We start from the raw sequence: 113,400 nt of genomic DNA on the forward strand, positions 1-113,400 counted from the left end.
CACCTGACCGCAGAACAGTTCAACGCTTCCAACGGTGGCTTTAGCGTGAAGGCATGGACTGGAAGATCGAACTTGTACCCGTACCGGTGTCCGACGTAGACGCAGCTAAGGCGTTCTACGTGGACCAGCTCGGTTTCAATGCGGACTTCGATGAGCGCGTGAATCCGGAGCTGCGCTTCGTGCAGCTGACGCCGCCGGGATCGGCCTGTTCCGTGGTCATCGGCCCGGGGACCACGGACATGGTCCCCGGTACGCAGCGGATCCAGGTGGTGGTTCCCAGCGCAGCGGATGCACGGCAGCATCTGGTGGACCATGGCGTGGCCGTCAGCGACATCACCCCGCTGGATTGGGGGACCTTCGTGTATTTCAGCGGTCCGGACGGCAACCAGTGGTCGCTGCAGGAGCTCCCCGAGATTCCGCCCACGCTGCCGTCGGAGTCCCAGCATCCCTGAGCGACAACGAACGCGCGACTTACCGCGTGGCTTCGGCCAGGTACTCCAGCACATGACGGTAGGTGTGGCCCGTGGCCTTGGACATGCCGATCTCACAGGTCCGGTTCACGGAGGCATAGGCAGCGAACTCGCGTTCGTTGATTTCCGCCGCCTGCTTGTCCGTGGCTGAAGCCGTCAGCTCCGGATGCAGCAGCCCGCGGTCACCCGCAAAGGCGCAGCAGCCCCAGCTTGGCGGCACAAACACTTCCTCCGCCGCAGCCCGGGCAATCGCCTGCAGGGCATCGTTGGCCCCGAGCTGGGTGGAAGAACACGTGGGATGCAGGGCCATCGAGGGCAGCTTCCGGGTCACGGTCAGCTGCGGCAGGACGGTGTCCCGGACGAAGTCCACTGAATCGATGAACTGCAGCCCGGGATAGTCCGGGCTTTCTCCGGCCAGCCGTTTCATGGTGTCCAGGCCCTCGGTGCAGGAGGCCGCGTCGCAGACCACGGGCAGCGCGCCGCCGCCGGTGGCTTCCCACAGGTTCGCGAGCACGCGTTCGGTCATGACCGCATAGCCCTTGCCGTAGCCCTTGGACTTCCAGGGCGTGCCGCAGCACAGGTCTTCGATGCCCGCCGGAATCCGCACACCGATGTCCGCGCGCCCGCACAGCTCCAGGAAGGCCGCGGAGACGCCCTCCCCTTTGCCGGCCGGACCGAACATGGTGCCGATGCAGGCCGGGAAGTAGACGGCCACGGCGGCCGGGTCCTCCCGCGGTGTGCGTTTGGTGCCGCCGGCGGGCAGCACGGTTTCATAGGCGGGAACGTTTTCGGTGCCGGCCACGGCGCGGGCGACGGCGGTGGCCGCCTTGGGCAGCAGCGCCGGCATGGCGTTGGCCAGGCTCAGTGCCTTGCCGCCGGCCACCGTGACGGTGGACCAGTGCTCGGCGGCGGTCTTCCATCCGGCATCGGCAACTGCATTGGCGTTTTCCTTGCGCAGCCGGCGCACCAGGTCGCCGGTGTTAATCAGCACCGGGCACGCCGTGACGCACATGCCGTCCGCAGCGCACGTCTGGACGCCGTCGTACTCATAGTCCTTGCGCAGTTCCTTGGCCAGGACAGTGTCCCCGCGGGCTTCGGCGGCAGCGATTTCCCGGCGCAGCACAATGCGCTGGCGCGGCGTGGTGGTGAGGTCCTTGCTGGGGCAGACCGGCTCGCAGTAGCCGCACTCCACGCAGCGGTCCACCTCGGCTTCAACTGTGGGGGCCACCTTGAGGTCTGCGATGTAGGACGCCGGGTCATCGTTGATGATGACGCCGGGGTTGAGCAGGTTCGGTGCATCAACCAGGGCCTTCAGCTCGCACATGACCTCATACAGCTCGTCGCCGTACTGCCGGCGGACAAAGGGGGCCATGATCCGGCCGGTGCCGTGCTCGGCCTTCAGCGAGCCGCCGTTGTCCAGCACCAGGTCCACCATCTCCTCGGTAAACGCCTGGTAGCGGGCCAGTTCCACCGGATCATCGAAGCGCTCGTTGAGCATGAAGTGGATGTTGCCGTCCTTGGCGTGGCCGAAGATGACCGAGTCCTGGTAGCGGTGCTCGGCGAAGAGCCGTGACAGTTCCTTGCAGGTGGAAGCCAGTGACGGCACCGGAACCACAATGTCCTCCAGCAGGGCGTTGGTGCCCGAAGGACGGGCGCCGGCCACAGTGGTGTAAAGGCCCTTGCGCAGGTGCCACATGGCAGCGCGGTCCTTGGCGTTGTCCGTCATGGCAAACGGAGCCGCCAGCGCCAGCGATTCAAAAAGGCCCCGCGAGGCTTCGCGCTTATCGGCCAGCTCTTCCGCGGTGCGTCCCTGGTGCTCCACCAGCAGAGCGGCATGGGAGACGATGTCCAGATTCCGCAGTTCCGGCGGAGCGGCGGGATCCGCCGCGGCCACGCGCAGCGACGTCGAGTCCATCAGTTCGATAGTGGCCAGTCCGGAGGCCACCAGCTCGGGAAGGGCGGTGGCGGCACGGTCCAGCGAGTCGAAGAACATCAGCCCGGTGGCCACCTTGGGCAGCGCCGGAATGGTGCGGAAGGTTGCTTCGGCCACGAAGCCCAGGGTTCCCTCGCTGCCGACCATGAGGTGGGTCAGGATGTCCACCGGACTTTCGTAGTCCAGGAACGCGTTCAGGCCGTAGCCCATGGTGTTCTTCATGGAGAACAGCCGCTCGATGGTGGCCACGGAGTGCGGGTTGGCCACAATGCGTCCGCGCAGGCGCAGCAAACCTTCGAAAAGTTCCGGTTCCAGGGTCCGCAGCTTGGTCTCGGCGTCGGGGGCGGCAGTGTCGATCACGGTGCCCGAGGGCAGCACCATCACCATGGACTCGATGGTCTGGTAGGTGTTGAATTCCGTGCCGCAGGCCATGCCTGAAGAATTGTTGGCGACGACGCCGCCAATGGTGCAGGCGATTTCCGACGCCGGGTCGGGGCCAAGTTTGCGTCCGTGGGCTGCCAGCCGGGAGTTGACCGCGCGCACCGTGGCGCCGGGCTGCACCCGGACCCGGCCACCGCCGTCGAGCACCTCGATGCCGCGGAAATGCTGGCGGGTGTTAATCAGCAGGCTGTCGCTCTGGCTTTGGCCGGACAGGGAGGTGCCGCCGGAGCGGAAGGTGGCCGGAATCCCCAGTTCACGGCTGCGGCGCAGGAGGGAGCCGACGTCGTCTGCCGTGCGGGGCGTGGCCACCGCTTCCGGAATCAGCAGGTAGTGCGAGGCATCGTGGGCCATTTTGCGGCGGTCGATGTCCCGGGTGCTGATGTCCTTTGTGCCAAGCGCCGCAAAGGACGCCGCTGTCGGAACTGCTGTTTGAACGCTCATCTAATCCTGATCCAACCATCCAGAGGGAACGACGGTGCTCCCGCCTTCAAATGTAGGCGGGAACACGTCCGGAGGAAAGTTGGTCAGGCCACAGCCGCGGTCCGTCCTCGGCAGCCGGCAGGGATACTCGAGTAGCCGCCGGGGCAGGGCAGGGCCGGATGTTACGAGGAGCCGTCCTTCTCTTCCCGCGGAATCTGCAGATAGAACCACTGGATGTGCTCGCGCAGAAGTTTGGCGGCGTCGTCTCCGCGCCGGGCGGCCACGGCGTCATAGATTCCGTGGTGGTGGTGCTGGAGCTGTGTCATGACGGCGGGCCAGTCATCCATGCTGTCCACGGCTTTCTGCACATATCCGCTGATCGCGCCGCTGAGGGAGGCCATCATGGTTTCAATGACCGCGTTGCCGGCCAGGGAGCTGAGCACCACATGGAACTGTGCGTCCAGCAGGTGGTAGGCCTCGCGCTCAATGCCCGGGGCATCCATGGCCTCCAGGAGTGCGGCGGCGCTCGCCAGGGCGGTGTCCGCAGCGTCCGACGGCGGTTGGGCGGCACCCGCTGCTGCCGCCCAGGTTTCAAGCAGAATCCGGGTCTGGACAATATCGGCTACCGGAAGCCTGCTGCTTGCCATGTGCAGGCGCAGTGCGGAGGAAAGTCCGGCCGACGGCTCGGAGATGATGATCGCTCCGGATTTGGGTCCTGAGCCCGAGGAGGAACGCAGCACACCCATGGCATCCAGGATGCGGATGCCCTCCCGCACGGAGGCCCGGGAGATGCCGTACGTCTCGGCAAGTGTCCGTTCGCCGGGGAGCTGGTCACCGAGGGAGATGGCGCCGGACCGGAGGTCGGCTTCAATGTTTTCCAGCAGCAGGTCATAACTGCGCCGCGGTTGATCTGTCACCGCTCCATCCTGCCATGTGCCGGAACCGGAAAACGACCCTCATGACTTCCGGTAGCCGGACAGCAAAGGGCGGGGCCGGAGAAGCTCCGGCCCCGCACTTGTGCTGCATCCGCAGCCTGCTGCAGCTGCTTCCCGAAACAGGAAGTCCGGCTACGGCAGCATCCACCCCAGGATCGGCGTGGACTGCAGGTAGACCAGGGTGCACAGCACCAGCAGCAGGCCAACGCTCCAGCCCACCACCTTGCGCAGCAGCACCGATTCCTGGCCGTCCAGTTTCACGGCGGTGACTGCAATGGCGAGGTTCTGCGGGCTGATCAGCTTGCCCACCACGCCGCCGGTGGTGTTGGCCGCCACGAGGAGGTTCGGATCGATGCCGGCCTCAAGCCCGGCGGTCTGCTGGAGCCGGGCAAACAGGGCGTTGGCCGAGGTGTCCGAGCCGGTGACGGCAGTGCCGATCCACCCCAGCACGGGGGAGAGGAAGGCAAAGAATGCCCCGGTTCCGGCGAGCCAGGTGCCGATGGACACTGTCTGTCCGGAGAAGTTCATGACGTAGGCCAGGGACAGTACGGAGAGGATGGTCAAGCCGGCCCAGCGCATGTTCCAGATGGTCCGGAAGATCTCCGCCACACCGTTGCCCACGGTCATGGAGTAGCGGCCGCCGTCGTCGTACTTTGCGTAGACCGCACACACAATAAGCCCCGTGATCAGCAGCAGCGTGCCCGGGCTGGAGAGCCAGTTAAAGGTGTAAATGGTGGAGGAGACGGGCTCGCCGGCGTCACTGAGCAGGCGGTCGTGCAGCCAGAGCCAGGGCACCTTGATGTCCGTGGAGGCCAGGAAAGCGGGAACGTCCGCGCCCCACTTCCACAGCTTGGCGATGCCGAAGATCAGGATCACCAGGAAATACGGGAAGAGGGCCAGCAGGGTGCGCGAACGGGTCAGCGAGTCCCCGTCCTTGACGGCTGCGGCGCTGCGGCTGCGGTTTCCGGAACCGCCGGCGTTGACGGAAGCGGAGCCGACGGCGAGGGCCGGCAGGCCCATGCGCTCGCGGGCAGCTTCCAGGCCGCGGGGCTGCCAGAACTTCAGGAAGACGACGGCGGCACCCAGACCTGCCAGTGCAGCCACGATGTCGGTGAGTTCGTAGGAGAAGAAGGTGGAGCAGAGCACCTGTGCAACGGCGAAGGCAACACCGGTGATCACGGCGGCGGGCCAGGTGTCCCGGACACCGCGGCGGCCGTCGAGGATGAAGACCAGGATCAGCGGCACGACGACGGCCAGCACCGGTGCCTGCCGCCCAACAACTGCGCCGATGTGGCCGGCATCGAGTCCGGTCAGCGAGGCTGCGGTGGTGATCGGAATGGCCATGGCCCCGAAGGCAACCGGTGCGGTGTTGGCCACGAGCACGGCGGCAGCGGCCTTGAGCGGCTTGATGCCCAGCGCCACGAGCATGGTGGCCGTGATGGCCACGGGTGCGCCGAAGCCGGCAAGCGCCTCCAGGAGGCCGCCGAAGCAGAACGCCACCAGGATGGCCTGCACGCGCACGTCACCGCCGCCGATGACGTCAAAGACCCGGCGCAGGTCCTCGAACCGACCGCTCAGGACGGTGATCTGGTAGAGCCAGATGGCCATGATGACAATCCACAGCACCGGAAAGGCTCCAAAGACGGCGCCCTGGGTGGCGGACAGTACGGCCAGGCCCGCCGGCATCTCAAAAGCGAAGACGGCAACGGCGAGCGCCACCAGCAGGGCCACCCCGCCCGCTACATGCGCCTTGACCTTTACGTAGGCAAGCAGCACAAAGAAGGTCAGCAGCGGCACAAGGGCTACCAGTGCCGACACGGCAACACTGTTGAGCACCGGATCAGTGCTGGGAATGAACGACTCCACGGGGTTCCTCCGCTTTGAGGGGCAAGGTATGGTCAGGCCACAGTGGTCAGACCAAAGGAGTCTAGCGCAAATTGCGGATGTCTGTGATGGTGGTCACCAGCACCGGCGGGCTTGGATGTGTCCGCCGCAACATGTTCTACTATGGTCAGACCACACGTTCGGGGCATTGCCCCGCTGAAAGGCAGCCATGAGAATCGCTCTATTCGCCACCTGCATCGTGGACGCGATGTATCCGCGCACCGCCCGGGCAACGGTGGCCATCCTCGAGCGGCTGGGGCACGAAGTGGTGTTCCCCGCCGGGCAGGCCTGCTGCGGGCAGATGCATGTGAACTCCGGATACCTGCCCGAGGCCGTTCCCGTGGTCCGCAACCACATTGAAGCCTTCGAATCGCAGGACTACGACGTCGCAGTCGCGCCTTCCGGTTCCTGTGTCGCCTCGGTGAAACACCAGCATGCAATGGTGGCCCGGTCCTGCGGCGACGCAGCCCTGGAAGCTCGGGCGGAAGCCGTCGGCGCCAAGACCTATGAGCTTTCCGCACTCCTGACCGACGTTCTCGGCATCACCAACGCCGCCGAACAGCTGGGATCCTGGTTCCCGCACAATGTCACCTACCACCCCAGCTGCCACGGCATGCGCCTGCTGCGGCTGGGTGACCGGCAGCTGAACCTGCTCCAGACCGTTGGCGGGATCACCGTGCAGCCGCTGCCCCAGGCTGACCAGTGCTGCGGCTTCGGCGGCACCTTCTCGATGAAGAACGCGGATGTTTCCACCGCCATGCTCGAGGACAAAACAGCCAACATTAGAGCCACCGGAGCCGAGCTGTGCTCCGGCGGAGACGCTTCCTGCCTGCTGCACATTGGCGGCGGGCTTTCCCGGGAAGGCAGCAGCGTCACCACCCTGCACCTCGCCGATATCCTCGCCAGCACCCGTGAAAATCCGGTGTCCGTCACCGGAGACGTTCTCGTGAGCGGAAAGGCTTCCCGATGAGCACCACCTACCTGGGCATGCCAACACTGCCCGTCTTCGGGCAGGGCAACCTCAACGCCACCGAGTCCTTCCCTGCGGCGGCCAAGCGCGAGCTGGGCAACAGCCAGCTGCGCGCCAATCTGGGCCACGCCACCCACACCATCCGCGACAAGCGGCTGCGGGTGGTGGGGGAACTGCCGGACTGGGAGGACCTGCGCAGCGCCGGAAGCGCCACCAAACAGGCCGTCATGGCGCGGCTGCCCGAGCTGCTGGAACAGTTTGAGCAGAACTTCACGGCCCGCGGCGGCATCATCCACTGGGCCCGGGACGCTGCTGAAGCCAATGAGATTGTCCGCGACCTGATCCGCGAACAGGGCGTGGATGAAGTGGTCAAGGTGAAGTCCATGGCCACCCAGGAAATCGGCCTGAACGAGTACCTGGAAGAACAGGGCATTGCCGCCTTTGAAACCGACCTGGCCGAGCTGATTGTTCAGCTGGACCATGACAAGCCCAGCCACATCCTGGTCCCTGCCATCCACAAAAACCGCACCCAGGTCCGGGACATCTTCCTGCGGGAAATGCCCGGCGTGGACCCGGACCTCACCGACAACCCGGCCAAGCTGGCCGAAGCTGCGCGTGCCCACCTGCGCCGGAAGTTCCTTTCCGCCAAGGTGGCCATCTCCGGTGCCAACTTTGCGATCGCAGACGCCGGGACCCTCGCCGTCGTCGAATCAGAAGGCAACGGGCGCATGTGCCTGACCCTGCCCGAAACCCTGATCACCGTCATGGGCGTGGAAAAGCTGCTGCCGTCCTGGCAGGACCTTGAAGTGTTCATGCAGCTGCTGCCGCGCTCCTCCACCGGGGAACGGATGAATCCCTACACCTCGCTGTGGACCGGCGTCACCGAAGGCGACGGTCCGCAGAACGTGCACCTGGTGCTCCTGGACAACGGCCGCAGCGCCGCCCTGGCCGATGAAATGGGCCGCTCGGCCCTGCACTGCATCCGCTGCTCGGCGTGCATGAATGTGTGCCCGGTGTACGAACGCACCGGAGGCCATGCCTACGGCTCCACCTATCCGGGGCCCATCGGCGCCATCCTGTCGCCGCTGATGACCGGCATCACTTCCGAGGAAAACAGTTCGCTGCCGTATGCCTCCTCGCTCTGCGGCGCCTGCTATGACGCCTGCCCGGTCAAAATCAACATCCCGGAAATTCTGGTGCACCTGCGCGCGGAGGACGTGGACAGCAAGCGGGGCAAGAAGAAGCTGCCCTCCCAGATGGACTTGATGATGAAGGGTGCCTCCTGGGCGTTCTCCTCCGGGAAGCATCTTGGATTGCTGGAAAAGGGACTGCCCCTGGGCCGGATTGCCGCCGGCCGCAAAAAGAAGATCACCAAGCTGCCCGGCCTTGTGGGCGGCTGGACACAGAGCCGGGACATCCCGGCTCCGCCCGCCGCATCGTTCCGCGACTGGTGGGCCAAGGAACACAAGGATCCCGCTGCGGGGTCCACCCCCACGGATTCCGCGAACACGGGAGAACAGGCATGAGCGCACGGACAGACATCCTGGACCGGCTGCGCTCAGCGCTGCGGGATCACCCTGCGGTGCCGGAGATTCCGCGGACCTACCGCGAAGACTCCGGCATGAGCGTCGAAGAACGCATTGAACTGCTGGTGGACCGGCTGGTGGATTACAAGGCCGGAGTCACCGTGGTGGATGAAGCGGGGCTGGCTCCGCGGATCGCCGAGCTGCTCCGGGACGCCGCCAGTTACGTGGTTCCCGCCGGGATCGACGGCGCCTGGCTGGCGGACGCGGAAGCAGCGGCCCCCGGGCGCCGCCGGATCGACGCCGCAGACGCGCCGCTGAGCGTGGCGGAGCTGGATGCGGTGGACGCCGTCGTCACCGGCAGCGCCGTCTCCGTGGCGGAGACCGGAACAATCATTCTGGACGGCAGCCCGAACCAGGGCCGGCGCGCCATCACGCTGGTTCCGGACCACCACATTTGTGTGGTGCGGGAGGGGGACATCGCCGGGATTCTTCCCGAAGCGCTGCGCCGGCTGGACGGCACCCGTCCGCTGACCTGGATCAGTGGTCCCAGCGCCACCTCGGACATTGAGCTGGAACGGGTCGAAGGAGTGCACGGGCCGCGGAACCTGGACGTCGTTATCGTCCGCAGCTGAGGCTGCGGTTACCGCTACGCTGCGAGTTTCTCCTCGATCTCCGGAAGTTCCGCCAGCAGGTCCTCCTCCAGGGCGATGACCTTCTCGAGCGGCCGCCGGGGCAGGGCGGAAACGCCGGTCACATCTTCCAGGAAGGCAACGGTCTGCTGCAGTGATTCCCTTGCCTCGGGACGGTGCAGCTGGAACTGGTACTCGTGGCCCAGAGCCGGCTTGTAATCCTGGGGCCAAAAGCTGCGGACCACCGGCACGCCAAGTTCCTCCAGCCGGTCCGCCAGGGGAAGGGACTGGGTGAGGGTCAGATTGTCGCCGTTGCCGCCGGAAATGTAGGTGGGCGGAAAGCGGTGGTCCACGTGCGCCGGGATGGACATGTGGGCTGCGGCCGAGGTTGCTGCCCAGTCCCTGGATCCGGTGTAGGACCAGAGTGCCTTCCGCAGGCCCCAGCCCACGGGGCCTGCCATGCTGGCCACGGCATCCAAATCGAAAACGCCGCAGTTCAGCAGGATTCCGCGCAGCTGACCGGGTGCGGCCGCGGGGACAACACCGGTGTCCCGGGCGTACTCCGGGTTGGTGACTGCCAGTGCCAGCTGGGCGGCCAGCTGTGCCCCGGCGGAATCACCGGCGAGAACAATGCGGTTCGGGTCCAGCCCGTAGCGGTCCGCATGTTCGCGTATGAAAGCCAGCGCCGCGTTCAGCTCTTTTACCGCGGTGGGATAGACCGCTTCGGGCGAGATGGAATACCCCACGCCCACCACCGCGTAGCCGTAACCGGCGAGGACCTTCAGGTAGGGTGCCACGTCTTCCTTGGAGCCTGAGATCCAGGCACCGCCATGGATCCACATCACCACGGGAAGCGGTTTTCGGTCTGTGGCCGGAAGGAACAGGTCCAGGGACGGTTTGCCGGTCCCCAGATAGTGCAGTCCGCGGTGGCGCGTGACGCGGAAACCGGGAATATGGGGCTGGATTTTCGTCGCCTGGAATTTGTTGGCACTGGAGAAAACCCCGCGAATAAGCAGTACCGACGGCAGGGGGTGCCGGTGCAGCGCCACAGCTGCGGCCAATCCGGCAGCGGCGGCTGCGCCTGCCGCCAGTCCCACCGCGGGAAGCGAGAAGATCTTCATCTTTTTAAGCTAGGACGCGCTTCTGGACGCCAAACGGCGCGTTTACCGCCAGCTGGCGGGTCCCGGCCGGCTGCTGCGAGGAATCTCATGCCCCGTGGTGTTTGGCGGCACAGGTGCAAGCAGCTGCTACCCGTTTCACGAATCTCTCTGGTGCACCGGCCGATGTGTTCGTATTCTTCCCTTTCAGCGGCGGAACGGGAGCCGCATCCTGGGGGAGGGACAAAACATGTGGTGGTTTTTTCTGGTGGGAAGCCTGATTGGCGTGGTTCTCGGCGTCGCCGCCGCCGTGCCGGGGCTGCGCTGGCTTCAGGGCGCGCGCGAGAGAAGGGCGCTGCAGGCACTGATCACCCAGGTGCACCTGAAACGGGCACTAGCCGAAAACGGTCCCGGCACCGCTGAGTCCGGGCTAGATCCTGTGCGGTGCCGTTCCAGCGTTATTGATATCCGTCTGCAGGTGCGCGAGACCCTGAGCGAGCTTCGTCCCGGCTCTTCTGCCTCCGCGAATACTTTGCTGGAGATGCATCGGGCCTGTGACACCTACCTGGATGCAACGGAGCGCCCCGGCGGAAGCGTTGAAGCCCGGTTGCGTGATCTGCGGCTTGTGCTCAACCAGGGTGCACGCCGCCTGAGCAGCGGCCGCCATGTGCAGTATCTGGCTCCGGGGGAGCGCGCGGCGGTCCGCCGGGAAATGCTGCTTGCCGCGCGTGCCAAAACCGAAGCACGGCGCAATCCAGGGACGGTTTCCCGGCCTCACACCGACAGCCCGGCGACGGTGCCGGGTCCACGGCGCGCGGCCCTGCTTGAATCGGACCGGCAGAACGCTGAAGCCTCCGCCCATGCTCGAGCGGCCCGCCGGCTTGTTGATCATTCGGACGCCCGGGTTCCCCTGTAGGTCAGTCCAAGTCGGAGGGTGTGAGACGCACGGGAGGGAGCTGCTGCAGGTCAGTCAGAACCTTCCGGAACTGCCCGCCCCGGAAAAGCTGCCGCCCGAGCCGCCGTACCCGGTGGAGCCGGACGCGGAGCTGCGGGCCGATTCCACGCTGCTGGTGCCGTGCTGGATGCCGGTGTTGAAGCTTCCCACCGAGTAGTAGAAGTAGGCGGGGAAGGCCGTGTCCACGATTCCGGGACGGTAGCTACGGTCCCGGCGGCCCGGCGCGGAGGCCTTGTCCAGTTCCTTCTGCATGAGCTTGCGCTCGCTGTCCGTCTTGGCCTGCGCCGAGATGACGGTTTGGGCGTGCTTGTCCAGCAGATCCGAGAGCTTTTCCCGGGCGGCCTTGATACGGTCCAGCGCCTGTTCGGGGGTAATACGGTCCTCAGCCAGTTCCGTGGCGGCGGCGGCAAGGTCCTCTTGGGTCTGGTGCCGGAAGGCCAGCAGTGCGCGGGCGGTCGCGGAATCCCTGGCCACGGCGTCCTTGCCTTCCAGCAGGTCATCCAGGCGGCCCAGATCCTCCTGCAGCGGATCGGTCTGGCGGTCCCAGGCCCGTTCCCAGCCCGGAGCCTTGTTGAGCAGCGCATTGGTGTCCGCGATGACGTCATCCAGGCCGTCCAGTTCAAGGGCGGCATCCGCGTACTCTTCCACCGTCACCGTGCTGCTGCGGTTCATCAGGTCCTTGTCGGAGAGGGCGTGGGCGGCGTTGTTCAGCGCCGTGGCCTTGTTGTAGCGCGTCATGAACGTGCGGTATTCCTCCAGCACCCGCGACCCGTAGGAGGAATCATCCGGAATGGTGTTGGCGTTGACCTCCGTAGCGTCCAGGTCCCGGGTCACGCTGGAATAGCTGGCGTCGGCCTCGGTCAGCAGCTTCCGGTTTTTGGTCCGGCGGTTCCGCCGCACCACCACGTAGGTGACGACCGATCCCGCCGCGGCCACCCCGGCAACGATGAATCCGATGATGGCGCCGGGGGAGAGGTACCAGGGACGGTTGATCAGCTTGGCCGCTTCTTCGACGGCGGCAATGGTTCCTTCGGTCCAGTTGGCCTCGGCGAACAGCTCATTGGTTTCGCTCCGGATGTCCTCCTGCTGATCGAGGGATATCTTGCGGTCCTCGCCGTAGTACGTACCGGTCCACCGGCCCGTGGGATCCAGGGCGAAGATGAACAGGCCGTCCGCCCATTTCTGGCCGTCTTCGCTGAGCCACTCGGGGTGCTCTTCCCGGGCGAAGCGCAGCACTTCGGCGTTAAGAACGGTTCCGTCCTCATTGTCCGCAGGCCCGTTGTAGGTATAGACGGCAACCGTGGTGGGTTCCCGGAACTCAATATTTTCCAGTGCCGGCAGGAGCGTATTGCTGTCCAGGACTCCTGCGGTGTCTTCGACGATCACCTCGTCCGGCGTAACGGCAGCGGCAGCGGCGGCACCCCCGGTCAGCGTGATCAGGACCAGCAGCAGCGTAGTCAGTGCCCGGCGCATCGTTTCCCCCTGTTGACGACTAATTTGGGCACGAGCCTAGCGCGGATCCGGGCGGGGGTCAGCCCGCCGCCGATCCTGCACCGGAGATGATGATGCGGCTGCGCCTCAGATCAACATGGCCGTGCGGACTGTTTCCGCAGCTGATGCACCGCCGCGGCCGCTTGAGCTGACCCGCCCGGCCGCCAGGACGTAGTACGTGTCCGCGGCCCGCAGTGCGAAGCCGATGTGCTGTTCCACCAGGAGTACCCGCATGCCGGACCGCGAGGCGAGGTTCATGATGGTCTGCTCAATCTCGGCCACAACGTTGGGCTGGATGCCCTCCGTCGGTTCGTCCAGAATCAGCAGGGTGGGTTCGGTGATCAGTGCGCGGGCAATGGCCAGCTGCTGCCGCTGCCCGCCGGAAAGCAGTCCCGCGCGTCGGGCCAGCAGCGGTTTCAGCGCCGGAAACATGTCCAGCGCTTCATCCACCAGTGCCTTGCCGCGCTTGCGCCCGTCCGCCACCAGCCGCAGGTTTTCCAGCGTGGTCAGCGGACCGAAGGACTGCTGGCCCTGCGGAACGTAGGCCAGTCCGCGTGCCACCCGCTGATGCGGGCGCAGTCCTGCGATGTCTTCGCCGTTGAACAGGATGCTTCCGGCTGTGGGCTTGATGATGCCGACGACGGCGCGCAGCAGTGTGGATTTGCCGGCACCGTTGTGTCCCAGGACGGAGGCGACGGCGTCATCGGGCACCGTCACGGAGACCCCGTGCAGCACTTCGGTGCGTCCGTACCCTGCCTTGAGGTCCTTGATTTCCAGCATCAGTGTCCTTTCGCGGGCGTGGTGCCCAAATAGACTTCCTGCACGCGAGGGTCCGCCTGCACCTGTGCCACGCTGCCCTCGCTCAGGACCTTGCCGGCGGCCAGGACGGTCACCGAGGTGGCGTACTCACGGACAAAATCCATGTCGTGCTCAATGACGAGCGTGATCCGGTTGGCGCCGATCCGGCGCAGGAGCTCGCCGGTCTGGGCGCGCTCGTCCTGGCTCATGCCGGCGATCGGTTCATCCAGGAGCAGCAGTTCCGAGTTCTGCACCAGCAGCATTCCGATTTCCAGCCACTGTTTCTGCCCGTGCGCGAGGGTTCCCGCCTGCTTGGACGCCAGACGCTCCAAACCGATGATTTCCAGGGCCTCATCCACGGCCGGGTCGGTGCCGCGGCCCCGGCGCAGCAACTCCAACGGCCGCCGCCGGGCACCGGCCGCAATGTCCAGGTTCTGCAGCACCGAGAGGTTCTCAAAGACGCTGGCTGTCTGGAACGTGCGGCCGACGCCGAGCTTGGCGATTTGGTGGACCTTTCGGCCGAGAATCTCGATACCGGTGTGGTTGACGGATCCGGTGGCCGGAACCAGTCCGGTCATCGCGTCAATGATGGTGGTCTTGCCGGCGCCGTTGGGACCGATCAGGAACCGCAGGTCGCCCTGCGTGACGTCAAGGTTGACCCCGTCGACAGCGGTGAACCCGTCAAACACCACCCGCAGGTTTCGGACCTCCAGGTACTGCGGCCGTCCGGAGCGCCGGCCGCCGGCCTGCGGCTCTCCCTGGGGCAGCAGCAGGTGCGGCTGTTCCGCGGCAATCATCTGGTGTTTCACGGGCGGAGCTCCTTAGCTGCGGGAACAGTGGCAAGCGGTGAAGCAACGGCGGAGACTGCCGGCGCCGGGGGCACGGCCGGCGGGACAGGCGGTGCACTTGTCGGCGGGCCGGACTCCCGGGCGGCTCCGCCGTCGTCGTTCCTCTTCCGCCGCAGCCTGCCCAGGACGGCGGGCAGCGAGGCCAGGCCGCCGGGCAGGAACCCGATGACCAGGACAAACAGCAGTCCCTGGAAGTAGACCCAGAAGGACGGAAAGGAGGACGCGAGCGAGGTTTGCGCGATGGCCACCCCCAGCGCGCCGAGGACCGGGCCCAGCACCGTGGACCGGCCGCCGATTGCCACCCCGATGAGGAACGCGATGGAGGGGGTGACGCCAACATCGGCAGGGGAAATGATGCCCACGAGCGGCACGAACAGCGCGCCCGCCACGCCGGCCATCACTGCAGCCAGCACGTAGACCACGGTTTTGACGGTCGCGGGGTCGTAGCCCAGGAACCGAACCCGTTCCTCCTGGTCGCGCACGGCCACCAGCAGTTCACCGAACCGGCTGTGCATCAGCTGCCGTGCCGCAGCAACGACCAGCAGCAGCACCACGGCGGTCAGCAGGTACAGCATCCGCTTGTTGGCCGGATCCGCCAGGTCGAAGCCGAAGAAGGACCGGAAACCGCTGAGCCCGTTGGATCCTCCGGTGGTGGCCTGCTGCCCGATGAGCAGGACGGCAAACGCGGCGGCCAGGGCCTGGCTGAGGATGGCGAAGTAGGCGCCCTTGACCCGGCGCTTGAAGATGGCCAGACCCAGGACCAGCGCCACCAGCCCGGGCACCAGCACGACGGCGAGAACGGTCACCACGGGGCTGCGGAACGGCTCCCACCAGCCGGGAACGGTGCCGGTGCCGTACAGGGCCATGAAGTCCGGTACGCCGGAACCGCCGAACAGCGCGGCGTCGGCCAGCTTCATATGCATGGCCATGATGTAGGCGCCGAGACCGAAGAACACGCCCTGGCCAAGGGTCAGCATCCCGCCGCGGCCCCAGGCCAGACCGATGCCCACGGCCACAATGGCGAAGCAGAGGAATTTTCCGAACAGCCCCAGGCTGAAAACCGGCAGCAGCGCGGGCGCAGCCACCAGCAGCAGGACTGCCGCGGCGGCGAAGCCGGCCAGGACCCCTGCCCGGGACTGCCGTACGGAGGAAAGGCGGGCGGCGAAACCGCCGGTGGTGCTGCGGACTGTATCGGTGCTCATGCCAGGCTCCTCGTCTTGAGGGTGAAGATGCCCTGCGGGCGGACCTGCAGGAAAATCACGATGGCCGCGAGGATCAGCACTTTGCCGATGCTGGCGGTGGTGGAGAATTCGAACACCGATTGCAGCACGCCCAGGGCGAAGGCGGCGATGGCGGCTCCCTTGATCTGCCCAATGCCTCCGGCCACCACCACGAGGAAGGCGTCCACGATGTAGTTGGGACCCAGATACGGGCTGGTGGATCCGATCAGCGTTACTGCGACTCCCGCGATCCCGGCCAGGCCGGAACCGACAAAGAATGTCAGCTGGTCGGTGCGCCGGGAGGAAATGCCGCTGGACTCGGCCAGGTCCCGGTTCACGACGACGGCGCGGATCCGCCGGCCCAGCGGGGTTGCCTTCAGCAGCAGTGCCAGCGCCGCGAGGCAGGTGAGTGCCAGGGCAAGGATGAACAGCCGGGTCAGCGGAATGGGCGCGCCGAGAAGCTCCACGTTGCCCTGCAGCCAGGCGGGCACCCGGACGTCCACGCTCGGTGCACCGAAAATGTCCCGGGCCACCTGCTGGAGGATCAGGGAGACCCCAAAGGTCACCAGGAGGGTGTCCAGCGGACGGTGGTACATCCGCTTGAGCAGCAGTTCTTCCAGGATCAGGCCCATGGTTCCGCCCACGAGGAAGGCCGCCGGCAGCGAAACCAGGAGGGAGGCTCCGGCGCTGCCCAGGGTCTGCTGCACCACAAACGCGGTGTAGGCACCGGCCATGATGAATTCACCGTGGGCCATGTTAATGACCCCCATCTGGCCGAAGGTCAGCGACAGGCCCAGTGCTGCCAGCAGCAGCACCGAGCCCAGGCTGAGCCCGGCAAACATTTGTCCAATCAGCAGTTCCATTGCGGCGGACCTTTCAGGTGGAAGAACGGGCGGGGACGACGGCGGGAATCAGGACAGGCCCGACGCCCAGTCGTAGTTCTCCAGATACGGGTCCGGTTCCACGGCCTCCGGCGCTTCCCAGACGGTTTCGATCAAGCCGTCGGAGGTGATCTTGCCGATCCGAGGCGTCTTGGTGATGTGGTTGTTTTCCCCGTTGACCGTGACGGTGCCTTCGGGCGCTTCGAAACTCACGCCGTCGGCGGCGTCCTGAACCTTGTCCACGTCGAAGGAACCGGCCTTTTCCACCATTTCCTTCCACAGGTAAAGGGAGGTGTAGGCGGCTTCCATCGGATCGCTGGTGACGCGGTCCGCGCCGTACTTGTCCTTGAACGCGCTGACAAATGCGGTGTTCGCCGGGGTGTCCAGGGTCTGGTAGTAATCCCAGGCGGTGAGCTGGCCTTCGATGTTCTCCAGGCCGATGCCCGGTACTTCCTCCTCGGCGATGGACACCGAAACCACGGGCATGGTGTCGGGGGTGAGGCCCACTGACGTGTACTGGCGGAAGAACGCCACATTGGAATCGCCGTTCAGGGTGTTGAAGACGGCGTCGGCCCCGGAATCGCGGACCTTGTTCACGATGGTGGAGAACTCCGTGGAACCCAGCGGCGTGTACTCCTCGCCGACGATTTCCATCCCGTGGGCCTCGGCGTAGGCGTTGATGATCTTGTTGGCGGTGCGGGGGAAGACATAGTCGCTGCCCACCAGGAAGATGGTCTTGGTGCCCTGCTCCGCGAGGTAGTCCAGCGCGGGAATGATCTGCTGGTTGGTAGTGGCGCCCGTGTAGAAAATGTTCTCCGAGGACTCCAGCCCCTCATACTGCACCGGGTAGAACAGCAGTGCGTTGTTGGATTCAAAGACGGGGAGCATGGCCTTGCGGGAGGACGAGGTCCAGCCGCCGAACACGGCGGCCGTGCAGTCCTGCTGGATCAGCTTGCCGGCGCGTTCGGCGAACTTGGTGGGTTCGGAGGCGCCGTCTTCGCTGATGACTTCCAATTGCTTGCCCAGCACGCCGCCGTCGGCGTTGATTTCCTCGGCGGCCAGGGTGAGGGAGTCAAAAACGGTGGTTTCGGAAATGGCCATGGTGCCGGAGAGGGAATTCAGAAAGCCGATCTTGATGCTGTCCCCGGATGTGTCAACGCAGGAATCTGTTCCGCCGCTGGGCTGGCCGGCCGCTGCGGGGTCTGCAATCTGGGAACCGCACCCTGCCAAAACCGCAGCCAGTGCAGTGGCTGCAACGGGAATGAAAGCGCCTTTAATGCTTTGTACTTTCACTGAGCACCTTATTTCTGAGGGCCGTGCTGATGATCAGCGAGGCCGGTGAACGGGCCTCTCTTCGGGCCGTTTCCTCAATTTAGGTGACTCGTGTTTCAGGTTTTGGGTATTCGCGTTTCCTCGATATTTCTTTTGTTTCAAGTGCTTTTCGGAGGTGTGTCCGTTGAGCACACGTCCTTGAGGAAGGCGAGTGTTTCCGTCAGGGCCTGCTGCGCTTCCGGCCGATCCAGGAGGAATTGGTATTCATGCGGCAGTGCCGGTTCATGGTCCCGGGGCCAGAATTGGAACCGGACATCCGTCTTCAGCTGGATGAGACGTTCAGCCAGCGGAATGGACTGCGTTCCCGTCAGGTTGTCTCCGTTGCCGCCGGTAATGAGCGCCGGCGGAAACAGGCCGGTGACGTCGTTCAGCACGGACATGTCACGCCCGGCGGCGGTCGGGGACCAGTCCCGTTTCCCGGAGTAGGCCCACAACGCGGTCCGGAAGCCCCAGCCGAGGATCCCCGGCAGCGGGTCCAGTGCGGCGACGTCATAGATCCCGCAGTGCAGAATGACGCCGCGGAGGTCGTCGCGGCTCAGGGGAACAGGGAGTCCGGTCCGCAGCGCGTAGTCCGGGTTGGTGGCGAGCACCGCCAGTTGCGCTGCCAATTGTGCGCCGGCGGAGTCTCCGGCCAGGACCACCCGGCGGGGGTCCGCACCATAGTCCGCTGAGTGCTTTTCCAGGAAAGCCAGTGCTGCTGCCACTTCTTCCACGGCCTGCGGATAGACGGCGCGCGGGGAACGGGTGTAGCTCACGCCGGCCGCCGCGAATCCGGAGGCCGCCAGGATGCGCAGGTAGGGTTCGACGTCGTTCCGGCTGCCCGAGAGCCAGGCGCCGCCGTGGATCCACACCACCAGGGGCACCGGTTCGCCGGCTGCCTCCGGAACGAAGAGGTCCAGGGTGCCGCTGCCGCTGTCCGTTTCAAAGGCCAGCCCCCGGTGTTCCGTCACACCGCCCGCCGGTACATGGCCGCGCATGACGGCGGCCGTCTGCCGGGCACCGCGGTAGAACACTGCCCGGATGAGCAGCGCCGACGGCCACGGGCTGAGCCGGAACCCGGCGGCGACGGCGGCGGTTGCGGCTGCAGCTGCCGCTAAGCGGGAAAGACGGGGCATGGACCCATCCTAGACGCGGACCGCTGCCGGTCGCGGGCGAACCGCTGCGGGCGGGGCCTGATCGGCCGGCTCCGGACGGAGTCTACGGCAGCATCCAGCCGAGCACCGGCGTGGACTGCAGGAAGACAATGCAGCACAGGGCCAGCAGCAGGATGACGCTCCAGCCCACCACTTTGCGGAACAAGACCGATTCCTGCCCGCTCATGTTCACAGCGGCCGCGCCGATGGCCAGGTTCTGCGGGCTGATCAGCTTGCCCATCACCCCGCCGCCGGTGTTGGCGGCAACCAGGAGCTGGGGATCAATCCCGGCCTGAATCCCGGCGGTCTGCTGCAGCTTGGCAAACAGCGCGTTCGCCGAGGTGTCCGAACCGGTCACGGCGGTGCCGATCCATCCCAGCACCGGGGAGAGGAACGCGAAGAATGCTCCCGTTCCGGCCAGCCAGGTTCCAATCGAGACGGTCTGTCCGGAGAAGTTCATGACGTAGGCCAGGGCCAGCACCGCCAGGATGGTCATGGCTGCAGAGCGCATCCGGACCGCCGTGCGGCCGATTTCCTTCACGGCCTCCCCGACGGCCAGCGGATACCGCCCGCCGTCGTTGAACCGGGAATAGACCACAGCCACAATGAGCCCGCTGATCAATAGCAGGGTGCCCGGGCTGATCAGCCACTCGAAGTTGTAGACGGTGGAGGACTGCTGCTGCCCGTTGGCGTCCAGGAGCTTCTCATGCAGGACAGGCCAGGGAATCTTGATAATCGTCTTCTCCAGGGCCTCGGGAATGTTGATGCCCCAGGTCCACAGATTCACGATGCCGAATACGGCAATCACCAGGACATAGGGAAACAGTGCCATCCACGCCCGGCCCGGCGTGAGACGGTCCGCTGCCGTGTCCGTGGCAGCCGTGCCGACGTCCGCGTTCCCGTCGCCGCCGGCCGGAGTCCAGCCTGACGCGCGGGCGGCGGCGAGTTCCTCGCTCATCCGCGCATCGGCCTCTGCTCCGTTACGCGGATGCCAGACGCGCAGGAAGCCGACGGCGGCGGCCATCGCCACCAGCGAGGCGACAATGTCGGTGAGTTCGTAGGAGAAGTAGTTGGAGCACAGGAACTGCATCACGGAGAAGACGACGCCGGTGAGCAGGGCCACCGGCCAGCAGTCCCGCAGACCCTTGCGTCCGTCCAGGATGAACAGCAGCACCAGCGGGATGAAGAAGGCCAGCAGCGGGGTTTGGCGTCCCACTACGGCACCGATCTCTTCGCCCGTGTAATTGGTAAGGTTGGCCGCCGTCGTAATGGGAATGGCCAGTGCGCCAAACGCCACCGGCGCAGTGTTGGCAACCAGGACTGCGGCGGCGGCACGGATGGGGGCGATCCCCAGTGCCAGGAGCATCGTGACGGTGATTGCCACCGGAGCCCCGAAGCCGGCCAGCGCTTCCAGCAGCCCACCGAAGCAGAAGGCCACGAGGATGGCCTGGACCCGCAGGTCGCCGCCGCCCACGGCGTCGAACACGCGGCGCAGATCCTCGAACCGGCCGCTCAGGACCGTGACCTGGTACAGCCACACGGCCATGATGATGATCCACACCACCGGGAACAATCCGAACGCTGCTCCCTGCGTGGCCGAGAGCAGCGCCAGGCCCACGGGCATCGAGAAACCCAGCACAGCGATGAGCAGGGCGGCCAGCAGCGACCAGGCTCCGGCAATGTAGGCCTTGGTTTTGACGACAGCCAGCAGGAAGAAGAACAACAGCAGGGGAACGAGCGCCAGAAGTGCTGACCAGATAATGCTGTTGGCTACCGCGTCGGTGCTGGGGGTGAAGCTGTCCATGATTACCTCCGGGTCGCGCCGGACGGCGGCGTCAATGGAAAAACACGGGAAGCGGGCAAGGCCGCCACAACGCGGGCTGCAGACAGCACGGGAGAGCCCACCATCAGAGTAGATCCGGCAGGGCATTTAGGCGCCCGGTACCGGAAAAATGCCCCGCTACCGCGGAACGGGGTTGACCGCCGGGCTCACCCCGGGTTTGCTGCGGAGAATCTTTGCAGCCGACGGGTCCTTATGGGCGCTCGGTGTACCAGCCCCGGGCCAGATAGATGTCCCGGTAGGTGCCGCGGTCAACGTCAAGGTCCTCCCGCCGGTCCAATCCCGCGGCAAGGGCAGTGTGCTGGGAACCAATGTTGTCCGCAGTCGTGTAGGCGACCACCGGCAGGCCCGGAAGAAGTTCATCCGCGAGCCGGACGGCCTCCCGGGCTCCCTCGGTGGCGTAGCCGCGGCCCCAGACTTCAGGAAGGTAGCGGTAATAGAGGTTCAACGCCGGCCGGGCATGGACCAGCCGGTGGGAGAGGCCGGTGAACCCGATCAGTGTCTGCGGATCCTCCTGGGTGCTGACGGCCCAAACGCCGAACCCGTGGCGGTACCAGTGGAGCCCTATTTCATGAAAAATCCGGGCCGAGGAAGCGCGGGTGACGGTGCGCGGAGCGGGATGGTGCACGTTGGTCCGGGGATCGGTGTGCAGATCCAGGGCGGCATGTTCATCACTGCCTTCGGGACGGCGGAGTATCAGCCGGCGGGTGTGGACCGGAGTCCAGTCGGCTACATCCTGTGCGGGCATGGATCCACTCTAAGGCACGCCTGGGGCGCCGGTCCGGAGCTCGCGGTGGTGGCGAACGTAGCCCATCACAGCCACCGCAATGGAGATGGCAGCCGAGACTGCCAGGCCCAGCCACAAGTCGACCTTCAAGGCTGCTGCACCGGCCACGGCACCCAGCAGGATCAACGCGATGGCAAGCGCCCGCCGCTGCCAGAACTGGCTGTTGCCGCCGGCCAGCCTGGAATCCGATGCCAGACCGGTGATGGTGGAGGTGACCACCACTGTGGTGATTTCGGCTACCTTCAGCCGCTTCGCCGTGGCTGCCTGCACCCCCATCACCGTAGCCATGGAGGACGTGGTGAGGCTGCCCAGGGTGGCGTTGCCCTGCACATCCGCCACCGCCACAAACACAGCGAGCGCAGTGAGACCGCCGGCCACCACGGTCAGGGCCACCGACGTGCGCCAGGACCAGCCCTCCGGCCCCTTGCGCAGCATCCGTCCGGCCAGGGCTGCGCCGAGCATGAAGAAGATCAGTGCCAGCAGCGGCCGCAGGATCGGCAGATCGGCTCCGCCGGCGAAGGCCATGCCCAGAAGGACCACGTTTCCCGTCATGTTGCCGGTGAACACCCGGTCCAAACCCAGATAGCCGACGGCGTCCACCACTCCGGTGGAGAAGGTCAGCAACAGCATCAGCCACAGGTGGACCCGTTCGGTGGGCACAGCATTCAACCGCTTCACGCCGGGGAACTCCTTCATCTGGATGTGATGCAGGCAACTGTATACGATCCACCGGGTGTAGTTTCGATGGTATTCAGCAGTGGCCACCTCCAGCCGAAAGCGACCCCGTGACCTACACAGCCCCCGATTCCTTCACCACCCGCCCCACTCTTCAAGGCACCTTCGGCATGAGCGCTTCCACCCACTGGCTGGCCACAGCTTCCTCCCAAGCAGTGCTGGAACGCGGCGGGAACGCCTTTGATGCGGCCACCGCCGCAGCATTCGTCCTGCACGTGGTGGAGCCCCACCTCAATGGGCCCGGCGGAGACATGACCGGAGTGTTCGTGACCGCCGACAACCCGTCCGAGCCCGTGGTCCTGATGGGACAGGGCGCCGCTCCTGGCGGTGCCACCCGGGAACACTACCTTGCCCAGGGACTGGAACTGGTTCCCGGAGCCGGGGCCCTGGCCGCGGCGGTGCCGGCCGCCGTCGACGCCTGGCTGATGCTGCTGCGGGACCACGGCACCTGGGAACTGGGGGATGTCCTTGCCTTCGCCGTCGGCTACGCCCGCAACGGCCATCCGGTGCTGGGCCGGGTGGGCAGCACCATCGCCTCGGTGGCGGACCTCTTCACGGAGCACTGGCCCAGCTCCGCTGCGCAGTGGATGCCCGGCGGGCGGATCCCGGCGGACGGCGAAATGATCCGGAATCCAGCCTACGCGGCGGTGCTGGACCGGCTTGCGGCGGCAGGCAAACCGGGGGACAGCCGTGAGGAGCGGATCGAGGCCGCCCGCCGCGAATGGCGCGAAGGCTTCGTGGCGCGTGCCGCCGTGGACTTCCTGTCCGTCCCGCACCGCCACTCCTCCGGCGCGGACCACGCCGGCGTCATGACCTTGGAGGATTTCGCGTCCGCCAGTGCTTCGTATGAACCCGCACTGACCTTTGAATTCCGCGGGCACACCATCGCCAAGACCGGGCCCTGGGGCCAGGGGCCGGCGCTGCTGCAGACTCTTGCCATTCTGGCCGGCTACGACGACGAATACCTGGACCCCTCTACTGAGCTGGGCGCCCACACGATCCTGGAGGCGCAGAAACTGGCCATAGCAGACCGCGAGGCCTACTACGGCGACGCGGATGTTCCCATGGATTACCTGCTGAGCGAGGAATACGCCGCCACCCGCCGCGCACTGGTCACGGATAAGGCCTCGCATGAATTCCGCCCCGGTACGGTGCCCGGCCACACGCCGTTTGTCCCGCCGCTGCGCACCGGGTACATCGCGCCGGCCCTTGCCGGGCAGCAGGCCTTCGCCGGAGTGGGGGAACCCACCGTTCTTCCCACGGGGGAGACCCGCGGCGACACCTGCCATGTGGACGTGGTGGACCAGTGGGGGAACATGGTTTCGGCGACGCCGTCGGGCGGCTGGCTGCAGTCCTCGCCCACCATTCCGGAGCTGGGCTTCTGCCTGGGGTCACGCCTGCAGATGACCTGGCTGGAGGAGGGCGCGCCGTCCACCCTTACCGCGGGCAAGCGGCCCCGAACCACGCTGACGCCCACTTTGGTCCTCAAGGACGGCAAACCGGTCACGGCCCTGGGCTCGCCCGGCGGAGACCAGCAGGACCAGTGGCAGCTGCTGTACCTGCTGCGCACGCTGGTTGGCGGTTACTCGCCGCAGCAGGCAGTGGATGCCCCTGCCCTGCACACCACTTCCATTCCCGGGTCCTTCTATCCGCGGACCTGGACCCCGGGCGGAGCCGTGGTGGAGGACCGGCTGGGGGAGGCCGTCATTGAAGGCCTCGAAGCCCGCGGCCACGTGGTCACCCGGGCAGGAGACTGGGCCCTGGGCCGCCTGTCCTCGGTGGTCAGCGATCCCGCCACGGGAGTGCTTGGGGCCGCGGCAAATCCGCGGGGAGCGCAGGGATACGCCGCCGGACGCTAGGAAGGCACCCCCAATGACTGCAGCTGCCGCCCCGGGGCAGGGCAGCAGCTGCAGTTGCACACTTTGCTGGCAGGGGCAGGGGCAGGGGCGGCGGCAGGTTAGGCGGCCGACGCCGCGCTTCCGCCGGTGGGGCCGCGGGCAATCCGCCGGCGCTGCCAGAGCGACCAGATCAGCCACAGGCCCCACACGGCCAGGAGGACGGCCGCTCCCATAATGACGGTGGACACGTCCAGCGGCCCGGTCCGCCCGGCGATAACCAGGAATCCCCACCAGGACACCGCCGCCACCACGAGCAGGTTCACTGCGGGGGCAAGGGCGGCTGTTCCGCTGCGGGACCGGACAGCGGTCGCCACCATATCGACCGCCATCAGCACCGTGATTGCCGTGACCGTGCCGGTGGCGAAGGCCGCCACCTCCGGGGAGACGGTGCGGTTAATGAACCACAGGATCAGCACCACCGCCGCTGCCGCCAGCGCCAGTGCCTGTACGACGGCGGCCAGCAGGTTCAGGCCCAGCAAACGCCGGTCCGAATCCCGGCGCTTGCCCGGGATGTTGGACCACGCCTCGCGCCGGAACCAGGCCGCTGCCAGGTTGGCGAAGAGCATTGTCGATCCGGCAGCGATAAAAGGGACCACGAAGTTGTTGCTTCCCACCCACACCAGGGCCGCGACGGCGGCAAAAACCTGGGGCGAGCCGATAATGCCCATCACCCAGGCCAGCAGGAACGGCCGGCGGGCCTGTGCAAGATCCAGTGGATGGACTAGATACTGTTCGTTGGCGTCGGGTAGCTGGACGCGTTCATTGATCTGTTTCACGGAGACCTCCAAGGGACCGTGTCCAGGTGCGGGCCGCGCAGGCCGCCCCGGGCAATCTCATATATCTTCTGCCGGGACACACCCAGCTCTTCGGCGACCGTTACCGCGCTGAAGTCCTCGAGCAGGTCAGCTGCAGCGAGTGACCTGATGCCCGAAGCCCGGCGGCCCAGCTGGGCTGCCAGGGCGCCGACCTCAGCAGCCAGGAGGGCTGCGGCCAGGGTGCCGCCAAACGGGTCCGCCCAGCCGGGGGATCCTTCGACGGCTGCAGCGTAAAGCCGGTCTCCGCCGTCGGCCAGGACGGTTCGCACCTGCTCTGCTGACAATCCGGCCGCCTCGAAGCGGCCGCCAATGGCTCCCCGCTCTTCCGGGGGCCGGTGGGACAGAACGCTGTCCCATGCGGGTTCGGGGCTGTCATCCCCGGGGTGACTATCCATGTTTTGAAGTGTGCGCGCGGTTTTGACGACTGTCTACCCCCTGGTGACAAGTTTCTGCGGGGGCTTTTCGGCGGGAGCCGGACCTCCGGCGGAACAGCAGCAGAACAAGCTAGTCCCCATGAACCGAAGCCCGCGGATGCTCCGGCCGTTCCCCTGCACCGGACCCGCGCCTACCATTGCTGAAAAGGGATCCAAACCTATGTGAGCGAGGCTCTGCAATGGCCAACATCACCACCCGGCCCGTGACCAAGCTGGGAATCGTAGGTGCGGGAAGCGTGGGAACATCCCTCGCCTACGCCGCCCTTATCCGGGACGCGGCACGGGAAATTGCGATCTACGACATTGACGCCGTCAGGGCCGAAGCCGAGGGGCTGGACCTGGCCCACGGCACGCAGTTCACCGGCGCAAACACGGTGACCGGCGGCGGAAATATCGAGGCGCTGGCAGGATCGGACGTCATCGTGATTACGGCCGGGGCGCGGCAGAAGCCGGGGCAATCGAGGCTTGACCTGGCCGGGGTCAACGTCGGGATCATCCAAAACCTGATGACGCAGCTGATGGAACAGGCGCCGGACGCCGTGTACGTCGTCGTCACGAACCCCTGTGACGTGCTGACCGTGGCGGCCCAGAAGGCCTCCGGCCTTCCGTGGAACCGGATTTTCTCCTCCGGCACCGTGCTGGACACCTCCCGGCTGCGTTTGCTGCTGGCCCGGGAGGCGCACGTGCTGATGACCAGCGTGCACGCCACCATCATCGGTGAGCACGGGGACTCGGAGTTTCCGGTGTGGTCCAGCGCCTCCATCGGTCCGGTGCCGATTCGGGACTGGAAAATCAGCGGCCGGCAGGTTTTCACCCAGGAGTATCTGGACGCGGTCACCCATGACGTGGTGACGGCCGCCTACCAGGTCATTGAGGGCAAGGGTGCCACCAACTACGCCATCGGGCTGGCCGGAATCAGGATTGTGGAAGCCATTATGCAGGCGGAGAACGCGGTGCTGCCGGTGTCGGCGATCATGCAGGGCGCCTACGGCATTGAGGGCGTCGCGCTGTCCCTGCCCTCAATAGTTGGCATCAACGGCGTCTACGGCATGCTGGAAATGCCGCTGGACGAGACGGAGACCCGGCAGTTCCAGGACTCCGCCGAGACCCTGCGGAACACCCTCACCAAACTCGGTGTGTAGCCGGTGAGGGTGCTCGTTCCCGTGGACGCAGCAGCTGATCCCGCGGGGTCCCGCGGAACTAGGCGGGGACGGTCGCTGCCGGTTCGCCGTCGCCCTTGGAAATTCGCACGGCGTCGTCGAATTCGGCGTCGATCTCAGCTGAGGGCTTGAAGGTGACCCGGCTGACAATGACGGTCAGCAGCAGGTTGATCAGGAAGCCGGGAATGATCTCGTACACGTCGCCCAGGATGCCGGGCATTTCCAGGGTGCCCCAGAGGAATGCAGTGACTGCGCCGGCGATCATGCCGGTCAGGGCGCCGGCGGTGGTGAGCTTGCGCCAGAACAGGGCCAGCAGGATGGTCGGGCCGAAGGCGGCGCCGAAGCCGGCCCAGGCAAAGCCCACCAGTTCCAGGATGGAAGCGTTGCGGCTCACGGCGATCAGGATCGAGATCACCGAGACCACCAGCACGCCCATGCGGCCCAGCAGCACCATGGAGCCCGGGGAAGCATCGCGCTTGAGCACGATCTTGTAGAGGTCCTCCACCAGGGCCGAGGACGTGACGATCAGCTGCGAGGAAATGGTGCTCATGATCGCTGCCAGGACTGCGGCGAGAACGAAACCGGCCACCAGCGGGTGGAAGAAGATCAGAGAGAGCTCCAGGAACACGGCTTCGGGATCGCTCAGGGTGAGGTTGTTCTGCTGGAAGTAGGCAGCACCGATCAGTGCGGTCATCAAGGCGCCGATCACGGTCAGCAGCATCCAGCCCACACCGATCCGGCGGCCGGCCACGGCATCCTTGGGGGAGCGCAGTGCCATGAAACGGACAATGATGTGCGGCTGGCCAAAGTAGCCCAGGCCCCACGCAAGCGCCGAGATGATACCGACGGCGGTGCCGCCGGCGATCGGATCCAGCATGTCCGGGTTAATCTCGCGGAGGGAGTCGGTCATGCCGCCGAAGCCGCCAACCTGGCCCAGGCCCACCAGCGGAACGAGGATCAGGGCAGCGAGCATCATCAGGCCCTGGACAACGTCGGTGTAGCTCGCGGCCAGGAAGCCGCCGAAGAGCGTGTACGCGATGGTCACGCCGGCGACGATCAGCATGCCCACGAGGTAGGAGGAGCCGAAGGAACTCTCAAAGAAGACGCCGCCGGCCACCATGCCGGAGGAGACGTAGAACGTGAAGAACACCAGGATGATGACCCCGGAGACCACGCGCAGGATCCGGGAACGGTCCTTCAGCCGGTTCTCGAGGAAGCTGGGCACCGTAATGGAGTTGTTGGAGACCAAAGTGTAGGAGCGCAGGCGGGGAGCCACGAACTTCCAGTTCAGCCACGCGCCGGCGGTGAGGCCGACGGCGATCCAGCCCTCCACCAGGCCGGAGACATAGATGGCGCCGGGCAAACCCATCAGCAGCCAGCCGGACATGTCCGACGCGCCGGCGCTGAGGGCTGCGACGCCGGGCTTCAAATCCCGTCCGGCGAGCATGTAGTCGTCGAGGTCGGTGGTACGCCGGTAGGCCCACCAACCGATCGCCAGCATGGCGAGCATATAAATCGCCATGGCGATCAGTTTGTACGTCTGGTCAGTCATAGTGTTGTTAGCCGTTCACTCTGGTTACGTATCGCGGTTGGAGCCCGAAGGCCCCACCAAGTATGCCAAGCGTCACAGTGAGCGGTGAAATCAGGGAATTCAGCGGGACCGAAACCACCCCGGTCAGCGGCGCGTCCCGGAACACGCCGCTGACCAAACAAGGGGCACCCGGGTCGGTTAGCCGGTCACGAAGGTGTCGGCGATGCCCAGGACGTCATCGATGATGTCCAGTCCCGTGCGGGCTTCCTCACCGGTGACGTTCAGCGGCGGAACCACGTGGAGGCGGTTGAAGTTGGCAAAGGGCAGCAGCCCGCGGTCCTTGCAGGCCGCGATCAGCGTGTTCATCTCCGGGCTGGAGCCGCCGTAGGGTGCCAGTGGCTCCCGGGTCTGACGGTTCTTGACGAGTTCAATGGCCCAGAAGGCGCCGGTGCCGCGGACTTCGCCCACGCTTTGGTGCCTGGCGGCTATTTCCGCCAGCCCGGGTCCGAACACGGCGTCGCCCAGGCGTGCGGCGTTTTCCACCATCCCCTCTTCGCGCATGGCGCCGATGGTGGCCACCGCCGCAGCGCAGGCCAGCGGATGTCCGGAGTAGGTCAGCCCGCCGGGGTATGCCGTGTCCGCAAAGGTCGCGGCAATTTCATCGGAGATGGCCACGCCGCCCAGCGGCACGTAACCCGAGTTCACGCCCTTGGCGAAGGTGAGCAGGTCCGGCACCACATCCCCGCCGTGTTCGACGGCGAACCACTTGCCGGAGCGGCCGAAACCGGCCATCACCTCATCGGCAATGAACATGATGCCGTAGCGGCGGGTCAGTTCCCGGACCCCGGCCAGATATCCGGGCGGCGGAACCATGATCCCGGCGGTGCCGGGAATGGATTCCAGCACCACGGCGGCAAACGCGGACGGCCCCTCCAGCTGGATGATGGATTCCAGATGGTCCAGGGCCCGCCGGCATTCCTCCTGCTCGGTGGTGGCGTGGAACTGGGACCGGTAGAGGAACGGGGCATGGAAATGGACGGTGCCGGCAGTGCCGTAGTCGTTGGGAATCCGGCGGGGATCCCCGGTGACGTTTACTGCCAGTGCCGTGCCGCCGTGATAGGACCGGTAGGCGGAGAGGACCTTGTAACGTCCCGTGTGCAGGCGGGCCATGCGGACGGCGTGCTCAATGGCGTCGGCTCCGCCGTTGGTGAAGAAAACCGTGTCCAGATTCCCCGGTGTCAGTTCCGAAACCAGCCGGGCCGCTTCCGAGCGTGCGTCGTTGACGTACTGCGGGGCGATGGTGCAGAGCTTGCCGGCCTGCTCCTGAATGGCCGCGACCACCTTGGGATGCTGATGGCCGATATTGGTGTTGACCAGCTGCGAGGAGAAGTCCAGCAGCTTCCGGCCCTCGCCGTCCCACACGTGGGAGCCCTCTGCGCGGATCACCGTCATGGGCTTGATCTGCTTCTGCGCGGACCAGGAATGGAAGACGTGCTCGCGGTCCAGCTCATAGGCGCGTCGGCCCGCGGCGAGTTCCGCTTCGGTGACTGCGGATTCGGTGGTGGTGTTCATGTTCGGTATTCCTCCTGGGTCTTAGGCGTTCTGCGGGAAGCCGAGGTTCAATCCGCCGTGGCTGGGGTCCAGCCAGCGGGTGGTGACCACCTTCCCGCGGGTGAAGAAGTGCACTCCCTCGGTGCCGTGTGCGTGCGAGTCGCCGAAGAGCGAGTTCTTCCAGCCGCCGAAGGAGTAATAGGCCATGGGCACGGGGATGGGCACGTTGATGCCCACCATTCCCACCTCCACCTCGTTCTCGAAGCGCCGGGCGGCGCCGCCGTCGTTGGTGAAGATGGCGGTGCCGTTGCCGTAGGGGTTTGCATTGATCAGTGCCAGCGCCTCGTCGTAGCTTTCGACCCGAATGACGGAGAGGACCGGGCCGAAGATTTCATCGGTGTAGATGGACATGTCCGGGGTGACCCGGTCGAACAGGGTCGGGCCGAGGAAGAACCCCTCGCCCTCGGCGTCGGGCGCCACGTCCCGACCGTCCACCACCACGCCGGCGCCGGCGGCAGCGCCGGCTTCGATGTAGCCGGCCACCCTGTCGCGGTGGGCAGCGGTCACCAGCGGCCCCATATCGGCGCCGCGCAGCCCGTCACCGACGCGCAGCGTACGGGTGCGCTCGGCGATCTTGGCCACCAGCTCATCGGCAATCGGTTCGACGGCAACCAGCGCGGAGATTGCCATGCAGCGCTCGCCGGCGGACCCGAAGCCCGCGTTGACGGCGGCGTCGGCGGCCAGGTCCAGGTCGGCGTCGGGCAGGACAATCATGTGGTTCTTGGCGCCGCCCAGGGCCTGGACGCGCTTTCCGGCGGCCGTGGCCTCACGGTAGACGTACTGGGCAATGGGCGTAGAGCCGACGAAGGAGACGGACTTGATGTCCGGGTGGTGCAGCAGGGTGTCCACCGCTTCCTTGTCACCGTGGACCACGTTGAAGACGCCGTCCGGCAGGCCCGCTTCCTTCCACAGTTCCGCCATCCAGTTCGCCGCGGTCGGATCCTTTTCGCTGGGCTTGACGACGACGGTGTTGCCGGCCGCGATGGCGACCGGGAAGAACCACATGGGCACCATGGCCGGAAAATTGAAAGGGCTGATGATGGCGGCCGGACCCACCGGCTGGCGCAGGGAATGCACGTCCACGTTGGTGGAGGCGTTTTCGGTGTAGCCGCCCTTGAGCAGGTGCGGGATGCCGCAGGCGAATTCCACGACTTCCTGGCCGCGGCTGATCTCGCCGAGGGCGTCGTCGAGCACCTTGCCGTGCTCAGCGGTGATGATCGCTGCCAGCTCCGGCTTGCGGGCGTTCAGGAGCTCGCGGAAGGTGAAGAGGATCTGCACGCGGCGGGCCAGCGACGTGTCGCGCCAAAGCGGGAAAGCCGCCGTTGCCGCGGCGACGGCGTCGTTGACCGTCTCCGCGGAGGCCAGGGCCACCTGGGACGTGACCTTGCCCGTGGCCGGATTGGTGACGTCGGCCAGCCGGCTGTCGGCCGGTTTAGTGAAAGTGCCGTTGATCCAGTGCTGAGTGGTCTGCATGCCTGCTCCTGTGGGTGGAACGCGAAACGGAAGTGGCACCATCCTGCCGTGGGAGGCCCCGCGAAACCATTGCCAACATGTCAGGAAATCTGGCGCAATCTTTACGGTTTGTAAGGACGCGCGCCCGGAACCGGCCTAGACTCGCGGCATGATGCTGACGGTGGCCGCAGTGCTGGAACTGGACGTGATGCGCGCGGGGGCGCCGGAAGTGCTCGCGGGGAGGGAACTGCTGGAGCGCCCGGTGCGCTGGGTTCATGTCGCGGAACTGCGCAACCTGGCCGATCTGTTGGAGGGCGGGGAGCTGGTGCTCACCACGGGCCTGGCTTTCGGGGATTCGGCTGCGGCTGCGGCGGACTATCTGGCCGGGCTGGAGGCTGCCGGAGCGGCGGGTGTGATCGTGGAGCTCACCGGGGACCGGCCGGCGGACGCGGCGGCTTTGACCACTGCTGCCGCCGGTGCCCGGCTGCCGGTAATCCGGCTGCACCGGCGGATCCGTTTCGTGGAGGTCACCGAGGTGGTGCACCGGCGCATCGTGGCCCGGCAGTTTGAACAGGTGGCCCGGGCACGGGAGGTCCACGAGGTCTTCACCATGCTGAGCCTGCAAAGCGCCGGCGTCCAGGAGATTGTGGACCGGGCAGCGCAGCTGCTGGACTCTCCGGTGGTCCTGGAAGACAGCTCGCACCTGGTGGTGGCTTTTGCACCGGGCCCGGTACCGCCAAAGGATCTGCTGCGGGACTGGCAGCGCCGTTCCCGCGCGGTGCACCGTTCCGGTTTAGCAGACGGAAATTCTCCGGCGGCAGCGGACGCAGCGTGGCTGCAGGCGCCGGTGGGGCTGGGCAGCCAGCGCTGGGGCCGCCTGGTGATCCCCGGTCTTCCGGTTGCATCGGAAGCCGCCGCGGCGGAGGCGTCCATGGTGCTGGAACGTGCCGGCCAGGCACTGTCCATCAACCGGCTGGCCGAGCGCGACCAGGCAGGCTTGTCGCAGCAGGCCCAAGCCGGCCTGATCCATGAACTGCGCTCGCCGCGGGTGCCCGATGAAGCCGAGGCCCGAACCCGGGCGGAGGCGCTGGGGTTGAAACCTTCCCCGGCCTACCTTCCGCTGGTGCTGCATCTGGAAGCAGGTGCGGGCCAGGATCCCATGTCCATGCAGCGTAAAGAGCGCGCGTTGCTCGAAATGCTGGACAGTGTCCTGTCCTCCACCCGGAATACTGCGCTGGCTGCCGCTGTGCAGACCGGCCAGGTGGCAGTACTGCTGGCCCTGCCGGCCCGGCTGCTCGAGGACAGTGTGCTGGAGCGCATCTGCGGGGTGCTGGCCGAACGATCCGCGGAGGCCGCCGAACCGCTGACCTGGACCGCCGGGGCGGGACGTGCCCGTTCTGCTCTCTCGGATGCCGCCGCCGGCCTTGATGAGGCTGCCCACGTGGCGCAGACAGCGGGAACCCTGTCCGCCGGGACCCGACGGTACTTCCGGTCCACCGACGTCCGGCTCAGGGGACTGCTGGCCCTGCTGCGCGAAGATCCGCGGGCCGTCACGTTTGCCGACACCGAGCTGAGCGGCATCCTGGAGGATGGCGCGGGGGAGGACCTGGCACTGCTGCAGAAATTTCTTGAATGCGGAGGCAACAAAACGGAGCTGGCCCGCCGCGGTTACCTAAGCCGCCCCACCCTGTACGCCCGGCTGGAACGGCTGGAAGCGAAGCTGGGGGTGTCCCTGGACGATCCCGAATCCCGGACCTCACTGCACGTGGCGGTGCTCCTGCGGCAGCTGCGGTCGCTCTCGGCGGCAGGGTGAACGAAGCAGGCCATCGCTTAACATCCTTCGGCAACCGCCGGTGCTGGGGTAGGTTTTCCCCATGACTTCGACCACCTCGGTCTACGGCCAGGCCGTAGCTTCCGTACAGATCGACAATGCCCGCATCCGTGTGACCGAATGGCGTTTTCCGCCGGGGACCCAAACGGGCTGGCACCGCCATGAACTGGACTATGTGGTGGTACCCACCATTGACGGCCACATGAGCTATGAGACCGCTGAGGAGCAGGTCACCAAGGACCTGGTGGTGGGTGCCTCCTATGCCCGGGAAGCCGGGGCCGAGCACAACGTCATCAACAAAACCGACACTGAATTCGCGTTCATCGAGATTGAGCTCAAGCAGCAGGGCTAGCCTCAGCGTCTGCGGCGGATGCGGATCGGTCCGCGGGCCGTGGAAAGATCGACGACGCCGCCGCCCTGGGTGATCTCTACGTCGCCGCTCGCCACCAGCCTGGCCGCCGCACTGCGGGCCGCGTCCATCAGCGGCCGCCAGTTGTCCGGGGCCACCGCCCGGGCCGCGTCCGAGGGGCAAATGGTGGCGGTGTCCGCCCGGGCAGAGAGCAAGGCCAGGATGGCTGCCTCCAGGCGCGGCCCGACGTCGTCCTTTGATCTGTCCGCGCTTCCGGCCTGTGATGTTCCGCTGGCATCCATGCAGGCCATTGTGCCGCGGACGGGCGACTCACCGGAACCGGGTCCGGTGGAATGCCGCCGCCGGTTCCCGTTTGCCGCAGCGGTCTGGCCACGCCGGCATGCGGCGGACCACACTTGAAGACAGATTCGGGCGGAACCGAGAGGACGGTCATGGCTGATCCGGTGTCACCGCAGGGAGCAGAGAATGAGCTGTTGATGGTGCGGGATTTCCCGGTCCCGCAGCAGGCTGTTTACGATGCCTGGGCAGATCTGGCGCATGCCACGGACTGGTGGGGACCCGAGGGCTTTATTGTGCCGCCGGATCGGGTGAGCATCGACAACCGCGTGGGCGGAACCTACCGTGCCTGCATGGTGAACACCCTGACCGGGGATGAGCTGTGGTGGGGCGGAACCCTGCGGGACCTGGAGCCTCCCCGCCGGCTGGCCATGACACAGCAGTGGCAGTCTCCGGACGGAACGCCGTCGAGCCCGGAAACCCTGATCACCGTGGACCTGGCCCCGCATGACGGCGGTACGCGCCAGACGTTCCGGCAGGGGCCGTTTGCGGACCGGCGTGATTTGGACGGGCACCAGAGCGGCTGGAACTCTTCCTTTGACCGGCTCTCCCGGTATCTGGTCCGCCGCCGCGGCGGCGGATGAGGTAAACGGCGGCAGGCAGGCGGCGGCAGACGGGCAGCGGCATGAAAAGGAGCGCGTGAAATAAGAGCGTGCCCTCCGCTGTTGCACCAGAAGTGCCCGGGCAAACAGCCGGCAGGGTGCAACGTGCAACGAAAGGCCGAAAACCCACATGACTGTTCCGCTGTCGATCCTCGATCTTGCCATCATTGACGAGGGCGAAACCGCACGCGACTCCTTCGCCTCCAGCCTCGCCCTGGCACAGCACGCCGAGAAGCTGGGCTACACCCGCATCTGGTACGCCGAGCACCACAACATGCCCACCATCGCCTCCTCGGCCACCAGCGTGCTGGTGGGCTACATTGCCGCCCACACCGAGAACATCCGGCTCGGTGCCGGCGGGGTCATGCTGCCCAACCACGCCCCGCTGACCATTGCGGAGCAGTTCGGCACCCTGGAGACACTCTTCCCCGGCCGGATTGACCTGGGCCTGGGCCGCGCCCCCGGCAGCGACCAGAAGACCATGCGCGCCCTGCGCCGCGATCCCATGTCCTCGGACAGCTTTCCGCAGGATGTGCAGGAACTGCAGGGCTACCTCACCGGCAACACGCTGATCCCCGGCATCGACGCCACCCCCGGCAAGGGCACCAACGTGCCGCTGTACATTCTGGGCTCGTCCCTGTTTGGCGCGAAGCTCGCCGCCGCCCTGGGGCTGCCCTACTCGTTCGCCTCGCACTTTGCCCCGCAGGCACTGCAGGATGCCGTGGCCATCTACCGCCGCGACTTCCGTCCCTCGGAACAGCTGGCCGAGCCGTACGTCATCGCCGGCGTCAACGTCATTGCCGCGGACACCTCCGAAGAAGCGCAGCAGATGTTCACCGACGGTCAGCGCCGCCGCGTCACCCAGCTCTTTGGCCGGGACCGGACCTTCACACCCGAGGAAGCTGACATGATCCTGGAATCCCCGGGCGGGCAGCAGGTTAAGCAGATGGGACGTTATTCCGCGGTGGGTACGCCGGCAGAGGTCCGCGACTACCTGGACTGGTTCAGCACCCACGCCGATGCCGACGAGCTGATCGTGGCCACCCAGACCCCCACCCTCGAATCACGGCTCCACTCGTTCGAGCTGCTGGCTTCAGTGACGGAGCTGGTCCGGGCCTAACTTGGTCCGGGCCTAAGGCTGCCGGGGACCGGCAGGCCTCCGGCGCCCGTCCCCGGTCCCGCTGGCCGGGACTGGCGCGGACGTGTTCCTCCTTCGTGTGCCTAAGTAGCCCTACGAATGGCCAAACGAAGGGGCTCGAGGATGAGCGCGCAAAAAGCTGCAGGACCGGTGGACTCCCGCGAGGCGGACCCGGCGGATTACGAGACGGACGTGCTGGTGATCGGTTACGGCTGCGCCGGTGCCGCGGCTGCGCTTGAAGCGCGGGCGCTGGGTGCCGAGGTAATTCTCCTGGAGCGGGCGGGCGGGGGAGGCGGCTCGTCAGCCCATTCCGGCGGTGAGATTTATCTGGGCGGCGGCACGCCGATCCAGCAGGCCTGCGGGTTCACCGATACTGCGGGGGACATGGAGGCCTACCTGCTGGCGGCACTGGGGCCAAACGCCGACGCCGAGAAAATCCGCCTCTACTGCGAAGGCAGCCTTGAACACTACGAGTGGCTGAGCAGCCGCGGCGTCCCGTTCAAACCCTCACTGTGGGACAGCCCGTCCTGGGTGCCGCCCACCGACGACGGACTGATGTGGCTGGGCGAAAACGCCATGCCCTTTGCTGCCCTGGCAAAGCCGGCACCACGCGGCCACCGGGTTACCTCGGAAGGTTACGGCGGCAAGGTGTTGATGAAGGTCCTGGCCGAGGCCGTGGATGAGGCGGACATCCCGGTCCACACCGATACCTATGCCGGGCAGTTCATCCTCGACGGCGGCACCGTTGCCGGCGTCGTCGCCACCCGTTTCGGAAAGACGGTGACCTACCGTGCCCGCCGCGGCGTCATCCTGGCCACGGGCGGCTTTGCGGACAACGCCGAGATGGTGGCCCTGCACGCCCCGCGGCTGACCGGGCTGGGGGTAACCAGCGACGGCGGCGATGACGGACACGGAATCCGCATGGCCCAGGCGCTCGGTGCCGGCACTGCACGGATGTCCTCCGCCCAGGTGGGAATCACCCTGATCCCGGGGCTGGTGGTGCGCGGCATGCTGGTCAACGCCGTCGGGCAGCGGTTCATCAACGAAGACCAGTATCCCGGGCTGCTCGGACAGGCCGCCCTGTTCAAGCAGGACCTGGCAGTCTGGGTCATCCTGGATGAGAAGGCCTACGAGGAAGTTCCGGAACAGGAGCGCTGGGGCGTGGTTCCGCATTTCGCGGCGGAGACCGTCGAAGAACTCGAACAGGAAGTGGGTATGCCGGAGGGTTCGCTGACAGGAAGCGTGCGCGAGTACAACCGGCATGCGGCGGCGGGGGAGGACCCGTACTTCTTCAAAAACAAGCGCTGGCTGCGGCCCTTGGAGCCGCCGTTTGCCGCCATCGACGTCCGCCGCGGCATGACCGCTCCGGAATCGGGTTCCGCCGGCGGAGGCGGTGCGAGCGTCTTCACGCTCGGCGGACTGCAAACCGGTCCGGACGGCGAAGTGCTGGACGTCTCCGGGGTACCGGTTCCCGGTCTCTACGCTGCCGGCCGCGCCACCGCCGGGATCTACGGACAGGGGTACATCAGCGGCACTTCCCTCGGCGAGGGTACGTTCTTCGGCCGGCGTGCCGGTGCAGCCGCAGCTGCAGTGCCGGGGCGGTGAGAACCGGAGCCTGTGCTAGAAACAAACCATGAATAAAACCCCGCAGGTCATCCGGTGTTCCGTCGGCATGCGCTGGGGGGACATGGATGCTTACGGGCACGTGAACAACGTGGAAATCCTGCGGATTCTCGAAGAAGCCCGGATCCACGCCTTCGGCCCGCCCGGCGGTACCGGCGGGCCGGGGCGGGAACCCGTCGTCGCACTCTTCAACAACGTGCCCGAGGGCACCCAGGCGCTGGTGGCGGAGCACCGGGTGAAGTACCTTTCGCCCCTGACCTACCGCAACATCCCGGCCGAGATCGACGTCTGGATCAGCGCCCTGAAGGGGGCCAGCCTCACCATCGCCTATGTCATCAGCGATCCCGTAACAGCGGAAACCTGCGCCAAGGCGGAGACCACCCTCGCTTTTGTCGACGCCGCTTCCGGGCGGCTGCTGCGGATCGCCCCGGACCAGAAGGCCCTCATGCTGCCCTACCTCGGGGCATCAGTGTTCTAAACGGTATCGCTGGCCGGGATTGCCCCTGACGAGCCGGCGGTGCTGTGTAAGGATGGAGGGCCGAGGCCGAAACGGGTTTGGAACCGGAGAACATTGGGTGGGGTAGTGGCGCAGCGCAAGACGGACCGGAAGAACCGGCAGGGTGAACAGACCCGCGAACGGATCCTCGAAGAGACCATGCGCCTCGCCGCCCGCCACGGCTATGAGGGAACCAGGATCTCCATGGTCCGCAAAGCCACCGGCTTGTCCGCCAGCTCCATCTACTGGCACTTCTCGGACAAGGAGCAACTCATTGCAGCGGCCCTGGAACATGCCATTGGCACTCACCTGCAGACGATCCCCACGTGGCCGGAGTTTTCTTCCGGCGAAGACCGCAGCGCCGAGTTGTATGAGCAGATTTTCCAGTGGCCCCGTGAGGACTTTTGGCGCTTCGGGCTGCAGATGGCTGTGGTCCGGCCTCCGGAGGAGTCTCCGGCCAGGGACAGGTTCCTGGAGATTCGCCGGGAAAGCATCGACTGGCTGGCCCGCTGGTGGAAACCCAGCCTGCCGGAGCAGATGGAGCAGCGGGGGATGGGATCGGTGCTGCTGGGCAGCCTCACGTTCGCGGTCCGGGACAGTTACTTTCTCCGGCGGCATGCCGGGCGCCAATTCGACGAGAACCGCATCACCTGGATGCTGGCGCTGTCCGTGGATGCGATGGCTGACCGTCTGGGGGAGCTGGCAGGGGAGGCCCCGATCGCCATTGAAGGGGAACCACCGGCACAGGCCGTGGAGTGCGCCGGCACGCAGACCGGACGCCGGGCCTTCCTGCAGGCTGCAGAGGACATCATCGCCGAATTCGGGTACGACGGCGTCACGGTAGCCCGGGTTTGCGAACGCGCCGAGTTGCCGGCCAGCTCGCTCTACTGGTTCTTCAAAGACAAGGACGACCTCGTGGCCGAGGTGGTGGCCGGAGCCGTGCAGAATTGGGAAGCGGCCCGGCTGGACCTGACCGGGCAACGGGCGCAGGGGGACTGGACGGTGCCGCTTCGCGGCCAGCTCCGTGGTGTGCTCGAGGGGACCGCCGCCGGAACCGGGATCCTGCGGCTGGGCCTGCTGCTCCTGCTCCAGGACGGCAACCGAACCTCCCCCGGCGTGCAAAGCCTGGAGACGGTGATGGAGAACATGCAGAGCATCACGACGGACTGGTTCTCCGCGGTGCTGCCGGACACGGAAAGCGAAGAACAGCGCACCGAGCTGGCGGAGTATCTGTCCGAGTGCCTCTTCCGGTTCCTGGAAGGCCTGATGCTCGCCAGGCAGATCGACGCCCATTCCTGGGAACCGGGACTGCTGGCTGATTTGTTGGCCGTGGGTCTGCACCGGGCAGTTGAGAAGCTGCTGGCAGGATCGGCAGCTCCCGCCGGGCGCTGAACCTCAGGCGTCGGCTACCGCACCAATGGCCTGCGCCGCAGCCTGCATTTCCTGGGCCAGTGCCTGGATCCGGGACGCCTCTGCATTCCGGGGCAGATTGGCGACGCGCAGCACCAGCCGGACCTTCCCTGCGGCGTCAAAGACGGGCGCGAGCAGGGAATCGACGTCGTACGTCCGCCCTTCCTCCAGCTGCACCGGAGCGTAGCTGTTGGAGGTGCGGGAGATGATCTCGCGGATTTCGCGTTCCTGGGCCGGGGTGTAGGTGCCGGCGGAGTACTCGCGGAGGGCCTCGAAAACCTGCTCGTCCCGGTAACCGCCCCGCATGGTGATGGACCAGCCGCGCTGACGCACTGCTTCCAGGCGCCCCCGGTACTCGTCCGGGGTGCATTCGTCGCTCGGCAGGGCACGGGAGAGCCAGCGGTCGATGGTCTTCGGGTCTTCCCAGGCCAGGCAGAGTTCACCCATGGGCGGCATCAGCGGAATGCGTTCTCCGAGGCGGTCGTCCTGTTCCGGAGCCGTGCCGGCGGCGGCGACTATGACCGCCAGCTGATCGCTGATGACGGCCATGGCTGTGCACTCGGCTCCCAGCTCGGCGGCGAGCCGCTCCATTTCGTTCCGTCCCCGCTCAGCCAGCCGAACGCCGGCTATCAGGTCCGCGTCGAAAGGCGCGCTCAGCGACATGGGGGCAAACCGTCCGTACCCGCCCTGGAAGAACAGCAGCGGCGCCACCGGGCTGCACACCTGCAGCTCATGGACCGCGCCCAGGACAATGTAGTGGTCACCGGCGTCGTTGATTGAATCGAAGGTGCAGTCGATGTAGGCCACCACCCCGTCCAGCACCGGCGCGCCGAGCGGCGACGGCCGCCAGGACAAGCCGTCGAACTTGTCAGCGGACTTGCCGGCAAAGCGGCGGCACAGGTCCTCCTGGTCCGCGGCCAGCACATTGACGCAGAAGGAACCGGCCGTGCGGAGCTTGCTGAAGGTCTGCGACGCAACGGTGGGCAGGAACGCCACCAGCGGCGGATCCAGCGACACCGAGGTGAAGGAACCCACGATCATGCCCACCGGTTCGCCGTCCTCAGCCATGCCCGTAATCAGAACCACGCCGGTGGGGAAGTGGCCCAGCACGTTGCGGAACACCATCGGATCGCTCGTGAGGGGCCGCTGTTGTTCCATGCTGATTTCGGTCATTGTGTTTCCTTTCCAAATGCTGTGGGACGGGGTTACTTCTGAGCGAGCAGGTCCAGAGCCACGTCCACGATCATGTCTTCCTGACCGCCGACCATGCGCCGCTTGCCCAGCTCCATCAGGATGTCCGTGGTGGGGATGCCGTAGCGGGTGCTGGCCGTTTCCGCGTGCCGCAGGAAGCTGGAGTACACCCCGGCGTAGCCCAGCGACAGGGTCTCGCGGTCCACCCGGACGGGGCGGTCCTGCAGCGGGCGCACCAGGTCGTCGGCGGCGTCCATCAGCGCCGGCAGGTTGCAGCCGTGGTCAAGCCCGAACTTGTCTGCAGCGGCAATAAACGCCTCCAGCGGAGCATTTCCGGCTCCTGCTCCCATGCCGGCCAGGGACGCGTCCACCCGGTTGGCGCCGTGTTCCACGGCGGTGAGGGAGTTCGCCACCGACAGCGAGAGGTTCTCATGGGCGTGAATGCCGATTTCAGTGGCCGGATCCAGCACCTGACGGAAGGCATCAACTCGTTCGGCTACGCCGGGCATGGTGAGGGCTCCGCCGGAGTCCACAACGTACACGCAGGTGGCTCCGTAGCTCTCCATCAGTTTTGCCTGCTTGGCGAGTTCGGCAGGCGGACTCATATGGGACATCATCAAAAAGCCCACGGTGTCCATGCCCAAATCGCGGGCGGCACCGATGTGCTGCGCGGACACATCGGCCTCGGTGCAGTGGGTGGCCACACGCACCACCGACGCTCCGGCGCTGTTGGCGTCCTTGAGATGGTGGATGGTGGCGATGCCGGGCAGCGCCAGCGTGGCAACCTTGGCCTGTTTGACGGCCCCCGCAACCGCGGAAATCCATTCCAGGTCCGTGTGGGCACCGAAGCCGTACACGCAGGAGGAGCCGTTGATTCCGTCGCCGTGCGCAACCTCGATGGAGGCGACGCCGGCGGCGTCCAGCGCGGTGGCGATGGCGACGGCCTGGTCCACCGTGTACTGGTGCCGGATGGCATGCATGCCGTCACGCAGGGTGACGTCGGAGATGTAGAGCCTGCTCATGGTTATGCCTCCTGCATCGCCGCGGCGATGTGTTGTTCTTGTACTCCGCCGCGTTCGGCCCACCGCTCGGCGACGGCCATGGCGGCGGAGGTCATGATGTCCAGGTTGCCCGCGTAGGCGGGAAGATAATGCGCGGCGCCGGTCACCTCCAGCATCACTGTGACCCGGGTGCCGGTGAAGCTGCCCGTGCCCGGAATGTGCAGGGCATTCTCCGGGCCGAAGGTTTCAAACTGCACTTCCTGCTTGAGCTTGTATCCGGGAACGTACTCCTGCACCTGTGCGGCCATGGCTTTGACCGACGCCGCGATGGCGGCATGGTCCGTTTCACCGTCGACCAGGCAGTACACCGTGTTCCGCATCATCATCGGCGGCTCGGCGGGGTTCATGATGATGATGGCCTTGCCTTCGGCCGCACCTCCGACCTCAACCAGGGCGCGGGAAGTGGTCTCGGTGAACTCGTCGATGTTGGCGCGGGTGCCGGGACCGGCGGAACGGGAGGCAACGGAGGACACGATCTCCGCGTAGCGCACCGGAGCCACCCGCGTGACGGCAGCCACCATGGGCACCGTGGCCTGTCCGCCGCAGGTGACCATGTTCAGGTTGGCATCGTCCAGATGGTCCTCAAGGTTCACCACGGGGACGCAGTAGGGGCCGACGGCGGCCGGTGTCAGGTCCAGCACGCGGACGCCGGTGTCCTTCAGCAGGTCCCAGTTGGTGAGGTGGGCGGAGGCGCTGGTGGCATCGAAGACCACCTTGATGTCCTTGAAGTTCGGCAGGTCAAGCAGGCCCTGGATGCCGTCGGCAGTAGTGGGAACGCCCATGCTGGCGGCGCGCCGGAGCCCGTCGGACTCCGGGTCGATGCCCACCATGGCGCCCATTTCCAGCCGCTTGGCCCCGCGGAGCACCTTGATCATCAGATCGGTTCCGATGTTGCCGGAGCCGATGATGGCCACCGGCCAGAGTTCGTTGGTTCCCACTACTTCTCCTCATGTTTGATGCGGACCTGTCCAAGTCCCTGGATGTTCACTACTGCGTTGGCGCCGGGCGGAAAGGCGACCATGGGGCCGAGGGCGCCGGTCATCAGGATTTCGCCGGCCTTCAGCGGCCGTTCCAGCTCCGCCATGCGCCTCACCAGCCAGAGGGCGGCACGGTAGGGATGGCCCAGGCAGGCAGCGCCCGAGCCCACTGATTCCACGCTGCCGTTGACTTCCATGACCATGCCGGCGGCCGCCAGGTCAATCGACGACGGCGCGACGGGCCTGGTGCCGGTCACTATCTGGCCGCTGGACGCGTTGTCGGCGATGGTGTCCAGGATGGAGATGTCCCAGTTGGTGATTCTTGACCCGACAATCTCAATAGCCGGAAGCAGGTAGTCCACGGCGGCGATCAGCTCGGTGAGCGTGGTATCCGGCTCGGGGAGGTCCCTTTTCAGGACGAGGGCAACTTCGGCTTCCACCCGCGGCTGCAGGACTGCCCCGGCAGCCAGCGCTTCGCCGTCGGCCAGGCACATGTCGGCAAAGAGAACGCCGAAGTCCGGCTGGTCCACGCCCATCTGCGCCTGTACGGCCCGTGACGTGAGCCCGATCTTGCGCCCCACCACGCGGCGGCCCTCGGCGATCCAGGCGTCCTCGTTGGTCCGCTGGACGTCGTAGGCCGCGCTGATGCCGCCGTCTGCGAGCAGGTCGCGGATCGGCTCAATCGGCGTTCCGTCCCGCTCTGCACGGCGCAGGCGTGCGGCCAATTCTGCAATGCCTGCCGGATAAGCAGGTGCAGTCTCGATGGTTGCAGTCATCTGTCCTCCCAAGTGAGCCTTCAGTATTGCGCCGATGAGCTGTCCTGCCCCGGGGCAGTCCCGAAGAGCGGGATGGGAGAAGGGTGGTGCAAATCCTGTAGCGATGTGTACAGTGAAGCTCTCATGTGCGTTAGCTCACATAGTTTTTGTGGTCCATAGATGTGCCAAGGAGGTCCCAGCTAATGAATGTTCCCTGTTGCAGGTTCCGCCGGCGTTCCGCCGGTGTCTCCTTCGGGCGGTGCCGATGAGTGTTTCCCTGACTGCACCCCCTGTTGCCTGGCCTCCGGCTCCCTCCGGACCGCCCCCGGCAATGGCGGCGCGGATGACGCTGATCATGGAGGTGTTCGATTCACGCTCCGTCCGGCTGCTGCTGGACGAAATAGCGTCCAGGACGCGCCTGCCGCGCTCCACCACGCACCGGATCCTGGATCAGCTGGTGCAGCTGGGCTGGCTGGAACACACGCCCGACGGCTACGGCATGGGCTGGCGCTCGCTGCAGTTCGGCGGCTTGGACAACGGAAACAGCCGGATCCGGGCTGAGGCCGCGCCCCTGCTGCACAGCCTGCAGATACGGACCGGAATGGTGGTCCACCTGGCCGTCCTCAACGGCACCAACATCCATTACCTGGACAAGGCCGGCGGCCGCTCGGCCACCTCGGTGCCGTCCCGGGTGGGCGGCAATGCTCCGGCCCATGCAACGGCACTGGGAAAGTCCATGCTGGCCTGGATCAACCCCGAGCAGCTGGACGAAATGTTCCGGCACGGACTGTCCGCCAACACGCCCCGGACCATCAGGGATGTCCCCGCGCTGTACGCGGAGCTGAACCGGATTCGCCAGCGCGGCGGGCTGGCGTACGAATCCGGTGAGAGCTACGAGGGTATCTCCTGCGTGGCCGCGGCCATCCGCAACCGGCGGGAGCCGGTGGCAAGCATTTCCCTGGTGGGCACCGCCGGGGATCCGATTGAACGTGTCGCTCCACTGGTCCTGGATGCGGCACGCCGCGTGTCAGCAGCGCTGTTTCCCGGTGACCTGCCCCAGGACCGGTATTCCGGGTCCTGAGCGCCCCGGAACGGCACACGGGTCCAGGCGTGTCGCTTGGACCCATGTGCCTGTCCCCGGGAGTTCTCACTGGACCGGGTTGCTCAGTCAGCGGCCGGGGGCGTCAGCAGACCGGACACCGACCGGCGTGCAAACTTCCATCCACGGGCGGTCCTGGCGAACGAGTCTGAATACAGTCCCAGGGAATCCTGCAGGCTGCCGTCGAGGCGCCGGCCAAAGGCATGGAAGTAGGCGGTTCCCTTCGCTGCGTCGCCGTCAACGTCAATGATGTGGTTGAGGACCAGATGGCAGGTGCCGCGGTTTGAGGCCATGGTGGATGTGAAGAACTCCCGCAGGGCGGCCGTACCCTGAACCGCGGGGATCCCCCAGCCGGTGCCGTCCCAGACACCGTCCTCGGTGAACAGGGCCAGCAGATCGTCCAGCCGGCCGCCGTCAAGGGCCGAAACATATTCGTGGGTTAGGCGCCGGATCAGCTCAATGTCGCTGTCCGCTGCCGCGCCGGCGGCAGAAGCAGTGCGGGGTGCAGCGGCCGTGCCGGTTGGAGAGTGAGTCACGGGGTTCCTTAAACGGGGTTCCTTACAGCGATTGAATGCCGCCGCCCGTCGGGCGGAGGAAGCACCACGTCGCTTCCTCCGCCCGACGATGGGCGGCGTCCTGTTTCCTAAACGGCAGCGCGTTTGGGGACAAACGCGGCCAGCGGCTCGTGCGCGGCTGCGGAGTGATCATGGCCCCAGTAGCTCTCGGCCGTGATCTCCTCGGCGGTGAAATAGGTTTCATCCACCAGCATGCCCTCGGTGCCGTACTCGATGTCCCAGCCCCCGGGCGCCCGAACGTAGAAGGAAACCATCTTGTCGTTGGTGTGGCGTCCGAGTGAAGCCGAGAGAGTGAAGCCCTGCTTCGTGACCTTGTCCAGCGCCCGCCCCACGGTGTCCAGGTCCTCGACCTCAACCATCAGGTGCACCAGACCCGGAGCATCGGCATGCGGTGCGCCGCCGATGGCCAGGCTGTGATGGCGCTGGTTGACGCCGAAGAACCGGAACCGGTTGGCCGGGCGCTGCGGGCCCAGCCGCACTGCGCCGCGGGGCAGGAAGCCCAGCACATCGGTGTAGAAGGACGTGGTTTCCTCCATGGCCATGGTGGGCAGGACAACGTGGCCCATGCCCTGCGCACCGGTGACAAATTTCTGCGCGTAACCGGTCTTCAGGATGCTGTGGTCCAGACGGGGGCCGAAGAAAACTTCGACCGGAGTTCCACCCGGATCGGCGAAGGTGATGACCTGTTCCAGACCGCGCAGGTCCGCTTCTTCCTCGTTGAGCCAGGTGACGGCAATGCCGGCCGCCTCCACGTCCCTGGCCACCTGGGCCAGGGCGAACTGGTCGCGGACTTCCCAGCCCACGGCCAGGACCCGGTCGGAAGTTCCCGGCAGCACGATCAGGCGCGCTTCCCGTTCGTCCATGCGCAGGTACAGGCCGTCGGGGTCCGGTCCCACGGCCTCGGCGAAGCCGAGACCTTCGACGGTGAGTTCACGCCAGCGGTCAATGTGCTCGGTCTGGACCTTGAGATAGCCCAGTCCTCGAATATGAGTCATGGTGTTCCTTGCCTTGCTGTTGTGTTGAGGGTTGTTGCTGTATCCGGAGGTTTCCCGGCGGGTTAGACCATGGCGGCCAGGTTTGCCGGCGGTTCCACGCCCAGCTCCGTGAGGACGGCTGCGTGGTAGGTGGGGCCGGGCACGTGGATGGCGTGGGCAAGGCCCATGTGGGCGTCGCGCCAGAATCGCTGAATCGGGTTGTTCATCCGCAGCCCGTTGCCGCCGGAACGGGACAGGATGGTGTCTACGGCGGCGACGGCCCGCCAGGCAGCCTGGATCTGGGTGCGGCGCCCCACGGCGCGCTGCTCAAGGCTGATCTCACGGCCGGCAGCCGCTGTGTCATAGATCCTGCTGATGTTGTCCAGAACTGCCGACCGGGAGGCCCGGATTTCTCCGGCCGCCTCGCTGACCGCGTACATCGAGTACGGATCCTCGACGCTCTTGAATCCGTTGACCTGCATTCGGTCGCGCTGGTAATCCAGGTGCGCGTGCAACGCTCCTTCAGCGATGCCCACCACTGCGGAGGTCAGGCCGAGCGGAAACAGGCTGTAGAACGGGATGCGGTGAATGGGGTCGGTCTTGCCGGCATCGCGTGCCACTTTGCCGCTGAACAGGTCGGCCTGGTTGATGACCCGGTACTCGGGAACAAAGACGTCCTTGATGATGACGTCTTTGCTGCCCGTGCCGCGCAGTCCAACCACGTCCCAGGAGTCTTCAACGATGGTGTAATCAGCGCGGGGGACAACCACGTGCACTGATTCATAGGGCATCAGGGGTTTGCCTTCGGCGTCGCCGATGAATGCTCCCAGGATGACCCACTGTGCATGGTCGGTGCCGCTGGAGAACTGCCAGTGCCCGGTGAACCGGTAGCCGCCGTCGGTCGGGATGACAACGCCCATCGGCGCGTAGGGGGAGGACACCCAGGTGTTGTCGTCCGCTCCCCAGATTTCTTCCTGGAGCTTCGGAGCCATGAGCTCCAGTTCCCAGGGATGTACGCCAACGACGCCGGCCACCCAGCCCGCTGCTCCGTCCAGGCTGGCGATCTTCATGACCGTCTCGGCAAATTCCGTGGGGTGCGCCCGGGTGCCGCCGTATTCAACGGGGGCAAGCAGCTTCATGACACCGGACTGGCGAAGGATGTCCACGGTGGCGTCATTGAGCTTTCCCAGGTCTTCGTTGGCCTGGCCGTAAGAGCGCAGCTCTTCGCCGCGCTCGGTCAGCACATCGGAATTTACAGTGGTTGTCATTGCTGCTTCTCGCTTCCTCGTCAGGGCTTGTACTCCGCCTCTGTGCAAAATCTAGGGTCCTTCGACAAGGGGGAGCCCGGGATGTCCCGGTCACCGGGATTGGCGGCTCGGCCGCGGCACAGGCAACCCATCCCGGTGATCGGGATCTGCGTGGCCGCATACCGGGGGACTGTTTATGGTTCAGGAAGACCGAAGAGATTCGTACATGAGGAGCCTGAGAAATGACCACGGACCTTCGCCATGAAGAGGGCAGTGCAGCCCGGACCGGCAACGCAGTGCTGCGGGAGCTGCAGACCGGCAACGGCGTGCTGCGCTACCACGAGGCAGGTGAAGGCCCGCCGCTGGTCTTCCTGCACGGTTCCGGCCCCGGCGTGACCGGCATGGGCAACTTCAAGGGCATCCTTCCGGCCTTCGCCGCGCACTTCCACTGCTACGTCCTGGAATTCCCCGGGTTCGGCGTCAGCGACCCCTCGGACCTGCATCCCATGCAGGCCGGCGGGCAGGCCGTCGTCGATCTGGTGGACGGTCTGGGCCTGGACCGGGTGGACATCATCGGCAACTCGATGGGCGGCATGATCGGCACGCGGTTTGCCATCAACCACCCGGACCGGGTGGCCAAGCTGGTAACGCTGGGCGGCATGGGCGTGAATATCTTCAGCCCGTCCCCCGCTGAGGGGATCAGCCTCCTGATTGCCTTCACCGAGGACCCCACCCGCGAGCGGCTTATCCAGTGGCTGCAGTCCATGGTTTACGACCAGGAGCTGGTCACCGAGGAGCTGATCAACGAACGCTGGCAGCAGGCCACGGAACCGAAGACACTGGCCAGCGCCCGCAGAATGTACAGCCGGGCGGCGATGAAAGCCGCGGCCGCAGCTGCTGCTGCCTCCGATGCTGCCCCGGCCTGGGCACAGCTGCACAAGCTGAAGGCCAAAACCCTGATCACCTGGGGCCGTGATGACCGCGTCTCCCCTCTGGACGGGGTGCTGGTGCCGCTGAGGACCATTCCCGACGTGGAACTTCATGTATTCCCCAACTGCGGGCACTGGGCAATGATCGAGCAGAAGGCCGCCTTTGAAAGCACCGTACTGGCATTCCTGCAGCGGGAAGAGGCAGCAGTATGAGCACTTTGTCAGTGGTAACGCCCCAACAGGTGAGGGTGGTGGAGGTCATCCGGGAAACGTCCGATGCTCACACGCTCGTCCTGGAGCCGGAGGGGGAAGTGGGGGATACCTTCAGCTACAAGCCCGGCCAATTCCTCACCCTCCGCATCCCCAGCGACCGTCCCGGCGGCGCAGCGCGATGCTACTCGCTGTGCAGCTCGCCGCAGCAGGACGAAAAGCTGAAGGTCACGGTCAAGCGCACCCGGGACGGCTACGGATCGAACTGGATCTGCGACAACGTAGTGGAAGGCAACGTCCTGGACGTCCTGCGCCCGGCGGGAACCTTCACCCCGACCTCGCTGGACAAGGACTTCCTCCTGTTCGCCGGGGGAAGCGGCGTTACGCCTGTCATGTCCATTCTGAAGTCGGCACTTGCTGCCGGCAACGGACTGGTGACGCTGGTCTACGCCAACCAAGATGAGTCCTCCATTATTTTTCGGGATGAGCTCATTGCTCTTTCCAAGCAGCATCCCGGCAGGCTTACGGTTATCCACTGGCTGGGAACCGTGCAGGGGCTGCCAGACCAGCCCTCCATCGGTGCCCTGGCCGCCCCCTACACAGACCGCGAAGTTTTCATCTGCGGTCCCGGACCGTTCATGGACTGCGTTGCCCAAGCACTGGAAACCCTCGGCCTGCCGCCGGAGCGGGTCCACATTGAACGCTTCACCTCGCTGGGAACCGATCCCTTTGCTCCGGTGGCTGCCGTGGTTCACGACGTCGAGGGGGAGAGCACGGAGGTGGAGGTCCAATTGGACCGCCAGACCCGGTCCTTGTCCTGGCCCGGAGGAAACCGCCTGCTGGACGTCCTGATCAACGCCGGCATAGACGCGCCATACTCCTGCCGGGAGGGCGCCTGCAGTGCCTGCACGTGCCGCGTCCTCGAAGGCGAGATACGGATGGAAAGGAACGAGGTCCTGGACGCAGCGGACCTCGACGAGGGGTACATCCTCGCCTGCCAGGCGGTGGCAGTCAGCGAGAAGGTCAGGATCACTTACGACGAGTAGGTCGATCGCACCCGGCCCATCCCGGCAGCGAAACAGCAGGGCACTGCCCGGCTCCCCGTGGGGGTGGTCGGGCAGTGCTTTTTGCTGAGGAAGCCCAAGGGCACAACAAAAGCGGGAGGGATCAGTTCCAGCTGAACTGATCCCTCCCGCTTGCCTTTCCAAGCGTCCAGGCGCTACGTTTCCGGCACGTCCTTGAAAATCACATCGATCCTGCCTTCCAGGGAAGCATCGCGGATGGTTGCCGCCAGGGTCCCGCAACCGGCGAACTGCTCCGTTGGGGTGCCGCCGCGGCACGCTAGTGGCCGTTCCAGGCACGCCTTCTGCGAGGTCTCCTGCCACTGAATGGTGGTTTGTTGCCAGTTCGACTTGCGTACAAGCACAGTGGCAGCACAAGCACTGCAATCCAGTGGCTGCATTGGGTTATCGACGAGTCGGAGATCGGTCTGTGCTGTCATTAGATCAGCTGTCCCTCTGCAGCTCTGCGAAGGGCCAAATTGTCCGCTACTTCCTTCTTCCAGCTCTCATTTGGCCTGCTGGTGTCCAACTCATGCTCAAAGCGGTCGGTCATCTCGGGCTTGACGTCCGCGACATCCACGAAGAACTGCTCGTACCACCGGCGCAGCTGGTAGACGGCGCCGTCCTCCTCGCACAGGAGCGGGTTGTCGATGCGGGCCTTGTTCTGCCAGATCTCCACATCCTGGTTGAAGCCGCCCAGGATCCACTGGGCCTGGGTAGCGGCAATCTGGTCCGGGTCGCCCGGAAGTTCAGGCTTCTTCTCCACGATGATTCCGGACATCAGCACGAAGGAGTTCTCATCAATCGGGTAGTGCGCATTGATGAGGACGGTCTTCATATTGAAGGTCTCGTAGATGTACGTCAGGTCGTCGATCATAAATGACGGGCCGTAGTATGAGGCGACCGAACGGGTCTCTAGCATTTTGGGGGCACTGGGATCGGGGTCTGCTGGAGTCACGTCCTCGCGGGAAATTCCGTCAAAGTACTGGGTAGCGATGTGCCCCTCGAAGACATTCTTGAAATAGGTGGGGAAGTTTTTGTGGATGTAGAAAAAATGGGCCATGTCGACGATGTTGTCGATGACTTCTCGAGTGCTGGTGTTGACCACAATTTCGTTCCAGACCCACTTGGTCCAGCCTTCGTCCTCGGCGCCCTCGATGCGGGGGACGACGACGTTCTCCGGCGGCGGATTGCCTTCCGGGTCATTCCAGACGAACAGCAGTCCGTCCTGGTCCAGCGTCTGCCAAGTGCTGGTGCGGGCGCGCATGGGCACCCGCCGGCTGTACGGAACGGACTTGCAGCGTCCGTCGCCGCCCCATCGCCAGTCATGGAAAGGGCAGGCAATTTCGTTGCCCTTGACCTCACCCAGGGACAAATCCCCACCCATGTGGCGGCAGTAGGCGTCCAACACGTTGACCTTGCCGTCGCTACCCGTGAAAATCACCAGTTTCTGACCAAAGGCCTTCACCGTATGCGGCTTGCCGTCCTTGTACTTTTCAGCCAGGCCCAGGCAATGCCATCCGCGCGCGTAGCGCGTGGGCACTTGGCCTGATTCAATTTGCCTGATCTCGTCCTGGTCTGACTCAACAATGCTCATGTGGAACCGTTCCCTTCAAATTCACCTGTGCGGTGTCGAACGTCTCGAACCTTGAATTTAGGCACAGGCGTAACCGTGTGAGGGGCCAGTCCCGGTGTATGGGACCGTCGTGAGCGGCGCATTTCCCGCCTGACAATCTGGTGGTCGGGCCGCCGGCGGAATGCCGCAGCCAGGCCTGCGTTCCACCGACGACGACGAAAAGGGAAACGATGACAATCGGGCAGGTAAATGTGCAGGACTGGGACAGCGAGTATGACGTCATTGTGGTGGGTTCCGGAGCAGGTGCGATGGCAGGCGCCTTCAGTGCTGCCTCCCGTGGATTCAAAACGCTGGTAGTTGAAAAGACACCGTTCCTTGGCGGCACGTCGTCCTATTCCGGAGCTTCCTGCTGGCTGCCCGCCACGCAGGTGCAGGAGCGGGCGGGGGTGGCCGATTCCCTCGACGCTGCACGCGCCTATCTGCAGTCCCTGCTGGGAGAGGCTGAAGCTGACCGGCGGGAAGCCTTCCTGGCCAGTGCCCCGGAGCTGGTCAAAGCCCTTGAACATGACCCGGCCATTGAGTTCCGCTGGACTGCATTCCCCGATTACTTTGCGGGTCCCGGAAGAATGGACGCGGGACGGTCCATGATGCCGCTGGATCTTCCGAGAAGCGAGATTGGGAACCTGGCCGCTCTGGTGCGGCCGAACATAGAGAGTGACCGCAAAGGGGAGTCACACCCTGACGGTCCACTGACCGCCGGACAGGCACTCATCGGGCGCCTTTTGCTGGGCTTCATGAATACCGGCAACGGCTCTGTGCGCACCGAAACCGAGATGACCGGCCTCATTGTCGAGGAAGGACGAGCAGTCGGCATCTCCGTGGAGACCGCTGATGGGGCGCACACACTGAAGGCTGCAGCGGGAGTGCTGCTGGGCGCCGGCGGGTTTGAATCGAACACCCGGATGCGCGCGGAGAACGGAACACCCGGTTCAGCAGATTGGAGCATGGCGCCGCGCGGTTCAAACACCGGCACCGCCATCCGAAGCGCGCAGGAGATAGGGGCCGCTGTTGAGCTGATGGATGAGGGCTGGTGGTGCCCCGGGGTATTGCAGCCGTCGGGCGACGGCGCCTTTACCCTGGGCTTCCGGGGAGGCCTGATGGTGAGCGGGGACGGACGGCGTTTCGCCAATGAATCACTGCCCTATGACCGGATGGGCCGCCAAATGGCCTTCGCCGCGGAAGACCGGATCCCTTCATGGTTTGTCTTCGATTCACGTTTCGGCGGCGGGCTGCCCGCCATCATGCGCCCGGACATCACGTCACCCCGGGAGCACCTCGCTGCCGGAACCTGGGTTCAGGCGCAAACCCTCGAGGAGCTGGCTGAACGCACCGGGCTGCCGGCGGAAGCGTTGAGCGAAACCGTGCAGCGGTTCAACGGTTTTGCCGAAACCGGCGTGGACGAGGACTTCCACCGCGGTGAAGACCCCTATGACCTCTTTTTCACGGATCCTTCGCACGGTCCCAATCCTGCCCTGGTGGCACTGGACCAGCCGCCGTACTTCGCGGCGCGGATGGTGCTCAGCGATCTGGGCACCAAGGGTGGTCTGCGCACGGACCCCGACGCACGGGTCCTGGCCGAAGACGGGGAGCCTATCCCCGGGTTGTACGCCGTGGGAAACACGAGCGCGTCCTTCTCCGGCCGGTTCTATCCGGGGCCGGGCATTCCCATCGGCACCGCCATGGTCTTTGCCTACCGCGCGGTCCAGTCCATGGCGGCGCGCTAGGCAGCCGGGTATTGGACTGCACGGATCACGGAGCCGTCCGGCAGTCCTGCAGCACCGGCCTGTTGGAACCGCACCGCCGGGGCTAGCATTTTTCCTATCGGCCCAGGCGGCTGCCGGTGCCATCCTCAGTTCAGCGTCGGCTTCCTGTTTATCTCCAAGCCGGCTGAGGGTCCGGGACCGGAATAAGGTCCCGGCCTTGCCCTGTAAGGAGAATGACCGTGTGGTCCCACAACCTCGGAATTTCACCCTTGGAGGCCCTCTGGGTCATCCTTTCTGCGACTGGTATATATGCCGCATTTTTCGTCCTGATCCGGACAGCCGGGCAGCGCGCACTGGCCAGCTGGTCCACGATGGACAAGGCCATTGTGATTGCTTTCGGGTCGGTGCTGGGGCGGGTGGTTTTGGGCTACACGCCTACCCTGGCCGCCGGCGTCATCGGCTTGGCAACTATGTTTGCCCTCTTCCGTTTGGAGGCCGTCCTGCGCCGGACCAGGCGGGGTGCCTACTTCTCCAGCAAACCGATCCTGCTCATGGCGGGGGAGCAGGTTCTGCAGGCCGGACTGCGTTCAGCCAAAATTGTGGAGGACGAGCTGTACTTCAAGCTGCGCCAAGCCGGCATCAGGAACTTTTCCGAAGTTGCGCTTGTCGTCCTGGAACCCACCGGTGATGTCTCGGTCCTGCGGCGCGGGGAGCTCATCGACCCGCTGCTGCTGCGCAGAATCCCCAACAGGGACAGCATTCCGGCCCACCTGGTGCTGCCCGGCTGAGCTGATCCAAGCTGCGGGGATGCCCCGTTTTGCCTTTCGGTAGATCTCGTGTAGAGTCTTACTCAGTTGTTGGTTGTTGCGCATTTTGTATTTCAAGCGGCGAAACCCAAACGGGCTAGCCGCTTTTCTGTAAAAGCGGTAAATGAACACCGCGACTGAAGCTCCCCGAAAGTCGGGACCAGCTTCACTCCAGAAGGAATATTAAAATGGCTACAGGTACAGTAAAATGGTTTAACTCCGAAAAGGGCTTCGGCTTCATCGAGCCCGATGACGGCAGCGCCGACGTGTTCGCTCACTACTCCGCTATCAACTCCAATGGTTACAAGTCCCTGGACGAGAACCAGAAGGTTAGCTTTGATACCGAGCAGGGCCCCAAGGGTCCCCAGGCTACGAACATCCAGGCGCTCTAATTTAGAGACTTCGGTTCAGTACTAGTACTGAATTGCCTTACAAAAGCAGGACGGGTTACCCGTCCTGCTTTTGTGTTTAACCAGGAACCTTTCGCCTAGGCAGGGATCACGCCGAAATACGCCTTGTAGGAGGCGCCGGAGCCGGAGACCAGTCCGCTCTCAACTTTGTACCCGATACCGTGGAAATCGGTGTTCGGGGTTCGTGCCGCGAGCAGCACCATCTGTTTGGCGGAAACAGTAATGGAGGAACTGCCAATCCGGTCATCGCCCAGGTTGAGGGCGTTGTTGATGGCGCCTCCGATGCTTGGCATCAGTGTTTTCAGCGCCGGGCCGGCGACGGCTGCGATCACGGGTCCCACAACCGGTATCAGCCCAAGAGCCAGCGTGCCGGCGGCATGCACGCCCATCACCACGTTCTGGATGTCTTCCTTGTACTTGTCCGGGTCGCCAAAATCGTTTTCCATCACAACGGCGCAGATATTCATGCCGTATGGACGTCCGCGGTAAACCTCGATGAGGTCCGGCCGGGACTCACCAGCGTCAACATCGTTATAGATCCCGGACCGGTGAACCGTAGCCACCTGCGGAGAGGTGACGCCCATAATGACGTAGGGTTCGTCCGCTGACGAACTCTGGTCCCAGTCCGTCTCACCGAAACAGTACAAGCCGGTGTAGTGCACGACGACGTCGCGCAGGTCGATCGCGCCGGTGTCGGACCACCAATAGATCCCGCCGTTTTGAAACTCATTGGCCCGGCCGCCTTCGGCAAAGTCCACCTCGTCGCTGACCGGATAACCTAGATATGAGGTTTCCCAGCCCATGGCTTCCCAGCGGGCACGGATGTCACCGTAAACAGCGTGGGCACCGGTCCCCGGCGTCCAATACACGGAGCCGGCGTTGCTGAAGTGGTTAAACCTCCCGACGCCGTCGGGCGTACCGGATTCATCCGTCACGGGATAGCCGAGCGCTGAGCGTTCCCATCCTATTTGTGCCCACTTCTCCCGGATGAGCCCCCAGATCCCCGCGGCACCCGTGGCTGGCGTCCAGTAGATTGAAGCTGTGTTGGCGTTGAAGTGGTTGAACCTCCCAACGCCGTCCGGGGTTCCGGTCTCGTCAGTGCAGGGTATGCCCCATGCCATGCCGCCCAGGGCGAGCCACTTCGCGTAGATGTCGCCGTGGATTTCAAATGCGGCGAACATGTCCGGGTTGTAGCAAAGGCAGGATCCGTTTGCGAAGGTCCAGATCTTTCCCTCCTCCTTGCTCACCGGTTCGCCAAGGGCGGCAGCTCCGCCGAGGGCGTCGTATTTCCGGCGCAGGTTTCCCTCCCCGGAAATCAGGGCAGGGAGCTTAATGCGGTCGGATATTTTTATTCTCCCGGTCCCTGGGGTCAGTGGTGTGCCGGCAGGCACACGATGGGTATCCGGCATGATTCCATCTCCTTGTTTGATGCGGCGCACCGGCCCGGGACGGGCCGTAGCTGTTGCCGTTGTTCCCTCAACGTAATCCCGGTCAACGCTCCTTCGCGGCTGCGTTTCCAAGGTGGAATCACCCCTCGACGGCGAGGGGATGCAGGGCAACAACACTGAACGGATTCCACGGCACACGTATCGTTTTTGGCCGTGGATCTCTAAAATGTGATGGACGGACAGGGCAGGAGCGCTCCCATGGACTTGGACCTGGCGTGCGTATCAAGTTTTCTGATTCTTGTGGACGAGAGGCATTTCGGCCGTGCCTCTGCTCGGTTGCACCTCTCTCCATCAGCCCTCAGCAAAAGGCTGCAGCGGCTCGAGCACCAGCTTGGGACCGGGCTGGTGGAACGGGGACCCTCGGGCATGCTGGCCCTGACTCCGGCCGGATCCAGATTTGCCAGGGAAGCCGGACCCCTGCTGACTCATGCCGCCGCGGTCCGGCATGCAGCAACGGAGGCATCTGCTCCCTTCCGCGTTCGGCTGGGCTTCCCGGGCGTCATCGGCGAGCACATAACGCGAAGCGAGCTGGCTGAGCTTGGAGCCCTGATGCGGCATTTGGTGGCGGGGGTCGCGCTCAACTGCCGCGGCGTACCTTTTCATTCACTGACCGACGCAGTGCTGGTCGGAGCGGTTGATGTGATCCTGACGGCGTCACCGGTGCAGCATTCCGGCATCGATTCGAGTCCGCTCGTCACTGTGGATCGGAGCGGAATAGTGCCCGCCCGCCATGATTGGGCCAATGCCAGCGTTCAGGTTGAAGAGTTTGTGCAGGAACCGATGGTCTATGACTCGTCATTGCCGGCCGGCTGGATGGCGCAGTGGTATCTGGGCGATGTCCGGCCTGCTCAAGAGGCCAGGCTGGTGGATATCCGGGCCGATGATTCATCGGCTGTGCTGGCGAGCGTGGCAGGCGGCGCGGGTTTTGCGGCATTCCCCTCACCTTTTGCCGGGCACCTGGATCCAAGACTGGCGGCGGTCCAGCTGGTAGGCGTGCCCCCGATAACCTTCTTCGCCGGGTCCCGTCACGGGGACCACCGTGAGCCGGTCACGGCCCTCATCCACGCCCTTCGTACATTTTTCACACGGGCAGCGGGTCAGCCGCAGAGCTTGCGGCTTCCTGCAGCCGCCGGGTAGCAGAACGGCGCCCCCCATCAGCGTCTGTCTACGGGGCGCCGTTCTTTTTTGTAGCCGAATCAGTCCCGGGCGCGTAGGGCACTTTCGCGCAGGTACTGTTCCACCCGCGTATAGGCGTCGCGGGTGAGAGCCTTCCAGAGTTCCACGGCCAGACGCGGATTCTCTTCCTCAAGGGTGTCCATGGCGTCAGCGGTGAGAACCTTGAGCCGAACCGGTCCGGCGGCCTTCACTGTTGTTTCCTGACGTTTGTCCGTGCCCAGAGCCATCTCGCCGAAGGTCATCCCCGGGCCCAGAGTGGTGAGTTTGATCCGGGAACCGTCCGGTGCCGGCATGGAGGTGGCAATGTTGCCGGCGACGATGAAGAACACGCCTCCGAAACGCTGGCCCACCCGCCGGACCACGTCGCCGTCGTCATAAGAACGCTCTTCCATGAGGTCCTGGACGGTTTGGGCATCCTCGGGATCCAGCTGGTTTAGGGCCGGCGAATCGACCGGCTCCATGACGTCCGGAAGCACCAGTTCACTGCCGTAAGCATCAATGAGATGTGTCTCGCAGTATTCAACGGCAGCGTTGCGGGTGGGGAAGGACGGAACCTCGCGGCCGCGTGCGGCCAGATCTTCGGTGACCGTTCCTTCGCTGTCCACCAGCACCAGACCCCGTCCGTTCAGCGCCAGCATTTCGGCGGACTCGGCGAACAGGCGAAGGGCAACCTCGGAGACTTCGTCAACGCTCCGCAGGTCCAGGATCACCATTTCGACGTCGTCGTCCAGGTTGGAGAGCGCCCGCACCACCGACTCGGCACCGGCAAAGAGAAGATCCCCGTTCAGTTCCAGCACCTGGGCGCGGTGGCCGTGGCTGCGCAGCACCTCAACGGCTTCGTCTGTGCGCCGGATACCCGACGGCGCGGCGGTGATGTCATAGACGTTGCGGATGGCAGAACGGCCGGTGCGGGCAGCGCGGACAAAGTGCAGCTGCATGTCGTGGGAGATCCGCTGGCTGGTGGCAACCCCGCGGACACTGGAGCCGTGGGCGTCCAGCGGAGGGGAATAGACCGCCAGTCCAACCTGCCCGGGCAGCACCGCGATGGTTCCACCGCCAACCCCGGACTTGGCCGGCATACCCACGCTGGACAGCCAGGCGCCGGCGTCGTCATACATGCCACAGGTGGTCATGACGGAAAGCACCCGTTCCACCGGTTCAATCTCCAGTACCTGATCGCCGGAGAGCGGGTTGCGGCCGCTGTTGGCCAGCGTAGCGGCCATCATGGCCAGGTCCAGTGCATTGACCATCACCGAGCATTGGCGGAAATAATCCTTGATGACCGGAGCCGGGTCGGATTCGATGATGTCAAAGGAGCGCAACAGGTACGCGAGAGCGTGATTGCGGTGGCCTGACTTTAATTCCGACCGGTAAATCCGTTCACTGACGGACAGCTGGCGCCCGGCGAAGGCGGAGTACGTGTTCAGGATCCGCTTGAAGCGGGTGCTGCCGCCGGAGCCGCGGACCAGGGAGGTGGCGGTGAGGGCACCGGCGTTAATCATGGCGTTGGCAGGCCGCCCGGTGCCTTCGGCAAGGGAGATCTCATTAAAGGAATCCCCGGAGGGTTCCACATCCACCTTCGCGTCCACGGCGTCCATTCCCCTGTCGGCCAGGGCCAGCCCGTAGGTGAAGGGTTTGGAGATGGACTGGATGCTGAATTCCTCCCGGGTGTCGCCCACCTCGTAGACATATCCGTCGGCCGTGGCCAGCGCAATGCCGAAGTTATTCGGGTCCACATTCGCCATGGCAGGAATGCTGCTGTACGGCTTGCCGTCCTTGAGTTCCGCTATTTCGGTGTGAATCCTGCGGAGGTATGTCTCGATGGGGGAGGAGCCGGGATAGGAGCCGGACGCGGACGGGGACGTCGCCGCGTGAGCGGCAGTCACGGAGGAAGTGGAACGCATCTCTCAAGCCTAACGAGTAGCGCGGAAAGGGGGTGACGCCTGGGAGGCCTCTGTGTATACTAATTTCAGTTGCAGTGTTGCGCATGTTGATAGTCCAAGCGGCGAAACCCACATCAAGGGCCAGCCGCTTTTTCTGTAACATGCCGCGTACGGCACAGCAACGTGAAACTCCTCGAAGGTCGGGGGTGGTTTCTTTAGAAGGATGATTAAAAATGGCAACAGGTACCGTGAAATGGTTCAACTCCGAAAAGGGCTTTGGCTTCATCGAGCCCGATGACGGAAGCGCCGACGTTTTCGCTCACTACTCCGCTATCAACTCGAGTGGCTACCGCTCCCTCGAAGAGAACCAGAAGGTTAGCTTCGATACAGAGCAGGGCCCCAAGGGTCCCCAGGCCGTAAACATCCAGGCCCTCTAAATCTAGACTTTGGGTTCCCCCGGGAACCGGCTTGAATAAGTTGCAGGACGGGAAGAAATTCCCGTCCTGCAACTGCGTTAACACCTCGTTCTGCAGGTGTCCGGCGTCTGGAACAGCGGCTACTTGCCTTCCAGAGCGTGGGACCGGTAACAGCCCGCATCTTATGGAACGGATTCCCCAGCAGCACAACGGGACCTCCTAGCCTCACAACTTGGTCAGCGGCCCGCCTTCCGCGGCCGCCGGCATCACCGCCGGCATCACTGCCGGCACCAGTGCCCAGCGGCGCTTCGGCCGTGCCGAGACGATTTCCGCTCTGTTCCCGAGCGAGTTCATACTATGTAGGACAACATTTGGCGCGGACGCATTGTCCGCAGCCGTCCGGGCACCGCCCGCCCCACCGATGGAGAACAAAAGATGCGCCGAATTCCCGTCCGCTCGTCGGCTGCCCTTCTGCTGACGGCGCTGACACTCAGCGCCTGTTCCGCAGGATCGGGCGCCGGCCAAAGCGGCTCCGGCCAGGACGGTGCGGGGAACGGTCAGGAGAGCGGCGGCGTCGTCGTCGCATTGACGGGTGAACCCGCAAACCTGGACTTCACCACTACGGCCGGCGCTGCCATTCCGCAGGCGCTGATGGCCAACGTGTATGAGGGACTCGTGGAAATCGACCAGGACGGACAGATCCAGCCGCTGCTCGCGGAGTCCTGGGACATCAGCGGGGACCGGACTACTTACACTTTCACCCTGCAGCCGGAAGTAACGTTTTCCAACGGGGAGGCCTTCACCGCCGACGACGTTAAGTTCAGCCTGGAACGGGTGAAGTCGGACGCGTGGCTGTCCAGCCTGAAATCCAAGATGGATGTGGTGGAATCCGTCACCGTCCTCAGCGACAGCGAAGTGAGTGTGAAGCTGTCCCGCCCGTCCAATGCCTGGCTCTTCGACCTGGGCACCCCCGTGGGCGCCATGTTTGATGAAAGCGGCGTCGCGGACCTGGCATCCACTGCCATCGGCACCGGACCCTTCACTGTCCAGGCTTGGAACCGCGGCGAATCCATTGAATTGGCGGCGCGGTCCGATTACTGGGGGGAGGCGCCCAAGGTGGAGAGTGCAACCCTGCGCTACTTCGCGGACGCCGTGGCCACCACCAACGCCCTCCGCTCCGGAGACGTGGACGTGGTCTACAACATGCAGGCTCCCGAACTGCTGTCCAGCTTCGCGGACGACGACTCCTTCCAGGTTCTTGAGGGGACCTCCAACGGCGAAATCATGCTGTCCATGAACAACGCCCGTCCTCCGTTTAACGACGTGCGCGTCCGCCAGGCCGTGCTGCATGCCGTGGACCGCCAAGCCGTTCTGGACACGGCCTGGAGCGGCTACGGAACGCTGGTGGGTGGACCCGTGCCGCCCACCGACCCGTACTACGAGGACCTCAACGACACCTATCCCTACGACCCCGAAAAGGCCCGCGCGCTGCTGGCCGAAGCCGGCGCGGAAAACCTGGACGTCACCTTCACGGTGCCCACCCGCCCGTACGCCACGGCTGTGTCTGAAATTGTGGTGTCCCAGCTGGCCGAAGTGGGCATCAACGCCACCATCGAATCCGCCGAGTTCCCCGCCGTCTGGCTGGACAAGGTCTTCACCCGCCACGACTACGACATGTCAGTGGTCCTGGCCGTGGAGAGCCGCGACCTGCTCACCATGTTCAACAACCCCAATTACTACCTTGGCTACGACAACGCCAAAATCAAGGACGCCGCGGCAGCAGCGGATGCCGCGGATGAAGCCGGCTACATTTCCGGCATGCAGCAGGTGGTGCGCACCATCAACGACGACGCCGCCGCGGATGTCCTGTTCCTGTTTCCCAACATTGTGGTGGCCAAGGCCGGCGTGACCGGCATTCCCGCCAACTCGGTCACTGAAGCGCTGGACCTGGGCTCAGCAGGGTGGCAGTAGCAGGCCGTGGGAATCCGCCTGCTGATTAACGCTGTCCGGTTTGCCGCCACGTTCCTGGCGGCCACCGTGGCCGTGTTCCTCTTCATGCGTGCCATCCCCGGCGATCCCGCCCAGATAGCCCTGGGCGTCAACGCCACCCCGGAGTTGCTGGAGCAGACCCGCCGGGAGTTCGGCACCGACCGACCGCTGCCGGTGCAGTATCTCGACTGGGTAGGGGGACTGTTCCGGGGTGACTTCGGGGTTTCCTACGTCACCCGCCAGGACATCAGCCCCCTGCTGCTGGACCGCCTGCAGGTCTCGCTCATCCTTGTGGGGCTGGCCATGGCTGCGGCGCTGGTTATCGCCGTGCCCTTCGGGACCATTGCCGCGCTGCGGCACCGCAAACCCAGTGGAGTCCTGCTCAGCGGGCTGAGCCAGCTGGGCGTGGCGGTGCCGGGCTTCCTGGCCGGGATCATGCTGGTGGTGGTCTTTGCCGTGGGGCTGGGCTGGTTCCCGGCCAACGGCTGGACTCCGCCGGGCGTGGACTTTGCCGATTTCCTGCACCGGGTGACCCTGCCGGTGCTCGCCCTGGCTTCCGTCCAAGGCGCTGTCCTGACCCGCTACGTCCGGTCCGCCGTCCTGGAAGTCATGAGCGAGGACTATCTGCGTACTGCCCGGGCCAAGGGGCTCGGCAAACTGGAAGCACTGGTTCGGCACGGGCTGCGCAATGCCGCGGTTCCGGTGCTGACGGTCGCCAGCGTACAGCTGGCGGCACTGATCATTGGCGCCGTGGTCATTGAACGCGTCTTCGTCATTCCCGGCCTGGGGTCCATGCTCCTGGACGCCGTGGGGAACCGGGATCTGCTTACCGTCCAGTCGGTGGTGATGGTCCTGGTGGCCCTCACCCTGATCATCAACCTGGCCGTTGACGTCCTGTATACGATCATCGATCCCCGGCTGAGGAAACGCTCATGAGGACCGCCCGCAGGATCTCTCCCACGCTGCTGGTCGGAGCCGTGCTGGTCACGGTGGTGCTGCTGGCGGCACTGGTGTCCTTTTTCTGGACGCCCTACGATCCGGTCCGTGCTTTTCCCGCCGACCGGCTGCAGGGCTCCACCCCCGATCACCTGATGGGCACGGACCGCTACGGGCGGGACGTTTTCTCCGGCATCCTCTATGGAGCCCGCATCACGCTGTCGGTGGGGCTGGTCGCCGTGGGCATCGCCGCCCTCATCGGCACCCCCATCGGTATCCTGGCCGGCATGCGCCGGGGGGCGGTGGACGAAGTGGCGATGCGCGGCGCGGACATCCTGCTGGCCTTCCCCGCCCTGTTGCTGGCGATCATGTTCGGTGCGGTGTTCGGCGGGGGAACGACGACGGCGATGGTCGCTATCGGGATTGGCTCCATTCCCGGCTTCGCCCGCGTTGCCCGGTCCGGCACCCTGCAGGTCATGAGCACCGAATACGTGCTGGCGGCCCGGGCAGCCAGCCAGCCGGCGCTGCGCATCGCCCGCCGGCACGTCCTGCCCAATATTGCCGGGATGGTGGTGGTGCAGTGCTCCGTCACCTTTGGCCTGGCCGTCCTGGCAGAGGCTGCGCTGTCCTTTCTGGGCCTGGGAACGCCGCCGCCGGTGCCGTCCTGGGGCCGGATGCTGCAGGAGTCCCAGCAGTTTCTGGGCACCTATCCGTCGCTGGCGATCTGGCCCGGAGCGGCCATTGCCGTGGCGGTGCTGGGCTTCAATCTGCTGGGCGACGGCCTGCGGGACCGGTTCGATCCCAAACTGAACGGAGAACGCTGATGTCAGCACCGCATGCGGCATCTGTGCCCCTGTTGGAGGTCACAGGGCTGAAAGTCAGCGCCGGAAGCCGGGTGCTGGTGAAGGATTTTGCCCTTTCCCTGTCCCGCGGTGAACGCGTGGGCCTGATCGGAGAATCCGGGTCGGGAAAATCCGTGACAGCGGCCGCTCTCATGGGACTGTTACCGGACGAGCTCCGGACCAGCGGATCGGTCCGGCTGGACGGCGTTCCGCACAATCTGGTGGGAGCTTCCGACCGCCAGATGAGCCGCATCCGCGGCCGGCGGACGGGAATGGTGTTTCAGGAGCCGCTGAGTGCCCTGAACCCGCTGATGCGGGTGGGCCGTCAGGTGGCTGAGGCGCTGACCCGGCACGGAACCCTCCGCGGCCAGGCCGCCGTGGCGCGCAGTGTTGAGCTGCTGGCGTCCGTACAGTTGCCGGATCCGGCCGAGGCTGCCCGCGCCTATCCGCACCAGCTTTCGGGCGGGCAGCGCCAGCGCGTCATGCTGGCCATGGCGCTGGCCAATGACCCGGACCTGCTGATCTGTGATGAACCGACCACCGCGCTGGACGTAAGCGTGCAGCGCCAAATGCTGCAGCTGATCTCAGAGGGTGTCGCCCGGCGCGGGAGCGGGCTGCTGTTCATCACCCATGACCTGGCTGTGGCGGCCAGCATCTGTGACCGCATTCTGGTGATGCGCGACGGCGTGCTGGTGGAACAGGGACCCACTGCGGACGTGTTTGTCCGGCCGCAGCACGAATACACCCGCGGGCTGCTGGCGGCTTCGGATCTGGAGGCCACGGACGGTTCCGGGCGGTTGTTCACGGTTTCTTCTGCGGCCGGGTACGTTCCGGGGGCTGCGCGGGACCAGGCACCTGCAGCGCCGGCGGTCACAGTGCCCTCGGGCTCTGAGGCTGCAGAGCCGTTGATCCGGGTGAACGGGCTCAACCGCACCTACCGCCGCGGGCGCAGTTCCCTGTTCCGCGCTCCTGCGGAAGTGGCCGCCCTGCGGGACGTGTCCTTCCAGGTTGCCGCCGGTCAGCGCTTTGGCATCGTAGGGGAGTCCGGGTCCGGCAAGTCCACCCTGCTGCGGATCCTCGCAGGTCTGGACCAGCCGACGTCGGGCTCCGTGCAGGTGGCCGGCAATGAAGTGGGCGGTGCGAAAGAGAACCAGCTGCTGGAACTGCGCCGGCAGCTGCAGATTGTCTTCCAGGATCCGATGGGATCCCTCAATCCCCGCATGCGCGTGCGGGATCTGGTTGCTGAACCGCTGCTGCTGCCCGGCGAGCCGGTGGCCGCCCGGCACCATGCCGGCAAGGTGGCGGAAATGCTGAACGCGGTGGGCCTGCCTTCGGATGCCGCGGAGCGTTTTCCGCACCAGTTCTCCGGCGGTCAGCGCCAGCGGATCGCCATAGCGCGTGCCCTGATCTGCGAGCCCCGCATCCTGGTGGCGGATGAGCCGGTCAGCGCCCTGGACGTTTCAGTGCGGGCGCAGGTGCTGAACCTGCTCTCTGATTTGGTGGACAAATATCGGCTCACGCTCGTGTTCGTTTCCCACGACCTGGGCGTCGTGAAACACCTGTGCGACACGGTGGCCGTCATGCATCAGGGACGGATCGTGGAGTCCGGTCCAACCGGACAGGTTTATGCCGCTCCGGAGCACGAGTACACTCAACGGCTCGTGGCCTCGTCGCTGTCCCTGCATGCCGGCTCTCCGGCGCGGACCTAGTCCACACCTCGGGCACGAAACTCCACACCTCGGGCACAGGACTCCACACCTCGGGCACAAGACACAGAAGGCAATACGGCCGGCACAGCGGCAAAACTGGCTATACTTCCAAGCAGCTTCAAGAACTGCGGCCGCCAAGCTCCGACTTGGCCGCATACCAACCCCACGCTCGTTGGGTGGTTCGGATGAAGAAGTGGCCTGCACTCGCCCTCGGGTAACCGGTGCGGGCAAGAGCACGCCGAAAGGACCGGCGCACGTCGCCGTATTCTCATGGACAATTCCGTTTATGCCGCTGACCGCCCTGCCACAGGCAGGCCTGCTGACACCGCTGATCCCCGCCGCGCAGCAGAACCCCGGGGAGTTTCCCTTTCGGATTACCGGGCTATCACGGCGGCCCGCCAGGAGTTTCTGGACTTCCTGCTGGCCCGTGCCGAGCATCCGGCATGAACGGGCAGTCCGGGCTCCTGCTGGACACCGCCGTTCTGGCTGACATCCGAAGCCCTGATCCCAGCGCAGCTCTGCGGGATTTTCTGCGGTGCCGCAGCAGCCTGCGGATCTTCATCTCGGCGCTGACCCTGGGCGACCTGCCGAAGCCGGACCGCGCCTGGCTGCAGGAGCTCACCGGCCGCTTCGGCTGCCATATCCTGCCGGTGGATCCCGGGGTGGCACTGGCGTCCACAGGACTGGACCACGACACCGGCACTCTCACCGTGGTGGTGGCTGCGACCGCCCTGCACCATGACCTGACAGTGGTGACCGACCGGCCGGAGGATTTCCGCCGGTTGGGAGCCGCCGCAGTTGACCCGTGGCACGCTGCACCGGTGCCGCCTGCGCATCCGCCCCAGGGTGAGGGTACCGACGCAGGAACCGGTGTAACCGCATAGTCCTCATTCAGGGAATAGTCAAGGGTTGTGGGAGAATACATACATCCCAGTGACCGTCAGCACACCTGCTTTCGGCTGCCCAAAAACTAGAGTTAGGAGTGCTGGCCATGGCCGATGAAAGCACTGTTCCCCCGTCGCGGGTCGCGCACGCGGACCGGATAGATGATGACGGCGGTGCCCCTGCCAAATGGAAGGTTGTCGGTCCCGGACTCGTGGTGGCGGCCACCGGCGTTGGCGCTGCGGACATGGTGGCTACGCTCGTCGCCGGATCCCGCTACGGGTACGGTCTGCTCTGGGCGGTCATCCTTGGTGTCATCCTGAAGATCATTCTGGTTGAAGGTGCCGGCCGCTACACCCTGGCCACGGGCAAGACGATTTTTGAAGGGTGGCGCTCACTCGGCAAATGGACCACCTGGTACTTCGGCCCCTACATCATGATCTGGGGCTTCGTCTACGGAGCCACGGCCATGTCCTCCGCCGCGCTTCCGCTGGCGGCACTGTTCCCCGCGGTTGATTTGTGGGTCTTTGCCATCCTCATGGGCCTGGCCGGTTTCGCCATGGTGTGGTTCGGGCGGTATGCGACCTTCGAAAAGATCACTGCGGCACTGGTGGGCATCATGTTCGTCACCGTGGTGGGGCTGGCCGTTATTGCCGCGCCCAACATTCCGGAAATGATGTCCGGACTTGTACCCATGATTCCCGAAGGCGGCGTGGTGTACACGCTGGCACTTGCCGGCGGCGTGGGCGGAACCATCACCCTGGCGGCCTACGGCTACTGGCTGCGGGAAAAGGGCTGGTACACGCCCAAGTGGATGCGCGTCATGCGGATCGACAACTCCATGGCGTACGTGATGACCGGCATCTTTGTGGTCGCCATGCTGATCGTCGGTGCGGAAGTTGTCCGGGCCGCAGGGATCTCCCTCAGCTCAGGCGACGAAGGCCTGCTGGATCTGTACGACGTGCTCAAGGCCGAGTACGGCGATTTTGTGGGCACCGGCTTCCTGGTGGGGTTCTGGGCCGCATCCTTCTCCTCGATCATCGGTGTCTGGAACGGCGTCTCGCTGATGTTCGCTGACTTCTGGGGCAACATGCGCGGCAAGGAATCCGGCCACGAAGACACCCGGGTGGGCGGAAAGTACTTCAAGTTCTATCTGCTCTGGCTGACCTTCCCGCCGATGCTGCTGTTCATCCTGGGCAAGCCGATCGGTCTGATCCTGGCCTACGGTGTCCTGGGTTCACTGTTCATGCCCTTCCTCGCGGTTACGCTGCTGGGGCTGCTCAACGGCCACCGCGTGCCGAAGGCCTGGGCCAACAAGCTGCACACCAACATTGCTCTGGGCATCACCGCCCTGCTGTTCATCGCGCTCGGCGTACAGCAGGTGATCGACGCCATCGTCAAGGCGTTCTGACCTTTTTCAGACAGCTGAAACCTCAGTGCAAAACTGCCCTGCCGCGGCTTTCGCGGCAGGGCAGTTTAGCGCAACGCAGACACTTCTGCGAGGGCCCCCGCAGAGGGTAAAAAAACTCGTCCCGGGCCATCCACGCCATGATTTCCCTCGGCTACGCTGGAAAGGCGAGAAGAGGTTGCAGCATGGAAAGTTTCGCAGCAGATGGCCCCCACAGGCTCATTTCAGGGCGATACCGACTCATCGAACCCATAGGCCACGGTGGCATGGCCACCGTCTATCGTGGACAGGACGAGGCTCTCGGCCGAGACATCGCCGTGAAGCTCTTCCGGGCCAGCGCCGTCGCTCCAGACGACGTTGGCCGCCAGGAAACCGAAATGCGGTTACTGGCGTCCCTCTCCCATCCGGGCCTGGTAACCCTATTCGACGCCGGCAAGGACGATGCCGGACGCGACGACGGCGAGGCCGGCGAACCGCGGGCCTTCCTTGTCATGGAGCTTGTGGACGGCCCGGACCTGCGCAAGCGGCTCCGCGACGCCGAGCCTCTGAGCCCGTCGGACGTCGCTTACATTGGGGCGGAACTTGCCGGAGCCCTGGCGTACATCCATGGGCGCGGGGTGATCCACCGGGATGTAAAGCCGGCCAACATTCTGCTTCCCCCGGCCATTTCGGGGACCCTCCCGCGGGCCAAACTCACCGATTTCGGCATAGCACGCATGTTGGACGGGGCCCGGATCACGGCCGCGAATGCCACGCTCGGCACCGCCAACTATCTGAGCCCGGAACAGGCCAGCTCCCGTGACGTGGGATTCTCCAGCGACATCTACTCTCTGGGTCTGGTGCTTCTCGAAGCGGTAACGGGCCGCATCGAGTTCGGCGGCAGCGCGGTGGAGGCAGCCATTGCCCGGCTGAGCCGTAATCCCGAGGTGCCGGATGCACTTGGAAGCTATTGGTGTTCGCTGCTCAGGTCCATGACCTCCCGCGACCCCGACCAGCGGCCAACCGCAGCGGAAGTATCGGCCGCGCTGCTCGAGTACAGGTGGTCCGGGCACGCCGAGCCGGTGGCGGAGCCGCGAAACCGGGAGACCGAATGGGAAGCGGACGACGGCGGGCCTCCCACCGCCGACGTCGTCATCCAAACCGCTGGCGAGGGAAACCAACAGGAGCAGGGGCCGGGAGGCGGGTCCGGCCGGGAAGATGAAACGATGCCGGAAACCGAGCCTGCACCGCCGGAACGGGGCGTGCTGCCGGAACGGGGCGTGCTGCCGGCGCCGGCGACCGCACGCGCCGCAGGTTCCTCAACGCCCGCTCCGCCGCGGACGCCGCCTCGGGTCGGTTCCGGCAAGAGGCAGCCGGCATCCGCGGCGGCAGCGCTGCAGGCGGTCCCGGTACGGCCGACAAAGCTGGCGCTGGCGGGACGGACCCTGCTGGGATTCGTGGCCGTGGCGGTCCTGGCAATGGCCGTGATGATGGTGGCCGACCGGTTGGGCATCTTTCCCCAGGACCAGGGTTATCCGGCAGTTCCCGGCCAGCTGGGGGAGAGCCTTCGCCAGCTGCAGGAAAGCGTCACGCCGTGAGGCGCCGGAGAACGCTTTCCGTGGCAGGGGTTCTGCTGGCCGGCACTGCATTGAGCGGCTGCGGGTTTGCCGCACTTGAACCGGGCGCTGCGGAGGAACTCCGGAAGGAGGTGGCTTCCGTAACGGAGGCAGCACATTCCGGCCGGTATCAGGAGGCACTCCGGGATCTGGACAACCTGGCCGAGCGGCTGGAGACTGCTGCCGAAGAGGGGGACGTGTCCCAGACCCGTGAGGAACGGATCAGCGCGGCCATCGACGCCGTGCGACTGAGCCTGGAAGCGGAGATCGCCCTGCAGAAATGACCTGCCCGAACGGAGGACGGCACCGGAGATAATGGGTTCATGACTTCAGCCGAGCGTGCCTCCCATTCTGTCTCCGCAGCCGACTCCGGCAGCGCACCCGCCTCTCCCGCCGCGGATGACCGGTGCCCCTGCCTGAGCGGGGAAACCTACGCCGGCTGCTGCGGGAAGTACCATTCCGGTGCACAAGACGCTCCCACCGCCGAGGCACTGATGCGTTCGCGGTACTCTGCCTTCGCCGTCGGCGACCAGCCCTATCTGTTGAAGACCTGGCACCCGTCCACCCGCCCGGCCGTTCTGGAACTCGACCGCGGACTGCAGTGGCGGCGGCTGGATATTGTGGAAACGTCCGCCGGAGGTCCGCTCGACGATCACGGGGTGGTCCGGTTCAGGGCCCATTACCGGGACGGAGCCGCCCGCGGGATCCAGGAGGAAACCAGCCGCTTTGTCCGCGCCAACGGAGTCTGGCTCTATGTGGACGGTGAATAGCCCGCAGGTCTTCCACTACCTCGCGCCCGGCTCCTAGGCTGGAACAGACCGACCAGGCGGCGCCTGCCGCCCCGTGTTCCGGAAACCGCCGGACCAGGTTGCTGTAGCGGCCTGTCAACGATCGGTCCGAGCAGACGAGGACACCATGAAAGCACTTGTCTATGAGGGTCCAGGACAAAAATCGTGGAAGGACGTTCCGAACCCGCAAATTCAGGAATCGCGCGACGCCATCGTCAAGATAGACGCCACCACCATCTGCGGCACAGATCTGCACATCCTCAAAGGCGACGTTCCGGCGGTGACGCCGGGCCGGATCCTGGGTCACGAAGGGGTGGGCACCATCACCGAAGTCGGCAGCGGCGTAAGCAACTTTAAGGTGGGAGACAAAGTCATCCTGTCCTGCGTGTCCGCCGACGGTTCCTGCACCTTCTGCCGTGACGGCCTGTACTCGCACTGCGTCGGCGAGGAGGGCAGCTCCGGCATCGGCTGGATATTCGGCCACCTGATTGACGGCACCCAGGCCGAATACGTGCGGGCTCCGTATGCCGACACGTCGCTGTACCACCTGCCGGAGGAGGTCTCCCCTGAACACGGTGTGCTGCTCAGCGACATCTTCCCCACGGGCTTTGAAATGGGAGTGCAGTACGGGCAGACGAAGCCCGGTGACGTCGTGGCCGTGATTGGTGCCGGACCGGTTGGCCTGGCCGTCATCGCCACAGCGAAGCTTTACGGGGCGGCGAAAGTCATCGCCGTGGATTTGGACGCGAACCGGGTGGAGCAGGCACACAAGTTCGGTGCCACGCACGGGGTGAATTCCGGCGATGCGGACTGGCGCGAGCAGATCATGGCCCAGACGGACGGATGGGGAGTGGACGTTGCCGTGGAGGCGGTGGGCATACCGGCCACCTTCGAGATGTGCACGAACATTGTCCGCCCCGGCGGGAACGTTGCCAACGTGGGGGTGCACGGCAAGCCTGTGAGCCTTGAGCTGGACCGGCTCTGGATCGAGAACATCAACATCAGCATGGGGCTCGTGAACACCAATACCCTGCCCATGCTCCTGAAACTGGTTGCCGAGGGAAAGCTCCCGGCCGAGGAGTTCATCAGCCACCGCTATCCGCTCGATGACATCCTCACCGCCTATGACACCTTTTCCCGTGCGGCGGAAACGGACGCACTGAAAGTGATTCTGCAGGCCTAAACAGATCCCACCAGGCCGCAGGCCGCCGTTCCCCGGCGGCCTGCGGCTTTTTGCTGCCCGCCCGGCGGAGGAAGATAATGGGGGCGGCGCTTTATATAGCCGCCGCGGTTTTCGAGAGAGGGGTTTGCCATGTCAGCCGGCACCATGCTTGCAGGACGTCTCAACGTTGAGACGAAGGAATTTGCGCTTCAGGAAGTTCCCATTCCGGAGCCCGGGCCGGGCTTTGTCCGCGTCAAAGTGGGAGCGGCCGGCGTCTGCCTCTCCGATGTTCATTTGATTCAGGGCCTGCTGCGTCCCCAGTTCCTTCAGGGCAGCGAAGTGACCCTCGGTCATGAGGTCGCGGGCACCGTGGACCTGCCCGGCCCGGGCGTGACCTCGGCGAAGCCGGGGGACCGCGTGGTCATCCAGGCCGGCTACGAGTACAACGGCGCCACCCTCACGATGGGCGTGGACTACGACGGCGGCTGGGCCGAGTACGTCGTCGTGCCGGCCGGTGTCCTGGTGCCGCTGGGAGACGACATTCCCTTTGACCAGGCCTCAATTATTCCGGATGCCGTCTCCACTCCCTGGGGCGCCATTTCCTCCACCGCCGATGTGCGTGCCGGGGAAGCCGTGGGCGTCTGGGGTATTGGCGGACTGGGCGCGCACGGCGTCCAGCTGCTGCGCCTGATTGGCGCCGCCCCCATCATTGCCGTGGACCCGATTGCCGAGGCCCGAGAACGCGCCCTGGAATTCGGTGCGGATTATGCGCTGGATCCGATGGCCGAAGACTTCCCGGACGCCATGAAAGCTGCCACCGCGGGCAAGGGGCTGGACGTGGCGCTGGACTTTGCCGGCGTGGACGCGGTGCGTGCGCAGGCCATCAAATGCCTCGGCCGGCACGGGCGGCTGGTCCTGGTGGGCCTGAGCGGCACCCCCATCACCATCGCTGACAGCACCGGATTCTCCTTTGCGCGCAAGCAGATCCTGGGTCACTACGGGTCCGAAGCCCACCACGTGCCGCAGCTGGTGAACCTCACCAGGCTGGGCCGGCTGGACTTCGCAAAATCCGTCAGCGGCCGCATTCCGCTGAGCGAAGCCGCGCAGGCGGTGAAGGCGCTGGACACCAAAGAGGGCAATCCCATCCGTCTGGTGCTGATCCCCTAAGGGAGAAGAAATAACGACGGCGCCCGCACACGAGGCCAGTGAGCCCGGCATCCGGGAAGCGCTGGCAACTGATACGTCTGCGTGGCTGTTGACGCCCTAGCCACTGCACACCGGCACAGGGCCGGTTTACGCTGGAATGAAAGCAGATCCCACCCAACCGACAAAGTGGGTTTGGCGTGACAGACTTCATTGCGCAGCGCTGGAATGACATCCTCTTTTCCAGCTGGCAGCATTTTTCGCTGGTGGTGCAGTGCCTCATTGTCGCCGCAGTCGTGGGCGTGCTGATCGCGGCTTTGGCTTATCGGCGGTCGTCCCTGCGGTCTGCGGCGGACAGCATCAGTGCCGTGGGTTTGACCATTCCGTCCTTTGCCCTCATCGGCCTCCTTATTGCCCCGCTGGGATTCGGCGTGCTTCCAGCCGTCATCGTGGTGGGCTTTTACGCCCTGCTGCCCATCCTTCGCAATGGCATTGTTGGCCTGTCCGGTGTGCCCCGGAACACGGTGGAAGCCGCCCGGGGACTGGGGATGGGACGGCTGCGGCTGTTCTTCCGGATCGAACTTCCGCTGGCGTGGCCGGTCATCCTCTCCGGCATCCGGGTCTCCGGCCAAATGGTGATGGGGATAGCGGCGGTTGCAGCCTACGCCCTTGGCCCGGGCTTGGGCGGCTTCATCTTTTCAGGCCTGTCCCGGCTGGGCGGTGCCAATTCCCTGGAATCCGTGGTGACCGGCGTCGTGGGGGTGGTGCTGCTGGCACTCATCCTGGACCTTCTGCTGGTGGGCCTCGGCCGGCTGACCATACCGAGAGGCATCCGTGTCTGAAACGAATTCTCCTTCTGCCCGGTCGTCTGCCGGAATCCTGCTCCGGGACGTGTCCAAACGGTTCCCCGGCCAGGACCGCGCGGCCGTGGACAACCTGAACATGGAGATCTCCTCCGGAGACATGGTCATGCTGGTGGGACCTTCAGGCTGCGGAAAGACCACCACGCTGAAAATGATCAACCGCCTCATTGAACCGTCCTCCGGGCAGATCCTGTTGGGCGGCCAGGACATCTCCGCCGCCGATGGAGATCAGCTGCGCCGCGGCATCGGCTACGTGATCCAGGCCGGGGGTCTTTTCCCGCACATGACAGTGGCGGCGAACATCGGCGTCGTTCCCGCCATGCTGGGGTGGGACAAGGCACGCACCGCCCGCCGGGTCGATGAACTGCTGGACCTCGTTTCCCTGGACCCGGCGCGCTACCGGAACCGGTACCCCAAGGAGCTCTCCGGCGGACAGCAGCAGCGGGTGGGAGTGGCGCGGGCACTGGCCGCGGACCCGCCGGTGCTGCTCATGGATGAACCGTTTGGCGCAGTGGATCCGATCACCCGGGAACGGCTGCAGGACGAATTGCTGCGCATCCACGCGGATCTGGAGAAAACCGTGGTGTTCGTGACCCATGATTTTGATGAGGCCCTCAAGCTGGGGGACCGCATCGCTGTTTTCGCCGAGGGCGGGCACCTGGTCCAGTACGACTCCCCGGAGAGGATCCTGGCGGAACCGGCCAATGATTTTGTGCGGCAGTTCACCGGCGCCGAAGCCGGCCTCAAACAGTTGGCCCTGGCCCGGATCAGCAGTGTCCCCGCCCTGCCGGTGGTCAGCGGAACCGCCGGAGAAGGACCGCAGAAACTCCTGGCCCGTGCCCTGGCAGCGGGCCAGCAATCAGCGGTGGTTGTTGACGAAACCCGCAGCCCCGTTGCCTGGTTCTCCGTGGCGGAACTGGAGCAGATGCAGGTGCTGCCCGCAGACCGGCAGCCGCAACTTCCCGTGGTGGGCCCCGGCGACAACCTTGCCGACGCCTTGAGCCTGGTGCTGGTGTCCAGCCGTGACGGGGTGCTCGTCACGGATGCGCAGGGGCACCTGCACGGCGTGGTTGACGCTCCGCTCATCCTGCAGACAGTGCGCACGCGGCAGTGGGTATCCAACGCCCGACAGGAACGGGAGCGGAAGCGGGCTCCCAGGGGACGCCCGGCAGCGGCGGGTTCCACGGAAGCGGGGCAGCCATGAGCACCAACAGTGCGGCAGGTGTTGTCGCCGTACCGAAACCGGCGGAACGGGAACAGCGGCTCACCGATGCCGAAGCTGCTTCAGAACTCCGGGGAAACTCCCCGCGGGGGCTCATCTGGCAGCTGGCTGGGATCATTGCGGTCCTCGGGATTCTGCTGTTCTGGCTCTCGACAGCAGACCTGAGCCAGACCGAACTGACCACCCTGGATCCGGCCACCCTTTGGGTCTACACGCTGGAACACCTGCGGTTGACGGCGCTTTCAGCCGTCATCGTGCTGCTCATCGCTCTTCCGCTGGGGGTGCTCCTCACCCGCAGGCCGCTGCGCTTTTTGACCGGGCCGGTGCTGGCCGTGGTTAACATCGGCCAGGCGGCACCGGCCATCGGGCTGGTGGTTCTGCTGGCTTTCTGGCTGGGGTTCGGTTTCCGGACGGCAGTCGTGTCTCTGGTGCTTTATGCCCTGCTGCCCGTGCTGCGCAACACCATGCTGGGTCTGGACAACGTGGATTCCCGACTGGTGGAAGCCGGGCGCGGGATGGGCATGAGCGCCGCACGGGTGCTGTTCCGGGTGGAGCTGCCCCTGGCCGTCCCGCTCATGCTGGCCGGGATCCGCACCGCCCTGGTGCTGCTGGTGGGAACCGGAGCGCTCGCCACGTTCATCAACGGAGGCGGGCTGGGCGTCCTGATTACCACCGGTGTGAACCTGAACCTGCCCAGGGTGCTGATCAGCGGTGCCGTCATGGTAGCCCTGCTGGCCCTGATGGTGGACTGGATCGGCCGTGTGGTGGAGTACGTTGCCCGCCCGAAAGGTCTTTGAATGAGTACGGCACCGCAGACACGCCGGGCACCGCGTACCCGGACTGCTGCAGCGCTCGCAGCAGCGCTCGCCGTCGTCGCCCTGTTGCTGTCAGGCTGCGGGCTGCAGCCGGCCGGTTCCTACGTCCCGCCGGTGGAGCCGGGGAGCATTGAACCGATTGAGGGTCTGCCCGAGGGGGCGTCCGTCACGGTGACCTCGAAGAACTTCACGGAGCAGCTCATTCTGGGCAAGATGAGCGTCCTGGCCGCGAAAGCTGCCGGATTCGAGGTCACGGACCTGAGCAACGTGCCGGGCAGCACCCCTGCCCGGGAACTGCTGCGCAGCGGGCAGGCGGACATCATGTGGGAATATACGGGAACTGCGTGGCTTACGTATTTGGGCGAGGAGCAGGGGATCCCCGACCAGCAGGAGCAGTGGCAGGCGGTGTACGACGCCGATATCGCCAACGGGCTGACGTGGGGAGCCCCCGCGGAGTTGAACAACACGTACGCGCTGGCGATGAGCCGGGAGCGGGCCGAAGCGCTGGGCGTCAGCAGCATCTCCGACCTGGCGGCACTGCCGGTGCAGGATCTGACCTTTTGCGTGGAGGCAGAATTCAACTCCCGGCAGGACGGGTTCACCCCGATGCTTCAGCTCTACGGATTGGACCGCGGCAGCGTGGTTCCGGAAGGGAACGTGGGCCTGTATGACACCGGCGCGATCTACGGAGCGGTGGACCAGGGGGAGTGCACGGTTGGGGAAGTCTTCGCGACGGACGGACGGATTGACGCCCTGGACTTGGTGGTGCTGGAAGATGACCGCAGCTTCTTTCCGGCCTACAACGCCGCACCGGTGATCTACACCAAGACCCTGCAGGAGTATCCGGAACTGGAAGCGGTTTTGGAACAGGTGGCCGCGAAGCTGAACGACGAAACCATGCGGTCATTGAACCGCAAAGTGGATGTCCAGGGCGAGGAACCGGAGCAGGTGGCCTATGACTGGATGGTGGCGGAGGGGTTGGTAAGTCCCGCGCAGTAGCGCAGTTTCGGTGCGGTTTTGTGACCTGGCTTTCTTTGCGTTCAACGGCAGAGCTGGGGTTGGATGAGGGGACGCCCGCCCACTCATCTGGAGGACTGCACTGTGACACTGCCCAGTACCGCACCAAGTACAGAGACTGACGAACAGACCGCGCCGGGGATGCTTGCCCCTGCCGAAGATAGACGGGTGCTGCTGCGCAAGCGCCTTGGATTGTTGATCGGTGTTGTGTTGGGGGCGGTGGTCTACCTGATCATGCCGCAGGACCTCGCGCAGCCCGCCCGCGCAACTGCAGCCGTTGCCGTCCTGATGGCGGTGTGGTGGATGACGGAGGCAATTCCGCTCGCCGCGACGGCGCTTCTTCCGCTCCTGCTGTTTCCGGCGTTGGGCGTTTCCACCATCAAGGAAACGGCGCCGCCCTACGCTGATCCCATCATTTTCTTGTTCATGGGCGGCTTTTTCCTCGCTCTGGCGCTGCAGCGCTGGAACCTTCACCGCCGCATAGCACTGGCCACCGTGCTTCTGGTGGGGACCAAACCCAAGCAGTTGATTGCCGGTTTCATGGTGGCCACGGGCTTCCTGAGCATGTGGGTGTCCAACACGGCAACAGCGGTAATGATGCTGCCCATCGGCATCTCCGTGCTGACCCTGGTGGCCAACCTGAATGAAGAGAAGAAGGCTCCCCGGAACTTCAGCATCGCGCTTATGCTTGGCATCGCCTACGCGGCGTCGATCGGGTCTCTGGGCACCATCATCGGCACACCCCCCAACGCCCTGATGGTTGGATACATGGCGGAAGCCCATGACGTGAACATCGGCTTTGGCCAGTGGATGCTGGTCGGAGTCCCGCTGGCTGTCATCTTCATGGCGCTCGCCTGGTACCTGCTGACCTGCGTGATCTTCAAACCGGAAATAACGCAGATTCCGGGCGGCAAGGAAATGATCCAGCGTGAGTACAAGCGGCTGGGCCGAATGTCCCTGGGCGAAAAGCAGGTGCTGGCCATCTTTGTCCTGGCAGCCGCATCATGGATCACGGTGCCGCTGGTTTGGCCGGATTCCAACATCGCGGACGCCGTGATCGCCATGGGCGTGGCCGTCCTGCTCTTTGTCATCCCGGCCAGCATCAAGAAAGGCGTGCCGCTGCTGGACTGGTCCAGTGCCAAGGAGCTGCCCTGGGACATCCTGATCCTCTTCGGCGGCGGACTCGCCCTGTCCGCCCGCTTCACCGCCAGCGGCCTCAGCGAATGGATCGGCACGCAGGTATCCGCGCTGGAAACACTGCCGCTGATCCTGATCGTTGTGGCGGTCGCGGCCCTGGTCCTGGGCCTGACGGAACTCACCAGCAATACAGCGACGGCGGCGACGTTCCTGCCGCTGATCGGCGGAGTGGCAATTGGCCTCGGCATCGATCCGATGCTGCTGGTCATTCCGGTGGCCATTGCGGCAACCTGTGCGTTTATGCTGCCGGTGGCCACCCCGCCCAACGCCATCGCGTTCTCCTCCGGTCACGTCCAGATCGCAGACATGGTGAAAGCCGGGATCTGGCTGAACCTCATCGCGCTGGTGCTGACCACCCTGGTGACGTTCACCCTGGCCGTCTGGGTGTTCGGGATCGTGTACTAGACGAAGAAGGCGAGAATCTCGTCCAGAACTTCCGCCGGGGCTTCCTCGGGAAGATAGTGCCCGGCGTCCACCGCCCTGCCGGTGGCGCCGGGCACTGCTTTGCCCCAGAGCGCCAGCGGTTCGAACTGCGACTCGATGACCCCGTGGGCTCCCCACAGCACGCGCAGCGGCACCTCGGGGGTGAGCCCGGCCTCGCGGTCCGCCCGGTCGTGTTCCAGGTCGATGGTGGCTGAGGCGCGGTAATCCTCGCACATGGCGTGAACCGCGCCGGGGGAGGAGAGCGCTGCCACGTAGGCTTCAAGCACCGGTGCGGGAAACGGCTCCAGTCCGGCATAGCGGCTGCCCATGATGTTCTCCACGTAGGCCCGCGGATTGGCTTCGATCAGGTCCTCGGGCAGCGGCGCCGGCTGGATCAGGAAGAACCAGTGAAAGTAGGCCTCGGCGAAGGCCCGGTCCGTAGCCGCGTACATGTCGAGGGTGGGAGCAATGTCCAGGAACATGGCCCGCGTGACACGCTCCGGAAAATCGGCCAGCATCCGGTGCCCCACGCGGGCTCCGCGGTCATGGGCACACAGGGCAAACCGGTCAAAGCCCCGAACGGCGCCAAAATGCTCCATGACCGCGACGGCATCCTTTGCCATTTCCCGTTTGCTGTACGTGGAGTGGTCGGGCTCTCCGGCCGGCTTTGAAGAGCCGCCGTAGCCGCGCAGGTCCGGTGCCACCACGGTGAAGTGCTCCGCCAGTGCGTCGGCCACCTTGTGCCACATCACATGCGTTTCCGGATGCCCGTGCAGCAGGAGCAGCGCCGGCTTGGAACTGCCGCCTCCGGTGCCCGCCGCATCGGCGCGTGAGACGCGTCCGGTAACGGTGATGCCGTTGACCTCCACGGCAAATTGTTCAAAACGGGCAAAGCCGGGCAGGCCTTCAGTCATGATGCTTTCCTCTCGTGCAGGCACGCGGGTGCGGAGCTTGCACCAGCCAACCACCCCGTGCCTTCTTCCGCCAACCCCGCGCGGCGGGACGGGCTCAGCTTGTCAGCTCCGCCCGCCAGGCCTCAAACACGGCTCCCGCTTCCCGGTCCGCAGTGTGCGCCTGAACGCTGAGGCTGCGGGCCACTGCGCCGGGAGCCGCCAGATCGAACCGCCGTGTCCGGCCCGGTTCACGGGCGCCATCGGGTGCGGCGCCTGCAGCGGGTTCGGGCAGGGCACCCGGACGCCAGCCAACCGCCGTCGCGGTGGCCACGACTTTGGCATCTCCCAGGATTCCGACGGCGCGGTGCCGCGGCCCGGTGAGGTCAAGATCCTCGTAGAGGAAATCCCCGCCGGGTCCGGCGGCACGGGTGATGCTGCGCAAACGGCCGCCGTGCTCGCCGCTGCGTCCCAGCACCAGCGTCTCCCGGACCAGCGCCCGCGCCCCGGAAGCCAGCTGCAGCCGGGTTTGCCGGCGGACATTGGACCCGGCGGCTGCCACGAAGGACGCGCCGTCCCAAATCAGGGCAGCGTCCTCGCCCAGCTCCGCGTCCAGGGACCAGCGGGACGGGACCAAATCGGCGTCGTACGCCACCATGCCCGCGGGCTCCACCACTTCCAGAGTCACTCCGGGGTCCACGGAAACCTCAATCCGCACGTCGTCGCCGCCCAGCAGCATCATGTGGATGCCAATCAGGGCCACCCGCAGGTGCAGCGGATCCGCGGTGCCGTTGACGGGCCGGGGTGCCAGGTACAACCCCTGATCCAGCACCGAAAACCGTGCCCGGTTCCCGGCACGCTCCACGGAAATGCGGGTGGGCCGAGGCCGTGGAGCTGCCGCGGCAGCGGGGTACCCGGTAACGGAGTTAGTGGCGGTGGGGGACAGCGTCCGGCTCCTCGTCATGGGTGTGGAAGAAGCCGCCGTCGCCGTCTTCATCGGCGTGGAAGTGCGGAGCCATGGGCCCGGGGTCCTGCGGAGTGTGGGAGCCTGCGCGGTGCAGGGCCACCATGGAGCGCACCCACGCGCTGAGTTCATCAATGGTGTGCTGCTGTTTGCGGGACAGGGCCAGCACCGGCCCGCCCTCGCGGGCTGCGGTGGCGTCGGCGACCATCAGGTCCACATCCACGTCCACATGCGGAGCCAGGTCGATCTTGTTGATAACCAGCAGGTCCGCCCGGGCGATGCCGGGGCCGCCCTTGCGGGCCACGTCCCCGCCGCCTGCCACGTCCAAGACAAAAATCTGCGCGTCCACCAGGGCGGGGGAGAAGGTGGCGGTGAGGTTGTCGCCGCCGCTTTCCACCAGGACCAGATCCAGCGGGGCGAAGTCAGCTTCGAGGTCCTCCACGGCCAGCAGGTTGGTGGTGACGTCGTCGCGGATCGCGGTGTGCGGACAGGCTCCGGTTTCCACGGCGCGGATGCGCTCGGCGGGCAGCACCCCGGCCGAACGCAGGAACCGGGCGTCCTCATCCGTGTAGATGTCATTGGTGATGACGCCGATGGACAGCTCTTCGGACATGGCACGGCAGATGGTCGCGATCAGCGAGCTCTTTCCGGTCCCCACGGGCCCGGCAACGCCCAGGCGCAGCGAACGTTTCGGATCGGACAGGGGTGACGCGGTGGTTTTATCGGTGAATGGTGTGTTCTCAGGCAACGAACAGTCTCCTTGTTCTTTCGGTATGGTCTTCGGCCCAGTGCTCCATCAGGGGAGCGCTGAGCGCGGGTAGGTCGTCAAGGTCCCGGGCCTGCAGGGCGTCATCAGCGACGGCGTTGATCTGCGGCTCGGCGGCCAGAATCCACCCGGTGGCGGTCATCGGATCGATGGGCAGCAGTTTCAAAGCAGCGGCAACCACGGACTGCGCATCGTCATAGCAGCACAGCCGGGCGAGCGCGGCTTCGCCCACACCCAAGGCACGGGCGGCCACGCCAAGGGCAACCGGGCGGGTTGGGCGCGGCGCTTCCCGTTTCAGGGCGGCGACGGCGGGATCCCCGGGTTTGAGCGTGGCCGCCAGCCGCAGCATCCCGCGGCCGAGCCGCCGGGAAGCATCCCGCTGGGCGGCCGACGGCGTCCGGGCGTCAAGCGCCGCCTCCAGGGCGGCAAAACCGGGGGCACCGCCGTCGTCCTCCCCACCGGCCGCCGTGCAGAGTTCCAGGGCCCGGCGGTGCGCCAGCACAGCTGCAACGGTTTCCATCCGGCCCACGGTCTGCAGCCGGGAGACCAGATAGGGGTAGACACCCTCCACCTGCAGCCCGGCCATCACCGCAGGTTCAAGACCAGCGGAATGCGAGTACGCGCCCGACGGCAGACGCGAATCGGCCAGCAGGAACGCGGCGACAGCGGATTCGCCGGTACTTCCGCCGTGAGGCAGGGAAGATGTCATGCTTCCCGCCTCAAAAGAGCGTGTAGCGCTGGGTCAGCGGCAGATCGGCAACCGGCGCGGGTTCAATGACCTGTCCGTCGATGCTGACCATGAACGTTTCGGGGTTCACCCGGATGTCCGGAAGCGCGGTGTTGTTGGGCAGCGAAGCTTTGGTCACGTCCCGGGTGGAGCGGATGGCGGTCAGTTTCCGCACCAGGCCCAGCCGGTCCGCCAGCCCGTCATCCAGGGCAGCCTGCGCCACAAAGGAGGTGGACAGATGCGGAGCGGACGAAGCCCGGCCGGCCAGCGCTTCCCGCATCCAGACCGGCTGCGGGGTGGGCAGCGAGGCGTTGGGATCACCCATCTGGCCCGCCACAATGGCACCGCCCTTGATCACCAGGGACGGCCGGATGCCGAAGAACGCGGGATTCCACAGCACCAGGTCCGCCATCTTGCCCACCTCGATGGACCCGACTTCATGGTCAATGCCGTGGGCCACCGCCGGGCAGATGGTGTATTTCGCGATGTACCGGCGGACACGTTCGTTGTCCGCCGGCAGGGACGATTCCGTGGCCCCCATGTAGTCCTTCATCACGTGCGCCACCTGCCAGGTGCGGGTGATGGTCTCGCCGATCCGGCCCATGGCCTGCGCGTCGGAGGACGTGATGGACATGGCACCCAGATCCTGCAGCACGTCCTCGGCCATCATGGTGTTGGCGCGGATCCGTGACTCGGCGAAGGCCAGGTCCTCGGGGATGCGCGGATTCAGGTGATGGCAGACCATCAGCATGTCCAGGTGCTCGGCTACGGTGTTGACCGTAAACGGCAGCGTGGGATTGGTCGACGCCGGCAGCACGTTGGCGGCGGAAGCCACGGTGATGATGTCCGGGGCGTGTCCGCCGCCGGCTCCCTCGGCGTGGAAGATATGGATGCCGCGGCCCTTGATGGCGGCCAGGGTGTCCTGCACGTAGCCGGCCTCGTTCAACGAATCGGCATGCAGCGCCACCTGCACACCCCAGCGGTCCGCCGCGGTCAGCGCCGCATCAATGGCCGCCGGGGTGGAGCCCCAGTCTTCGTGGACCTTGTAGCCGGCCGCGCCGGCGAGGGCCTGTTCCGCCAGGGCGGCCTGGCTGACCGTGTTGCCCTTGCCGTAGAGCAGGAAATTCATCGGCAGGGTGTCCAGCGCGCGGTGCATCACCTGCAGGTTCCAGGCTCCGGGGGTGACGGTGGTGGCCTTGGAACCCTCGGCGGGTCCGGTGCCGCCGCCGCCCACGGTGGTGATGCCGGCGGCCAGCGCTTCCCGTAGAGCGTCAGTGCCGAGCAGGTGCACATGCGTGTCGATTCCGCCGGCGGTCAGGATCTTTCCCTCGCCGGCGATGACCTCGGTGCCGGGACCGATCACCAGTGCCGGATCGATGTTGTCCATGATGTCCGGGTTGCCGGCCTTGCCGATGCCGGCAATGCGTCCGTCCTTGACGCCGACGTCGGCCCGGACAATGCCCCAGTGGTCCACGATGAGCACGTTGGTAATGATCAGGTCCGGGGCGCCCTCAGCGGAGGTGCGGGTGGACTGGGCCATCGATTCGCGGATGTTCTTCCCCCCGCCGAACACCGATTCATCACCGCCGAAGGTGTAGTCCTTTTCGGGGCTGATCCACAGGTCGGTGTCACCGAGCCGGACGGAGTCTCCCACGGTTGGCCCGTACAGGTGTGCATAGTCGTGCCGGCTGATCTGCATCTTCAGGACTCCGATCCGGGGACAGGCGCGGAGGGGGAGCCGCCGTCGCGGATTTGAAGGCCGGGCACGGTGCCGCTGCCGGCCAGCCGAACCAGCATTACTTCGCGGGAAGCACCCGGTTCAAAGCGTACGGCGGTGCCGGCGGGTACACCCAGCCGGAAGCCGGCAGCGGCCGTCCGGTCAAAGGTCAGCGCACTGTTCACTTCCGCGAAGTGGAAGTGGGAGCCAATCTGGACGGGACGGTCGCCGTCGTTGGTGACTACGAGGACACGCGTCTCACGGCCGGCGTTGAGTTCATGACTGCCCGCGGCGGTGCGTACCTCACCGGGTATCAGGCCGCTCATGAAATGGGATCCGTGATGGTGACGAGCTTGCGGCCGTCGGGAAAGGTGGCTTCGATCTGCAGGTCCGGAATCATCTCCGGCACACCCTCCATCACGTCCCCGCGCGTCAGGACGCTGCGTCCCTCGCTCATCAGGTCAGCCACGAGCCCGCCCTCGCGTGCACGTTCCATCACCCAGCAGGAGATCAGGGCGACGGCTTCGGGATAGTTGAGGAGGACACCGCGCGAACGGCGGTCACGCGCCACCATGCCGGCAACGCTCAGCAGGAGCTTTTCCGTATCCGAGGGAGTGAGAAACATGTGCCGAGTGTGCCACCGCCATGTTTCCGCTGTGTTGCGTATTACGTATTACCTGCAGGTTGTGCCCGGCACACCGGTAACTGGATGACGGGCCGGGCACAACGGCACTACTTCGACTTCTTGCTGTCCTTGTGGTCCTTATCCTTATGGTGCTTGATGTCTTTGGCTGCTTTGACGGCCACGGCAGCCGCCCCAGCTTTGACCGGAGCCGGAACCTTGACTTCCTTGACCTTGGTGACTTCCTTGATCTTGGTCCGGTTTTTGCGGTCCAGCAGCAGGGACGCGGCAATTCCCGCCATCCAAACATCCTTGGCCAGCGGCGTGCCCTGTGCGGTGGGGCGGATTCCGTCTTCTTCCGTCAGGCCGGGGGTCTTCAGGTACATGGTCACCATGCCGCCGGAGAAGGCTCCGAGGACCAGACCGGCCAGCCTGCTGGGAACAAACGGTGTCAGCAGGGTCAGGCCCACGGCGATCTCCGCTGCGCTCAGCAGTTTGCCGAACCTGGCCGCGTCAAGATCCATGACCTGCGGAAACGCGTTGGCGGCCATCTGCTGCAGGCCTGCTGCGCTTTCCTCGTCCAGGTTGCGCTTGCCCAGGCCGGAGTTCAGGATGTACGCGCCCGTGGTTAGGCGCAACGGAATGTGGCTGATTCTCATGAGGGGTCCTCCCGTGAAGTCGCTGACATCCCCGAGCCTACGGGCGCCGGCGGCAGTGCGCCAGAGCAGGCAAACCAACTCCTGCCGCGGAACAGGCCCGCCGGGTGACCTGCCGGCGGCCGCCGGTTACCTGCACCGTGTAAGCGGGGAACACGCCGCGGAAGGTTCACCCTCAACCGCAAACTCTGGTTTGATGGAAAGGAAGGAACGCAGTAACTGCTGTCGACAAAGAAGGTCCTCATGGATTTCCTCCCGGCCGAACACCCCCGGCCGCGACATTTCATTCTTCATCTCAGCGACACCCACCTGGTTGCCGGCCCCGGCCCGCTGTACGGGGCCGTGGACAGCCAGGCCAGGCTGGCAGAACTTTTTGCCAGGCTGGAGGCGTCCGGACAAAAACCGGAGGCCATTGTCTTTACCGGTGACCTGGCAGACAAGGGTGAACCGCAGGCGTACGCAAAACTCCGCGGCATCGTGGCACCCGTTGCCGAGCGGATGGGAGCCCGGCTCATCTGGGCGATGGGGAATCACGACAACCGCGAAAACCTGAAAACCGCACTGCTGGACGAAGCGCCGGACATGGCTCCGGTGGACCGTGTCTACATGGTCAACGGACTGCGGATCATCACCCTGGATTCCACCGTGCCGGGCCACCATTACGGCGAGTTGACCGGCACCCAGCTGGACTGGCTGCGGAACGTGCTGAAAACTCCCGCCCCGGACGGCACGATCCTGGCCCTGCATCATCCGCCGGTTCCCAGCGTCCAGGACCTGACCGTGCTGGTGGAGCTTCGCCATCAGCGGGACTTCGCGGCGGCGCTGGCCGGGACCGATGTCCGGTCCATCATCGCCGGACACCTGCATTATTCAACCTTCGCCACCTTTGCCGGCATCCCTGTCTCCGTGGCCTCGGCAACCTGTTACACCCAGGACCTGACCACGCCTGGAACGCGGGGCCAGGACGCCGGACAGGCGTACAACATGGTGCATGTCTATGAGGACTCCGTGGTGCATTCAGTGGTCCCGCTGGACGAGGACCGCACCGTGGGTGAGCGTGTGGACGAGGCCGAAACCCGCCGCCGCCTGACAGCCGCGGGCGTCCGGATCCTGGACGCCCAGCAGCTGACTTCCGCCTAAGACTTCCGGCGGGACGTCACATTTCCTCGGGGTACCGTTCCGGTTCCGGACCCAGGTTGAAGAACCTGCCCGTAATGGTTTCCGGCTGAATTTCCACGTAGCGGTACTTCAGGGTCCGCACCCACGGCTGCAGCGGAAGATTGTCCGCTGCTTCAATCTCGCTCTGCGCCTCGAGGAGGCGCGTGGTGCCCTGGACCACCACGGACCAGGCCTGGTCGCTGAGGATCCCGTCGGCCTCGAACGCCACATGGTCGTTCACGGCCAGCTCGGCCAGCTTGGTGCCGGGGCTGGTACGGAAAAGGATGACGCCGTCGTGAGCGTAGTAGTTCAGCGGATAGATGCTGGGCCGGTTGGCCACACTCACCGCCAGGCGTCCGTGGAAGGTTTTCTCCAGATATTTCCAGCACTGCTCGGGACTCAACTCGACAATGGGGGGCCGTTCTTCGCTAGTCATGGCCCCAGTCTGCCAAGGGGAGGCCCGTTGCCGCCACTGCGTCGCCTCCGAACCGAGCTTGACGCGTGAAGCGGCACACAATAAGAGTGGAGGTGGGAACCATTTACCCTGGTCATGCAGGATCTGACCTCGACCCACAGACCTCCACACAGAGAGAACGTGATGACAGACGCAGCGAACCCCACTCCCGCCGGCAGCAAAGGCAGCGACGCCGTGCAGCAGCACCTGACCACCCGCCAGGGACATCCGGTCTACGACAACCAGAACACCCGCACCGTGGGCGCCCGCGGTCCGGCCACGCTGGAGAACTACCAGCTCCTGGAAAAGATCAGCCACTTTGACCGTGAGCGGATCCCCGAACGCGTGGTGCACGCCCGCGGTTTCGTGGCCTACGGTGAATTCGAGGCGTCGGGCAAATGGGGCGACGAGCCCATTGCCAAGTACACCCGCGCCAAGCTTTTCTCCGAGCCGGGCAAGAAGACCGACGTCGCCATCCGGTTCTCCTCGGTGATCGGCGGCCGTGACTCCTCCGAGGCTGCACGCGACCCGCGCGGCTTTGCGATCAAGTTCTACACCGAAGACGGCAACTGGGACCTGGTCGGCAACAACCTGGGCGTCTTCTTCATCCGCGACGCCATCAAGTTCCCGGACGTGATCCACTCCCTCAAGCCGGACCCCGTCACCTTCCGTCAGGAACCGGCCCGGATCTTCGACTTTATGTCGCAGACACCGGAGTCCATGCACATGCTGGTGAACCTCTTCAGCCCGCGCGGCATCCCCGCGGACTACCGCCACATGCAGGGATTCGGCGTGAACACCTACCGCTGGGTCAACGCGCAGGGCGAGTCCAAGCTGGTTAAATACCACTGGCTGCCGCAGCAGGGCGTGAAGTCCCTGACCGAGGAAGACGCCGCGAACATCCAGGCCAATGATCTGGGCCACGCCTCCAAGGACCTGTACGAGGCCATTGAACGCGGGGACTACCCCAAGTGGGATCTGTACGTGCAGCTGATGGATGACAATGACCACCCGGAGCTGGACTTCGACCCGCTGGATGACACCAAGACCTGGCCGGAGCAGGACTTTGAGCCCAAGTACGTGGGCACCATGACCCTGAACCGCAACGTCACCGACCACCACAACGAAAACGAGCAGATCGCCTTCGGCACCGGCGTGCTGGTGGACGGCCTGGAGTTCTCCGACGACAAGATGCTGGTGGGCCGTACCTTCAGCTACTCGGACACCCAGCGTTACCGCGTGGGCCCGAACTATCTGCAGCTTCCGGTGAACTCCGCTAAGAACGCACCGGTTGCCACCAACCAGCGCGGCGGCCAGATGTCCTTCGGTACCGACCTCGCGCCGGGCCAGAACCCGCACGTGAACTACGAGCCGAACATCACCGGCGGGCTGCAGGAAGCACCGAAGACCGCGCCGTCCGAGCTGGGTCCGGAGCTTGAAGGCCGTCTGATCCGCGCCCGCCTGCCGCGCACCAATGACTACATGCAGGCCGGGCAGCGCTACCAGCTGATGGAGCAGTGGGAGAAGGATGACCTGGTGGCCAACTTCGTGGCCAACATCGGCGAAGCGATCCGTCCGGTGCAGGAGCGCATGCTCTGGCACTTCTACATGTGCGATGACGAGCTGGGCGCACGGGTCGGCGAGGGACTTGGCATCAGCCTGGACGAGGTCAAGGATCTCGGCCCGCTGGCCACCCAGACCCTCAACGAGGAAGAAACCAACCGGATGAAGAATCTGGGCCACAACGGCCCCCGCAACGTGGAAGGCCTCACCATGACCCACTGCGTGCCCAACGAGCACGTGGTCGTCAGCCGCTAACAGTTCGCGCTGCACAGCCTAAAACAAAACGACGACGGCGGAACCCACCTCAGGCGGGGTCCGCCGTCGTTGTTGTTGTGATGCCTACTTTTCCCAGGGCGCCTTGATCGGGAAGAACTTCTCGAGGAAGTCCGTGACCCGTTCGGTACGCTCCTGCGCCGGAACCTCCGGGAAGCTGCCGTCATTGAGACAGAACAAATCCATGTTCCGCTTCGCCAGCAGCTTGTCCATTATTTTCAGGCCCGCGTAGGACGTGGTGTCCACGTACTTCACCTTGGCGGTTTCCTGCGTGACGGCCCGCCCGGTGAGCAGAGCGTAATAGTGGTACAGCGAGTTGGTGACCGAGATGTTGTCCTTCGCCCGGAACGTGCTCGCCGCCGTGGCCGCGAACTCGTTCGGGAATTCAGCTTCCATCTCCAGCAGCACGCTCTTGCGCAGTGGTGCGGCGGTGTGTTCCAGGTGCCGGGTGGTGATCCGGCCAAACCGCTCCCAGAGCAGGCGCCGGTTAACCCGGGCCGCGTTCTCAAAGCCGCTGCGCTCGGGGTCATTGGCACCCAGGCCAATGCGGGTGCTGGCCTCGATGAACTTGGTGATGCCGCCGGGGGAGAAGAACAGGTCAGGTCCCACCGGGCGGCCGAAGAACATGTCGTCGTTGGAATACAGGAAGTGCTCGGCCAGGCCGGGAATGTGCTGGAGCTGGGATTCCACGGCCTGCGAGTTGTGGGTCGGCAGGACGGAGGGATCCTTGAAGTGCTCCTCTGCGCGGACAAAGGTCACCGACGGGTGGTCGGCCAGCCAATCCGGCCGTTCCGAGTCCGTGGCGATAAAGATGCGGCGGATCCACGGGGCGAACATGTAGACCGAACGCAGAGCGTACTTGAGTTCGTTGATCTGGCGGAAACGGGCCTCATGGTCATCGCCTTCGCCGACCACGGCGTCCTTCATCCGGGCGGCACGGGCAGCCTGATATTCGGGGGAGCTGCCGTCCACCCAGGAGAAAACAAGATCCACATCGAAATCGATATCCGTGGCGTGGTCGGCAAACATGTTCTCGATGGTCGGCCAGGTCAGGCCGTGCTTTTCCACGGTTCCGCGGACCACCTCATTGGCCGGGAGAGTGCGGCGGGTCAGGGAATTCTCCACCGGGAGCGTGATTTCCGGACCGGTGAGGTCCCAAAGTTCCAGCTGCACGCCGGCCGAGGGGCCAAAGGTAAGGTTGGTGCCGCTGACGGCCCGGGGCCGGTAGACCCGGATAATCCGGGACTTGTCCGAAGGTGAGAGCTCGCCGTCGGCAATCAGCAGGGTGCGGGTCTTTTTGGTGTCCACGCTGCGGGAATAGAAGGGTTCTTCCCGGCAGGCTTCCACCATGGCGCGGCGCAGCTGATCCCGGTGAGCCAGATCCACGGCAATGACCGGGCGCTCGTCGTTCCCGCGCACCAGCAGGTACGCGATGCCGGCGTTCTCCAGGACCTTGCGGACAAACAACAGGTCCTCAACCATGGCCTGATTGGGTGTCAGCCCGGTGTCCATCAGGGTGAGGCGGCCCTTGACCTCGGCGACGTCGGTCCGATGTTCCACCCGCTGAACAACAGCGAGGGACGCGGTTTGGAGATCCTCGCTCTCATGCTCGGGTTCGGGGGTGCCGAAATACACATCGTGTTCTGCTGCTATGTCTGTAATCGGAACCTCCAATAAGTTTCGAGTGCGGGGTCGGAGGCCGCGGCGAATGTGCGGGCGCGGCTCGTGCGGCTCTGCACATAGGTGTACTGCTGGCTTGCGGGGTGCGCACCGGATAAGCCGGACGCGTCCCGAATAGGCCTGATGCTCTGGGCGCGGGTGCCGCTGCTGAGTAGCATTGAGTGCTAGCGCGGACATCTCGGGAGCTGATGTGAGATACCGTAACACCACGCTGGCGGCGGCAACGCTGCTTGTGCTCAGTATGTCATCCTGTGCCCCTTCCACGGACACCGGGGAGCCTTCGGGCGCCGCGGGCACCTGGCCCTCTTACACCCTGCCGGACGGGTCGCTCTCCTTTGAGCACCGCCCCGACTGGACGGTGGAAGAAGTTCAGTCGCTGGCCAATGATCCGGCCGGCGGCGTTTCGGTCCAAGTGAACGACGCCGGGGGAGACCTTATCGCCCAGCTGGACACCGGGATTATCACCGGTTTGGTGTGCGACGATCCCGATGAGGCCGCGCAGTACGTGGAATATGACTCCGAGCCGATGCCCGAGCTGGATTCGGCTCAGGGCACCGATCAGCGGTTTGTTTATCGCTCGGTGGCCTTCTCCACTCCGGAGCGGGGTGAGCCGGTGGCGACCTATGCGGTAATCAGCGAACTCGGTGACCGCGGCCAGTGCGGGCTTTTCGATTTCTTTACCTTTACGGAATCCAGCGGCGGCCGTTTTGCCGGCAGATATTCGGGGGAGGATACGGTGCCCGGCCAGTCTTATTTGGACGGTGCGGCCGCCTATGAAGACAGTGCTGAATTCCGTGATGTGAAGCGGATGCTGGTGTCGTTGCGGGACAAGGACTGATCTTCGGCCGACCGGGACTGGAATAGGCGGTTTTCGGTTTTCTCTGGCGTGCTGTGGATAACTCCGTATGCTGTGGCGCAGCCACGTACTCTTGGCGTCACGTCCAGTCCCGCACCATTTCTGCCCTGGGGGTATTTTCGATGTTCCGCACTCGCGCGCTTTCTGCCATACCCATTTCTGCCCGTATGAGTGCTGCCGCGGTGGCAGCTGTCCTGGTGTTGGGCGGCTGTTCCGGTTCGGGGGAGCCTGAGGCTGAAGCTGCGGAGAATCGCTCTTCCAGCGCTTCGCCGAGCGGGAGCGCCAGTGCGAGCGAGACCGCCACTCAGACGGCGACGCCGACACCAACGCCTACTGCCGCTTACAAGCCAGCGACCGCTGAGGGACCTGCGGAGAATGTGCCGTTGCCCGTGATGCCGGAGTTGGCGAAGGAGAAGTCCAAGGAAGGCCTTGAGGCTTTCGCCGAGTACTGGTACTCACTGATTAATTACGGTTACGAAACCGGTGACGCCGAGCCGGTACGAGCAATAAGTTCATCTCCTTGTTCGGTCTGCGATGTGTACTACGAGACCGTGGATCTAGGGTTCAAAAACCAAGATTGGATGGCGGGCTCCTTGGTCAAGGTAAGAGATGTCCATTCAGATTTTATCCTGACACCCGAGGGTTACTATCAAGTTCTAATACAAATAACTCAAAAGGACCTAGAGTATTACGGACCTAACGGGGTTGATTATGGACCGATGGATGGTCTCCAATCGCCTATAGCGCAACTGATTGAAGCATCATATGACGGTACATCTTGGCGTGCTGTGCGAGTCGAAAACATTTGAAATGAACTCACTATCTAGCATGCTCAGACGTGCATGTATTGCGGTGCTTTGTTTCGTTTTTCTCATTTGTTGGAGCTCTCCAACCTTGGCTGAATCCGGCAAGGGAAACATGGGAAAAGGAGGAGTTACAGGTACCTGGACCAAGCATGAGGATAGTGGTGTTTGGACGTCGGCAGAGGTCGGGCTTGCTGCGGACATAAATGGGTACTATTTTGAGCTGGAATGTTTTGATGAGGGCATCGGATATATCGACTGCCTCCCGGGTCTGGAGGGCAAATGTACTCTCGGTCCAGATGGGCGCTCGGTTTGGTGGTATTCAGGACTTCTTGGAACGCCAATGACCGATTGGCAACGTCTGGATGGCGGGCCATGGTGTGTATATTCTGTTAATCCATACGTCATAGAAGAAATCGAGGGAAGGATTGCAACTGAATTTCAGGAGCGACCCATTGCTTCGAGCGTGTTTGAAACTCAGCCAAACCCTCACAGCTTAGTCGGCATGGAAAACAACATGTATCTCAATGCTGAGGAGCAGACCTTCGATATGACGCTTCTGGAGCAAGATATTCGTATAGTTGCCACGCCTACTGAATTCGAATGGCGATATGGCGATGGCACCTCATATGGTCCGGTCTCATTCAGCGGTACCCCTCTCCCGCCAGAGAGGCTAGGCGAACCGACGGCCACGAGCCATGCTTATTCAGATCCAGGAGACTACCAAATTAGTGTAATCGTTTACTATTCGGGGACCTATTCCATCAACGGTGGTCCCATGATTCCAATAGATGGACGGGCTCAGGTGGAGAGTAATTCTCAAACGCTGCGTGTTTGGAAATCTGAGTCACAGAACGTTGCTGACGATTGCCTCGTAAATCCCGCCGGTTTCGGCTGCTAGCCTCTGTCCAACAGCAGGTAGATGGACGCGCGATTAGTGGAACAAATTGCGTCGTCTGCGCAAAGGTGAACAGCATTTTGGGGAATGGTTATGCAGATCAAGATTGGATCGTTGGCGGAAAAGTGGAGGTTGTGCAGGCACATTCCGAATATTCCGTAACAAGGGGAGGCTTCTATCAAGTCCTTATCAACATCAGGCAGGACGCTTATGAGTTTAGGAGACCCAACATGCACCGGTACCTAGCTGAAGAGGGTTTGAAGTCCGGCACTGTACAGATGATAGAAGCCACTTATGCCGAAGGTGAATGGTTTGCAAACGATGCTGTGACCCTGAAGCGACCTGAGTGATGGAAAGCCCGATAGTAGCTTTGATTTGCGCAAATGTGTTGTGGATAAGTCCCTACGCTGTGGGTGAGCCACGTACTGTGGGCATCACGTCCAGCCCGGCACCATTTCTTCCCTGCGAAAGAATCCTCTGAGGGTAATCGTATGTTTCTCACCAAACTGCACTTGTCTGTGTCACCCGCCCGATTAGCAGCATTCGGCCTGGTTGTTCTCCTTTTCGTTAGCGGCTGTTCAGGCTCTGACTCAAGCCTCGGCGCACCGAGCAGTAGCGCGAGTGCGCGCAACTGGAGCACGGCTGAATCATCCCCCACCCCAACTCCCGCGATCTCACGAGCCGCCACATCGGCACGGCCATCCGAGAACGTTCCTCTGCCGGTACTACCGGAACTAGCCGAACAGCAGTCAAAGGAAGGCCTGCTGGCGTTTACCGAATACTGGTATGCCTTGGCGACCTATGCGTTCGAAACAGGTGACCTTTCGCCGCTGCAGGAAGTGAGCGGTCCGGACTGCGCAATCTGTTCCCGCCTTTACGAGATGGTTGAGCTGGGTTATGAGGACCAGGATTGGATTGTCGGGGGTAACTTCACGGTGGGTTCGACACAGTCTGCATATGTATTAACCAGCAAAGATGTCTACCAGGTTCTGGCCATTGTTAGTCAGTTTCACATCCAATATCGCGGACCGGACAACCATCTATACGAAATAGAAGAGGGGTGGACAGACACACATATGCTCGAAGCGTCCTACGCTGACGGCAAATGGACTGCCCAGGATGTCGTTTGGTTTAAGGCTGCCGGCTCCGAGGCTCCTGTTCTGGGGAACACCGGCTAGCCAAGAGCAGCAGGGCGAGGAACCCTGAATAACGTTCGAGGATCCTGCAGCAGCGCCGGGTAAGCAAAAGCCGCACGGGGAATGGTCCCGGAAATCGTCACGCTCCGCTTCGCGGTGTCGTTGGTCAGCGACACCGGCCCCACCGTGCCGACACCCAGGACAGCACGGTCGGCACCCGGCAGGACGACGTCGTCGCCGTCCTCCATGTCCTCCAAAAACCGCACTAGCTGGCGGGCCCGTTTTCCCGTGATTGGTGTGCCTTTTCCATTCAGCATCGGCAGCTCGATCACCGGATCTCCACTCGCCTTGTCCACTTTGGGTCGGGCAACCCACACGGCGTCGCCGGCAGGTTCGGACGGAAGTGCAGGGTGCTCGGGCTCGGGCCACACATAGGGCAACCCTGCGCGGGTGTCCGGAAAGAGAGGGGCGTAGAAGTCTGGTGATTTAGTGATCAGGTTGGAGCGGTGGCTCTCGTGCAGGGCGGGGTCGCCAAACCAAGGAGGAAGCACGACGTCGTCATCCGCAGCCTCCGGCGCGAATTCCAGGATCTGCTCGTAGACGGTGTCGGCGTGCCCCCGCGACGTCCATTCATTGGTCATCGCCAGCCCGTAGGCGGTCAGTGCCGGGATGTAGCCCATCCACATCCGCATGGCCGGATGACTCTGCCAGCCGTAGTCCGGAATGACGAGGGCGCGCAGGACCTGCAGAGTTTCCACGCGCTGTTTGCCCAGACGCGCCTGGTCAAGGACCGCGGCGCTGCGGCTGAAGCTGTCATAGGGAAGAAACGTCTGCACGGACCCAGTGTGTCATCCGTCGTTGGGGGAGAGGGGCAGGGCAAGGATGAAGTCGCGGAACACGTGTCCGCCGACCGTAAAGTTCCGTCGGCCAACCTCGCTGAACCCCGATTTGCGGTAAAACGCCTGGGCACGCAGGTTGAGGTCATTCACACCCAGCCACAAGACCCGGCATCCGGACGCGACGGCGGTGTCCACGGCTGCCTGCATCAGCGCGGCAGCAGCCCCGGTGCCGTGGGCGGCGGGATGAACGTAGCACTTGGACAGCTCCGCAGCCGGAGCGGGCAGATGCCGCAGGGCTTCGGCAACCTCCGGGTCACTGGGTGAAGAGAACACCAGCAGCGCGTAGCCAATCAGGTTGCCGTCCTGTCTGGCGGCCAGGATCTGTTTCGAGTCGTCGGCGAGATACTGCGCGAAAGCATCTTCGGACAGGTGCTCGGCAACGAACGCTGCGCTGTCGGCTGCGGTCACCTGCGGCGGACAGGCGAGGGGGAAGGTCAGTGCAGCGAGAGCTGCCAATTCCTGCGCATCAGATTCAGCTGCTGAAGTAACGGAAACGGTCACGAATCCAGCTTAGGCATGAGAAAGCGCAGTCCTTCGTGCAGATCTTGGGCTTTGCGAATATCCTTCGTGCACATCACGGGCTTAAATGGACGTTTTTGGGGAGTTTGGGCCCGGTATCTGCACGAAGGATTGGATGGATGCGGGTTTGGGCCCGGTATGTGCACGAAGGATTGGAAGGAGGCGGGTTTGGGCCCGGCATCTGCACGAAGGATGCCCGGCAGGTCCTCATGCGCTGGCGGCAAAAGGATCCCGGAGTCAGTACTCCGCGTACATTTCCCCCACCCGCAGAGCCGCATCCGTCCGGTTATCCGGCCCGGGCAGCGGGCAGGCCCACGCCTCGTCGTAGGCGCACGACGGGTTGTACAGAAAATTGAAGTCCAGGACCAGGCTGCCCGGAGCCGCACCCTGCCCAAAGTCCGCCCCCTTGATCGTGTCCAGCAGATACCGGCCGCCGCCGTAGCTTCCGCCGTCGGCTCCGGACAGCGAGTCCCGCACGGGCAGGAAGATCCCGCCCCCGTAGGAAGCCAGCCGCCACACCGCCAGCCGGCCCACGCCGTCGACCGCCACCGTGCCCAGCCGCACAAACGGAACCACACCGTCCGTGCCGGTGGGCACATCCATCCGCTGGCCGGCGCCGTCGTCTTCGATCAGTGCGTCGCAGCGCAGCTCAGGGTTGTAGGCGGCCACGTCCAGTCCGCGGAAGCGTTCCCGGGCGCGGGGCTTCAACGGCGACGCGGGATGCTCGGCGAAGAGCCGGTCCCGCTCCGCACGCCACAGATCGTGGGCGTACGACGGCGACACCTCCTGGGCGGTAAGGCGCACCTGGGCGTAGAGCCCGAAAACGCGCTGGCGCCAATCCGCTGTCTGCAGGACCGTGACGGGGGAGATCATTTGTTCAGCGTAGTGTGTTCGAGTGACTACCGGACTGCTCGTCGTTGTACTCGTGGCAATCTTTATCGGCGCCATCGCGCAACGGATTGCCGGACTCGGTTTTGCCCTGCTCATTTCTCCGTTCCTGGTGATCCTGCTGGGTTCCCACGGGGGAGTGCTGATGGTGAACGTCTGCGGCCTGGTGTCCTCGGCGCTGATCATGACGCGGGTCCGGAAAGACATTGACTGGAGCATGTACCGCTGGCTGGCCGTCCCGGCCGTCTGCGGCAGCATCCCCGCATCGGTTGCGGCCGTATACCTGCCCGCGGCTCCCATGGCGGTGGTGGTGGGCGCCGTCGTTCTGGTGGCCCTGACCGCGTCGCTGGTCATGCAGCGTACGTCGGTGACCGTGACCGGCAACGGGCCCAAGGTGGTCGCGGGTTTCCTCTCCGGGGTGACCAACGCGGTGGCCGGCGTGGGTGGACCGTCGGTCAGCGCCTACGCGCTGATGGCACGCTGGCCGCAGCGGCCCTTCGCCGCGACCCTTCAGCCGTTCTTCGTCACCATTGCCATTGTCACCCTGACCGCCAAGCTGTCCCTGGACCCGGGGCAGATGCCGCCGTTCCAGCCGTGGGCATGGGCGCTCATTGCGCTGATGATCATTGGCGGTATTTACACCGGCGAGAAGCTGCAGCGCTTCATCCGCGATGAGCAGGCCCGTGCAGCCGTAGTAGTCATAGCCTTTTTCGGCGCCGCGGCTGCGCTGGCGAAGGGCATTTTCGACCTCGCAGCCTGAGCCGCCCGCCCGCACCGCCAGTCCCTGCCATCAGCCGGAACCACCCGTCCGCACCAACCGCCGCATCCGACTCACGGCACCTCCTGAACCGTCCGCCGCGCACCGGATGGGACGATAGAAGCGATGAAACTCTTTACCCGCCCTAAAACTCCGGGCGTCCTACCGATGCCCCTGTGGCTGCAGGGAGTGGTCGAACTCGGCCAGGCTGCAGTCCTTTCCGCCCTGCTGGTATTCCTGCCCCTCATTGGCGTCTGGTTCGCCGACGGCTTCACCGACCGGAACTTCGCGTCGCTGGCCCGGCTGGGCGGGCAGGGGTGGCTCCTGATCCACGGTGTCCCGCTGACCCTGACCTTCCCCGCCGGAACGCTGGCCAGCGGCGCTACGTCCGGCCTTCTGTCCCTGTTTCCACTGGGTCTGACGCTCATCCCGTTCTTCCTGTCCTGGCGCGCCGGGCGCAGGCTGGCTAAGGCTTCCTACACGGACCAGCTGTGGCAGGCACTGCTGGGGGCGCTGGGAACCTACGCCCTTCTCGGCGCGGCCGCCGCCCATTTCTCCGGAAATGAAGACGTTTCCATTTCCGTGACCGCAGGTGCGTTGATTCCGCTGATCTCGGCGGGCCTGGGACTCTTTATCGGTGCCCGGCGCGAGGCGGGGTCCTGGGTGCGGCTGATCGGTGTGGATCTAACGGACTGGATTTCCCGCACCAGCCAGCACTCCCGCTGGGCCGGGTCCTACGTCTGGGCCGTGATCCGGGCCGGGGTAGTGGGTATTACCGCGGCGCTGGGCTTCTCGGCCCTGCTGGTGACCGTGGCCCTGGCCATGAGCTGGGCTGAGATTGTGGCCGTTTACCAGCATCTGGATGCCGGAATCATCGGAGGCGTGGTGCTGACCGTCGTCGAGCTGGGGATGATGCCCAACTTTATGGGCTGGGCACTGGGCTGGACCTCGGGGGCGGGTTTTTCCCTCGGAACGGGCAGCTTGATCAGTCCGTTGGAAACCACGGTGGGCCCGCTGCCCGCTGTTCCAGTGTTTGCTGCACTGCCGGCCGGCGGCTCCGAGTACGCCGTAGCCGCCCTCGCGCTGCCTGTGGCCGCCGGGTTCCTGGCGGGCTGGTGGTTCCTGCGCGAAGGAGAGAACCATTTCGACGAGTGGTTGTCCCTGAAGATCCGTGCCCGCTGGTTCACGGCCCCGGTCTCCACCGTGCTGCTGGGCGTTTTTGTGGGCCTGGTGTCCGGAATCCTGGCGGCCGGCGCGGTCCTGATCTCGAGTGGATCAGCAGGCATCGGCCGGTTCGTGGAAGTGGGAGCGGATCCGCTGTGGACGGGTCTTTGGATTGCGGCCGAAGTGGCCGTGGGCGTGGTGGTGGGTTACGCCGTCGGGCCCTGGTTGGAGCGCGAGGAACGCGCCTGACGGAAGTGCTGGAAGAACAGCAGCGCGGCATAACCGAACAATGCAGTGCCGAGCAGCGGTCGGATCCAGCCCAGCTGCCAGCGTTGCGACAGCAGGTCCGGATAGCCCAGGTAGGGGATCGTTGCTGCCACCCGCCCCTGCAGGGCGGAGGCGGGAACGGCCGGATCGGCCAGCGAATTGGCATCGCCCTGAAGTACCAGCTCCTGTGACCCGTCCGGGCCGGAGGTGAAACCGGCCAGCCGGTGAGTGACCGGAAATGATCCGGGTGCGCTGCCGGCCGGCAGATATGTGAGGTCCGGCCGCCAGCCCCACCAGCGTGACGAGGATGCAGGCTGCGGCCGGCTTCCCCGTCAGCGGAATGAGCCCGGGGCGCCTTTTCAGCGCGGCAGCAGCCCGGTGGTGAACTGGTCCCGGCACTCGTCCTGAGCCGAAATGGTCAGCGCGTTGGCCAGGCAGCTTTCGAGTTTCTCCGTGCTGTCCCAAGTGGCAACTGCCAGTCCCAGACCCAGAGTCATCACCACGGATGCGACCAGGCCCAGGGAGGTCACAAACACCTGCGTTGGCCCGGTGTTGTAGCGCACCACCTTCACCAGCGTCACAATGCCGACGGCAATGGCAGCAACTCCCAGCGCCAACGGCACCAGCTTCCACGGCAGCGCAAGCCCCGAGGTAAGCAGCACGGCAGCAACCAAAGCCACGAAAATCCGCAGATATCCGCGGACGCTTCGCTTCTGCTCGTCGGTGGCAGCGGTCTTTTCGGGTGACTGCTGCAACGGCGGGGGAGTCTGATGAGGGGCACTGCCGTCGTTGTTCATGGTTTAACCCTAGGCGACGGTGAAGCCTAAGGTTGACGCATGCGCATCGTTGTTCTCGTGTCCGGCACCGGATCCAATCTTCAGGCCGTCCTGGACGCAGTGGCGGAAGGGAAGCTCGACGTCGAAATCGCCGCCGTCGGCGCGGACCGTCCCGGCACCCAGGGGGTCCAGCGGGCGGCCGATGCGGGGTATCCCACCTTTGTGGTGAACTTCCGCGACTATGCCGTGCGCTCCGAGTGGAACGCGGCCCTGACGGAGAAGGTGGCGTCCTATTCCCCGGACATCGTGCTGTCCTCCGGTTTCATGCGGATCGTGGATGAGCACTTCATTAATACCTTCGAGGGGCGCTACCTCAACACGCACCCGGCACTGCTGCCCTCATTCCCTGGGGCGCACGGCGTGCGGGACGCGCTGGCCTACGGGGTAAAGGTCACCGGCTGCACCGTCCACATCGCCGACGCCGGCGTGGACACCGGGCCGATCCTCGCACAAGCCGCCGTGGAAGTACTGGACGACGACACCGAGGAAAGCCTGCACGAGCGGATCAAGGTCCAGGAACGCCGGCTGCTGATCGAAACCCTGGCCCGGATCAGCGCACGCGGGCTGCCTGCGCTCTAGGCCTAGTCCAGGGCAGCGCCCCGGGTTTCCGGCGCGAACCGCATCATCCACGCGATTGCCAGCATCACCAGGACTCCGGCCAGCCCGAAGGACAGGGGCAGGCCCAGATACGGCCACGCGATGGAAACGAAGATCAGCGGCCCGAAACCGGCACCAATGCGGCTCACGGTGGAGGCCCACCCAAATCCGCTGCCGCGCAGTTCCGTGGGGTACAGCTCGGACACGTACGCATAGAGCACCGGAATGGCCACCTGCACCACAAACCCGTAGGCCAGCAGCCAGCCGGTGGCGGCGGCCGGCACGTCCAGTACCAGGGCAACGATGATCAGGATCAGCGCTGACAGCGGACCGGTGACCGCCAGGATCCATTTGCGTCCCACCCGTTCCACGAGCAGTGCGGCCGCGATGACTCCCAGGAGCCCGACGGCGGCCATTCCCGAGGTGGTCAGGAACGCCGCATACTCCTTGAAGCCGGAATCCACGAGGATTTTTGGCATCCAGGTCAGCGCCAGGTAGTACACCAGGAGGATGGTGAAGAACAGCGACCAGGCGGACACCGTGATCTTCCAGCTGTACCGCCAGAGATCGCTCAGCTGGGTTCCGACGGCGTGCAGCGACAGTTTGGCCGGCTCCTCGGGTTCCGGAAGCCGCCAGTTGGTCACGGTGGAACCGGTGCTCTGAATGAGCTCGTTGATGACGGTTTCCGCTTCCGCGGTGCGTCCCTTGCGGACCAGGAACAACGGGGATTCCGGAACGGAGCGCCGGACCCAGAAGACCAACAGAGCCGGCAGCACCATGATGAGCATAGTGAAGCGCCAGTCGGCCAGCGTGGCCATAATCAGTGCTGAGGTGGCCCCGCAGAGCGCAGCCCCTACCGGCCACCAGCCGTCCATCGCCGTCAGCACCCTGCCGCGTTGTTTGCGCGGTGTGAACTCGCCCACCAGCGCGTAATCCACGGGAACGCAGCCGCCCAGGCCAAAGCCCGCCATGAACCGGAAGATGCAGAACCAGATGATGTCCGGAGAGAACGCGCCCAGGACGGTAAAGAGGGAAAAGACGAGCAGAGTGGCGGTGAAGGCCTTCTTGCGTCCAATGGCGTCGGCGATGGAACCCCACACAAATGCGCCGATGGCCATGCCCAGCAGATTGGCAGTGCCGATCCAGGCTGCCTGCGCCGGTTCGAGATCCCAGTGGCTGGACAGAAGAGGAATCAGGACGCCGTTCAGCGTCACGTCCCAGGCATCGAACATGAAGCCCAGGCCACCGATAATGAAGATCCGTCCCTGGACCTTCCATTTCCAGGGCAGATCCTGAACCACCTGGTCACCCGTGGGCAGGGTGTTCGTTGTTGTCATGGGAATGGCCTTCCAGGCGGCGGATGCGGGGAGTGGCCGGGCCTCGCGGCAGGTCCGAAAGAACTGTACATCGCGGGCTGGACGATGTGGGAAACAGGAAGTGAACCCAGCTGCCGGCCCGCGCGGTGCAGCAGCGGAGATCAGGGGCAGCTAATTTCCGGGCCCAGCGGCTTCCGGTGAGATCCGCTTCGGGGTAGGTAGTTGGGCCAGCACATTCGGGTGTTTCTTGTTTATTCTCCCGTATCCGAAGCGCCCCATTAAGTGACATGAATCACTAAACTAGAAGACATGTACTACTTATCCGCTCCCGATCGGGGCAGCACCAATCCGGGTTTAGCCTCCGTGGCGGTCGGTAAACGCTGCGGTCCGCCGTCAAACACATTGGGGTCGGCCCTCGAACTGGACCCGGAGACTGGGGAAGTGGACGCGGCCGGGCTGGAGGCCGCCGAAGTGGACCCCGCCGAAGTGGACGCGGCCGAAGTGGACGCGGCTGAATCCGCGCTCAGAGTGCAGCTGATCGATCACATCCGGGCGCTGGAGGAACTCAAGGGGAGTATCTGTGCTGCGCAGGCGCGTGCGGCCGCCGTTTTTGACGAATCGTCCAGGCGCAGCCAGTCTCGTGCGGGGGTGAAAAGGGGTCAACTTGGCCGGGGTGTAGCGGCGCAGATCGCGCTGGCCCGGCGCGAATCCCCGAACAAGGGCGCCCGGTTGCTTGGGCTGGCGCGAATCCTCAGCACGGAGATGCCGCATACCCTGCGTGCGTTGAGCCGCGGTGCCATCAGCGAATGGCGGGCCACCATTCTGGTGCGGGAGACCGCGTGCCTGAGACTGGTTGATCGGCAGAAGGTGGACGAGCTGGTCGCCGGGGACCAGGAGCGGCTGGCGCAGCTTGGAGACCGCAAACTGATTGCCGCGATCAAGTCCGTGTCCTACGGATTGGATCCGCACAGCGTGGTCAACCGTGCCGCAAAGGCTGCTTCGGATCGGTTTGTTTCATGCCGCCCGGCACCGGACACCATGGCGTACGTGACCGCGCTGCTGCCGGTAGCCCAGGGTGTGGGAGTGATGGCCGCGTTGATGCGCACGGCCGATCGGGCCCGTGCCGCCGGAGATCCCCGCTCAAAGGGTCAGGTTATGGCCGACACCTTCGTCGAACTGCTGACGGGCCAGGAACGGGCTGAGGATCTGCGGGTGGAAGTGCAGCTGATCATGACGGACAGGACTCTGCTGCATGGCGTCCTTCCGCCCGTCGTCTCCCGTCACAGTGGTACCGGAGACAGCGATGCCGATCATTCCGGTGATTCACCCAGGACAGTCCGTGGCCGGCCGGGTGGATCGGCTCAGTCCTTCGTTCCTGACGGTGCGGAACCTGCCGTGCTGACCGGGTACGGAATTGTCCCCGCACAGTGGGCGCGGGATCTGATCCGAAGGGACGGCAGCAGCGCAGCCCCGCAACGGCTCCGGCCTAGCCGAAGAGCACCACGCACGGAGGTGTGGCTTCGCCGGCTCTACGCGGCACCGGACACCGGCCGCCTCACTGCCATGGACTCCCGTGCCCGGCTGGTTCCGGACGGTTTGGCGCGGCTGATCGCTGCACGCGATCAGATCTGCCGGACGCCGTGGTGCGGGGCGCCGATCCGGCATTATGACCACATCAAACCCTTCCGCGAGGGAGGTCCCACCAGCGCAGAAAACATTCAGGGGCTATGCGAGGCCTGCAACCAGGCCAAAGAAGCACCAGGTTGGACAGCCCGGTGCGAAGAAGCGCCCGGAGCACCCGGAGCACCCGGAGCGCTCGCCGACAACAACGGGACGGGCCGGCACAGCGTCACAATCACCACGCCAACGGGCCACATTTACCGCTCCACCGCACCGCCGCTTCCAGGCACGACAGGTGCAGTGTCATGATCCGGCAGACCCCAGCCGTGTTAAGCCAGTCTTGGCTTCACACTCTGCCCGGCAGGACGCCGTGACCTAAACTGTAGCCACCGACACACTCTTTCTTTGGAGATATTGCGTGAGCTCTCAGCCGCTGAACCGTGTACCAATCCGCCGGGCCCTGATCTCGGTCTATGACAAGACCGGCTTGACGGAATTGGCTCAGGGCCTTTCCGCCGCCGGGGTGGCCATCGTGTCCACCGGTTCAACTGCCAAGCAGATTGCTGCTGCGGGCGTTCCCGTCACTGAAGTCTCCGAGGTCACCGGCTTTGCAGAATGCCTGGACGGGCGGGTCAAGACACTGCATCCCCGCGTCCACGCCGGCATCCTGGCTGACCGCCGCCGGGAGGACCACGTGGCGCAGCTCGAGGAAATGGAAATTGAACCCTTCGATCTGGTGGTGGTGAACCTCTACCCCTTCGTGGAGACCGTGAAGTCCGGCGCCAGCCAGGATGAGGTTGTGGAACAGATCGACATCGGAGGACCGTCCATGGTCCGTGCCGCCGCCAAAAACCACCCGTCCGTAGCCGTCGTCGTGGACCCGGCCAAGTACAGCGACGTGGTCACGGCGGCTGCCGAAGGCGGCTTTGACCTGGACCAGCGCCGCCGCCTTGCAGCGGAAGCCTTCGCCTCCACCGCCGCCTATGACACCGCCGTGGCGGCCTGGACTGCCGAGCAGTTTGGTGACGGAACCGAGGAAGGCGCCACCTGGCCCGCCTACACGGGTCTGGCACTGGAGCGGTCCGAGGTGCTGCGCTACGGCGAAAATCCGCACCAGGCCGCTGCCCTCTACGCGGACAAGAGTGCACAGCCGGGCGTGGCCCAGGCGGACCAGCTGCACGGCAAGGCCATGTCCTACAACAATTACGTCGACGCCGATGCCGCACTGCGCGCCGCGTTCGACTTTGACGAGCCAGCCGTCGCCGTCGTCAAGCATGCGAACCCTTGCGGCGTGGCAGTGGCCTCGGGGGACGCCGCCGACCCCATTGCCGATGCCCATGCCAAGGCACATGCCTGCGACCCGGTTTCGGCCTTCGGCGGCGTGATCGCGGCCAACCGCACCGTCACCGCCGGCATGGCCAACACGGTCAAGGACATCTTCACCGAGGTGGTTATCGCACCGGACTTCGACGCTGAAGCCGTGGAGATCCTCTCCGCCAAGAAGAACATCCGCCTGCTGACCCTGCCGGACGGTTACGGCCGCAGTGCTGCCGAATTCCGGCAGGTCTCCGGCGGCATGCTGATCCAGAAGTCGGACAAGATGCAGGCAGAAGGGGACAGCCCGGAGAACTGGACGCTGGTTTCAGGCCCGGCTGCCGATGATGCCACGCTGGCAGACCTTGCCTTTGCCTGGACTGCCGTGCGTGCCGCGAAGTCCAACGCCATCCTGCTGGCGGACAACGGTGCCTCAGTGGGAGTGGGCATGGGCCAGGTCAACCGGGTGGATTCCTGCCGGCTCGCCGTGGAGCGGGCCAACACCCTGGGCGGACCCGGGGAGGAGCGGGCCCGCGGTTCCGTGGCGGCCTCGGATGCGTTCTTCCCGTTCGCCGACGGCCTGCAGATCCTGATTGACGCCGGCGTCCGCGCCGTGGTCCAGCCCGGCGGATCCATCCGCGACAACGAGGTCATCGAAGCAGCAAACGCTGCCGGCGTCACCATGTACTTCACCGGGGCACGCCACTTCTTCCATTAAGCACTGCGCCGGCACTGCCATTAGCGGGCGCTGAAACGCGGGACGGTGCAGGTAATGCGCCGTCCCGCAGTTTAGGGCGCAGATAGTGCGCTGTGGCATAGTGGGACTCAAATACAAGCCAAAAAGACGGGTTCCGTCATGCCACAAGACATGTCCGGCGCCCACCAACACACAAGGAGACCGTGTGGCTGAGAAAATCAAGGTTGTGGGTTCTGTAGTAGAACTCGACGGCGACGAGATGACCCGCATCATCTGGCAGTTCATCAAGGATCGCCTGATCAACCCGTACCTGGACGTAGACCTGAAGTACTACGACCTCTCCATTCAGAACCGCGATGCAACCGATGACCAGGTCACCATTGACGCTGCCAACGCCATCAAGGAACACGGCGTAGGCGTCAAGTGCGCCACCATCACCCCCGACGAAGCACGCGTCGAGGAATTCGGCCTGAAGAAGATGTGGGTCTCCCCGAACGGAACCATCCGCAACATCCTGGGCGGCGTGGTCTTCCGCGAACCGATCATCATCTCCAACATCCCGCGCCTGGTCCCGGGCTGGAACAAGCCGATCATCATCGGCCGCCACGCCCACGGCGACCAGTACAAGGCCACGAACTTCAAGGTTCCCGGTGCCGGTACCCTGACGCTGACCTACACGCCGGCCGACGGCAGCGAAGAAATCAAGCAGCAGGTTGTTACGTACAACGAAGATGGCGGCGTCGCCATGGGTATGTACAACTTCAACGATTCCATCAAGGACTTCGCCCGCGCTTCCTTCGCCTACGGCCTGCAGCGCAACTACCCGGTGTACCTCTCCACGAAGAACACCATCCTGAAGGCCTACGACGGCCAGTTCAAGGACCTGTTCCAGGAAGTCTTCGACGCCGAGTTCAAGGACCAGTTCGAAGCAGCCGGCCTCACCTACGAGCACCGCCTGATCGATGACATGGTTGCCTCCGCGATGAAGTGGGAAGGCGGCTACGTCTGGGCCTGCAAGAACTACGACGGCGACGTCCAGTCCGACACCGTTGCACAGGGCTTCGGCTCGCTGGGCCTGATGACCTCCGTGCTGATGACCCCGGACGGCAAGACCGTTGAGGCCGAAGCTGCACACGGCACGGTGACCCGTCACTACCGCCAGCACCAGCAGGGCAAGCCCACCTCCACGAACCCGATCGCCTCGATCTTCGCGTGGACCCGTGGCCTGATGCACCGCGGCAAGCTGGATAACACCCCCGAGGTCATCAACTTCGCCGAGACCCTTGAAGACGTTGTCATCAAGACGGTCGAGTCCGGCAAGATGACCAAGGACCTGGCTGCACTGGTTGGCCCGGACCAGGCATACCTGACCACCGAGGAATTCCTCGCTGAGCTGGATGCCAACCTGAAGACCCGCCTGGGCTAATACTCAGCATTTTCAGCGACGACGGCGCCCCACCTTTCGCAGGTGGGGCGCCGTCGTCGTTCAGGTCAGGGCTTCGCTAAATGCCGGAGCCCTGGTCGCCCGAGGAGCCGGAGCCGGAGGAACCGGAGCCCATGGAGCCGCCGGACGATCCCGAGCCCACGGACCCGGAGCTGCTCGAGGTTGACGAGGTCACCGACTCGGAGCTGGACTGGCCGCTGATAGTGTTCTCGTCCTTGTAGGAGGAGGACACCTCAATCTTGCGCGGTTTGGCCCGCTCGCTGACCGGAATCAGGACGCTGAGCACACCGTTCTCGTACTTGGCGGAGATGCCGTCAATATCGATTCCCTGCCCAAGGTTGAGCTGGCGCAGGAAGGTGCCGGATTCCCGTTCCCGGGTCAGCCAGGTGACGGTGTCGGAAGCCTGGATGGTGCGCTCTGCCCGGATGGTCAGCAGCTGGCCGTCCACATCCACGTCAACCGAGCCCGGATCGATGCCCGGAAGATCGGCATTCAGGATGTAGTGGTCGCCCTCGCGGTAAAGATCGATGGGCATCAGCCGCAGCCGCTGCCGGGGATCCAGCAGGGCTCCTGCCATCCGGTCAAGCTCGCGGAACGGATCGAACTTCATGGCCATTATCATCAACTCCTTTTACGCCCACCTGCTGGGCAGGCGAATCATTTTTCGGAACTTCAGAAGGGTCGATAACTTGAGTCACCTCGACTCAAGGATGAAATTAGGTTAGCACTCACCCTTAATGAGTGCCAGAACCAACCACGAAAAAAGACTCGAGCAGTCCAGAATTGGTGATGGCGGGCGGTGTGGCCCGTTAATCGACCGGCCATTCGTGGACAGGAGCATTGGAATGCATGTTTTCCCAGTATTTCCGGGTGAGCTCAGCCAGCGCGGCCCTGCGTTCCATGCCCTCGCTCTCCAGCCGGCGCAGGTACGAGATCTGCCACGAGGCCCCGTTCTGCTCGGTGCGGGCGCGTTCGCGGATAACATCCAGATAGCGCTCGATCAGCTCCTGATCCACCCCCAGTTCGCGGAGTCCCAGGGCAGCCTGAGGAACCAGATGCCTGATGACCAGTTCAGCGACGGGAATTTCGCCGATGCCGGGCCAATAGACCGTTGCTTCCAAACCATTGCGGGCGCAGGACAAAAAGTTGTCTGCGGCGCTCTTGAAGGCGAGCCTGGTCCACAACGGCCGTTCGGCCGTGCGCAGATGCTGGACCATGCCGTAAAAGAAGGCGGCGTTGGCCACCACATCAAGGACCGTGGGACCGGCGGGGAGGACCCGGTTTTCCAAGCGGAGATTGGGCGTGTGCTCGCCGGGGTCATAAATCGGCCGGTTCCACCTGTAGACCGTGCCGTTGTGCAGGCGAAGCTCCGGGAGAAGCGGCGCGCCGGCCGGGGTGGAACCTCCGCTGCTGCGTGAGAGTTCCGGAAGCAGTGCGGGAAAATACCGCACGTTCTCTTCGAAGAGATCAAAGATTGAGGTGATCCACCGTTCCCCAAACCAAACCCGGGGGCGGACGCCCTGATTGCGCATCTCCGGCGGGCGGGTATCGATGGCCTGCTTGAAGAGTTCCACGCGGGTCTCATGCCACAGGATGTGTTCCATAAAGATGGGGGAGTTGGCCGCAAGGGCAATTTGCGGTGCAGCAATGATCTGGGCGGCGTTCCAAGCGGGGGCGAAGTCCTCCGGGCTCACTTCCAGATGCAGCTGCACCGAGGTGCACGCTGCTTCAGGAGCAATGTTCTTGGCGTAGAAGGCCAGCGATTCCTCCCCGCGGAGATCAATATGCACGTCTTCACCGCGGGCCTGAAGCACCGAAGTGTTCAGCGCGGCGTAGCGCTTGCCGGCGCTTAGCCATTCCTTGTTCTCCAGCAGATTGGGGCGCAGCGTCGGCAGAATGCCGGTCATGAGGATTTCGGTTTTGACCTCCGCCGCCCTGGCATCAGCCCGGTTGAGCTGCATCCGCAGGCTGTCCTCAAGCTCCCTCAGGCCGGAACCGCCAACGGCCAGCGCCGGATGGTTCATTTCGATGTTGAAGGCGCCGATTTCGGTCTGGAATGCGGGATCGGCAATCTGCTCCAGCACGGCTGCATTGCGCAGCGCGGGGGAGAAATCCTGGTTTGTCAGGTTCAACTCCAGCTCGAGACCGATGCTGGCGGTATCAGCGAATGACGCCGTTGAGAGGTATCCGGCAAATCGGTCGAGGTTTTCAAGGAGCCGCTGGCGGTACCTCGTCCGCTGCTCCCTGCTGTACGTTTTATTGTTGACTTCGGCGCCCATCGTCTGAAGATAACCATGGGCGCCGAAGGATGTATAGCGTGGGCCGAGAGATGAGACGAATTGGCGCGGCCCGCCAAACGGCATCCCCTTGGGGTCAGGACTGCAGCAGGCCCTTCAGGACGTTGGAGGTACGCTGCATTTCGCCGTGCTGAGCGCCCATCACAATGACAGCTCCCGAAAAGACGGGAATGCACCACTGGACTACTTTCAGCTGCCGCTGGGCTGACTGCAGTTCCTTGGAGGTGCCGGGGTTTGGCTCGGTGGCACCGGCAGCGCCTTCTTCGGAGTACTTGTCAACCTTCCGCCCCAGCAACCCGGCGTAGAAGGTTGCCAGTGCCCCGACAACGGTCACGGCGGTCTTATAGACGGTGAGGGTACCCACGCCGTCCTGCTTGGCAACGCGGCCCTTGTTCTCTCCGATGATGGCCAACCCAGCCAAAAAGTGGCCAATGATGGCGGCCGACTGCAGCGGAGCCCATTTTTTCCATCCCAGGCTGGAAAGCCGGGTGCGCTCCGCGGGGTCCTTGGCTTCTGCTGCGGCGCCGTTGAGGCCGACTGCCCCCATCAGCGAACCGCCGAACCAGGCGCCTGCCGTGAGGTCATGCACGGACCGGGCAAACAAATTTCCTGCCACTGGAATCTCCCTTTGATGTCGGATTTCGCACGGTCGAACCTGTCGGCTCGAAGCAGTTGCCGCCCAGGGGTTGGGCGGGCGGCAGCCGTCCGGCCAGCGAATCATGCAGTCACGAACAAGCACAAGGGCAACCGCATCAATCGGTACTAAGGCGGCTTAGTTCCACTTTACTTGCTTATACTAAGTGTGCTTATGATTGGGGCAGCCAGTAGAGAAGATCCTCTTCTACAGGATTCTGATTCTTCATCCATAGCGATTCAGGAGAAAGAGTGACGATGACAGACAACGTATGGCCCAAAGAAGGAAGCCACGCCGCCAGCCCGATGCAGGGCGGACCGGCTGACACCAAGTCCGCGAAAGCGGGAGCGGCCAAAGACGAGGCTGCCGGAGTTGCCCGGGATGCTGCCGGCAGCGCTCAGCATGTAGCAGAAACCGCTAAGTCGGAAGCAGCCGGAGTTGCTTCTGAAGCAGCAGCAAGCGCCAAGGACCTTCTGAATCAGGCGCGCAGCGACCTCACGGAGCAGGCCGGCGCCCAGCAGCAGAAGGTAGCCGAAGGTCTGCGCACCATGGCGGGCGAATTGCAGTCCATGGCAGACAACTCCGACCAGTCCGGCGTGGCCACTGATCTGGTCCGTCAGGCGGCGGACCGTTCATCATCAGTCGCCTCCTGGCTGGACAACCGCACTCCCGGCTCGCTGGTTGACGAGGTCAAGGGCTTCGCGCGGCAGCGTCCGGTTGCCTTCCTTGCCCTTGCCGCGGGCGCCGGTTTCCTTGCGGGCCGCATAAACAAGGGCCTGAGTGCCGGAGTGCCGGATTCAGCCGCAGCACACCCGGCTGCAGGGACCCGTCCCGCCGGAACCGTCAGTACCCCGGAAACGATCTACCCGCCCGAGCCCCCCGTGCAGCCCACTTACGCGGCAGGCACGGGCGACGTAAATCCCGGCGGTGTTGTCGATGATCCTTTCACCACGGAACCCACCGTTCCGGCAGGATTGCCCCCGGTATCCGATGATCAGCTGCCCGGTGCCGGAACCCGCGGAACCCAGGCCAATGATCCGTTTAGCGGTGGTCGGCACTGATGAGTACCGAAATCCCCGAACCGCCCCCCACCAAAGCCGAAACCACCTCCCTGGGTGACCTCCTTGGCCAAGTGACCGCTGATATGTCGACCCTCATGCGCCAGGAAGTTGAGCTGGCCAAGGTTGAACTGAAGCAGTCAGCCACCAAGGCAGGAAAGGGAGCAGGCATGTTCGCCGGCGCCGCACTTGCCGGATATTTCGTCCTGCTGTTTCTGTCCATCACCCTCTGGCAGGCGCTCGGCGACCTGATCGGCCTTGGCTGGTCGGCGCTCGTCGTTGCCGTGATCTGGGCAATCGTCGCAGCCATTCTGGCCATGCGCGGCCGCACGGAAATGCGGAAGATCAAAGGCATGCCGCAGACCTCGGAGACGCTGCAGGAAATTCCCGGAACCCTGAAACCGAATGAGGACGCACGATGAGCGAAAATCCCGACGCAATACGCGCAGACATTGAAGAAACCCGCCGCCGGCTCGGAAGCAACGTGGATGCCGTGGCCGATAAGGTGACCCCGTCCCACATTGTCCAGCGACAGACGGACAAGGTGAAGGATGCGGTGTTCGGTGTGAAGGACAAAGTGATGGGAGCAGCAGATCAGATGACTGACAAAGTACAGTCCGGTACAGGTACGGCATCGGACGGCATGAGCCGCGCAGGCTCCGCAGTGGGCGATGCCCCGCACAAGCTTGCAGGCAAAGCCCAGGGCAACCCGATGGCGGCAGGGCTCATTGCCTTCGGCGCCGGACTGCTGGCAGCCTCCCTTATTCCTGCCAGCGAGAAGGAACGCGTCGCTGCGGACAACCTGAAGACAGCGGCGGAGCCCCTGACCAACCAGGTTGCCGACGCGGCCAAGAACGTTGCCCAGGGACTCAAGGAGCCGGCGCAGGAAGCCATGGAAAACGTGAAGGCAACGGCCACCGAAGCGGCGCAGAACGTGCAGCAAGAGGGCCAGAGTGCTGCCGGCGACGTAAAAAACAAGGCAGCGGATGCGAAGGACAACGTTCGCGGCACCTAATCCCTCAACCGGTGCGCAGTGCACTGGACTGAAGCAGACGCACACAGCGGCCCCGCATATTTGCGGGGCCGCTGTTCTGTGCGGGCGTTTTCCTGTGACCGGCTAGAGGGTCCTGGCCGGAAAATCGTTCGCGTAGCGCACACCCATCTGGCTCCGGGCTTCGTCGAACAGGCGCATGGAAGCCAGCGAATGCTCCCAGCTCATGGTCGGGGATTCCAGCAGGCCGGACTGGATGCAGCGGGTGACTTCCCGCAATTCGTAGGTGTACCCGTTGCCCACTTGGCGGAATCTTTCCACCCTGCGCTCACCCAGATGGGGCTGGATGGTCAGTTCCACCGGGTTGTGCAGCGGTGCGCCCGTCCGCAGCCAGCCTTTGCTCCCCGCGATGGTGCCGGTGCGGGTGTGCGCGGCCACCAGGGAGGACATCAACTGGGCCGAGGCTCCTGACCGATAGTTCAGGAGCAGGGCGTTCTGAGTATCAATGCCGTCTCCGTTTACGGCGCCGACGGCCGTAACACCATCCGGATAGCCCAGCGCTCCCACTGCCAGCGTCAGGGGATACACGCTCAGGTCCAGCAGAGCTCCGCCGCCGGACTCGGGGTTCCAAAGCCGGCTTGCCGGGTCAGGCGGCGAGGGGAACCCCAGATCCGCCTGCACCCAGCGCACTTCCCCCAGCTCGCCGCTGACCAGGATCTCCCAGATGCGGTTGACGCACGGCAGAAACCGCGTCCAGACCGCCTCCATCAGGAACAGTCCACGGGAGGAGGCCAACGCTATGAGGTCTTCGGCTTCGCGCGCATTGATGGTGAGGGACTTTTCGCAGAGCACATGCTTTCCGCCGAGCAGCGCGGCGCGGGAGATCTCGTAGTGCTGGGCGTGCGGGGCCGCAACATAAACGACATCGACCTCCGGATCATCGATCAGGTGGTGGTAACCCCTGCCCCGGTCATCGTCGAAGTAGGAGCGGGTGAATCCGAAACGGTCGGCAAACTCCTCCGCGGAGTCCGGGTTGCGTGAACTTACGGCGTGCAGCACCGCATCTTCAAGCCTCGCGATGTCTTCAGTGACCTTCGCAGAGATGTTTCCTGTGGCAACCACGCCCCATCGGAGCACGCGGCCGGTTTTCTGAACCGGGCTGGGAGCCCCCTGGAAAACACACGGCGGCGTGGGAATGTACGGGGAATCCATGGTCCTCTTTTCCGAAGATCACCCACTGTAATCACAGACAGTGCATCAATCTAGGGGACAGCTGCCATGCAGCCGTCTCGAGGGAAAAAGAGCGGCCGGCGAGGACCGGCCGCTCCGCTTCCAGCTGCGGTCAGCCGGAGTGCACTGCCTCGCGGTGCGCGGCTGCTGTCTCCACATAACGAGCCGCATTTTGGCGGACGCCGTCGTACTCCTCATCGTTCAGCTGCCTGCGGACTTTGGCCGGGACGCCGGCCACCAGGGACCGGGGCGGAATGAGGGTTCCTTCCAGAACCACCGCGCCGGCCGCCACCAGCGACCCGGCGCCTACGACGGCACCGTTCATGATCGTGGCGCTCATGCCGATCAGGCAGTCGTCCTCGATGGTGCAGCCGTGAACTACGGCACTGTGGCCAACGCTGACACGCTGACCCACGGTGGTGGGGAACCCCGGATCAGCGTGCAGCACCACGTTGTCCTGCAGGTTGGTCCCGGCGCCTACCCGGATGGCGTTGGAATCCCCGCGGACACACACGCCGTAGAAAGCGCTGGACTCCGGCTCCATGACAACGTCGCCGATGAGCGAGGCCGTGGGGGCGAGGAAAACGGACGGATCTGCCTGCGGGGTCTTGCCCCGGAATGTGATTACGTGTGCCATGGGGCCAGCCTAGCCGTACTCAAAGGGCCGGCCGCGGCGGCGGAGCCGGGGAAAGTCCTCAGTTGAAGACGATCGTGCGCTTTCCGTCCAGCAGCACCCGGTGCTCGGCATGCCACTGCACAGCCTTGGAAAGGGTCCTGCCTTCGACGTCGCTGCCCAGTGCGGCCAGCTGCGGAGCGGACCGGGAATGGTCCACGCGGATGACTTCCTGTTCGATGATGGGGCCTTCATCGAGGTCGGACGTGACGTAGTGGGCCGTTGCTCCGATGAGCTTCACGCCGCGGGCGTGGGCCTGGTGATAGGGCCGGGCGCCCTTGAAGGAGGGGAGGAAGGAATGGTGGATGTTGATGGCGCGTCCGGACAGGTCACGGCACAGCTCATTGCTGAGGATCTGCATGTAACGGGCAAGTACCACCAGTTCAATGTCGAGATCCTGTATCAGCGTACGCAGCTGGTGCTCCGCGTCCTCCTTGGTGTCCGGCGTTACCGGAATGTGGTGGAAGGGGATGCCGTAGAACGCTGCGAGCTCCGCCAGGTCCCTGTGGTTGGAGACAATGGCCGGGACGTCGATGTTCAGCGTGCCGGCGCGCTGCCGGAAGAGGAGGTCGTTGAGGCAATGGCCGGACTTGGACACCATGATGAGCGTGCGTACAGGTGCGCCGGCGGGATGCAGCTGCCAGTCCATCCCAAACGCGGCGGCCACCGGGGCAAGTGCTTCCTGAACCTGCGCCTCGGTTCCGGGGGCCGTGAAGTCCACGCGCATGAAGAAAGAGCCTGTTTCCGGGCTGCCGTACTGCTGGGATTCCGTAATGTTTCCGCCGGCAGCCACCAGGCCGCCGGAGACGGCATGGACAATGCCTGGCTGGTCGGGGCAGGACAGGGTGAGGGTAAACGCGGACGCGCCGGGAATCATGTCAGCGGCGGGGGCGGCGGAAGAATCAGTCACGGAATCAAGGTTACCCGTCCGGGGAGGGCTCGCTTAGGCTAAGGAAATGGACGTAACCTTCATGCCGCTCTCCGATAAGGACGCTGAGGAGCTGGTCAAATTCCTGACCACCAACAGCTTTCCCTATCACCGAATTACTGCACCATCCGAGGAACTGGTCCGGCAGCTGATCCTGGAGGGTCGGTTCGATGCCGACGGCGTCTGCACCTATTGGGTATTTGGAGACAACCAGCGCCTCGGACTGGTCATTCTGGAGCGGCTGGAAAGCCAGTGTCCCACCTTCGACCTTCGCCTGGTGGAAGAAGCCCGGGGACAGGGCAGCGGCGTTCCCGTGCTGCAGGCCCTGACTGATCTGGTTTTTACGGACAGGCCCGGCTCCCACCGTTTTGCGGGGCGGACGCGGGAAGACAACATAGCCATGCGCAAGACCTTCCTCCGGTCCGGGTTCCTTAAGGAAGCGCACTACCGGGAGGACTGGCCGCTGGATGACGGGCAGTGGGTCGCCTCCGTCACCTATGCGGTGCTGCGCCGTGACTGGGAGTTGGGAACCATGACGGAGTTCGTCTGGGAGGACGTGGACCAGCCCTGAAGGGCGGCCAGCGCAGCGAGCGCCGCTGCCCGCCCGGCCCGGGTGGCACCGAGCGTCGAGGCAGACTCCCCGTAACCGACCAGGAACAACTGGGGGAGTCGCACCACTCGGGGACCATCCATGCGGATGCCGCCGCCCGGTTCGCGCAGATGCAGGGACGCCAGATGGCCCAGGGACGCGCGGAACCCGGTGGCCCAGAGGATCACATCCGCAGCCGCGGTGCTGCCGTCCTCAAATACGGCGCCCGCCGGGGTGAGCCGGACCAGGGGGCCCCGTGAGGTGAGGACGCCGTCGTCAATTCCCTTTTGGTACTGGGCCGTGAGCGGCAGCCCGGTTGCGGCCACCACGCTGAGCGGGGGCAGCCCGGCGCGGGTGCGCTCGCTGACGGCACGCTCGACGCCGCGTCCCCACTCGGCGTCGAAGGGGCGGCGCGTGAATTCGGGCGGCCGGCGCGTGGACCATGCGGTTTGGGCGCCGGCCTCATGGAGTTGGAGGAGGAACTGCAGGGCAGAGGTGCCGCCGCCGACCACCAGGACGCGGCGGCCGGCGAAGTCCGCTGCGCTGCGAAAGTCGCGGGTGTGCAGCTGAATCCCGCGGAAGTCCTGCTGTCCGGGATAGGCGGGCCAATACGGTTTGTCCCAGGTTCCGGTGGCGTTGATGACAAACTTGGCCAGCCACACGCCGCTGTCCGTGGTTATCCTCAGCCGGTTCCCGGCCGGACGGGAAACCTTCCGGACCCGCACCGGCCGCTGCACGCGGAGCCCAAATTCGGCTTCGTAGGCGCCGTAATACCGGCTTACCACGGACGACGCCGGCTCCCGGGGATCGGGGGTGCCCAGGGGAAAGTTCGGCAGGTCATGGATGCCGTGGGCGGAACCCAGTGTGAGCGAATCCCAGCGGTGCCGCCATGCGCCGCCGGGCCCGTCATTGGCGTCCAGCACCACAAAGCCGGATTCC

110 protein-coding genes and 1 riboswitch (1 of these 111 only partly in view) are annotated in these 113,400 nt (G+C 64.8%); of the genes, 56 read left to right on the forward strand and 54 right to left on the reverse strand.

The genetic code is table 11. From position 1 onward, the window contains the following. The first annotated feature begins 53 nt into the window (after positions 1-53). On the forward strand, positions 54-452 hold the full coding sequence (locus KG104_RS03995; RefSeq protein WP_207347358.1) for a VOC family protein: 399 nt from the start codon (positions 54-56) through the stop codon (positions 450-452). Positions 453-471: 19 nt separating this feature from the next. Here the strand turns inward: KG104_RS03995 and KG104_RS04000 are convergent, their stop codons facing one another. The 3 genes from KG104_RS04000 to KG104_RS04010 form a co-directional block, all read right to left on the reverse strand. Then, positions 472-3,285, reverse strand: coding sequence for an FAD-binding and (Fe-S)-binding domain-containing protein (locus KG104_RS04000; protein ID WP_207347359.1), 2,814 nt, complete (start codon positions 3,283-3,285; stop codon positions 472-474). Between the two features lie 161 nt (positions 3,286-3,446). After that, positions 3,447-4,181, reverse strand: a complete 735-nt coding sequence (locus tag KG104_RS04005; protein WP_104161592.1) for a FadR/GntR family transcriptional regulator — start codon at positions 4,179-4,181, stop codon at positions 3,447-3,449. A 150-nt stretch (positions 4,182-4,331) separates the two neighbouring features. Next, positions 4,332-6,065, reverse strand: a complete 1,734-nt coding sequence (locus tag KG104_RS04010; protein ID WP_207347360.1) for an L-lactate permease — start codon at positions 6,063-6,065, stop codon at positions 4,332-4,334. A gap of 187 nt (positions 6,066-6,252) precedes the next feature. Between KG104_RS04010 and KG104_RS04015 the strand changes: the two genes are divergently transcribed. From KG104_RS04015 to KG104_RS04025, 3 genes are read left to right on the forward strand one after another with little or no spacing between them, the layout of a single operon-like run. Further along, positions 6,253-7,053: a (Fe-S)-binding protein gene (locus KG104_RS04015; RefSeq protein ID WP_207347361.1), complete on the forward strand. Its 801-nt coding sequence runs from the start codon at positions 6,253-6,255 to the stop codon at positions 7,051-7,053. Continuing rightward, the gene (locus tag KG104_RS04020; protein ID WP_207347362.1) at positions 7,050-8,579 is read left to right on the forward strand and encodes a LutB/LldF family L-lactate oxidation iron-sulfur protein; all 1,530 of its coding nucleotides are present in this window, start codon (positions 7,050-7,052) and stop codon (positions 8,577-8,579) included. Before KG104_RS04015 ends, KG104_RS04020 begins: the two co-directional genes overlap by 4 nt. Further along, entirely contained in the window at positions 8,576-9,211 is a 636-nt protein-coding gene (locus KG104_RS04025; RefSeq protein WP_207347363.1) for a LutC/YkgG family protein, read from the forward strand. Before KG104_RS04020 ends, KG104_RS04025 begins: the two co-directional genes overlap by 4 nt. A 14-nt stretch (positions 9,212-9,225) precedes the next feature. Here the strand turns inward: KG104_RS04025 and KG104_RS04030 are convergent, their stop codons facing one another. Continuing rightward, positions 9,226-10,329, reverse strand: coding sequence for an alpha/beta hydrolase (locus tag KG104_RS04030; protein WP_207347364.1), 1,104 nt, complete (start codon positions 10,327-10,329; stop codon positions 9,226-9,228). Between the two features lie 226 nt (positions 10,330-10,555). Between KG104_RS04030 and KG104_RS04035 the strand changes: the two genes are divergently transcribed. Then, entirely contained in the window at positions 10,556-11,221 is a 666-nt protein-coding gene (locus KG104_RS04035; RefSeq protein ID WP_207347365.1) for a hypothetical protein, read from the forward strand. A gap of 54 nt (positions 11,222-11,275) precedes the next feature. Here KG104_RS04035 and KG104_RS04040 read toward each other — a convergent pair whose 3' ends face one another. From KG104_RS04040 to KG104_RS04085, 10 genes are all read right to left on the reverse strand, one after another. After that, a complete protein-coding gene (locus tag KG104_RS04040) occupies positions 11,276-12,733 on the reverse strand; it encodes a DUF5129 domain-containing protein (protein ID WP_207347366.1) in 1,458 nt (485 codons plus the stop codon). A 105-nt stretch (positions 12,734-12,838) separates the two neighbouring features. After that, positions 12,839-13,531: an urea ABC transporter ATP-binding subunit UrtE gene (urtE, locus tag KG104_RS04045; RefSeq protein WP_207347367.1), complete on the reverse strand. Its 693-nt coding sequence runs from the start codon at positions 13,529-13,531 to the stop codon at positions 12,839-12,841. After that, positions 13,531-14,358: an urea ABC transporter ATP-binding protein UrtD gene (gene urtD / locus KG104_RS04050; RefSeq protein ID WP_237688659.1), complete on the reverse strand. Its 828-nt coding sequence runs from the start codon at positions 14,356-14,358 to the stop codon at positions 13,531-13,533. The genes urtE and urtD overlap by 1 nt, the downstream gene beginning before the upstream one ends. Next, positions 14,355-15,599 (reverse strand): urea ABC transporter permease subunit UrtC, encoded by a 1,245-nt coding sequence (gene urtC / locus KG104_RS04055; protein WP_207347368.1) that lies wholly within the window; start codon positions 15,597-15,599, stop codon positions 14,355-14,357. Before urtC ends, urtD begins: the two co-directional genes overlap by 4 nt. Further along, the gene (gene urtB, locus KG104_RS04060) at positions 15,596-16,480 is read right to left on the reverse strand and encodes an urea ABC transporter permease subunit UrtB (protein WP_104055061.1); all 885 of its coding nucleotides are present in this window, start codon (positions 16,478-16,480) and stop codon (positions 15,596-15,598) included. The genes urtC and urtB overlap by 4 nt, the downstream gene beginning before the upstream one ends. A 48-nt stretch (positions 16,481-16,528) precedes the next feature. Beyond that, positions 16,529-17,791, reverse strand: a complete 1,263-nt coding sequence (urtA, locus tag KG104_RS04065; RefSeq protein ID WP_207347369.1) for an urea ABC transporter substrate-binding protein — start codon at positions 17,789-17,791, stop codon at positions 16,529-16,531. 137 nt (positions 17,792-17,928) lie between these two features. Next, positions 17,929-18,945, reverse strand: coding sequence for an alpha/beta hydrolase (locus KG104_RS04070; protein WP_207347370.1), 1,017 nt, complete (start codon positions 18,943-18,945; stop codon positions 17,929-17,931). Between the two features lie 82 nt (positions 18,946-19,027). Next, positions 19,028-20,767, reverse strand: coding sequence for an L-lactate permease (locus KG104_RS04075; protein WP_104055063.1), 1,740 nt, complete (start codon positions 20,765-20,767; stop codon positions 19,028-19,030). A 229-nt stretch (positions 20,768-20,996) separates the two neighbouring features. Next, on the reverse strand, positions 20,997-21,551 hold the full coding sequence (locus tag KG104_RS04080; RefSeq protein WP_104055064.1) for a GNAT family N-acetyltransferase: 555 nt from the start codon (positions 21,549-21,551) through the stop codon (positions 20,997-20,999). A 9-nt stretch (positions 21,552-21,560) separates the two neighbouring features. Next, on the reverse strand, positions 21,561-22,268 hold the full coding sequence (locus KG104_RS04085) for a YoaK family protein (protein WP_104055476.1): 708 nt from the start codon (positions 22,266-22,268) through the stop codon (positions 21,561-21,563). A 167-nt stretch (positions 22,269-22,435) separates the two neighbouring features. Between KG104_RS04085 and KG104_RS04090 the strand changes: the two genes are divergently transcribed. Further along, positions 22,436-24,184, forward strand: coding sequence for a gamma-glutamyltransferase family protein (locus KG104_RS04090; RefSeq protein WP_237687026.1), 1,749 nt, complete (start codon positions 22,436-22,438; stop codon positions 24,182-24,184). Between the two features lie 98 nt (positions 24,185-24,282). On the opposite strand, the gene KG104_RS04095 is transcribed toward KG104_RS04090, so the two are convergent. Both KG104_RS04095 and KG104_RS04100 read right to left on the reverse strand, forming a co-directional pair. Then, positions 24,283-24,999, reverse strand: coding sequence for a hypothetical protein (locus tag KG104_RS04095; protein ID WP_104161602.1), 717 nt, complete (start codon positions 24,997-24,999; stop codon positions 24,283-24,285). Next, positions 24,996-25,433 carry a hypothetical protein gene (locus tag KG104_RS04100; RefSeq protein ID WP_104055067.1) on the reverse strand — a complete coding sequence of 146 codons (438 nt, stop codon included), beginning with the start codon at positions 25,431-25,433 and terminating at the stop codon, positions 24,996-24,998. Before KG104_RS04100 ends, KG104_RS04095 begins: the two co-directional genes overlap by 4 nt. A 218-nt stretch (positions 25,434-25,651) precedes the next feature. On the opposite strand from KG104_RS04100, the gene KG104_RS04105 reads away from it, so the two are divergent. Further along, positions 25,652-26,614 (forward strand): L-lactate dehydrogenase, encoded by a 963-nt coding sequence (locus KG104_RS04105; RefSeq protein ID WP_104161604.1) that lies wholly within the window; start codon positions 25,652-25,654, stop codon positions 26,612-26,614. Positions 26,615-26,672: 58 nt separating this feature from the next. Here the strand turns inward: KG104_RS04105 and putP are convergent, their stop codons facing one another. From putP to KG104_RS04120, 3 genes are all read right to left on the reverse strand, one after another. After that, entirely contained in the window at positions 26,673-28,184 is a 1,512-nt protein-coding gene (putP, locus tag KG104_RS04110) for a sodium/proline symporter PutP (RefSeq protein WP_104055069.1), read from the reverse strand. 177 nt (positions 28,185-28,361) lie between these two features. Then, the gene (locus tag KG104_RS04115; RefSeq protein ID WP_207347372.1) at positions 28,362-29,735 is read right to left on the reverse strand and encodes an aspartate aminotransferase family protein; all 1,374 of its coding nucleotides are present in this window, start codon (positions 29,733-29,735) and stop codon (positions 28,362-28,364) included. A gap of 21 nt (positions 29,736-29,756) precedes the next feature. Continuing rightward, positions 29,757-31,247 carry a CoA-acylating methylmalonate-semialdehyde dehydrogenase gene (locus KG104_RS04120; RefSeq protein WP_207347373.1) on the reverse strand — a complete coding sequence of 497 codons (1,491 nt, stop codon included), beginning with the start codon at positions 31,245-31,247 and terminating at the stop codon, positions 29,757-29,759. Between the two features lie 148 nt (positions 31,248-31,395). On the opposite strand from KG104_RS04120, the gene KG104_RS04125 reads away from it, so the two are divergent. Together KG104_RS04125 and KG104_RS04130 are read left to right on the forward strand one after the other, a co-directional pair. Continuing rightward, on the forward strand, positions 31,396-33,039 hold the full coding sequence (locus KG104_RS04125; RefSeq protein ID WP_207347374.1) for a PucR family transcriptional regulator: 1,644 nt from the start codon (positions 31,396-31,398) through the stop codon (positions 33,037-33,039). 61 nt (positions 33,040-33,100) lie between these two features. Continuing rightward, entirely contained in the window at positions 33,101-33,409 is a 309-nt protein-coding gene (locus KG104_RS04130) for a cupin domain-containing protein (RefSeq protein WP_104161609.1), read from the forward strand. Between the two features lie 2 nt (positions 33,410-33,411). Here KG104_RS04130 and KG104_RS04135 read toward each other — a convergent pair whose 3' ends face one another. Beyond that, a complete protein-coding gene (locus KG104_RS04135) occupies positions 33,412-33,708 on the reverse strand; it encodes a DUF3253 domain-containing protein (RefSeq protein WP_207347375.1) in 297 nt (98 codons plus the stop codon). A gap of 114 nt (positions 33,709-33,822) precedes the next feature. Between KG104_RS04135 and KG104_RS04140 the strand changes: the two genes are divergently transcribed. The 5 genes from KG104_RS04140 to KG104_RS04160 all read left to right on the forward strand — a co-directional run bounded on the left by KG104_RS04140 (position 33,823) and on the right by KG104_RS04160 (position 39,014). Next, on the forward strand, positions 33,823-34,347 hold the full coding sequence (locus tag KG104_RS04140; RefSeq protein ID WP_207347376.1) for an SRPBCC family protein: 525 nt from the start codon (positions 33,823-33,825) through the stop codon (positions 34,345-34,347). A gap of 148 nt (positions 34,348-34,495) precedes the next feature. Further along, on the forward strand, positions 34,496-35,485 hold the full coding sequence (locus tag KG104_RS04145) for an LLM class flavin-dependent oxidoreductase (protein ID WP_104055075.1): 990 nt from the start codon (positions 34,496-34,498) through the stop codon (positions 35,483-35,485). A 141-nt stretch (positions 35,486-35,626) separates the two neighbouring features. After that, a complete protein-coding gene (locus tag KG104_RS04150; RefSeq protein ID WP_207347377.1) occupies positions 35,627-37,108 on the forward strand; it encodes an FAD-dependent oxidoreductase in 1,482 nt (493 codons plus the stop codon). 28 nt (positions 37,109-37,136) lie between these two features. Beyond that, positions 37,137-37,604: an acyl-CoA thioesterase gene (locus KG104_RS04155; RefSeq protein WP_237685385.1), complete on the forward strand. Its 468-nt coding sequence runs from the start codon at positions 37,137-37,139 to the stop codon at positions 37,602-37,604. A 105-nt stretch (positions 37,605-37,709) separates the two neighbouring features. Then, positions 37,710-39,014: a TetR/AcrR family transcriptional regulator gene (locus KG104_RS04160; RefSeq protein WP_207347378.1), complete on the forward strand. Its 1,305-nt coding sequence runs from the start codon at positions 37,710-37,712 to the stop codon at positions 39,012-39,014. Between the two features lie 3 nt (positions 39,015-39,017). Here the strand turns inward: KG104_RS04160 and KG104_RS04165 are convergent, their stop codons facing one another. Genes KG104_RS04165 through KG104_RS04180 form a run of 4 tightly spaced genes read right to left on the reverse strand, consistent with a single transcriptional unit; the run spans position 39,018 to position 43,037 of the window. Then, complete coding sequence (locus tag KG104_RS04165) at positions 39,018-40,205, reverse strand: flavin reductase (protein ID WP_237686977.1); 1,188 nt, start codon at positions 40,203-40,205, stop codon at positions 39,018-39,020. Between the two features lie 32 nt (positions 40,206-40,237). Next, entirely contained in the window at positions 40,238-41,245 is a 1,008-nt protein-coding gene (dmpG, locus tag KG104_RS04170) for a 4-hydroxy-2-oxovalerate aldolase (RefSeq protein ID WP_104104304.1), read from the reverse strand. Between the two features lie 2 nt (positions 41,246-41,247). Next, on the reverse strand, positions 41,248-42,222 hold the full coding sequence (locus KG104_RS04175; RefSeq protein WP_273545206.1) for an acetaldehyde dehydrogenase (acetylating): 975 nt from the start codon (positions 42,220-42,222) through the stop codon (positions 41,248-41,250). Then, positions 42,222-43,037 (reverse strand): 2-keto-4-pentenoate hydratase, encoded by an 816-nt coding sequence (locus KG104_RS04180; RefSeq protein ID WP_104055080.1) that lies wholly within the window; start codon positions 43,035-43,037, stop codon positions 42,222-42,224. The genes KG104_RS04175 and KG104_RS04180 overlap by 1 nt, the downstream gene beginning before the upstream one ends. A 244-nt stretch (positions 43,038-43,281) precedes the next feature. Between KG104_RS04180 and KG104_RS04185 the strand changes: the two genes are divergently transcribed. Further along, on the forward strand, positions 43,282-44,097 hold the full coding sequence (locus KG104_RS04185) for an IclR family transcriptional regulator (protein WP_104055081.1): 816 nt from the start codon (positions 43,282-43,284) through the stop codon (positions 44,095-44,097). 83 nt (positions 44,098-44,180) lie between these two features. Here the strand turns inward: KG104_RS04185 and KG104_RS04190 are convergent, their stop codons facing one another. The 3 genes from KG104_RS04190 to KG104_RS04200 all read right to left on the reverse strand — a co-directional run bounded on the left by KG104_RS04190 (position 44,181) and on the right by KG104_RS04200 (position 46,932). Then, positions 44,181-44,651: a nuclear transport factor 2 family protein gene (locus KG104_RS04190; protein WP_207347379.1), complete on the reverse strand. Its 471-nt coding sequence runs from the start codon at positions 44,649-44,651 to the stop codon at positions 44,181-44,183. Between the two features lie 107 nt (positions 44,652-44,758). Continuing rightward, complete coding sequence (locus tag KG104_RS04195; RefSeq protein ID WP_104055083.1) at positions 44,759-45,685, reverse strand: VOC family protein; 927 nt, start codon at positions 45,683-45,685, stop codon at positions 44,759-44,761. A gap of 62 nt (positions 45,686-45,747) precedes the next feature. Then, on the reverse strand, positions 45,748-46,932 hold the full coding sequence (locus tag KG104_RS04200) for an acyl-CoA dehydrogenase family protein (protein WP_207347380.1): 1,185 nt from the start codon (positions 46,930-46,932) through the stop codon (positions 45,748-45,750). A gap of 221 nt (positions 46,933-47,153) precedes the next feature. On the opposite strand from KG104_RS04200, the gene KG104_RS04205 reads away from it, so the two are divergent. Both KG104_RS04205 and KG104_RS04210 read left to right on the forward strand, forming a co-directional pair. Beyond that, a complete protein-coding gene (locus KG104_RS04205) occupies positions 47,154-48,053 on the forward strand; it encodes an alpha/beta fold hydrolase (protein WP_104055085.1) in 900 nt (299 codons plus the stop codon). Further along, the gene (locus KG104_RS04210) at positions 48,050-49,096 is read left to right on the forward strand and encodes a ferredoxin--NADP reductase (RefSeq protein WP_207347381.1); all 1,047 of its coding nucleotides are present in this window, start codon (positions 48,050-48,052) and stop codon (positions 49,094-49,096) included. The genes KG104_RS04205 and KG104_RS04210 overlap by 4 nt, the downstream gene beginning before the upstream one ends. Positions 49,097-49,269: 173 nt before the next feature. Here the strand turns inward: KG104_RS04210 and KG104_RS04215 are convergent, their stop codons facing one another. Then, positions 49,270-49,551 (reverse strand): ferredoxin, encoded by a 282-nt coding sequence (locus KG104_RS04215; RefSeq protein WP_104055087.1) that lies wholly within the window; start codon positions 49,549-49,551, stop codon positions 49,270-49,272. Further along, positions 49,551-50,708, reverse strand: a complete 1,158-nt coding sequence (locus KG104_RS04220) for a 3-ketosteroid-9-alpha-monooxygenase, oxygenase component (RefSeq protein WP_104161619.1) — start codon at positions 50,706-50,708, stop codon at positions 49,551-49,553. Before KG104_RS04220 ends, KG104_RS04215 begins: the two co-directional genes overlap by 1 nt. A 209-nt stretch (positions 50,709-50,917) precedes the next feature. Between KG104_RS04220 and KG104_RS04225 the strand changes: the two genes are divergently transcribed. From KG104_RS04225 to KG104_RS04235, 3 genes are all read left to right on the forward strand, one after another. Further along, a complete protein-coding gene (locus KG104_RS04225; RefSeq protein ID WP_207347382.1) occupies positions 50,918-52,471 on the forward strand; it encodes an FAD-binding protein in 1,554 nt (517 codons plus the stop codon). Between the two features lie 212 nt (positions 52,472-52,683). Continuing rightward, complete coding sequence (locus KG104_RS04230) at positions 52,684-53,238, forward strand: DUF421 domain-containing protein (RefSeq protein WP_104055089.1); 555 nt, start codon at positions 52,684-52,686, stop codon at positions 53,236-53,238. Between the two features lie 206 nt (positions 53,239-53,444). Continuing rightward, entirely contained in the window at positions 53,445-53,648 is a 204-nt protein-coding gene (locus tag KG104_RS04235; protein ID WP_104055090.1) for a cold-shock protein, read from the forward strand. A 95-nt stretch (positions 53,649-53,743) separates the two neighbouring features. Here KG104_RS04235 and KG104_RS04240 read toward each other — a convergent pair whose 3' ends face one another. Then, a complete protein-coding gene (locus tag KG104_RS04240) occupies positions 53,744-55,075 on the reverse strand; it encodes an LGFP repeat-containing protein (protein ID WP_207347383.1) in 1,332 nt (443 codons plus the stop codon). Positions 55,076-55,312: 237 nt separating this feature from the next. Between KG104_RS04240 and KG104_RS04245 the strand changes: the two genes are divergently transcribed. After that, positions 55,313-56,251 carry a LysR family transcriptional regulator gene (locus KG104_RS04245; protein WP_207347384.1) on the forward strand — a complete coding sequence of 313 codons (939 nt, stop codon included), beginning with the start codon at positions 55,313-55,315 and terminating at the stop codon, positions 56,249-56,251. Between the two features lie 59 nt (positions 56,252-56,310). Here KG104_RS04245 and glsA read toward each other — a convergent pair whose 3' ends face one another. Beyond that, positions 56,311-58,194 (reverse strand): glutaminase A, encoded by a 1,884-nt coding sequence (gene glsA / locus KG104_RS04250; RefSeq protein ID WP_207347385.1) that lies wholly within the window; start codon positions 58,192-58,194, stop codon positions 56,311-56,313. A 212-nt stretch (positions 58,195-58,406) separates the two neighbouring features. Between glsA and KG104_RS04255 the strand changes: the two genes are divergently transcribed. The 18 genes from KG104_RS04255 to KG104_RS04340 all read left to right on the forward strand — a co-directional run bounded on the left by KG104_RS04255 (position 58,407) and on the right by KG104_RS04340 (position 76,562). Then, a complete protein-coding gene (locus KG104_RS04255; RefSeq protein ID WP_104055094.1) occupies positions 58,407-58,610 on the forward strand; it encodes a cold-shock protein in 204 nt (67 codons plus the stop codon). A 414-nt stretch (positions 58,611-59,024) separates the two neighbouring features. Beyond that, the gene (locus KG104_RS04260; protein WP_207347386.1) at positions 59,025-60,560 is read left to right on the forward strand and encodes an ABC transporter substrate-binding protein; all 1,536 of its coding nucleotides are present in this window, start codon (positions 59,025-59,027) and stop codon (positions 60,558-60,560) included. 6 nt (positions 60,561-60,566) lie between these two features. Next, positions 60,567-61,514 carry an ABC transporter permease gene (locus KG104_RS04265; RefSeq protein WP_207347387.1) on the forward strand — a complete coding sequence of 316 codons (948 nt, stop codon included), beginning with the start codon at positions 60,567-60,569 and terminating at the stop codon, positions 61,512-61,514. Beyond that, complete coding sequence (locus KG104_RS04270; RefSeq protein ID WP_104055097.1) at positions 61,511-62,338, forward strand: ABC transporter permease; 828 nt, start codon at positions 61,511-61,513, stop codon at positions 62,336-62,338. The genes KG104_RS04265 and KG104_RS04270 overlap by 4 nt, the downstream gene beginning before the upstream one ends. Next, positions 62,338-64,065: a dipeptide ABC transporter ATP-binding protein gene (locus tag KG104_RS04275; RefSeq protein ID WP_207347388.1), complete on the forward strand. Its 1,728-nt coding sequence runs from the start codon at positions 62,338-62,340 to the stop codon at positions 64,063-64,065. Before KG104_RS04270 ends, KG104_RS04275 begins: the two co-directional genes overlap by 1 nt. A gap of 116 nt (positions 64,066-64,181) precedes the next feature. Next, positions 64,182-64,305: riboswitch (SAM riboswitch) on the forward strand. A gap of 30 nt (positions 64,306-64,335) precedes the next feature. Then, complete coding sequence (locus tag KG104_RS04280) at positions 64,336-64,512, forward strand: hypothetical protein (RefSeq protein ID WP_207347389.1); 177 nt, start codon at positions 64,336-64,338, stop codon at positions 64,510-64,512. Next, positions 64,509-64,949 carry a PIN domain-containing protein gene (locus KG104_RS04285; protein ID WP_104055099.1) on the forward strand — a complete coding sequence of 147 codons (441 nt, stop codon included), beginning with the start codon at positions 64,509-64,511 and terminating at the stop codon, positions 64,947-64,949. Before KG104_RS04280 ends, KG104_RS04285 begins: the two co-directional genes overlap by 4 nt. A gap of 107 nt (positions 64,950-65,056) precedes the next feature. Beyond that, the gene (locus KG104_RS04290; protein ID WP_104055100.1) at positions 65,057-66,358 is read left to right on the forward strand and encodes an Nramp family divalent metal transporter; all 1,302 of its coding nucleotides are present in this window, start codon (positions 65,057-65,059) and stop codon (positions 66,356-66,358) included. A gap of 182 nt (positions 66,359-66,540) precedes the next feature. After that, positions 66,541-67,932 carry a serine/threonine-protein kinase gene (locus KG104_RS04295; protein WP_207347390.1) on the forward strand — a complete coding sequence of 464 codons (1,392 nt, stop codon included), beginning with the start codon at positions 66,541-66,543 and terminating at the stop codon, positions 67,930-67,932. A 20-nt stretch (positions 67,933-67,952) separates the two neighbouring features. Then, entirely contained in the window at positions 67,953-68,234 is a 282-nt protein-coding gene (locus KG104_RS04300) for a hypothetical protein (RefSeq protein ID WP_104055102.1), read from the forward strand. 39 nt (positions 68,235-68,273) lie between these two features. Next, positions 68,274-68,720: a YchJ family protein gene (locus tag KG104_RS04305; protein ID WP_104161627.1), complete on the forward strand. Its 447-nt coding sequence runs from the start codon at positions 68,274-68,276 to the stop codon at positions 68,718-68,720. A 145-nt stretch (positions 68,721-68,865) separates the two neighbouring features. Then, positions 68,866-69,921, forward strand: a complete 1,056-nt coding sequence (locus KG104_RS04310) for a zinc-dependent alcohol dehydrogenase family protein (protein ID WP_104055103.1) — start codon at positions 68,866-68,868, stop codon at positions 69,919-69,921. A 129-nt stretch (positions 69,922-70,050) separates the two neighbouring features. Next, positions 70,051-71,067 carry a zinc-binding dehydrogenase gene (locus tag KG104_RS04315; RefSeq protein ID WP_237686979.1) on the forward strand — a complete coding sequence of 339 codons (1,017 nt, stop codon included), beginning with the start codon at positions 70,051-70,053 and terminating at the stop codon, positions 71,065-71,067. A gap of 176 nt (positions 71,068-71,243) precedes the next feature. Then, the gene (locus KG104_RS04320; protein ID WP_104161628.1) at positions 71,244-71,885 is read left to right on the forward strand and encodes an ABC transporter permease; all 642 of its coding nucleotides are present in this window, start codon (positions 71,244-71,246) and stop codon (positions 71,883-71,885) included. Continuing rightward, a complete protein-coding gene (locus KG104_RS04325) occupies positions 71,878-73,110 on the forward strand; it encodes an ABC transporter ATP-binding protein (RefSeq protein ID WP_237688661.1) in 1,233 nt (410 codons plus the stop codon). The genes KG104_RS04320 and KG104_RS04325 overlap by 8 nt, the downstream gene beginning before the upstream one ends. After that, positions 73,107-73,925 (forward strand): ABC transporter permease, encoded by an 819-nt coding sequence (locus tag KG104_RS04330; protein ID WP_104055105.1) that lies wholly within the window; start codon positions 73,107-73,109, stop codon positions 73,923-73,925. Before KG104_RS04325 ends, KG104_RS04330 begins: the two co-directional genes overlap by 4 nt. Further along, positions 73,926-74,942 carry a glycine betaine ABC transporter substrate-binding protein gene (locus KG104_RS04335; protein ID WP_104161629.1) on the forward strand — a complete coding sequence of 339 codons (1,017 nt, stop codon included), beginning with the start codon at positions 73,926-73,928 and terminating at the stop codon, positions 74,940-74,942. A 63-nt stretch (positions 74,943-75,005) separates the two neighbouring features. Further along, entirely contained in the window at positions 75,006-76,562 is a 1,557-nt protein-coding gene (locus KG104_RS04340; protein ID WP_207347391.1) for an SLC13 family permease, read from the forward strand. Here KG104_RS04340 and KG104_RS04345 read toward each other — a convergent pair. From KG104_RS04345 to KG104_RS04380, 8 genes are all read right to left on the reverse strand, one after another. After that, positions 76,559-77,494, reverse strand: a complete 936-nt coding sequence (locus tag KG104_RS04345) for an alpha/beta fold hydrolase (protein WP_207347392.1) — start codon at positions 77,492-77,494, stop codon at positions 76,559-76,561. The two genes, KG104_RS04340 and KG104_RS04345, sit on opposite strands and share 4 nt — an antisense overlap. A gap of 94 nt (positions 77,495-77,588) precedes the next feature. After that, complete coding sequence (locus KG104_RS04350) at positions 77,589-78,434, reverse strand: urease accessory protein UreD (RefSeq protein WP_207347393.1); 846 nt, start codon at positions 78,432-78,434, stop codon at positions 77,589-77,591. After that, on the reverse strand, positions 78,397-79,182 hold the full coding sequence (gene ureG / locus KG104_RS04355) for an urease accessory protein UreG (RefSeq protein WP_237686980.1): 786 nt from the start codon (positions 79,180-79,182) through the stop codon (positions 78,397-78,399). Before ureG ends, KG104_RS04350 begins: the two co-directional genes overlap by 38 nt. Further along, complete coding sequence (locus KG104_RS04360; RefSeq protein WP_207347394.1) at positions 79,175-79,909, reverse strand: urease accessory protein UreF; 735 nt, start codon at positions 79,907-79,909, stop codon at positions 79,175-79,177. Before KG104_RS04360 ends, ureG begins: the two co-directional genes overlap by 8 nt. 10 nt (positions 79,910-79,919) lie before the next feature. After that, complete coding sequence (locus tag KG104_RS04365; RefSeq protein ID WP_207347395.1) at positions 79,920-81,626, reverse strand: urease subunit alpha; 1,707 nt, start codon at positions 81,624-81,626, stop codon at positions 79,920-79,922. 2 nt (positions 81,627-81,628) lie between these two features. Beyond that, positions 81,629-81,961, reverse strand: a complete 333-nt coding sequence (locus KG104_RS04370) for an urease subunit beta (protein WP_372434152.1) — start codon at positions 81,959-81,961, stop codon at positions 81,629-81,631. 5 nt (positions 81,962-81,966) lie between these two features. After that, complete coding sequence (locus KG104_RS04375; RefSeq protein WP_104104333.1) at positions 81,967-82,269, reverse strand: urease subunit gamma; 303 nt, start codon at positions 82,267-82,269, stop codon at positions 81,967-81,969. 107 nt (positions 82,270-82,376) lie between these two features. Beyond that, positions 82,377-82,925: a hypothetical protein gene (locus tag KG104_RS04380; RefSeq protein WP_307858989.1), complete on the reverse strand. Its 549-nt coding sequence runs from the start codon at positions 82,923-82,925 to the stop codon at positions 82,377-82,379. Positions 82,926-83,165: 240 nt separating this feature from the next. Here KG104_RS04380 and KG104_RS04385 point away from each other — a divergent pair, with 240 nt between their 5' ends. Next, on the forward strand, positions 83,166-84,062 hold the full coding sequence (locus KG104_RS04385) for a phosphodiesterase (protein ID WP_104055113.1): 897 nt from the start codon (positions 83,166-83,168) through the stop codon (positions 84,060-84,062). Between the two features lie 16 nt (positions 84,063-84,078). On the opposite strand, the gene KG104_RS04390 is transcribed toward KG104_RS04385, so the two are convergent. Continuing rightward, the gene (locus KG104_RS04390; RefSeq protein ID WP_207347397.1) at positions 84,079-84,516 is read right to left on the reverse strand and encodes a pyridoxamine 5'-phosphate oxidase family protein; all 438 of its coding nucleotides are present in this window, start codon (positions 84,514-84,516) and stop codon (positions 84,079-84,081) included. Between the two features lie 162 nt (positions 84,517-84,678). Between KG104_RS04390 and KG104_RS04395 the strand changes: the two genes are divergently transcribed. Next, positions 84,679-86,352 carry a catalase gene (locus tag KG104_RS04395; protein WP_104055115.1) on the forward strand — a complete coding sequence of 558 codons (1,674 nt, stop codon included), beginning with the start codon at positions 84,679-84,681 and terminating at the stop codon, positions 86,350-86,352. 84 nt (positions 86,353-86,436) lie between these two features. On the opposite strand, the gene KG104_RS04400 is transcribed toward KG104_RS04395, so the two are convergent. Next, positions 86,437-87,882: a stealth family protein gene (locus KG104_RS04400; protein WP_104161909.1), complete on the reverse strand. Its 1,446-nt coding sequence runs from the start codon at positions 87,880-87,882 to the stop codon at positions 86,437-86,439. Between the two features lie 358 nt (positions 87,883-88,240). Here KG104_RS04400 and KG104_RS04405 point away from each other — a divergent pair, with 358 nt between their 5' ends. The 5 genes from KG104_RS04405 (at position 88,241) to KG104_RS04415 (ending at position 91,785) form a co-directional block, all read left to right on the forward strand. Continuing rightward, entirely contained in the window at positions 88,241-88,888 is a 648-nt protein-coding gene (locus tag KG104_RS04405; protein ID WP_104161636.1) for a hypothetical protein, read from the forward strand. A 410-nt stretch (positions 88,889-89,298) separates the two neighbouring features. Further along, on the forward strand, positions 89,299-89,715 hold the full coding sequence (locus tag KG104_RS18285; protein ID WP_372434153.1) for a DUF6318 family protein: 417 nt from the start codon (positions 89,299-89,301) through the stop codon (positions 89,713-89,715). Continuing rightward, positions 89,672-90,610, forward strand: a complete 939-nt coding sequence (locus KG104_RS04410; protein ID WP_207347399.1) for a hypothetical protein — start codon at positions 89,672-89,674, stop codon at positions 90,608-90,610. The genes KG104_RS18285 and KG104_RS04410 overlap by 44 nt, the downstream gene beginning before the upstream one ends. Beyond that, entirely contained in the window at positions 90,577-90,957 is a 381-nt protein-coding gene (locus tag KG104_RS18290) for a DUF6318 family protein (RefSeq protein ID WP_372434143.1), read from the forward strand. Before KG104_RS04410 ends, KG104_RS18290 begins: the two co-directional genes overlap by 34 nt. Before the next feature lie 141 nt (positions 90,958-91,098). Next, positions 91,099-91,785: a DUF6318 family protein gene (locus KG104_RS04415; RefSeq protein WP_207347400.1), complete on the forward strand. Its 687-nt coding sequence runs from the start codon at positions 91,099-91,101 to the stop codon at positions 91,783-91,785. Here KG104_RS04415 and KG104_RS04420 read toward each other — a convergent pair. The 3 genes from KG104_RS04420 to KG104_RS04430 form a co-directional block, all read right to left on the reverse strand. Then, entirely contained in the window at positions 91,782-92,579 is a 798-nt protein-coding gene (locus tag KG104_RS04420; RefSeq protein ID WP_207347401.1) for an MSMEG_6728 family protein, read from the reverse strand. The two genes, KG104_RS04415 and KG104_RS04420, sit on opposite strands and share 4 nt — an antisense overlap. 12 nt (positions 92,580-92,591) lie before the next feature. Next, complete coding sequence (locus KG104_RS04425; protein WP_207347402.1) at positions 92,592-93,143, reverse strand: GNAT family N-acetyltransferase; 552 nt, start codon at positions 93,141-93,143, stop codon at positions 92,592-92,594. A gap of 255 nt (positions 93,144-93,398) precedes the next feature. Next, on the reverse strand, positions 93,399-94,034 hold the full coding sequence (locus KG104_RS04430; protein WP_207347403.1) for a DUF1684 domain-containing protein: 636 nt from the start codon (positions 94,032-94,034) through the stop codon (positions 93,399-93,401). A 22-nt stretch (positions 94,035-94,056) separates the two neighbouring features. Here KG104_RS04430 and KG104_RS04435 point away from each other — a divergent pair, with 22 nt between their 5' ends. Together KG104_RS04435 and KG104_RS04440 are read left to right on the forward strand one after the other, a co-directional pair. After that, positions 94,057-94,809 carry a sulfite exporter TauE/SafE family protein gene (locus KG104_RS04435; protein ID WP_207347404.1) on the forward strand — a complete coding sequence of 251 codons (753 nt, stop codon included), beginning with the start codon at positions 94,057-94,059 and terminating at the stop codon, positions 94,807-94,809. A 123-nt stretch (positions 94,810-94,932) separates the two neighbouring features. Further along, positions 94,933-96,219, forward strand: coding sequence for a cell division protein PerM (locus KG104_RS04440; protein WP_207347405.1), 1,287 nt, complete (start codon positions 94,933-94,935; stop codon positions 96,217-96,219). Here KG104_RS04440 and KG104_RS04445 read toward each other — a convergent pair. Next, on the reverse strand, positions 96,177-96,350 hold the full coding sequence (locus KG104_RS04445; protein ID WP_207347406.1) for a hypothetical protein: 174 nt from the start codon (positions 96,348-96,350) through the stop codon (positions 96,177-96,179). The genes KG104_RS04440 and KG104_RS04445 overlap by 43 nt on opposite strands. A 246-nt stretch (positions 96,351-96,596) precedes the next feature. Continuing rightward, positions 96,597-97,034, reverse strand: a complete 438-nt coding sequence (locus KG104_RS04450; RefSeq protein ID WP_207347407.1) for a hypothetical protein — start codon at positions 97,032-97,034, stop codon at positions 96,597-96,599. A 39-nt stretch (positions 97,035-97,073) separates the two neighbouring features. Here KG104_RS04450 and purN point away from each other — a divergent pair, with 39 nt between their 5' ends. Continuing rightward, positions 97,074-97,652, forward strand: a complete 579-nt coding sequence (purN, locus tag KG104_RS04455; RefSeq protein WP_207347408.1) for a phosphoribosylglycinamide formyltransferase — start codon at positions 97,074-97,076, stop codon at positions 97,650-97,652. 2 nt (positions 97,653-97,654) lie between these two features. On the opposite strand, the gene KG104_RS04460 is transcribed toward purN, so the two are convergent. Continuing rightward, positions 97,655-99,007: an MFS transporter gene (locus tag KG104_RS04460; RefSeq protein WP_207347409.1), complete on the reverse strand. Its 1,353-nt coding sequence runs from the start codon at positions 99,005-99,007 to the stop codon at positions 97,655-97,657. 420 nt (positions 99,008-99,427) lie between these two features. Here KG104_RS04460 and KG104_RS04465 point away from each other — a divergent pair, with 420 nt between their 5' ends. The 3 genes from KG104_RS04465 (at position 99,428) to KG104_RS04475 (ending at position 104,043) form a co-directional block, all read left to right on the forward strand. Continuing rightward, a complete protein-coding gene (locus KG104_RS04465; RefSeq protein WP_237688662.1) occupies positions 99,428-100,915 on the forward strand; it encodes an HNH endonuclease in 1,488 nt (495 codons plus the stop codon). 109 nt (positions 100,916-101,024) lie between these two features. Continuing rightward, positions 101,025-102,638: a bifunctional phosphoribosylaminoimidazolecarboxamide formyltransferase/IMP cyclohydrolase gene (gene purH / locus KG104_RS04470; protein ID WP_104161647.1), complete on the forward strand. Its 1,614-nt coding sequence runs from the start codon at positions 101,025-101,027 to the stop codon at positions 102,636-102,638. Positions 102,639-102,822: 184 nt separating this feature from the next. Further along, the gene (locus KG104_RS04475; RefSeq protein WP_104055128.1) at positions 102,823-104,043 is read left to right on the forward strand and encodes an NADP-dependent isocitrate dehydrogenase; all 1,221 of its coding nucleotides are present in this window, start codon (positions 102,823-102,825) and stop codon (positions 104,041-104,043) included. A 76-nt stretch (positions 104,044-104,119) separates the two neighbouring features. Here the strand turns inward: KG104_RS04475 and KG104_RS04480 are convergent, their stop codons facing one another. The 3 genes from KG104_RS04480 to KG104_RS04490 all read right to left on the reverse strand — a co-directional run bounded on the left by KG104_RS04480 (position 104,120) and on the right by KG104_RS04490 (position 106,974). After that, positions 104,120-104,677 carry an Hsp20/alpha crystallin family protein gene (locus tag KG104_RS04480; protein ID WP_207347411.1) on the reverse strand — a complete coding sequence of 186 codons (558 nt, stop codon included), beginning with the start codon at positions 104,675-104,677 and terminating at the stop codon, positions 104,120-104,122. A gap of 193 nt (positions 104,678-104,870) precedes the next feature. Continuing rightward, positions 104,871-106,340 (reverse strand): glutamate-cysteine ligase family protein, encoded by a 1,470-nt coding sequence (locus KG104_RS04485; RefSeq protein WP_207347412.1) that lies wholly within the window; start codon positions 106,338-106,340, stop codon positions 104,871-104,873. 94 nt (positions 106,341-106,434) lie between these two features. After that, positions 106,435-106,974 carry a hypothetical protein gene (locus KG104_RS04490; RefSeq protein ID WP_104104354.1) on the reverse strand — a complete coding sequence of 180 codons (540 nt, stop codon included), beginning with the start codon at positions 106,972-106,974 and terminating at the stop codon, positions 106,435-106,437. Between the two features lie 275 nt (positions 106,975-107,249). On the opposite strand from KG104_RS04490, the gene KG104_RS04495 reads away from it, so the two are divergent. Genes KG104_RS04495 through KG104_RS04505 form a run of 3 tightly spaced genes read left to right on the forward strand, consistent with a single transcriptional unit; the run spans position 107,250 to position 109,065 of the window. Beyond that, positions 107,250-108,053 (forward strand): hypothetical protein, encoded by an 804-nt coding sequence (locus tag KG104_RS04495; RefSeq protein ID WP_207347413.1) that lies wholly within the window; start codon positions 107,250-107,252, stop codon positions 108,051-108,053. Beyond that, the gene (locus KG104_RS04500) at positions 108,053-108,472 is read left to right on the forward strand and encodes a phage holin family protein (RefSeq protein ID WP_104055132.1); all 420 of its coding nucleotides are present in this window, start codon (positions 108,053-108,055) and stop codon (positions 108,470-108,472) included. The genes KG104_RS04495 and KG104_RS04500 overlap by 1 nt, the downstream gene beginning before the upstream one ends. Further along, positions 108,469-109,065, forward strand: a complete 597-nt coding sequence (locus tag KG104_RS04505; protein WP_207347414.1) for a DUF3618 domain-containing protein — start codon at positions 108,469-108,471, stop codon at positions 109,063-109,065. Before KG104_RS04500 ends, KG104_RS04505 begins: the two co-directional genes overlap by 4 nt. A gap of 102 nt (positions 109,066-109,167) precedes the next feature. On the opposite strand, the gene KG104_RS04510 is transcribed toward KG104_RS04505, so the two are convergent. The 3 genes from KG104_RS04510 to purU all read right to left on the reverse strand — a co-directional run bounded on the left by KG104_RS04510 (position 109,168) and on the right by purU (position 111,821). Continuing rightward, positions 109,168-110,253 (reverse strand): Gfo/Idh/MocA family protein, encoded by a 1,086-nt coding sequence (locus tag KG104_RS04510; RefSeq protein WP_104055134.1) that lies wholly within the window; start codon positions 110,251-110,253, stop codon positions 109,168-109,170. 130 nt (positions 110,254-110,383) lie between these two features. Continuing rightward, the gene (locus KG104_RS04515) at positions 110,384-110,908 is read right to left on the reverse strand and encodes a gamma carbonic anhydrase family protein (RefSeq protein WP_104161650.1); all 525 of its coding nucleotides are present in this window, start codon (positions 110,906-110,908) and stop codon (positions 110,384-110,386) included. A gap of 58 nt (positions 110,909-110,966) precedes the next feature. Beyond that, positions 110,967-111,821 carry a formyltetrahydrofolate deformylase gene (gene purU / locus KG104_RS04520; RefSeq protein WP_104055494.1) on the reverse strand — a complete coding sequence of 285 codons (855 nt, stop codon included), beginning with the start codon at positions 111,819-111,821 and terminating at the stop codon, positions 110,967-110,969. 79 nt (positions 111,822-111,900) lie between these two features. Between purU and KG104_RS04525 the strand changes: the two genes are divergently transcribed. Continuing rightward, entirely contained in the window at positions 111,901-112,443 is a 543-nt protein-coding gene (locus KG104_RS04525) for a GNAT family N-acetyltransferase (protein ID WP_207347415.1), read from the forward strand. Here KG104_RS04525 and KG104_RS04530 read toward each other — a convergent pair. After that, positions 112,368-113,400 carry the 3' portion of an FAD-dependent oxidoreductase gene (locus KG104_RS04530; protein WP_207347630.1) on the reverse strand. It continues 95 nt past the right edge of the window, so the window shows 1,033 of its 1,128 coding nt (coding positions 96-1,128); its start codon lies beyond the right edge, outside the window; its stop codon occupies positions 112,368-112,370. The two genes, KG104_RS04525 and KG104_RS04530, sit on opposite strands and share 76 nt — an antisense overlap.

The organism is Arthrobacter sunyaminii, assembly GCF_018866305.1.
GTDB lineage: Bacteria > Actinomycetota > Actinomycetes > Actinomycetales > Micrococcaceae > Arthrobacter_B > Arthrobacter_B sunyaminii.

Coding starts and splice junctions, on each gene's coding strand:
- KG104_RS03995 (WP_207347358.1), top strand. CDS start 54: ATGGACTGGAAGATCGAACTTGTACCCGTACCGGTGTCCGACGTAGAC.
- KG104_RS04000 (WP_207347359.1), bottom strand. CDS start 3,285: ATGAGCGTTCAAACAGCAGTTCCGACAGCGGCGTCCTTTGCGGCGCTT.
- KG104_RS04015 (WP_207347361.1), top strand. CDS start 6,253: ATGAGAATCGCTCTATTCGCCACCTGCATCGTGGACGCGATGTATCCG.
- KG104_RS04020 (WP_207347362.1), top strand. CDS start 7,050: ATGAGCACCACCTACCTGGGCATGCCAACACTGCCCGTCTTCGGGCAG.
- KG104_RS04025 (WP_207347363.1), top strand. CDS start 8,576: ATGAGCGCACGGACAGACATCCTGGACCGGCTGCGCTCAGCGCTGCGG.
- KG104_RS04030 (WP_207347364.1), bottom strand. CDS start 10,329: ATGAAGATCTTCTCGCTTCCCGCGGTGGGACTGGCGGCAGGCGCAGCC.
- KG104_RS04035 (WP_207347365.1), top strand. CDS start 10,556: ATGTGGTGGTTTTTTCTGGTGGGAAGCCTGATTGGCGTGGTTCTCGGC.
- KG104_RS04040 (WP_207347366.1), bottom strand. CDS start 12,733: ATGCGCCGGGCACTGACTACGCTGCTGCTGGTCCTGATCACGCTGACC.
- urtE (WP_207347367.1), bottom strand. CDS start 13,531: ATGCTGGAAATCAAGGACCTCAAGGCAGGGTACGGACGCACCGAAGTG.
- urtC (WP_207347368.1), bottom strand. CDS start 15,599: ATGAGCACCGATACAGTCCGCAGCACCACCGGCGGTTTCGCCGCCCGC.
- urtB (WP_104055061.1), bottom strand. CDS start 16,480: ATGGAACTGCTGATTGGACAAATGTTTGCCGGGCTCAGCCTGGGCTCG.
- KG104_RS04070 (WP_207347370.1), bottom strand. CDS start 18,945: ATGCCCCGTCTTTCCCGCTTAGCGGCAGCTGCAGCCGCAACCGCCGCC.
- KG104_RS04075 (WP_104055063.1), bottom strand. CDS start 20,767: ATGGACAGCTTCACCCCCAGCACCGACGCGGTAGCCAACAGCATTATC.
- KG104_RS04080 (WP_104055064.1), bottom strand. CDS start 21,551: ATGCCCGCACAGGATGTAGCCGACTGGACTCCGGTCCACACCCGCCGG.
- KG104_RS04090 (WP_237687026.1), top strand. CDS start 22,436: ATGAGCGCTTCCACCCACTGGCTGGCCACAGCTTCCTCCCAAGCAGTG.
- KG104_RS04100 (WP_104055067.1), bottom strand. CDS start 25,433: ATGGATAGTCACCCCGGGGATGACAGCCCCGAACCCGCATGGGACAGC.
- KG104_RS04105 (WP_104161604.1), top strand. CDS start 25,652: ATGGCCAACATCACCACCCGGCCCGTGACCAAGCTGGGAATCGTAGGT.
- putP (WP_104055069.1), bottom strand. CDS start 28,184: ATGACTGACCAGACGTACAAACTGATCGCCATGGCGATTTATATGCTC.
- KG104_RS04115 (WP_207347372.1), bottom strand. CDS start 29,735: ATGAACACCACCACCGAATCCGCAGTCACCGAAGCGGAACTCGCCGCG.
- KG104_RS04120 (WP_207347373.1), bottom strand. CDS start 31,247: ATGCAGACCACTCAGCACTGGATCAACGGCACTTTCACTAAACCGGCC.
- KG104_RS04125 (WP_207347374.1), top strand. CDS start 31,396: ATGATGCTGACGGTGGCCGCAGTGCTGGAACTGGACGTGATGCGCGCG.
- KG104_RS04130 (WP_104161609.1), top strand. CDS start 33,101: ATGACTTCGACCACCTCGGTCTACGGCCAGGCCGTAGCTTCCGTACAG.
- KG104_RS04135 (WP_207347375.1), bottom strand. CDS start 33,708: ATGGATGCCAGCGGAACATCACAGGCCGGAAGCGCGGACAGATCAAAG.
- KG104_RS04145 (WP_104055075.1), top strand. CDS start 34,496: ATGACTGTTCCGCTGTCGATCCTCGATCTTGCCATCATTGACGAGGGC.
- KG104_RS04150 (WP_207347377.1), top strand. CDS start 35,627: ATGAGCGCGCAAAAAGCTGCAGGACCGGTGGACTCCCGCGAGGCGGAC.
- KG104_RS04155 (WP_237685385.1), top strand. CDS start 37,137: ATGAATAAAACCCCGCAGGTCATCCGGTGTTCCGTCGGCATGCGCTGG.
- KG104_RS04165 (WP_237686977.1), bottom strand. CDS start 40,205: ATGACCGAAATCAGCATGGAACAACAGCGGCCCCTCACGAGCGATCCG.
- dmpG (WP_104104304.1), bottom strand. CDS start 41,245: ATGAGCAGGCTCTACATCTCCGACGTCACCCTGCGTGACGGCATGCAT.
- KG104_RS04180 (WP_104055080.1), bottom strand. CDS start 43,037: ATGACTGCAACCATCGAGACTGCACCTGCTTATCCGGCAGGCATTGCA.
- KG104_RS04185 (WP_104055081.1), top strand. CDS start 43,282: ATGAGTGTTTCCCTGACTGCACCCCCTGTTGCCTGGCCTCCGGCTCCC.
- KG104_RS04195 (WP_104055083.1), bottom strand. CDS start 45,685: ATGACTCATATTCGAGGACTGGGCTATCTCAAGGTCCAGACCGAGCAC.
- KG104_RS04200 (WP_207347380.1), bottom strand. CDS start 46,932: ATGACAACCACTGTAAATTCCGATGTGCTGACCGAGCGCGGCGAAGAG.
- KG104_RS04205 (WP_104055085.1), top strand. CDS start 47,154: ATGACCACGGACCTTCGCCATGAAGAGGGCAGTGCAGCCCGGACCGGC.
- KG104_RS04210 (WP_207347381.1), top strand. CDS start 48,050: ATGAGCACTTTGTCAGTGGTAACGCCCCAACAGGTGAGGGTGGTGGAG.
- KG104_RS04215 (WP_104055087.1), bottom strand. CDS start 49,551: ATGACAGCACAGACCGATCTCCGACTCGTCGATAACCCAATGCAGCCA.
- KG104_RS04220 (WP_104161619.1), bottom strand. CDS start 50,708: ATGAGCATTGTTGAGTCAGACCAGGACGAGATCAGGCAAATTGAATCA.
- KG104_RS04225 (WP_207347382.1), top strand. CDS start 50,918: ATGACAATCGGGCAGGTAAATGTGCAGGACTGGGACAGCGAGTATGAC.
- KG104_RS04230 (WP_104055089.1), top strand. CDS start 52,684: ATGACCGTGTGGTCCCACAACCTCGGAATTTCACCCTTGGAGGCCCTC.
- KG104_RS04235 (WP_104055090.1), top strand. CDS start 53,445: ATGGCTACAGGTACAGTAAAATGGTTTAACTCCGAAAAGGGCTTCGGC.
- KG104_RS04240 (WP_207347383.1), bottom strand. CDS start 55,075: ATGCCGGATACCCATCGTGTGCCTGCCGGCACACCACTGACCCCAGGG.
- KG104_RS04245 (WP_207347384.1), top strand. CDS start 55,313: ATGGACTTGGACCTGGCGTGCGTATCAAGTTTTCTGATTCTTGTGGAC.
- glsA (WP_207347385.1), bottom strand. CDS start 58,194: ATGCGTTCCACTTCCTCCGTGACTGCCGCTCACGCGGCGACGTCCCCG.
- KG104_RS04255 (WP_104055094.1), top strand. CDS start 58,407: ATGGCAACAGGTACCGTGAAATGGTTCAACTCCGAAAAGGGCTTTGGC.
- KG104_RS04260 (WP_207347386.1), top strand. CDS start 59,025: ATGCGCCGAATTCCCGTCCGCTCGTCGGCTGCCCTTCTGCTGACGGCG.
- KG104_RS04270 (WP_104055097.1), top strand. CDS start 61,511: ATGAGGACCGCCCGCAGGATCTCTCCCACGCTGCTGGTCGGAGCCGTG.
- KG104_RS04275 (WP_207347388.1), top strand. CDS start 62,338: ATGTCAGCACCGCATGCGGCATCTGTGCCCCTGTTGGAGGTCACAGGG.
- KG104_RS04280 (WP_207347389.1), top strand. CDS start 64,336: ATGGACAATTCCGTTTATGCCGCTGACCGCCCTGCCACAGGCAGGCCT.
- KG104_RS04285 (WP_104055099.1), top strand. CDS start 64,509: ATGAACGGGCAGTCCGGGCTCCTGCTGGACACCGCCGTTCTGGCTGAC.
- KG104_RS04290 (WP_104055100.1), top strand. CDS start 65,057: ATGGCCGATGAAAGCACTGTTCCCCCGTCGCGGGTCGCGCACGCGGAC.
- KG104_RS04295 (WP_207347390.1), top strand. CDS start 66,541: ATGGAAAGTTTCGCAGCAGATGGCCCCCACAGGCTCATTTCAGGGCGA.
- KG104_RS04305 (WP_104161627.1), top strand. CDS start 68,274: ATGACTTCAGCCGAGCGTGCCTCCCATTCTGTCTCCGCAGCCGACTCC.
- KG104_RS04310 (WP_104055103.1), top strand. CDS start 68,866: ATGAAAGCACTTGTCTATGAGGGTCCAGGACAAAAATCGTGGAAGGAC.
- KG104_RS04315 (WP_237686979.1), top strand. CDS start 70,051: ATGTCAGCCGGCACCATGCTTGCAGGACGTCTCAACGTTGAGACGAAG.
- KG104_RS04330 (WP_104055105.1), top strand. CDS start 73,107: ATGAGCACCAACAGTGCGGCAGGTGTTGTCGCCGTACCGAAACCGGCG.
- KG104_RS04335 (WP_104161629.1), top strand. CDS start 73,926: ATGAGTACGGCACCGCAGACACGCCGGGCACCGCGTACCCGGACTGCT.
- KG104_RS04340 (WP_207347391.1), top strand. CDS start 75,006: ATGAGGGGACGCCCGCCCACTCATCTGGAGGACTGCACTGTGACACTG.
- KG104_RS04345 (WP_207347392.1), bottom strand. CDS start 77,494: ATGACTGAAGGCCTGCCCGGCTTTGCCCGTTTTGAACAATTTGCCGTG.
- KG104_RS04350 (WP_207347393.1), bottom strand. CDS start 78,434: ATGACGAGGAGCCGGACGCTGTCCCCCACCGCCACTAACTCCGTTACC.
- KG104_RS04360 (WP_207347394.1), bottom strand. CDS start 79,909: ATGACATCTTCCCTGCCTCACGGCGGAAGTACCGGCGAATCCGCTGTC.
- KG104_RS04365 (WP_207347395.1), bottom strand. CDS start 81,626: ATGCAGATCAGCCGGCACGACTATGCACACCTGTACGGGCCAACCGTG.
- KG104_RS04375 (WP_104104333.1), bottom strand. CDS start 82,269: ATGTTTCTCACTCCCTCGGATACGGAAAAGCTCCTGCTGAGCGTTGCC.
- KG104_RS04380 (WP_307858989.1), bottom strand. CDS start 82,925: ATGAGAATCAGCCACATTCCGTTGCGCCTAACCACGGGCGCGTACATC.
- KG104_RS04385 (WP_104055113.1), top strand. CDS start 83,166: ATGGATTTCCTCCCGGCCGAACACCCCCGGCCGCGACATTTCATTCTT.
- KG104_RS04390 (WP_207347397.1), bottom strand. CDS start 84,516: ATGACTAGCGAAGAACGGCCCCCCATTGTCGAGTTGAGTCCCGAGCAG.
- KG104_RS04395 (WP_104055115.1), top strand. CDS start 84,679: ATGACAGACGCAGCGAACCCCACTCCCGCCGGCAGCAAAGGCAGCGAC.
- KG104_RS04400 (WP_104161909.1), bottom strand. CDS start 87,882: ATGGACACCGGGCTGACACCCAATCAGGCCATGGTTGAGGACCTGTTG.
- KG104_RS18285 (WP_372434153.1), top strand. CDS start 89,299: ATGCCGGAGTTGGCGAAGGAGAAGTCCAAGGAAGGCCTTGAGGCTTTC.
- KG104_RS04410 (WP_207347399.1), top strand. CDS start 89,672: ATGACGGTACATCTTGGCGTGCTGTGCGAGTCGAAAACATTTGAAATG.
- KG104_RS04415 (WP_207347400.1), top strand. CDS start 91,099: ATGTTTCTCACCAAACTGCACTTGTCTGTGTCACCCGCCCGATTAGCA.
- KG104_RS04430 (WP_207347403.1), bottom strand. CDS start 94,034: ATGATCTCCCCCGTCACGGTCCTGCAGACAGCGGATTGGCGCCAGCGC.
- KG104_RS04440 (WP_207347405.1), top strand. CDS start 94,933: ATGAAACTCTTTACCCGCCCTAAAACTCCGGGCGTCCTACCGATGCCC.
- KG104_RS04450 (WP_207347407.1), bottom strand. CDS start 97,034: ATGAACAACGACGGCAGTGCCCCTCATCAGACTCCCCCGCCGTTGCAG.
- purN (WP_207347408.1), top strand. CDS start 97,074: ATGCGCATCGTTGTTCTCGTGTCCGGCACCGGATCCAATCTTCAGGCC.
- KG104_RS04460 (WP_207347409.1), bottom strand. CDS start 99,007: ATGACAACAACGAACACCCTGCCCACGGGTGACCAGGTGGTTCAGGAT.
- KG104_RS04480 (WP_207347411.1), bottom strand. CDS start 104,677: ATGGCCATGAAGTTCGATCCGTTCCGCGAGCTTGACCGGATGGCAGGA.
- KG104_RS04485 (WP_207347412.1), bottom strand. CDS start 106,340: ATGGGCGCCGAAGTCAACAATAAAACGTACAGCAGGGAGCAGCGGACG.
- KG104_RS04495 (WP_207347413.1), top strand. CDS start 107,250: ATGACAGACAACGTATGGCCCAAAGAAGGAAGCCACGCCGCCAGCCCG.
- KG104_RS04500 (WP_104055132.1), top strand. CDS start 108,053: ATGAGTACCGAAATCCCCGAACCGCCCCCCACCAAAGCCGAAACCACC.
- KG104_RS04505 (WP_207347414.1), top strand. CDS start 108,469: ATGAGCGAAAATCCCGACGCAATACGCGCAGACATTGAAGAAACCCGC.
- KG104_RS04510 (WP_104055134.1), bottom strand. CDS start 110,253: ATGGATTCCCCGTACATTCCCACGCCGCCGTGTGTTTTCCAGGGGGCT.
- KG104_RS04515 (WP_104161650.1), bottom strand. CDS start 110,908: ATGGCACACGTAATCACATTCCGGGGCAAGACCCCGCAGGCAGATCCG.
- purU (WP_104055494.1), bottom strand. CDS start 111,821: ATGATTCCCGGCGCGTCCGCGTTTACCCTCACCCTGTCCTGCCCCGAC.
- KG104_RS04525 (WP_207347415.1), top strand. CDS start 111,901: ATGGACGTAACCTTCATGCCGCTCTCCGATAAGGACGCTGAGGAGCTG.